This is a genomic window from Pseudomonas sp. Y5-11 (assembly GCF_022368695.1).
In the GTDB taxonomy this organism is placed as follows: Bacteria; Pseudomonadota; Gammaproteobacteria; order Pseudomonadales; family Pseudomonadaceae; genus Aquipseudomonas; species Aquipseudomonas parakoreensis.
Window position 1 is genome coordinate 2,187,398 of record NZ_CP058974.1, and the last position, 111,066, is coordinate 2,298,463.

General features: G+C 60.4%; 118 protein-coding genes and 4 tRNA genes (1 of these 122 running past the window's edge). 78 read left to right on the top strand and 44 right to left on the bottom strand.

Annotated elements, in window-relative coordinates:
* Positions 1–37: 37 nt before the first annotated feature.
* The gene (locus HXW87_RS09615; protein WP_047291896.1) at positions 38–934 is read right to left on the bottom strand and encodes a LysR substrate-binding domain-containing protein; all 897 of its coding nucleotides are present in this window, start codon (positions 932–934) and stop codon (positions 38–40) included.
* Between the two features lie 117 nt (positions 935–1,051).
* Here HXW87_RS09615 and HXW87_RS09620 point away from each other — a divergent pair, with 117 nt between their 5' ends.
* From HXW87_RS09620 to rpoS, 8 genes are all read left to right on the top strand, one after another.
* Positions 1,052–2,164 (top strand): S-(hydroxymethyl)glutathione dehydrogenase/class III alcohol dehydrogenase, encoded by a 1,113-nt coding sequence (locus HXW87_RS09620; protein ID WP_047291898.1) that lies wholly within the window; start codon positions 1,052–1,054, stop codon positions 2,162–2,164.
* 66 nt (positions 2,165–2,230) lie between these two features.
* A complete protein-coding gene (gene fghA / locus HXW87_RS09625) occupies positions 2,231–3,076 on the top strand; it encodes an S-formylglutathione hydrolase (RefSeq protein WP_182403964.1) in 846 nt (281 codons plus the stop codon).
* A gap of 44 nt (positions 3,077–3,120) precedes the next feature.
* Complete coding sequence (gene ispF / locus HXW87_RS09630) at positions 3,121–3,594, top strand: 2-C-methyl-D-erythritol 2,4-cyclodiphosphate synthase (RefSeq protein WP_027611044.1); 474 nt, start codon at positions 3,121–3,123, stop codon at positions 3,592–3,594.
* Positions 3,591–4,649, top strand: coding sequence for a tRNA pseudouridine(13) synthase TruD (truD, locus tag HXW87_RS09635; protein ID WP_047291903.1), 1,059 nt, complete (start codon positions 3,591–3,593; stop codon positions 4,647–4,649). The genes ispF and truD overlap by 4 nt, the downstream gene beginning before the upstream one ends.
* The gene (surE, locus tag HXW87_RS09640) at positions 4,637–5,527 is read left to right on the top strand and encodes a 5'/3'-nucleotidase SurE (protein ID WP_239778818.1); all 891 of its coding nucleotides are present in this window, start codon (positions 4,637–4,639) and stop codon (positions 5,525–5,527) included. Before truD ends, surE begins: the two co-directional genes overlap by 13 nt.
* A gap of 41 nt (positions 5,528–5,568) precedes the next feature.
* Positions 5,569–6,204: a protein-L-isoaspartate(D-aspartate) O-methyltransferase gene (locus tag HXW87_RS09645; RefSeq protein WP_169841266.1), complete on the top strand. Its 636-nt coding sequence runs from the start codon at positions 5,569–5,571 to the stop codon at positions 6,202–6,204.
* 212 nt (positions 6,205–6,416) lie between these two features.
* The gene (locus HXW87_RS09650) at positions 6,417–7,298 is read left to right on the top strand and encodes a peptidoglycan DD-metalloendopeptidase family protein (protein WP_239778819.1); all 882 of its coding nucleotides are present in this window, start codon (positions 6,417–6,419) and stop codon (positions 7,296–7,298) included.
* 105 nt (positions 7,299–7,403) lie between these two features.
* Complete coding sequence (rpoS, locus tag HXW87_RS09655; protein WP_016985073.1) at positions 7,404–8,414, top strand: RNA polymerase sigma factor RpoS; 1,011 nt, start codon at positions 7,404–7,406, stop codon at positions 8,412–8,414.
* 612 nt (positions 8,415–9,026) lie between these two features.
* Here rpoS and fdxA read toward each other — a convergent pair.
* Both fdxA and mutS read right to left on the bottom strand, forming a co-directional pair.
* Positions 9,027–9,350, bottom strand: coding sequence for a ferredoxin FdxA (gene fdxA, locus HXW87_RS09660; protein WP_003222178.1), 324 nt, complete (start codon positions 9,348–9,350; stop codon positions 9,027–9,029).
* Positions 9,351–9,513: 163 nt separating this feature from the next.
* Positions 9,514–12,084, bottom strand: a complete 2,571-nt coding sequence (gene mutS / locus HXW87_RS09665; protein WP_239778820.1) for a DNA mismatch repair protein MutS — start codon at positions 12,082–12,084, stop codon at positions 9,514–9,516.
* A gap of 244 nt (positions 12,085–12,328) precedes the next feature.
* Here mutS and HXW87_RS09670 point away from each other — a divergent pair, with 244 nt between their 5' ends.
* The 47 genes from HXW87_RS09670 to recX all read left to right on the top strand — a co-directional run bounded on the left by HXW87_RS09670 (position 12,329) and on the right by recX (position 49,318).
* Complete coding sequence (locus HXW87_RS09670; protein ID WP_182403965.1) at positions 12,329–13,075, top strand: methyltransferase domain-containing protein; 747 nt, start codon at positions 12,329–12,331, stop codon at positions 13,073–13,075.
* A gap of 212 nt (positions 13,076–13,287) precedes the next feature.
* The gene (locus HXW87_RS09675; RefSeq protein WP_095138375.1) at positions 13,288–14,031 is read left to right on the top strand and encodes an XRE family transcriptional regulator; all 744 of its coding nucleotides are present in this window, start codon (positions 13,288–13,290) and stop codon (positions 14,029–14,031) included.
* 527 nt (positions 14,032–14,558) lie between these two features.
* A complete protein-coding gene (locus HXW87_RS09680) occupies positions 14,559–14,900 on the top strand; it encodes a phage holin family protein (protein WP_182403966.1) in 342 nt (113 codons plus the stop codon).
* Positions 14,901–14,972: 72 nt separating this feature from the next.
* Complete coding sequence (locus tag HXW87_RS09685) at positions 14,973–15,494, top strand: hypothetical protein (protein WP_121184035.1); 522 nt, start codon at positions 14,973–14,975, stop codon at positions 15,492–15,494.
* A 3-nt stretch (positions 15,495–15,497) separates the two neighbouring features.
* The gene (locus HXW87_RS09690; protein ID WP_239778821.1) at positions 15,498–16,106 is read left to right on the top strand and encodes a phage baseplate assembly protein V; all 609 of its coding nucleotides are present in this window, start codon (positions 15,498–15,500) and stop codon (positions 16,104–16,106) included.
* 14 nt (positions 16,107–16,120) lie between these two features.
* Positions 16,121–16,453, top strand: coding sequence for a phage baseplate protein (locus tag HXW87_RS09695; protein ID WP_047291927.1), 333 nt, complete (start codon positions 16,121–16,123; stop codon positions 16,451–16,453).
* Positions 16,450–17,445 (top strand): baseplate J/gp47 family protein, encoded by a 996-nt coding sequence (locus HXW87_RS09700; protein WP_239778822.1) that lies wholly within the window; start codon positions 16,450–16,452, stop codon positions 17,443–17,445. Before HXW87_RS09695 ends, HXW87_RS09700 begins: the two co-directional genes overlap by 4 nt.
* The gene (locus tag HXW87_RS09705; protein ID WP_239778823.1) at positions 17,442–18,077 is read left to right on the top strand and encodes a phage tail protein I; all 636 of its coding nucleotides are present in this window, start codon (positions 17,442–17,444) and stop codon (positions 18,075–18,077) included. The genes HXW87_RS09700 and HXW87_RS09705 overlap by 4 nt, the downstream gene beginning before the upstream one ends.
* A complete protein-coding gene (locus HXW87_RS09710) occupies positions 18,078–19,616 on the top strand; it encodes a phage tail protein (protein ID WP_239778824.1) in 1,539 nt (512 codons plus the stop codon).
* A 2-nt stretch (positions 19,617–19,618) separates the two neighbouring features.
* On the top strand, positions 19,619–20,059 hold the full coding sequence (locus HXW87_RS09715) for a phage tail assembly chaperone (RefSeq protein WP_239778825.1): 441 nt from the start codon (positions 19,619–19,621) through the stop codon (positions 20,057–20,059).
* A 106-nt stretch (positions 20,060–20,165) separates the two neighbouring features.
* Positions 20,166–20,351 (top strand): hypothetical protein, encoded by a 186-nt coding sequence (locus HXW87_RS09720; protein ID WP_047291936.1) that lies wholly within the window; start codon positions 20,166–20,168, stop codon positions 20,349–20,351.
* 2 nt (positions 20,352–20,353) lie between these two features.
* Positions 20,354–21,520: a tail protein gene (locus HXW87_RS09725; protein ID WP_047291938.1), complete on the top strand. Its 1,167-nt coding sequence runs from the start codon at positions 20,354–20,356 to the stop codon at positions 21,518–21,520.
* Positions 21,520–22,026 carry a phage major tail tube protein gene (locus tag HXW87_RS09730; RefSeq protein WP_016985055.1) on the top strand — a complete coding sequence of 169 codons (507 nt, stop codon included), beginning with the start codon at positions 21,520–21,522 and terminating at the stop codon, positions 22,024–22,026. Before HXW87_RS09725 ends, HXW87_RS09730 begins: the two co-directional genes overlap by 1 nt.
* A gap of 151 nt (positions 22,027–22,177) precedes the next feature.
* On the top strand, positions 22,178–22,759 hold the full coding sequence (locus tag HXW87_RS09735; RefSeq protein WP_095667378.1) for a phage tail assembly protein: 582 nt from the start codon (positions 22,178–22,180) through the stop codon (positions 22,757–22,759).
* 128 nt (positions 22,760–22,887) lie between these two features.
* Positions 22,888–25,137, top strand: a complete 2,250-nt coding sequence (locus tag HXW87_RS09740) for a phage tail tape measure protein (RefSeq protein WP_239778826.1) — start codon at positions 22,888–22,890, stop codon at positions 25,135–25,137.
* A complete protein-coding gene (locus HXW87_RS09745; RefSeq protein ID WP_047291946.1) occupies positions 25,137–25,520 on the top strand; it encodes a phage tail protein in 384 nt (127 codons plus the stop codon). Before HXW87_RS09740 ends, HXW87_RS09745 begins: the two co-directional genes overlap by 1 nt.
* Positions 25,513–25,725 carry a tail protein X gene (locus tag HXW87_RS09750; RefSeq protein WP_095667376.1) on the top strand — a complete coding sequence of 71 codons (213 nt, stop codon included), beginning with the start codon at positions 25,513–25,515 and terminating at the stop codon, positions 25,723–25,725. The genes HXW87_RS09745 and HXW87_RS09750 overlap by 8 nt, the downstream gene beginning before the upstream one ends.
* A gap of 10 nt (positions 25,726–25,735) precedes the next feature.
* Positions 25,736–26,764: a phage-like tail protein gene (locus tag HXW87_RS09755; RefSeq protein ID WP_047291950.1), complete on the top strand. Its 1,029-nt coding sequence runs from the start codon at positions 25,736–25,738 to the stop codon at positions 26,762–26,764.
* A 172-nt stretch (positions 26,765–26,936) separates the two neighbouring features.
* Positions 26,937–27,521 carry a hypothetical protein gene (locus HXW87_RS09760; protein ID WP_239778827.1) on the top strand — a complete coding sequence of 195 codons (585 nt, stop codon included), beginning with the start codon at positions 26,937–26,939 and terminating at the stop codon, positions 27,519–27,521.
* A complete protein-coding gene (locus HXW87_RS09765) occupies positions 27,518–27,700 on the top strand; it encodes a DUF2635 domain-containing protein (protein WP_041072263.1) in 183 nt (60 codons plus the stop codon). The genes HXW87_RS09760 and HXW87_RS09765 overlap by 4 nt, the downstream gene beginning before the upstream one ends.
* Positions 27,700–29,196: a phage tail sheath subtilisin-like domain-containing protein gene (locus HXW87_RS09770; protein ID WP_239778828.1), complete on the top strand. Its 1,497-nt coding sequence runs from the start codon at positions 27,700–27,702 to the stop codon at positions 29,194–29,196. The genes HXW87_RS09765 and HXW87_RS09770 overlap by 1 nt, the downstream gene beginning before the upstream one ends.
* Before the next feature lie 67 nt (positions 29,197–29,263).
* Complete coding sequence (locus HXW87_RS09775) at positions 29,264–29,611, top strand: phage tail tube protein (protein ID WP_007964335.1); 348 nt, start codon at positions 29,264–29,266, stop codon at positions 29,609–29,611.
* The gene (locus HXW87_RS09780) at positions 29,608–29,904 is read left to right on the top strand and encodes a phage tail assembly protein (RefSeq protein WP_007908778.1); all 297 of its coding nucleotides are present in this window, start codon (positions 29,608–29,610) and stop codon (positions 29,902–29,904) included. The genes HXW87_RS09775 and HXW87_RS09780 overlap by 4 nt, the downstream gene beginning before the upstream one ends.
* A gap of 130 nt (positions 29,905–30,034) precedes the next feature.
* Positions 30,035–32,032 (top strand): hypothetical protein, encoded by a 1,998-nt coding sequence (locus HXW87_RS09785; RefSeq protein WP_239778829.1) that lies wholly within the window; start codon positions 30,035–30,037, stop codon positions 32,030–32,032.
* A complete protein-coding gene (locus tag HXW87_RS09790) occupies positions 32,019–33,254 on the top strand; it encodes a DNA circularization N-terminal domain-containing protein (RefSeq protein ID WP_239778830.1) in 1,236 nt (411 codons plus the stop codon). The genes HXW87_RS09785 and HXW87_RS09790 overlap by 14 nt, the downstream gene beginning before the upstream one ends.
* 3 nt (positions 33,255–33,257) lie before the next feature.
* Positions 33,258–34,301: a phage baseplate assembly protein gene (locus HXW87_RS09795; RefSeq protein WP_239778831.1), complete on the top strand. Its 1,044-nt coding sequence runs from the start codon at positions 33,258–33,260 to the stop codon at positions 34,299–34,301.
* A gap of 143 nt (positions 34,302–34,444) precedes the next feature.
* Positions 34,445–34,954, top strand: coding sequence for a phage baseplate assembly protein V (locus HXW87_RS09800; protein ID WP_095667370.1), 510 nt, complete (start codon positions 34,445–34,447; stop codon positions 34,952–34,954).
* Positions 34,954–35,352, top strand: coding sequence for a phage GP46 family protein (locus HXW87_RS09805; RefSeq protein WP_047601236.1), 399 nt, complete (start codon positions 34,954–34,956; stop codon positions 35,350–35,352). Before HXW87_RS09800 ends, HXW87_RS09805 begins: the two co-directional genes overlap by 1 nt.
* On the top strand, positions 35,342–36,388 hold the full coding sequence (locus tag HXW87_RS09810) for a baseplate J/gp47 family protein (RefSeq protein ID WP_095667369.1): 1,047 nt from the start codon (positions 35,342–35,344) through the stop codon (positions 36,386–36,388). The genes HXW87_RS09805 and HXW87_RS09810 overlap by 11 nt, the downstream gene beginning before the upstream one ends.
* Positions 36,376–36,975 (top strand): putative phage tail protein, encoded by a 600-nt coding sequence (locus HXW87_RS09815; RefSeq protein WP_108181847.1) that lies wholly within the window; start codon positions 36,376–36,378, stop codon positions 36,973–36,975. Before HXW87_RS09810 ends, HXW87_RS09815 begins: the two co-directional genes overlap by 13 nt.
* Before the next feature lie 14 nt (positions 36,976–36,989).
* A complete protein-coding gene (locus HXW87_RS09820) occupies positions 36,990–37,865 on the top strand; it encodes a phage tail protein (protein ID WP_239778832.1) in 876 nt (291 codons plus the stop codon).
* A 17-nt stretch (positions 37,866–37,882) separates the two neighbouring features.
* Complete coding sequence (locus HXW87_RS09825) at positions 37,883–38,302, top strand: tail fiber assembly protein (protein ID WP_182403978.1); 420 nt, start codon at positions 37,883–37,885, stop codon at positions 38,300–38,302.
* A gap of 71 nt (positions 38,303–38,373) precedes the next feature.
* A complete protein-coding gene (locus tag HXW87_RS09830) occupies positions 38,374–39,525 on the top strand; it encodes a phage tail protein (protein WP_182403979.1) in 1,152 nt (383 codons plus the stop codon).
* Complete coding sequence (locus HXW87_RS09835; RefSeq protein ID WP_095667366.1) at positions 39,522–40,037, top strand: phage tail protein; 516 nt, start codon at positions 39,522–39,524, stop codon at positions 40,035–40,037. Before HXW87_RS09830 ends, HXW87_RS09835 begins: the two co-directional genes overlap by 4 nt.
* A gap of 136 nt (positions 40,038–40,173) precedes the next feature.
* Positions 40,174–41,268 carry a phage tail protein gene (locus HXW87_RS09840; RefSeq protein ID WP_239778833.1) on the top strand — a complete coding sequence of 365 codons (1,095 nt, stop codon included), beginning with the start codon at positions 40,174–40,176 and terminating at the stop codon, positions 41,266–41,268.
* Between the two features lie 8 nt (positions 41,269–41,276).
* Positions 41,277–41,843: a tail fiber assembly protein gene (locus tag HXW87_RS09845; RefSeq protein ID WP_182403980.1), complete on the top strand. Its 567-nt coding sequence runs from the start codon at positions 41,277–41,279 to the stop codon at positions 41,841–41,843.
* Positions 41,844–41,864: 21 nt separating this feature from the next.
* Entirely contained in the window at positions 41,865–42,791 is a 927-nt protein-coding gene (locus HXW87_RS09850; RefSeq protein ID WP_182403981.1) for a hypothetical protein, read from the top strand.
* On the top strand, positions 42,791–43,264 hold the full coding sequence (locus HXW87_RS09855) for a phage tail assembly chaperone (protein ID WP_239778834.1): 474 nt from the start codon (positions 42,791–42,793) through the stop codon (positions 43,262–43,264). The genes HXW87_RS09850 and HXW87_RS09855 overlap by 1 nt, the downstream gene beginning before the upstream one ends.
* Positions 43,264–44,151 (top strand): phage tail protein, encoded by an 888-nt coding sequence (locus HXW87_RS09860; RefSeq protein WP_182403983.1) that lies wholly within the window; start codon positions 43,264–43,266, stop codon positions 44,149–44,151. Before HXW87_RS09855 ends, HXW87_RS09860 begins: the two co-directional genes overlap by 1 nt.
* Entirely contained in the window at positions 44,152–44,598 is a 447-nt protein-coding gene (locus HXW87_RS09865) for a phage tail assembly chaperone (RefSeq protein WP_239778835.1), read from the top strand. It abuts the gene before it with no gap.
* 18 nt (positions 44,599–44,616) lie between these two features.
* Positions 44,617–45,777: a hypothetical protein gene (locus HXW87_RS09870; RefSeq protein WP_239778836.1), complete on the top strand. Its 1,161-nt coding sequence runs from the start codon at positions 44,617–44,619 to the stop codon at positions 45,775–45,777.
* Positions 45,777–46,031 (top strand): hypothetical protein, encoded by a 255-nt coding sequence (locus tag HXW87_RS09875; protein ID WP_047291982.1) that lies wholly within the window; start codon positions 45,777–45,779, stop codon positions 46,029–46,031. The genes HXW87_RS09870 and HXW87_RS09875 overlap by 1 nt, the downstream gene beginning before the upstream one ends.
* A 33-nt stretch (positions 46,032–46,064) precedes the next feature.
* On the top strand, positions 46,065–46,631 hold the full coding sequence (locus HXW87_RS09880) for a glycoside hydrolase family 19 protein (RefSeq protein ID WP_086792126.1): 567 nt from the start codon (positions 46,065–46,067) through the stop codon (positions 46,629–46,631).
* A complete protein-coding gene (locus tag HXW87_RS09885) occupies positions 46,610–47,128 on the top strand; it encodes a lysis system i-spanin subunit Rz (RefSeq protein ID WP_239778837.1) in 519 nt (172 codons plus the stop codon). Before HXW87_RS09880 ends, HXW87_RS09885 begins: the two co-directional genes overlap by 22 nt.
* Before the next feature lie 68 nt (positions 47,129–47,196).
* Positions 47,197–47,697, top strand: a complete 501-nt coding sequence (locus HXW87_RS09890; RefSeq protein ID WP_047291987.1) for a CinA family protein — start codon at positions 47,197–47,199, stop codon at positions 47,695–47,697.
* An 83-nt stretch (positions 47,698–47,780) separates the two neighbouring features.
* Positions 47,781–48,839: a recombinase RecA gene (recA, locus tag HXW87_RS09895; RefSeq protein WP_003222269.1), complete on the top strand. Its 1,059-nt coding sequence runs from the start codon at positions 47,781–47,783 to the stop codon at positions 48,837–48,839.
* An 8-nt stretch (positions 48,840–48,847) separates the two neighbouring features.
* A complete protein-coding gene (gene recX / locus HXW87_RS09900) occupies positions 48,848–49,318 on the top strand; it encodes a recombination regulator RecX (protein WP_239778838.1) in 471 nt (156 codons plus the stop codon).
* Between the two features lie 56 nt (positions 49,319–49,374).
* Here the strand turns inward: recX and HXW87_RS09905 are convergent, their stop codons facing one another.
* Complete coding sequence (locus HXW87_RS09905; protein WP_239778839.1) at positions 49,375–50,493, bottom strand: TIGR00730 family Rossman fold protein; 1,119 nt, start codon at positions 50,491–50,493, stop codon at positions 49,375–49,377.
* A 358-nt stretch (positions 50,494–50,851) separates the two neighbouring features.
* On the opposite strand from HXW87_RS09905, the gene HXW87_RS09910 reads away from it, so the two are divergent.
* Positions 50,852–51,046, top strand: a complete 195-nt coding sequence (locus HXW87_RS09910) for a hypothetical protein (protein WP_041072222.1) — start codon at positions 50,852–50,854, stop codon at positions 51,044–51,046.
* Here the strand turns inward: HXW87_RS09910 and HXW87_RS09915 are convergent, their stop codons facing one another.
* A complete protein-coding gene (locus tag HXW87_RS09915) occupies positions 51,047–51,472 on the bottom strand; it encodes a PA3611 family quorum-sensing-regulated virulence factor (protein ID WP_041072220.1) in 426 nt (141 codons plus the stop codon).
* A gap of 190 nt (positions 51,473–51,662) precedes the next feature.
* Between HXW87_RS09915 and HXW87_RS09920 the strand changes: the two genes are divergently transcribed.
* Positions 51,663–52,409 carry a tRNA-uridine aminocarboxypropyltransferase gene (locus HXW87_RS09920; protein ID WP_239779147.1) on the top strand — a complete coding sequence of 249 codons (747 nt, stop codon included), beginning with the start codon at positions 51,663–51,665 and terminating at the stop codon, positions 52,407–52,409.
* A 72-nt stretch (positions 52,410–52,481) separates the two neighbouring features.
* Here HXW87_RS09920 and HXW87_RS09925 read toward each other — a convergent pair whose 3' ends face one another.
* Positions 52,482–52,640, bottom strand: a complete 159-nt coding sequence (locus HXW87_RS09925) for a hypothetical protein (RefSeq protein WP_155416796.1) — start codon at positions 52,638–52,640, stop codon at positions 52,482–52,484.
* Here HXW87_RS09925 and erdR point away from each other — a divergent pair.
* Positions 52,633–53,283, top strand: coding sequence for a response regulator transcription factor ErdR (gene erdR, locus HXW87_RS09930; protein WP_041072218.1), 651 nt, complete (start codon positions 52,633–52,635; stop codon positions 53,281–53,283). The genes HXW87_RS09925 and erdR overlap by 8 nt on opposite strands.
* Positions 53,284–53,357: 74 nt before the next feature.
* Positions 53,358–53,720, top strand: coding sequence for a diacylglycerol kinase (locus HXW87_RS09935; protein WP_042607041.1), 363 nt, complete (start codon positions 53,358–53,360; stop codon positions 53,718–53,720).
* On the opposite strand, the gene HXW87_RS09940 is transcribed toward HXW87_RS09935, so the two are convergent.
* Positions 53,717–54,643: a LysR family transcriptional regulator gene (locus HXW87_RS09940; RefSeq protein ID WP_007964377.1), complete on the bottom strand. Its 927-nt coding sequence runs from the start codon at positions 54,641–54,643 to the stop codon at positions 53,717–53,719. The two genes, HXW87_RS09935 and HXW87_RS09940, sit on opposite strands and share 4 nt — an antisense overlap.
* A 132-nt stretch (positions 54,644–54,775) precedes the next feature.
* On the opposite strand from HXW87_RS09940, the gene fpr reads away from it, so the two are divergent.
* Complete coding sequence (gene fpr, locus HXW87_RS09945) at positions 54,776–55,555, top strand: ferredoxin-NADP reductase (RefSeq protein WP_003222277.1); 780 nt, start codon at positions 54,776–54,778, stop codon at positions 55,553–55,555.
* Between the two features lie 177 nt (positions 55,556–55,732).
* On the opposite strand, the gene tsaA is transcribed toward fpr, so the two are convergent.
* The 5 genes from tsaA to rimO form a co-directional block, all read right to left on the bottom strand.
* The gene (tsaA, locus tag HXW87_RS09950; protein ID WP_239778840.1) at positions 55,733–56,431 is read right to left on the bottom strand and encodes a tRNA (N6-threonylcarbamoyladenosine(37)-N6)-methyltransferase TrmO; all 699 of its coding nucleotides are present in this window, start codon (positions 56,429–56,431) and stop codon (positions 55,733–55,735) included.
* Positions 56,432–56,440: 9 nt separating this feature from the next.
* A complete protein-coding gene (locus tag HXW87_RS09955; RefSeq protein WP_047291996.1) occupies positions 56,441–56,908 on the bottom strand; it encodes a DUF1456 family protein in 468 nt (155 codons plus the stop codon).
* A gap of 72 nt (positions 56,909–56,980) precedes the next feature.
* Positions 56,981–57,691, bottom strand: a complete 711-nt coding sequence (locus HXW87_RS09960) for an rRNA pseudouridine synthase (RefSeq protein ID WP_182403988.1) — start codon at positions 57,689–57,691, stop codon at positions 56,981–56,983.
* Positions 57,692–57,848: 157 nt separating this feature from the next.
* Entirely contained in the window at positions 57,849–58,322 is a 474-nt protein-coding gene (locus HXW87_RS09965) for a GNAT family N-acetyltransferase (protein ID WP_047292000.1), read from the bottom strand.
* Between the two features lie 200 nt (positions 58,323–58,522).
* A complete protein-coding gene (gene rimO / locus HXW87_RS09970) occupies positions 58,523–59,860 on the bottom strand; it encodes a 30S ribosomal protein S12 methylthiotransferase RimO (RefSeq protein WP_239778841.1) in 1,338 nt (445 codons plus the stop codon).
* 289 nt (positions 59,861–60,149) lie between these two features.
* Between rimO and HXW87_RS09975 the strand changes: the two genes are divergently transcribed.
* Positions 60,150–62,051: a potassium transporter Kup gene (locus tag HXW87_RS09975; RefSeq protein ID WP_047292004.1), complete on the top strand. Its 1,902-nt coding sequence runs from the start codon at positions 60,150–60,152 to the stop codon at positions 62,049–62,051.
* 78 nt (positions 62,052–62,129) lie between these two features.
* On the opposite strand, the gene HXW87_RS09980 is transcribed toward HXW87_RS09975, so the two are convergent.
* Positions 62,130–62,456 carry a DUF3077 domain-containing protein gene (locus tag HXW87_RS09980; RefSeq protein ID WP_047292006.1) on the bottom strand — a complete coding sequence of 109 codons (327 nt, stop codon included), beginning with the start codon at positions 62,454–62,456 and terminating at the stop codon, positions 62,130–62,132.
* 356 nt (positions 62,457–62,812) lie between these two features.
* Here HXW87_RS09980 and HXW87_RS09985 point away from each other — a divergent pair, with 356 nt between their 5' ends.
* Positions 62,813–62,974 (top strand): hypothetical protein, encoded by a 162-nt coding sequence (locus HXW87_RS09985; RefSeq protein WP_179294938.1) that lies wholly within the window; start codon positions 62,813–62,815, stop codon positions 62,972–62,974.
* A 194-nt stretch (positions 62,975–63,168) separates the two neighbouring features.
* Here HXW87_RS09985 and HXW87_RS09990 read toward each other — a convergent pair whose 3' ends face one another.
* The 6 genes from HXW87_RS09990 to HXW87_RS10015 all read right to left on the bottom strand — a co-directional run bounded on the left by HXW87_RS09990 (position 63,169) and on the right by HXW87_RS10015 (position 68,314).
* A complete protein-coding gene (locus HXW87_RS09990; protein WP_239778842.1) occupies positions 63,169–64,461 on the bottom strand; it encodes an AcvB/VirJ family lysyl-phosphatidylglycerol hydrolase in 1,293 nt (430 codons plus the stop codon).
* Positions 64,461–67,100 carry a bifunctional lysylphosphatidylglycerol flippase/synthetase MprF gene (gene mprF, locus HXW87_RS09995; RefSeq protein ID WP_047292010.1) on the bottom strand — a complete coding sequence of 880 codons (2,640 nt, stop codon included), beginning with the start codon at positions 67,098–67,100 and terminating at the stop codon, positions 64,461–64,463. Before mprF ends, HXW87_RS09990 begins: the two co-directional genes overlap by 1 nt.
* A 279-nt stretch (positions 67,101–67,379) precedes the next feature.
* Positions 67,380–67,456 (bottom strand) — tRNA-Met (locus HXW87_RS10000).
* 209 nt (positions 67,457–67,665) lie between these two features.
* Positions 67,666–67,742 (bottom strand) — tRNA-Met (locus tag HXW87_RS10005).
* A gap of 209 nt (positions 67,743–67,951) precedes the next feature.
* Positions 67,952–68,028: transfer RNA gene (locus tag HXW87_RS10010), tRNA-Met, on the bottom strand.
* Positions 68,029–68,237: 209 nt separating this feature from the next.
* Positions 68,238–68,314: transfer RNA gene (locus HXW87_RS10015), tRNA-Met, on the bottom strand.
* A 279-nt stretch (positions 68,315–68,593) separates the two neighbouring features.
* Here HXW87_RS10015 and dinB point away from each other — a divergent pair.
* Positions 68,594–69,655 carry a DNA polymerase IV gene (gene dinB, locus HXW87_RS10020; RefSeq protein WP_239778843.1) on the top strand — a complete coding sequence of 354 codons (1,062 nt, stop codon included), beginning with the start codon at positions 68,594–68,596 and terminating at the stop codon, positions 69,653–69,655.
* Between the two features lie 85 nt (positions 69,656–69,740).
* Here the strand turns inward: dinB and HXW87_RS10025 are convergent, their stop codons facing one another.
* The 4 genes from HXW87_RS10025 to HXW87_RS10040 form a co-directional block, all read right to left on the bottom strand.
* A complete protein-coding gene (locus HXW87_RS10025; protein ID WP_047292014.1) occupies positions 69,741–70,694 on the bottom strand; it encodes a hypothetical protein in 954 nt (317 codons plus the stop codon).
* 17 nt (positions 70,695–70,711) lie between these two features.
* Positions 70,712–72,427, bottom strand: coding sequence for a proline--tRNA ligase (locus HXW87_RS10030; protein ID WP_121184077.1), 1,716 nt, complete (start codon positions 72,425–72,427; stop codon positions 70,712–70,714).
* A 129-nt stretch (positions 72,428–72,556) separates the two neighbouring features.
* Positions 72,557–74,116, bottom strand: coding sequence for an AmpG family muropeptide MFS transporter (locus HXW87_RS10035; protein WP_041070722.1), 1,560 nt, complete (start codon positions 74,114–74,116; stop codon positions 72,557–72,559).
* 43 nt (positions 74,117–74,159) lie between these two features.
* Positions 74,160–74,513, bottom strand: a complete 354-nt coding sequence (locus HXW87_RS10040) for an MGMT family protein (protein ID WP_239778844.1) — start codon at positions 74,511–74,513, stop codon at positions 74,160–74,162.
* 165 nt (positions 74,514–74,678) lie between these two features.
* On the opposite strand from HXW87_RS10040, the gene HXW87_RS10045 reads away from it, so the two are divergent.
* Positions 74,679–75,686: a DUF481 domain-containing protein gene (locus HXW87_RS10045; RefSeq protein ID WP_095667354.1), complete on the top strand. Its 1,008-nt coding sequence runs from the start codon at positions 74,679–74,681 to the stop codon at positions 75,684–75,686.
* Between the two features lie 163 nt (positions 75,687–75,849).
* Here the strand turns inward: HXW87_RS10045 and HXW87_RS10050 are convergent, their stop codons facing one another.
* A complete protein-coding gene (locus HXW87_RS10050) occupies positions 75,850–76,059 on the bottom strand; it encodes a cold-shock protein (protein ID WP_002554837.1) in 210 nt (69 codons plus the stop codon).
* 353 nt (positions 76,060–76,412) lie between these two features.
* Between HXW87_RS10050 and dcd the strand changes: the two genes are divergently transcribed.
* Positions 76,413–76,979, top strand: a complete 567-nt coding sequence (gene dcd, locus HXW87_RS10055) for a dCTP deaminase (RefSeq protein WP_003222308.1) — start codon at positions 76,413–76,415, stop codon at positions 76,977–76,979.
* Between the two features lie 102 nt (positions 76,980–77,081).
* Positions 77,082–77,291 carry a hypothetical protein gene (locus HXW87_RS10060; RefSeq protein WP_047292047.1) on the top strand — a complete coding sequence of 70 codons (210 nt, stop codon included), beginning with the start codon at positions 77,082–77,084 and terminating at the stop codon, positions 77,289–77,291.
* Between the two features lie 45 nt (positions 77,292–77,336).
* Here the strand turns inward: HXW87_RS10060 and pdeM are convergent, their stop codons facing one another.
* The 10 genes from pdeM to HXW87_RS10110 form a co-directional block, all read right to left on the bottom strand.
* The gene (gene pdeM / locus HXW87_RS10065) at positions 77,337–77,993 is read right to left on the bottom strand and encodes a ligase-associated DNA damage response endonuclease PdeM (RefSeq protein WP_047292049.1); all 657 of its coding nucleotides are present in this window, start codon (positions 77,991–77,993) and stop codon (positions 77,337–77,339) included.
* Complete coding sequence (locus tag HXW87_RS10070; protein WP_239778845.1) at positions 77,990–80,479, bottom strand: ligase-associated DNA damage response DEXH box helicase; 2,490 nt, start codon at positions 80,477–80,479, stop codon at positions 77,990–77,992. Before HXW87_RS10070 ends, pdeM begins: the two co-directional genes overlap by 4 nt.
* A gap of 157 nt (positions 80,480–80,636) precedes the next feature.
* Complete coding sequence (locus HXW87_RS10075) at positions 80,637–81,401, bottom strand: ATP-binding cassette domain-containing protein (protein ID WP_047292052.1); 765 nt, start codon at positions 81,399–81,401, stop codon at positions 80,637–80,639.
* Positions 81,402–81,414: 13 nt separating this feature from the next.
* Positions 81,415–82,533, bottom strand: coding sequence for a succinylglutamate desuccinylase/aspartoacylase family protein (locus HXW87_RS10080; RefSeq protein ID WP_182403996.1), 1,119 nt, complete (start codon positions 82,531–82,533; stop codon positions 81,415–81,417).
* 11 nt (positions 82,534–82,544) lie between these two features.
* Positions 82,545–83,255, bottom strand: coding sequence for an ABC transporter permease (locus HXW87_RS10085; protein WP_047292057.1), 711 nt, complete (start codon positions 83,253–83,255; stop codon positions 82,545–82,547).
* Positions 83,252–83,980: an ABC transporter permease gene (locus HXW87_RS10090; RefSeq protein WP_003222319.1), complete on the bottom strand. Its 729-nt coding sequence runs from the start codon at positions 83,978–83,980 to the stop codon at positions 83,252–83,254. The genes HXW87_RS10085 and HXW87_RS10090 overlap by 4 nt, the downstream gene beginning before the upstream one ends.
* Before the next feature lie 57 nt (positions 83,981–84,037).
* The gene (locus HXW87_RS10095) at positions 84,038–84,820 is read right to left on the bottom strand and encodes a transporter substrate-binding domain-containing protein (protein ID WP_239778846.1); all 783 of its coding nucleotides are present in this window, start codon (positions 84,818–84,820) and stop codon (positions 84,038–84,040) included.
* A gap of 423 nt (positions 84,821–85,243) precedes the next feature.
* Positions 85,244–86,932, bottom strand: a complete 1,689-nt coding sequence (locus HXW87_RS10100; RefSeq protein ID WP_239778847.1) for an ATP-dependent DNA ligase — start codon at positions 86,930–86,932, stop codon at positions 85,244–85,246.
* Positions 86,929–87,963 carry a ligase-associated DNA damage response exonuclease gene (locus HXW87_RS10105; RefSeq protein ID WP_047601187.1) on the bottom strand — a complete coding sequence of 345 codons (1,035 nt, stop codon included), beginning with the start codon at positions 87,961–87,963 and terminating at the stop codon, positions 86,929–86,931. The genes HXW87_RS10100 and HXW87_RS10105 overlap by 4 nt, the downstream gene beginning before the upstream one ends.
* Positions 87,964–88,142: 179 nt before the next feature.
* The gene (locus HXW87_RS10110) at positions 88,143–90,593 is read right to left on the bottom strand and encodes a penicillin acylase family protein (protein WP_239778848.1); all 2,451 of its coding nucleotides are present in this window, start codon (positions 90,591–90,593) and stop codon (positions 88,143–88,145) included.
* Between the two features lie 285 nt (positions 90,594–90,878).
* On the opposite strand from HXW87_RS10110, the gene HXW87_RS10115 reads away from it, so the two are divergent.
* Positions 90,879–91,436 carry a cysteine hydrolase family protein gene (locus tag HXW87_RS10115; protein ID WP_239779148.1) on the top strand — a complete coding sequence of 186 codons (558 nt, stop codon included), beginning with the start codon at positions 90,879–90,881 and terminating at the stop codon, positions 91,434–91,436.
* Between the two features lie 192 nt (positions 91,437–91,628).
* Here the strand turns inward: HXW87_RS10115 and HXW87_RS10120 are convergent, their stop codons facing one another.
* The 4 genes from HXW87_RS10120 to HXW87_RS10135 form a co-directional block, all read right to left on the bottom strand.
* Complete coding sequence (locus tag HXW87_RS10120) at positions 91,629–91,832, bottom strand: SEC-C metal-binding domain-containing protein (RefSeq protein ID WP_003198420.1); 204 nt, start codon at positions 91,830–91,832, stop codon at positions 91,629–91,631.
* On the bottom strand, positions 91,829–92,323 hold the full coding sequence (locus tag HXW87_RS10125) for an LEA type 2 family protein (protein WP_047292071.1): 495 nt from the start codon (positions 92,321–92,323) through the stop codon (positions 91,829–91,831). Before HXW87_RS10125 ends, HXW87_RS10120 begins: the two co-directional genes overlap by 4 nt.
* Before the next feature lie 111 nt (positions 92,324–92,434).
* The gene (locus HXW87_RS10130; protein ID WP_041070623.1) at positions 92,435–92,911 is read right to left on the bottom strand and encodes a YchJ family protein; all 477 of its coding nucleotides are present in this window, start codon (positions 92,909–92,911) and stop codon (positions 92,435–92,437) included.
* Positions 92,912–92,915: 4 nt separating this feature from the next.
* Entirely contained in the window at positions 92,916–93,413 is a 498-nt protein-coding gene (locus HXW87_RS10135; RefSeq protein WP_041070621.1) for a DUF6231 family protein, read from the bottom strand.
* Positions 93,414–93,610: 197 nt separating this feature from the next.
* Here HXW87_RS10135 and HXW87_RS10140 point away from each other — a divergent pair, with 197 nt between their 5' ends.
* The 4 genes from HXW87_RS10140 to HXW87_RS10155 all read left to right on the top strand — a co-directional run bounded on the left by HXW87_RS10140 (position 93,611) and on the right by HXW87_RS10155 (position 96,308).
* Positions 93,611–94,306 (top strand): OmpA family protein, encoded by a 696-nt coding sequence (locus HXW87_RS10140; RefSeq protein WP_041070618.1) that lies wholly within the window; start codon positions 93,611–93,613, stop codon positions 94,304–94,306.
* Positions 94,307–94,396: 90 nt separating this feature from the next.
* Positions 94,397–95,119 (top strand): OmpA family protein, encoded by a 723-nt coding sequence (locus tag HXW87_RS10145; RefSeq protein ID WP_041070617.1) that lies wholly within the window; start codon positions 94,397–94,399, stop codon positions 95,117–95,119.
* Positions 95,120–95,281: 162 nt separating this feature from the next.
* A complete protein-coding gene (locus HXW87_RS10150) occupies positions 95,282–95,557 on the top strand; it encodes a DUF1145 domain-containing protein (protein WP_047292079.1) in 276 nt (91 codons plus the stop codon).
* Positions 95,550–96,308, top strand: a complete 759-nt coding sequence (locus HXW87_RS10155) for a collagen-like protein (protein ID WP_239778849.1) — start codon at positions 95,550–95,552, stop codon at positions 96,306–96,308. Before HXW87_RS10150 ends, HXW87_RS10155 begins: the two co-directional genes overlap by 8 nt.
* 70 nt (positions 96,309–96,378) lie before the next feature.
* On the opposite strand, the gene HXW87_RS10160 is transcribed toward HXW87_RS10155, so the two are convergent.
* Positions 96,379–96,843 carry a DUF2269 family protein gene (locus tag HXW87_RS10160; protein WP_239778850.1) on the bottom strand — a complete coding sequence of 155 codons (465 nt, stop codon included), beginning with the start codon at positions 96,841–96,843 and terminating at the stop codon, positions 96,379–96,381.
* A 98-nt stretch (positions 96,844–96,941) separates the two neighbouring features.
* Here HXW87_RS10160 and dinG point away from each other — a divergent pair, with 98 nt between their 5' ends.
* From dinG to pdxH, 5 genes are all read left to right on the top strand, one after another.
* On the top strand, positions 96,942–99,086 hold the full coding sequence (gene dinG / locus HXW87_RS10165; RefSeq protein WP_047292082.1) for an ATP-dependent DNA helicase DinG: 2,145 nt from the start codon (positions 96,942–96,944) through the stop codon (positions 99,084–99,086).
* 93 nt (positions 99,087–99,179) lie between these two features.
* On the top strand, positions 99,180–101,519 hold the full coding sequence (locus HXW87_RS10170) for a beta-galactosidase (protein ID WP_239778851.1): 2,340 nt from the start codon (positions 99,180–99,182) through the stop codon (positions 101,517–101,519).
* Positions 101,520–101,709: 190 nt separating this feature from the next.
* Positions 101,710–102,855, top strand: a complete 1,146-nt coding sequence (locus tag HXW87_RS10175) for a serine hydrolase domain-containing protein (protein ID WP_239778852.1) — start codon at positions 101,710–101,712, stop codon at positions 102,853–102,855.
* A 113-nt stretch (positions 102,856–102,968) separates the two neighbouring features.
* The gene (locus tag HXW87_RS10180) at positions 102,969–104,087 is read left to right on the top strand and encodes an OmpA family protein (protein WP_182404004.1); all 1,119 of its coding nucleotides are present in this window, start codon (positions 102,969–102,971) and stop codon (positions 104,085–104,087) included.
* Positions 104,088–104,111: 24 nt separating this feature from the next.
* Positions 104,112–104,759 carry a pyridoxamine 5'-phosphate oxidase gene (gene pdxH, locus HXW87_RS10185; RefSeq protein ID WP_041070601.1) on the top strand — a complete coding sequence of 216 codons (648 nt, stop codon included), beginning with the start codon at positions 104,112–104,114 and terminating at the stop codon, positions 104,757–104,759.
* A gap of 5 nt (positions 104,760–104,764) precedes the next feature.
* Here the strand turns inward: pdxH and HXW87_RS10190 are convergent, their stop codons facing one another.
* On the bottom strand, positions 104,765–105,001 hold the full coding sequence (locus HXW87_RS10190) for a hypothetical protein (protein WP_047292092.1): 237 nt from the start codon (positions 104,999–105,001) through the stop codon (positions 104,765–104,767).
* Between the two features lie 167 nt (positions 105,002–105,168).
* On the opposite strand from HXW87_RS10190, the gene HXW87_RS10195 reads away from it, so the two are divergent.
* Positions 105,169–105,633, top strand: a complete 465-nt coding sequence (locus tag HXW87_RS10195) for a glycine zipper 2TM domain-containing protein (RefSeq protein ID WP_007969461.1) — start codon at positions 105,169–105,171, stop codon at positions 105,631–105,633.
* Positions 105,634–105,959: 326 nt separating this feature from the next.
* Here HXW87_RS10195 and HXW87_RS10200 read toward each other — a convergent pair whose 3' ends face one another.
* Both HXW87_RS10200 and HXW87_RS10205 read right to left on the bottom strand, forming a co-directional pair.
* The gene (locus HXW87_RS10200; protein ID WP_047292099.1) at positions 105,960–106,190 is read right to left on the bottom strand and encodes a hypothetical protein; all 231 of its coding nucleotides are present in this window, start codon (positions 106,188–106,190) and stop codon (positions 105,960–105,962) included.
* Positions 106,187–107,374, bottom strand: a complete 1,188-nt coding sequence (locus HXW87_RS10205) for a colicin E3/pyocin S6 family cytotoxin (RefSeq protein ID WP_239778853.1) — start codon at positions 107,372–107,374, stop codon at positions 106,187–106,189. Before HXW87_RS10205 ends, HXW87_RS10200 begins: the two co-directional genes overlap by 4 nt.
* Positions 107,375–107,704: 330 nt before the next feature.
* Between HXW87_RS10205 and HXW87_RS10210 the strand changes: the two genes are divergently transcribed.
* Entirely contained in the window at positions 107,705–108,805 is a 1,101-nt protein-coding gene (locus tag HXW87_RS10210; protein WP_239778854.1) for a PLP-dependent cysteine synthase family protein, read from the top strand.
* A gap of 129 nt (positions 108,806–108,934) precedes the next feature.
* On the opposite strand, the gene HXW87_RS10215 is transcribed toward HXW87_RS10210, so the two are convergent.
* Together HXW87_RS10215 and HXW87_RS10220 are read right to left on the bottom strand one after the other, a co-directional pair.
* On the bottom strand, positions 108,935–110,557 hold the full coding sequence (locus tag HXW87_RS10215) for an NAD(P)/FAD-dependent oxidoreductase (RefSeq protein WP_239778855.1): 1,623 nt from the start codon (positions 110,555–110,557) through the stop codon (positions 108,935–108,937).
* 97 nt (positions 110,558–110,654) lie between these two features.
* Positions 110,655–111,066: the 3' portion of a hypothetical protein gene (locus tag HXW87_RS10220; RefSeq protein ID WP_239778856.1), read on the bottom strand. It continues 242 nt past the right edge of the window; the window shows 412 of its 654 coding nt (coding positions 243–654); its start codon lies off the right edge, out of view; its stop codon occupies positions 110,655–110,657.

The window sequence follows — 111,066 nt, forward strand, 5'->3', positions numbered from 1 at the left end:
CCCTGTAGGAGCTGCCGCAGGCTGCGATCTTTTGCTTTTAAATTCGATACTCCGGCCGCTCGGCCAACCCTTCCTTCAAGAAATCCACCAGCTTGCGCACCTTCGGCGACAAATGCCGCTGCTGCGGATACAAGGCCCACACCGCCGTATTCGGCGGCTGATGCGCCTCCAGCAGCGAAATCAGTGCCCCGCTGTGCAAATGCTCAAGCACGTAATAGTCCGGCAACTGACATAAACCGACCCCTTGTAGCGCTGCATCCAGTACCGCCTGCCCACTGTTGCAGCGCCAGTTTCCCTGAACACGTTGGGAAAATTCCCGCCCGTTCTGTTCCAGTTGCCACAGATCCGAGCTGCCGATCAGGCAATTGTGCCGGCTCAGTTCCGACAAGCTGTGTGGGCGGCCATACCGTTCCACGTAGGACGGAGACGCGCACAGGTACATCCGACGCGGCGCCAGGCGAGTGGCGACCAATCGCGAATCCTGTAACCGGCCCAATCGGATCGCCAAATCCAGCCCCTCATGCACCAAGTCGAGTTGGCGGTTGGTTAACTCGACGTCGACGCGCAGTTGCGGGTATTGCCCCATGAAGCGTGTCACGAGCGGCACGATGAACCGCTCGCCATAGGCCACGGCGCAGGTCATGCGCAACATGCCTTTGGGCTCGCTGGTCAGATCGCCAACCGCGCGCAGGGCTTCTTCGCGACCGTCCTGCAGGCGTTGGCAATGCTGCAGGAAGGTTTGTCCGGCTTCGGTCAGCGTCACGCGGCGGGTACTGCGATAGAGCAGACGCGTCTGCAAGCGCTCTTCCAGTCTTACGATCTGTCGACTGATATGCGAGGAAGAAACGCCCAGACGTTCCGCAGCGGCGGTGAATTGGCTGCATTCGGCAACGGCGACGAACTCGTCAATGCCTTCCCAGCGGTTTTCCGACATTGGGATTATCCCTGTATGGCAATAATGTTTTGCTTTGGCCTGGATTATTTACCAGATCGCGCTGTACTACACTGCCGGTCTGGTTTTTTTATTCAATGGATTCACTGGAGAGTCAGCATGATCAAGTCGCGCGCCGCCGTTGCCTTCGAGGCCAAGAAGCCGCTGGAAATCGTAGAAGTCGATGTGGCCATGCCCAAGGCCGGTGAAGTATTGCTGCGCGTGGTGGCTTCCGGAGTCTGCCACACGGACGCCTACACCCTGTCTGGTGCGGATCCGGAAGGTATCTTCCCGTCGATCCTTGGCCACGAAGGTGGCGCAATCGTTGAAGCGATCGGCGAGGGCGTTACCTCGGTCGCCGTCGGTGACCACGTGATTCCGCTGTACACCCCGGAATGCGGCCAGTGCAAATTCTGTAAGTCGGGCAAGACCAACCTGTGTCAGGCGATTCGCGCTACGCAGGGCAAAGGTCTGATGCCGGACGGCACTTCGCGCTTTTCCTACAAGGGCGAGACGATTTTCCACTACATGGGCACGTCGACCTTCTCCGAGTACACCGTGCTCCCGGAAATCTCCGTGGCGAAAATCGCCAAGGATGCGCCACTGGAAAAGGTCTGCCTGCTCGGTTGCGGCGTGACCACCGGTATCGGTGCGGTGATCAACACCGCCAAGGTCAAGCCGGGTGACACCGTGGCGATTTTCGGTCTGGGCGGCATCGGTCTTTCGGCCGTCATTGGTGCGGTGAAAGCCAAGGCCGCGCGGATCATCGCCATCGACATCAACCCGGCCAAGTTCGAAATCGCCAAACAGTTGGGCGCCACCGATTGCGTCAATCCGAAAGATTTCGATCGTCCGATCCAGGAAGTGATCGTCGACATGACCGACGGCGGCGTCGACTTCTCCTTCGAGTGCATCGGCAACGTGCAACTGATGCGCGCAGCGTTGGAATGCTGCCACAAGGGCTGGGGCGAATCGGTGATCATCGGCGTGGCCGGTGCCGGTCAGGAAATTTCGACCCGTCCTTTCCAATTGGTGACCGGGCGCGTCTGGCGCGGTTCGGCGTTTGGCGGCGTGCGTGGCCGTACCGAGTTGCCAAGCTATGTCGACATGGCGCAAAGCGGCGAGATCCCGCTGGATACCTTCATTACCCACACCATGGGTCTGGAAGACATCAACAAGGCCTTCGATCTGATGCACGAAGGCAAGAGCATCCGCACCGTCATTCATTTCTGATCAATCGCGACGTCCCGGCTACAGATCTTGAAGGGTTTGTAACCGGGGCCGCGTAGGAGTCTTTACATGAGTCTGGAAAACATCTCCTGTCAGAAAAGTTTCGGCGGCTGGCACAAGCGCTATCGCCACCGTTCCGACGTGCTTGGTTGCGACATGGTGTTTGCCGTGTACCTGCCGCCGCAAGCGGAACAGGGCGGCAAGTTGCCAGTGCTTTACTGGCTGTCCGGTCTGACCTGCACCGACGAGAACTTCATGCAAAAGGCCGGCGCGATGCGCATGGCCGCCGAACTTGGCCTGATCATCGTCGCACCGGACACCAGTCCGCGCGGCCCAGATGTGCCGGGTGATCCGGATGGCGCCTGGGATTTCGGCCTCGGCGCCGGGTTCTACCTGAATGCCACGCAGGAACCGTGGTCGCGGCACTATCGGATGCATGACTATGTCGTGCAGGAATTGCCTTCATTGGTTGAAGCGCATTTCCCGGCGTCGGACAAACGCAGCATCAGCGGCCATTCAATGGGCGGCCACGGCGCTTTGGTTTGTGCGCTGCGCAATCCGGGGCGTTACCAGTCGGTCTCGGCGTTTTCGCCGATCAACAATCCGATGGATTGCCCGTGGGGACAGAAGGCGTTCTCGCGCTATCTGGGTGAAGACCGTTCGAAGTGGAAAGAATGGGATGCTTGCGCGCTGATTGCCGAGGCCGGCGAAAAACTGCCGTTACTGGTCGATCAGGGTGATCGCGACGACTTCCTCGAAAACCAGCTCAAGCCCGAAGCCCTGCAACAAGCGGCAAAACAAGCGGGTCATCCGCTGACGTTGCGCCTGCAACCGGGCTACGACCACAGCTATTTCTTCATCTCAAGCTTCATAGATGACCACTTGCAGCATCACGCACGCGCCCTGCGCGGTTAATGCAGGTAGAATCACGCCCTGACAAAAATCGGGGCGTTTTTTTTATGCGTATTGGCCACGGCTACGATGTGCACCGTTTCGCTGAAGGCGATTTCATTACTCTGGGCGGCGTGCGCATTGCACACGGCTTCGGGCTGCTCGCTCACTCCGACGGTGACGTCCTGCTGCACGCCTTGAGCGATGCCTTGCTCGGCGCGGCCGCGCTGGGTGATATCGGCAAACACTTTCCGGACACCGACCCGCAATTCAAGGGCGCCGACAGCCGCGTGCTGCTGCGTCATGTGGTCGCGCTGATCCACGCCAAGGGCTGGAAAGTCGGCAACGTCGACAACACCATCGTCGCCCAGGCACCCAAAATGGCCCCGCATATCGAAGCGATGCGTGCGTTGATCGCCGCCGATCTTCAAGTTGAACTGGATCAAGTGAACGTGAAAGCTACCACCACTGAAAAGCTCGGCTTTGTCGGTCGCGAAGAAGGCATCGCCGTGCATTCCGTTGCCTTGTTGCTGCGCGCATGAACGAACTGCAACTGCTCGGCCCGCGCGCCTATGGCGAACCCCTCGGCACTGCGGTTCTGAAAGCCATCGCCGAAGATTTTCAGGTCGATGAGGTGCTCGACATCCCGTTCAGCGGTGATGGCGAACACCTGTGGATCTGGGTGGAAAAACGCGGTTTGAACACCGAAGAGGCAGCGCGGCGGATTGCCAAGGCCGCCGGGGTGCCGTTGCGCACCGTCAGTTATGCCGGGCTCAAGGATCGTCAGGCGCTGACCCGTCAGTGGTTCAGCGTGCAACTGCCGGGCAAGGCTGATCCGGATCTGTCGGCGGCGGAAAACGACACGCTGAAGATCCTCAAGACCACGCGCCACAAACGCAAGCTGCAACGCGGCGCGCATTCGGCCAACGGCTTCACCTTGCGCCTGACCCAGTTCGCCGGCGACAAGGACGCAATCGAGCAGCGTCTGCAACTGATCGCCAGACAAGGCATTCCCAATTATTTCGGTGCCCAGCGTTTCGGCCATGACGGCGGCAACGTCGTTGATGCGCGTGCGTGGGCGGCGCGCAAGGCATTGCCCGAGCAGCGCAATGTGCGTTCGCGTCTGCTGTCGACGGCGCGCAGTTTTCTGTTCAATCAAGTGCTGGCGGCGCGGGTGGCCGATGGCACCTGGCAGCAGGCGCAAGTCGGCGATCTGCTGGCGTTCACCGACAGCCGCAGTTTTTTCCCGGCCGGTGAGGCCGAATGCAGCGATCCGCGCCTGGCGATTCTCGACCTGCACCCGACCGGCCCGCAGTGGGGCGAAGGTGACTCACCGGCCACCGGCGCTGTCCATGATCTGGAGCAGGGGATTGCTGCTCGCGAGGCGGATCTGCGCGATTGGCTGATCAATGCCGGAATGAGCCACGAACGTCGCATCCTGCGGCTGCCCATTGGCGGGTTGTCGTGGCATTATCCCCAGCCTGACATTCTGCAACTGGAATTCGTCCTCCCGGCCGGATGCTTCGCCACCGTATTGGTGCGCGAACTCGTTGATCTGGTGCCGGTGGGGCAGACGGACAGCCCATGCGTATTCTGATTTCTAACGACGATGGGGTAACCGCACCCGGTCTCGCCGCGCTTTATGCTGCGCTGGCGGATTACACCGAATGCGTGGTTATCGCCCCGGAGCAGGACAAAAGCGGCGCCAGCAGTTCGCTGACGCTCGACCGTCCGCTGCACCCGCAATACCTGGCCAATGGTTTCATCAGCCTCAACGGAACACCGACCGACTGCGTGCATCTGGGCCTCAACGGCCTGCTGGAGCGCGAACCGGACATGGTGGTTTCCGGGATCAATCTCGGTGCCAATCTGGGCGATGACGTGCTGTATTCCGGCACGGTGGCCGCCNGCCTCAACGGAACACCGACCGACTGCGTGCATCTGGGCCTCAACGGCCTGCTGGAGCGCGAACCGGACATGGTGGTTTCCGGGATCAATCTCGGTGCCAATCTGGGCGATGACGTGCTGTATTCCGGCACGGTGGCCGCCGCCCTCGAAGGGCGCTTTCTCGAGCGCCCTTCGTTTGCGTTTTCGCTGTGTTCGCGCCAGGTGGACAACCTGGCGACAGCCGCACATTTCGCGCGCAAACTGGTCGAGGCCCATGCCGGGCTGGACCTGCCACCGCGCACGGTGCTGAGCGTGAACATTCCCAATCTGCCGATCGACCATATTCGTGGCATTCAACTGACCCGTCTGGGCCATCGCGCCCGCGCCGCAGCCCCCATGAAAGTGGTCGACCCGCGTGGCAAGGCCGGTTACTGGATTGCCGCTGCCGGCGATGCCGAGGACGGCGGGCCAGGCACCGACTTTCATGCAGTGATGCAGGGCTACGTTTCCATCACCCCGTTGCAGCTCGATCGCACCTTCAATGATGCCTTCAGGCATCTCGACGGCTGGCTGGAGGGACTGCGCTAATGGCTCGTGAACACGAAGACAGAATGCGCAGCGGCATCGGCATGACGTCGCAGCGTACGCGCGAACGTCTGATCCAGCGCCTCTATGAAGAAGGCCTGTCCAACGCCAAGGTGCTGGAAGTGATCCGCCGTACGCCGCGTCATCTGTTTGTCGATGAAGCGCTGGCGCACCGTGCCTATGAAGATACCGCGCTGCCGATTGGCCACAACCAGACCATCTCGCAGCCTTATATGGTGGCGCGCATGAGCGAGCTACTGCTGGAGGCCGGGCCTTTGGACAAGGTGCTGGAAATCGGTACCGGTTCGGGCTATCAGACGGCGGTGCTGTCGCAACTGGTTGAGCGGGTGTTCTCGGTCGAGCGCATCAAGGTCCTGCAGGACCGGGCCAAGGAACGTCTGGTCGAGCTGAACTTGCGCAACGTGGTGTTCCGCTGGGGCGATGGCTGGGAAGGCTGGCCGGCGTTGGCGCCGTACAACGGCATCATCGTCACCGCCGTTGCGACCGACGTGCCGCAGGCGTTGCTCGATCAGCTGGCACCGGGCGGGCGGATGGTGATTCCGGTCGGCTCCGGAGAAGTGCAGCAACTGATGCTGATCGTGCGTGAAGAACACGGTTTTTCCCGTCACGTGCTGGGGGCGGTGCGCTTCGTGCCATTGCTCAATGGCCCGTTGGCCTGAGCATTTATTTGCGCGCGCTGAATTCCTTGCGTTGGCCTGTGTCTTACACCGGCAGCGAAGGTTTAAACGATACGAATTGCCCAAAGGCAAACGTGTGCGTGAAGCGTTTTCGCATCTTTAACGGTAAAGCCCATTCGGCCCGTTATACTTGCGACACTACTTGCCGCGATTCGGCATTCCACATATTTAAGCCACCACAAAGGGAGCGGCGGGTGAGTCTCACAGTCATTGCGCAGCGTATGGGTAACACGAGCTTTCAGCGCCTGGTGACTGGCCTTGTATTGAGCACCTTGCTGGTCGGTTGCTCCAGCACCAAATCGAGCAACGTGCGGGTGGTCGATCGCAACAGTGCGACGGCTCAACGTCCCGTGGTAACGACCGGGCAGTATGTAGTCCGTCCGGGCGATACGCTGTTTTCCATCGCTTTTCGCTACGGCTGGGACTACAAAGCCCTCGCGGCCCGGAACAATATTCCTACGCCGTATACGATCCACCCGGGTCAGACAATTCGCTTTGATGGCCGCACCGGCTCAACGCCGACGGCGGTGGTCAGCAACAGCAGCTCTTCGCCGTCTTCGTCGAGTAAAACCACGGTAATCCGGCGTCAGGCGAATGGCACGACGACCACTACCGTGACCGGTTCCGGCGCCGGTTCTGCGGGGGCTGCACCGTCCGTCGCGAGCAAACCGGCCCCGGCTCCGCTGCCTCCACCGGGGCCAGCCCCGACCGGCTGGGGATGGCCATCTAATGGCATTCTGATTGGAAAATTCTCTTCAAACGGTAGTTTGAATAAAGGAATTGATATCGCCGGAGATTTGGGACAGCCTGTTTTAGCTGCGTCTGATGGGACGGTGGTTTACGCCGGGAGTGGCTTAAGGGGCTACGGCGAATTAGTCATCATCAAACACAGCGAAACCTACGTCAGTGCCTACGGACATAACCGCAGGCTGTTGGTACGGGAGGGGCAGCAGGTCAAGGTCGGACAGACAATTGCCGAAATGGGGTCAACGGGTACAGACCGGGTGAAACTGCATTTTGAGATTCGCCGACAAGGTAAACCTGTAGATCCGCTGCAGTTCCTGCCCAGACGTTGATTTGAGGCCAGCCTGTTCCGTCGCGTAGAGGGGACAGGCTCCAGCGCTGCCAAGGATAAAGGCGTCGCTTGAGCTTGGGGTCGAACTCACCAAAGGACTATAACAATGGCTCTCAGTAAAGAAGTGCCGGAGTTTGACATCGACGATGAGGTTCTCCTTATGGAGGCCGGCATCGATTCGGAATCTTCGATGTCGAATGATGAAGGGGCTGCTCCACCTTCCGTTCGTTCCAAATCCAAACACTCCGCTTCACTTAAACAACACAAGTACATCGACTACACTCGGGCACTCGATGCCACGCAGCTGTATCTCAACGAAATCGGCTTTTCACCACTGCTCTCCCCGGAGGAAGAAGTTCATTTTGCGCGTCTGTCGCAAAGTGGCGACCCTGCCGGGCGCAAGCGCATGATTGAAAGTAACCTGCGGCTGGTCGTGAAGATTGCCCGGCGTTATGTCAATCGGGGGCTGTCGCTGCTGGATCTGATCGAAGAGGGCAACCTCGGCTTGATCCGCGCGGTGGAAAAGTTCGATCCCGAGCGCGGTTTCCGCTTCTCGACCTACGCCACCTGGTGGATTCGTCAGACCATCGAGCGTGCGATCATGAATCAGACCCGGACCATCCGGCTGCCGATCCATGTGGTCAAGGAGCTCAACGTGTACCTGCGGGCGGCACGCGAGCTGACGCAAAAGCTCGATCACGAACCTTCACCCGAAGAAATCGCCAACCTGCTGGAAAAACCGGTGGGCGAGGTCAAGCGCATGCTCGGCCTGAACGAGCGGGTTTCTTCGGTCGATGTCTCGCTGGGTCCGGATTCGGATAAAACCCTGCTGGACACCCTGACGGATGACCGTCCGACCGATCCATGCGAACTGCTGCAGGATGACGACCTGTCGCAGAGCATTGATCAATGGCTCTCGGAACTGACCGACAAGCAGCGTGAGGTGGTCGTTCGCCGCTTTGGCCTGCGCGGCCATGAGAGCAGTACGCTGGAGGATGTCGGCCTGGAAATCGGCCTGACCCGCGAACGGGTGCGGCAGATCCAGGTAGAGGGCCTCAAGCGCCTTCGTGAAATCCTTGAGAAGAATGGCCTGTCGAGCGAGTCGCTGTTTCAGTAAGCGCCTCTGGCAACCGTCCATAAAAAGCCCCGACTGGTTCGGGGCTTTTTATTGCTCGGATATCGGCTGAAGACGGTCTTTGGCGAGGGAGCTTGCTCCCGTTTGAGTGCGCAGCGCTTATGAATCTCAGGGGTTGCTGCGCAACCCGGCGGGAGCAAGCTCCCTCGCCACAACGTTCATTGCCGGACAAATGGTCAGCATTTCCATCGTTTGTAGTCTCGCGGCGTAAGCCTTGGCTTACTCTCTCGTAAGCGTTCCCTATTTTTGCAGGACGGTAGACGTCGACTACTCACGATGCGTGTATTTAACTAATTGATTTAAAAGCTTATTTAATAATGTGAAGTGCTTATGACAGCGATTTTCAGTCCATGGGGCCGATTGCTCTCGGCAGGGAACTCTCTAATATCAGCACTGTGTCGACGGACAGACACGCCCTTCAAGGAAGAGGGGAACGGACATCGCAGGACGCGATTCATCAGGACGATGAAAAGGAATACAGGGAATAGGGAAAAAATGTGGGCGGGTCAAACCGCCCCTTTTTTTGCCTGTAGAAAAGTAAAACCCGCAAAAGCAAAAAGGCCCGCAAGGGGCCTTTTCGTAACGCGCGACAGATCAGCGTTCGAGGTCTTTGATCTTGCCTTTGACGCCATCCCACTCTTCGGCATCCGGCAGCGATTCTTTCTTCTCGGTGATGTTCGGCCAGATTTCGGCCAATTCAACGTTCAGCTGAATGAACTCCTGCATATCCTCCGGAACTTCGTCCTCGGAGAAAATCGCGACGGCCGGGCATTCCGGTTCGCACAGGGCACAGTCGATGCACTCGTCCGGGTGAATCACCAGGAAGTTCGGGCCTTCGTAAAAGCAGTCCACCGGACAGACTTCTACGCAGTCGGTGTACTTGCACTTGATGCAGTTGTCGGTGACGACGAAGGTCATTTCTAATTTTCTCCTCAGGCGGCGGCAGCGTAGCCCCTTCACGGTTGGGGTCGCCAGGTTCGGGAGCGATGTCTGCCAGCCAGGCTATTAACCGGCAGCATCCCGAACCGCGCGAGATTCTAACAGCTTGAAGCCGTTTGCGTTATATCCGGTTCTTTGCTGCTTAGATCCGGTTCTTAAGTGCATATAACAATTCGAGTGCTCGACGCGGGGTCAGGTCATCGAGATCCACTTTCGCCAATTCGTCCAGCACCGGATGCGGCAGGCTGGCAAACATGTCGCTTTGCTGCGGGGTCGCCGGTTTGCCTTTGATGGCAGGCTTGGGCGCTTCGTGCGGCAATGCGGTGTCTTCCAGCCGGCTCAGATGCTCACGGGCGCGCGCGATCACTTCGCTCGGTACACCGGCCAGTTGCGCCACGGCCAGGCCGTAGCTTTGGCTGGCAGGTCCCGGCAAGACGTGGTGCAGGAACACGATGCGCTCGTTGTGCTCGGTCGCGTTGAGGTGCACGTTGGCCACCAGCGGCTCGGCTTCCGGCAACACGGTCAGTTCGAAATAGTGTGTGGCAAATAAAGTATAGGCGCGCAGATGTGCCAGGCGCTCGGCAGCGGCCCATGCCAGCGACAGACCGTCGAAGGTGCTGGTACCGCGACCGACCTCGTCCATCAGCACCAGACTGCGTTCGGTGGCGTTGTGCAGAATGTTGGCGGTTTCGCTCATCTCGACCATGAAGGTCGAGCGGCCGCCGGCCAGGTCGTCGCTGGAGCCGATCCGGGTGAAGATCCGGTCCACCAGCGACAACTCGCAACTGGCCGCCGGGACGAAGCTGCCGATATGCGCCAGCAGCACGATCAATGCGGTTTGGCGCATGTAGGTGGATTTACCGCCCATGTTCGGCCCGGTGATCACCAGCATCCGGGTGTTGTCATCCAGGCTCAGGTCGTTGGCCACAAACGGCGTGGTCAGCACCTGCTCAACCACCGGGTGACGCCCCTGGGTGATACGCATGCACGGCTCGCTGACGAAACGCGGGCAGTTCAGGTCAAGGTTCAGCGCACGCTCGGCAAGGTTGCTCAGCACGTCCAGCTCGGCCAGTGCAGCAGCGGTGTCCTGCAACGGCGGCAACTGGCTGATCAGATCTTCCAGCAGCGCCTCGTAGAGCATTTTCTCGCGGGCCAAGGCACGGCTCTTGGCCGACAGCGCCTTGTCTTCGAATGCTTTCAGTTCCGGCGTGATGAAGCGCTCGGCGCCTTTGAGAGTCTGGCGACGGATGTAATCGGCCGGCGCGGATTCTGCCTGCTTGCTCGGCAGTTCGATGAAGTAACCGTGAATGCGGTTGTAACCGACTTTCAGGTTAGCCAGGCCGGTGCGGGCCTTTTCCCGGGCTTCGAGGTCGATCAGGAACTGCCCGGCGTTTTCGCTCAGCGATTGCAATTCGTCGAGTTCGCTGTCGTAACCGGTCTTCAGCACGCCGCCATCGCGGATCACCGCGGGCGGGTTGTCGATGATGGCTTTTTCCAGCAGCGCCGCCAGTTCCGGGTAGGTGCTGGTGGTGGTGGCCAGGCGTTGCAGGTGCGGCGCTTCCAGGTCGGTCATTGCCACTTGCAGTTGCGGCAGGGCACCGAGCGCGTCGCGCAGGCGCGCGAGGTCACGAGGTCGCGCATTGCGCAGGCCGATCCGCGCCAGAATCCGCTCGATGTCGCCGATTTCCTTGAGCTGCGGCTGCAGCTTTTCGAAACGATAGCCATCGAGCAGACAAGTGATCGAGGTCTGCCGCGCCAGCAGCACGGTCAAATCGCGCAGTGGACGGTTCAGCCAACGAGTCAGCAGGCGGCTGCCCATCGCGGTCTGGCAACGATCGACCACCGATTGCAACGTGTTGTCGCGCCCGCCGGCCAGGTTGGTATCGAGTTCTAGATTGCGGCGGCTCGCGCCGTCGAGTACCACGGTGTCGTCCAGACGCTCATGACGCAGGCTGCGCAGATGGGGCAGGGCGGTGCGCTGGGTTTCCTTGGCGTAGGCCAGCAGGCAACCGGCGGCACCGATGGCCAGGGTCAGGGTTTCGCAACCGAAGCCTTTCAGGTCTTGCGTGGAGAACTGCTGGCAGAGACTTTTCAGCGCCGAATCACGCTCGAAATCCCACGGCGCGCGACGACGCACACCACGGCGTTTTTCCGCCGGCAGGTCTTTTGGCCAGTCGTCCGGAATCAGCAGTTCCACCGGGTTGACCCGCTCCAGTTCCGCCAGCAGGTTTTCCCAGCCTTTGATCTCCAGCACCGTGAAGTTGCCGCTGGTGATGTCCAGCACCGCCAGACCGAACAGACGCTCATCGCCCAGCACCGCTGCGATCAGGTTGTCGCGCCGTTCATCCAGCAACGCCTCATCGCTGACCGTGCCCGGGGTGATGATCCGCACCACCTGACGCTCCACCGGGCCCTTGCTGGTGGCGGGGTCGCCGACTTGCTCGCAGATCACTACCGACTCGCCAAGCTTGACCAGTTTCGCCAGGTAACCTTCCGCCGCGTGGTAAGGAATCCCGCACATCGGAATCGCTTGCCCTGCCGACTGACCGCGCGCGGTCAGGGTGATGTCGAGCAACTTGGCAGCCTTCTTCGCGTCTTCATAGAAGATCTCGTAGAAGTCGCCCATGCGATAGAACATCAGCTGATCCGGGTGCTGATTCTTCAGGCGCCAGTATTGCTGCATCATCGGGGTGTGGTTTGAAAGGTCGGTCATACGCGGAGTTCAGCTCTACCTGTCTATTTGAAAACTCATATCTGTCTAATGGTACAGGGAATTTTTCGGCATTGTTGCCGGCTGGCTCGGATAGCCCTGAACCAGGCTACTTCATGACACTTCAGTCACTTGGGGCGCGGTTAATGCAGGAAAGAATAATTCCGCGAACCTTGTAAAGGGCGCTCTGGTGTATGATGCCAGCCTTTAAATGTGCGTCGCTGAAGACAGATATAAGGAAAATAGCATGGGATTTTTTGATGAATTTCCTCGGTTTTATAAGACCAGCCAGACGAGCCCGTTTCCGGATCGCCTGAACTCCCGGTACCGAGCCATCATGGAACGAAACGCTGAACTGATTCGAGGGAAGCGAGTTCTGGACATTGCCAGCCATGATGGTCGTTGGTCCTTTGCTTCCCTTCAGGCTGGTGCTGCACATGTCACCGGAATCGAGCCGCGCAAGGAATTGATTTCAAATGCTGTTGAGACGTTCACCGAGTACGGGATCGATAGTTCTCGATACGAGTTCCTGCAAGGTGACGTATTTGACCAGATCAAAGGCAAGACCTTTGACGTGGTTTTCTGTCTTGGCTTTTATTACCACACTATTCGCCATGCCGAGCTGTTCGACCTGATTGAGCGCACCGGCGCAAACTTTGTTGTCATCGACACCGAAGTTACGCCAATGTCCGAGGAGTTGGCAGATCCATCCAATAACGATCCACGTGTGGTTTACGGCAACCCGTATGGCGTTCAGATGCTGCTTGATCAGGTAGATGATCAGCAGATGGCGTGGACTGACTCCCTCACTCGCAATGGTTTCACCATCGTCGGAAGGCCTTCGCGCCAGGCTGTAAAATTCATGGCCAAGCATTTTGGTTATGAAACAGAGACGTTTAATTGGGAAGAGTATTTCCAGAGCAACCCCGAGGCCAGAGTTTCCATGGTCGACTACTCGGAAGGTTGGAGAGACACGTTCTTTTGTAAGCGATAAAATCCGATTTTCAAAAGCCCGCCATTGAACGGGCTTTTTTCCGCCAGCAGGAGGAGTGGTCACAAAGCGGTGAGCCAAGTGTTGATAGGGGGTAGCTGAAAGCTGGTTCTGAATGACGCGTGAGTGGTTACATAAGCGTTTCTGCATCAAATATTTATTTATGCATTATCTATGCGATTTAGCATTTGTCTTCACAAAAAACTTCAAGCAATATGCGCGTTATGCAAAAACGCAACGTATCCTCCGTCTTAAGAGCACTGCTCGACCAGCACGGGATCTCCCCCACGGAGCTCCACCGTCGCACCGGCGTGCCTCAATCAACGCTCTCGCGGATTCTCAGCGGGAAGATCGTCGATCCTTCGGATAAACACATTTCGAAGATTGCCGAATACTTCAATGTGAGCACCGATCAATTGCGCGGCCGCGCAGATGTCGCGACCGCGACCGGCGGCGCGCGCGATGACGTGCATGCGGAACTCAAGGACATAAGCCTGTGGGACGACGATACCCCTGTCGATGACGACGAGGTGTCGGTGCCCTTTCTTCGCGAGGTTGAATTGGCTGCTGGATCAGGAAGATTCGTCATCGAAGAGAGCGAACGCTCTAGCCTGCGCTTCGGCAAGCGCAGCCTGCGCCATAACGGTGTGCAGTTCGACCAGGCCAAATGCGTGACAGTGCGCGGTAACAGCATGATGCCGGTGTTGCGGGACGGCGCCACGGTCGGAGTCAACGCCGGCAAGTGCGGCATTGGCGACATCATCGATGGCGACCTGTACGCGATCAACCACAACGGTCAATTGCGCGTGAAGCAACTCTATCGCCTGCCTACCGGCATCCGTCTGCGCAGCTTCAACCGCGATGAGCATCCGGACGAGGACTACAGCTTCCAGGACATGCAGGAAGAGCAGATTGTCATCCTCGGTCACGTCTTCTGGTGGGGCATGTACGCCCGATAGATTTCACCGTCTCGGAAAACCCGCCGCATGGCGGGTTTTTTTTCGTCTGAACAAAATCCTCGACGCCTTGATTTATGCGGTCTGCATGCGTCCGTGCATTTCTTGCGCATAAATAAATGCATTTATGCATTGACTGTATATGCATCCATGCATATTCTTGCCACCAAGCCGCTCGACAAAGCGGCTGGCAACAACAGCTCTTTAGTTCCACAAGAACAGGCAGCGATGAACCGGCCTCAACGGTTCAGAGGGTTGGCAACTGACCCGGGTGTGCAGCGTAAAGCACCAAGAGCAGTTATCCGGCGGGCAGGGACCGCGGTCGGAAAAACAATTTGAACGGACTCGTACCGCGCCAGTAGCGCCGAAAAGTCAGCTTCCTTCTCGAATACAGGATTTGAAGGAAGGCGAAGGAGCGCATTACTGAAAAGCCCGGTGCATTGGCGCCGGGCTTTTTGGAATGCCTACCTGAAGAGACATCGCTTGAACCCAACACACAATACTCATCAACTAGAACCAGGAGGCGTGACATGACAAACGAGCAACAAGCGTTGGCGGACATGCCGATCTGGCTGGTCATCCTCCTCGCCGTAGTGGGCGGGGTGTCCGGCGAAATGTGGCGCGCCGACAAGGAGGGCGCCCGCGGCTGGTCATTGCTGCGGCGTCTGGCCCTGCGCTCCGGCGCCTGCATGATCTGCGGCGTCTCGGCGATCATGCTGCTGTATGCCGCCGGATTATCCATCTGGGCCGCTGGTGCCTTCGGTTGCCTGACCGCCATGGCCGGTGCCGACGTCGCCATCGGTCTGTACGAACGCTGGGCCGCCAAGCGCATCGGCGTCGGCGAAGTTCCCCCGCCGCGCGATCCCCAGTAACTCAACACTTTCCTGCCTCGCTGCAACTGATGCGGCGGGGCTGCGCGTGGACAATTGAAAAGGAGGTCATGCATGCCCGCACCGATCCAGCAGCCTTCGCAGCTGTTCACGGCGATGGCGACAACCTTGCGCAACAGCGCCGGCCTGACTCTGCAGGTTGGCAATCACGACGACTTCACAGCACCCGGCGCTCAGGCCTGGGCATTGATTGACTTCGACCGTAATGCGCCCGGAGTGCGTGGCGCCGACGGACGTATCGCCCACGTCATGACCGTATCGCTGCAAGTCATTCCGGCACTTTCTGCGAGTGCATTTGCCGCGTGCGATCTGATCGCGGTGCTGAAAAACCTGATCACCGACAACCGTTGGAACCTGCCCGGCGATCAATGCGATTTGCCGATGAACATTGATGGTTTGCCGTCAGTGCTCATCCGCGCCGAGCAGCAATACAAGGCGTGGACCCTGACCTTCACCCAGACCCTCTACCTCGGCCCGACGCTGCTCGACGACCCGCTCGGTACGCCCAAATTCGCCCGTACCTGGGAAGTCAGCAACATCGACGACCCCGACCAATACACCGTGCTGGAGGCCTGACCGATGTTCGACGCAGTACTGCGCATACAACTGGGGCCGATCATCGAGCGGCTGGCGGAGATGGAAGCGGAGATCGACGACTTGCACCGCCGCGCCGAGAGTTTCTGTCGCATCGGCATCTGTCAGACAGTCGATGCGGCGAGCAACACTTGCCAGGTCAGCCACGGTGGACTGCTGACACCAGCCATCAAGTTCTTCAACCCGAGCGCCGGAACGCAGAGCGAATCGCGGATTCCTAGCGTGGGCGAGCAGTGTCTGTTGCTCAACTACGGCAGCGGTGAAAGCGGCGCGCAGAGCGTGGCGTTGTTCGGCCTCAACAGTGACCGATTTCCGCCGACGGCGACGGTACCGACGCTGACGCGCCGCGTTTATGTCGACGGCACTGAAAGCGGTTACGACGACGCCACACACATTCTGCACTGGCAGAACGGCCCGGCGGCTTTCACCGGTTCTCGCGAGTCGCTTGCACTGAGCATCGGCCCGGCGCAACTGACGATGACGCCGCAGCTGATCAGCCTGCAACTGGGCGGCGTCGGCCTGAGCATCGACGCCTCGGGCGTGCACTTCAGCGGCCCGTTGGTGGATCACCAGGGCCGCGTCATCAGCCCCTGAATCAAGAGCTTCCCATGATCGGAATCGATAGAGACTCCGGGGCCACGGTCGACGACTGGCTGCAGTTTGTGCAGCGCGCGACACGAGCCCTGACCACGCCGCTGGGCACCCGGCAAAAAAGGCCCCTTTATGGCTCGCTGATCCCCACGCTGCTGGGGCAGAACCTCGGTGACGACGTTTTGCTTCTGGCCCAGAGCCACGCGGCTCAAGCGTTTTACAACACGCAGAACGGGATCAGCGATTTTCAGCCGAGCGTGATCGTCGCCAGCCGCCAGGGCGCGGGTCTGCTGCTGCGCTTCGCCGGTACCTGGAAAAACCGTCAACAGACATTCGAGGTCGTGACATGAGCATGTTGATCCCCGGCCAGAATCAATTGGCCGAACCGGCGCTGATCACTGTCGACGCCTTCGAAGACTTGCTCGCCGAGTTCAAGACCTTCGTCGTCGAGTACGTCGGCGCCCGAGCGCCGGACAGCGCAGCGAAACTCAAGACCAGCCTCGACAACGAGAGCGAACTGCTGACCCTGGCGCTGGAAGCCTTCTGCGTACGCCTGCAAACCCACGAGCGCAAATACAACGCCCGCATCAAGCAGATGCTGGCGTGGTGGGCGACCGGCAGCAACCTCGACGCACGCCTGGCGGACATGGGCCTTGAAAGGCAGTTGCTCGACGCGGGCGACCCAGCAGCCTTCCCGCCAATACCACCGATTTATGAAAGCGACGACGACGCCCGGCTGCGTTATTACCTGGCGCCACATGCCCCGGCTGCGGGCTCGCGGATGCAGTATCGCCGCGAGGTATTCACCCTCGGTGAACGGCCAACGGTGAAGGTCGAATCGACGGATGGAGGTGTGGTGAATGTCACCTACACCTTCAACCCGGACGGCCTCGCCGCACAGGTCAAGGACGGCAACGGTCGCCGCACCGCACCGGGCGAAGTGCAGGTCACGGTGCTCGCTCGGGAGGGAGATGGGACACCGTCGCAAGCCCTGCTTGATGGCGTGCGTCAGCACTTCGCCCGCCCTGATGTGCGACCGGAAACCGACCTCGTCACGGTCAAGGCTGCCGACATTCAGCGCTACAAGATTCGCGTGGTGGCGAAGATCAATTCCGGCCCCGACTCGGGCCTGACCAAAGTCGCCGCACAACAGCAATTGCAAGCCTACGCCGACAGTTGCCATCGCCTCGAAGGGCGGGTCGATCCGAGCTGGATCGACTACACACTGCACAGCGCCGGCGCCGTGCAACTGCAGATTCTTGAGCCGCTGGCGCCGATCATCACCAGCGCCTTCGAGGCGCCGTACTGCACGGCGGTCGAGGTCGAGGTGCTGACGCTATGAGTGAGCCAACGCATCGCCCGACGTTGCTGCCGGCCAACAGCTCGGCACTCGAACGTGGACTGGATCTGGGCTTCGGCGCACTGCTTGATCGCATCGCGCCGCCGTTCCCCGAACTGATGAATCCGAACGAAACGCCGGTCGCCTTCCTGCCGTATCTGGCAGCGGATCGCGGTGTCGCCGAATGGAGCACCAGCGCACCGGAAACTGAGAAGCGCCTGACCGTCGAACTGGCCTGGCCCACTGCGCGCCAGGCGGGCACCCGCAAGGCGCTGGAGAACGCGGCCAAGGGTTTGCAACTGCGCCCCGAAGTCCGCGCCTGGTACGAACAGACGCCGCCCGGCGTGCCATACAGCTTCAGCGTGCGCGCCTTTAGCGACCAGCCTTACAGCGCAGAAATCGACGCCCGTCTCGACCGGCGTCTGGCCGATGCCAAGAGCGAGCGGGACATTCTTTCGGTGACGGTGGGCTTGAGCGCGTTCGGCAGTCATTCCATTGCCGCTGCGACCTTTTGCGGTGAGCTGACCACGGTTTATCCGGTGTTCATCGAAGGGCTCGAAACCTCGGGAGAGGCGTTCCTGGCTGCCGGCATGTACACCGTCGAAACATCCACTATTTATCCTCAGGGGGCCTGAATGGCTGACTATTACACCCTGCTCACCAACGCAGGGATTGCCTACGAAACGGCGTGCAAGGCTGCGGGCCTGCCGATCAAGCTGACGCAGATTTCCGTCGGCGACGGCGGCGGCGCGGTCTACAACCCGGCCGCGACGGCTACCGCGCTGAAACGCGAAGTCTGGCGCGGTCCGCTCAACGCGCTGTTCCAGGACGAGAAGAATCCGAGCTGGCTGCTCGCCGAAGTCACCATCCCCCCGGACGTCGGCGGCTGGTATGTGCGTGAAGCGGGGCTGTGGACCGACACCGGGATTCTCTACGCCATCGTCAAATACCCGGAGTCGTTCAAGCCGGTGTTGGCGACGTCGGGCTCGGGTAAAGAGTTCTACATTCGCTCGATTTTTGAGACCAGCAATGCGTCGTTGGTGACCTTGCTGATCGACGACACGGTGGTCAAGGCCACCCGTGCCTGGGTGACAGGGTATGTGACGGATGAGCTAGCGAAGCTTGATTCCAAGCAGTCTGTACGTGTTGCCACTACGAGCAATATCGTGCTGAAAGCTTCACAAACTATTGATGGTGTTGCAGTCGTTGCGGGAGACAGGGTGCTGGTTAAAAACCAGACATCAGCGAAAGACAATGGACTGTACGTTGTTGCAAATGAATTCTGGGTTCGCACAAAAGATGCCGACTCGGATTTCAAAGTAACGCCAGGTCTTACCGTATCTATTGAGCAAGGCACCACTCAAGCCGACACGATCTGGCAGCTTGTTACCGATGCCCCTGTGCTCCTCGGCACTACTGCTTTGGTGTTTCAAAACATCACTTTCGGCTTTGCACCGCTGAGTTCTCCGGTGTTCTCCGGTAGCCCGACAGCGCCCACGGCCAACGTTTTTAGTAATGATGATGTTCTGGCAACTACTAAATTTGTTCAGCGTGCGCTGGGTAGTTACGCCGGCCAGACAAACTATGAAGCCAACACCCAATTGACTGTTGCCGACGTCGGGAAACTATCGATCTTCACCGCACCTGGTTTGACGGCGACACTTCCAGCCTGGGACACCGTTCCTCCCGGGGGATTGGTTCATCTGACAAGCACTGGAGGGGTAACCGTCAAGACTCGGGCGGGGGAAACGTTTGGAGCAGTCAACACCACCAACTTGACCAGCGTTGTACTTCAACCTGGTAATTTTGCGGTTTTCCGACGCTTGTTGCTGGCTCCCGGCTGGAGTTTGGACTCGGGGGATACTGCGCTGAAATATTCGCCGATGTTTGCCACCAACGGAGCAGTAACCGGATATATGAAACATCCGGGTGGAGCAATTGAGCAATGGGGGATCGGAACGACCGATGCTGAGGGGTATGTTTACATCACCTATCCATTGGCGTTCCCTTCGGCCATGCGCTCAATCAGTTGTCTTCATATGGGTTCCATGGGATTGATGAGCTGTGTTGTTTACAACTCTATCCAGAAGACCGGATGTACTCTTCGAGTTCAAAACGGCAGTAACGGGACTCTGGCCAGTTGGGCAGTTTACTGGCGAGCAATAGGGGTTTGAGCATGACAGAGATTATTTTATTTAGCCCCAGCACATGCGGTGCTTACCTTCCTGACGTCCACGAACTCGATATTCCAGACGATGTGGTACCCGTATTCCTGCGTAATTGGGAGGCGCTGCTGAACGAGTTGGCAACAACGCCAAAAAAAATCGGAGCGGGACCTGATGGTCAGCCAATTCTGGTCGAGCCTCCGCCGTTTGACAGAGCGACTTTGCAGTCCATAGGCCTCGAATGGCGCAACGCGCAGTTGGCATCGACCGATACTCTTGTTGCAAGGCATCGAGACGAATTGGAAGGAAGCGGCCTTACTACGCTAACTGCTGTGCAGTACTCCGATTTACAAATGTATCGGCAGCAGCTACGTCAGTGGCCGCAGAGGGAGGAATTTCCTTCGATTCAATATCGCCCCCAATTGCCTGATTGGCTGATCGAAAAAACCTGATAAACGCCCCTGCACCTCGGGGCGTTTTCTTACCCGCCAAAAACATTTCAACACCCGCCAAAGCCCCTCCCCACGAGGGGCTTTCCCGTTTATGGAGAAACGAAAAATGGCAACCCGCCAAACCTACACCGTGCTCGTTCCATTCCCCACCGGCGGTGGGCACTGGTCGAGCGTCGGTCAAGACCTTGATCTGCTCGACGTCGAGGCCAGTGCCCTGCACAGCGCCGGGCGACTGGAACTGAAAACACCTACCACCCAGGCCAAAAAGGCCGCTGCCAAGAAGGCTGACTAACCATGGCTGAGGTTTTGAACTTCGAGCACAACGGCATTACCGTCAATGCCACCGAATCCCCCGAGGCCATGGGTGGCCTGGGTGACAATGTCATCGGTCTGGTCGGCACCGCGCCGAAAGCCGATCCGCTGATTCCGCGCAACGCACCGTTCCGCATCAACAGCTTCACCACTCACGCGTTGCTCGATCCGACCGGCGCTGAAGAGGGCACGCTGTATCACGCGGTTTACCAGATCCTCAAAGTGGTCAAGGTGCCGGTGTACGTGGTGATCGTCGAAGCGGGCGCGACCCCGGCCGACACCGTCAACGCAGTGATCGGCGGTGTTGATCCAACCACCGGCCGCAAGCTCGGTCTGGCCGCACTGGGCAGCGTCCCGGAAGACCTGACCATCATCGGCGCGCCAGGCTTCACCGGCACCAAAGCGGTGGCTAGCGAGTTCGCCTCGTTCGGCAAGCGCATCAAGGCCCGTGTGGTGCTGGATGGCAAGGATGCCTCGGTCGCCGATCAAGTGACTTACAGCCAGGAACTGGGTGGCGCCGACCTCGGTTTCGACCGCTGCCTGGTGGTGCACAACATGCCGGCGGTGTACTCGAAAGCGGCGAAGAAAAACGTGTTCCTCGCGCCGTCCAGCCTGGCGATTGCCGCACTGGCCAAGGTCAAGCAGTGGGAAAGCCCGGGCAACCAGGTGACCTACGCCGAAGACGTGTCCCGCGTCGTTGAATACAACATCCTCGACACCTCCACCGAAGGCGATCTGCTCAACCGTTACGGCGTCAGCTACTACGCCCGCACCGTGCTCGGCGGCTTCTCGCTGCTGGGTAACCGCTCGATCACCGGCAAGTTCATCAGCTACGTCGGCCTCGAAGATGCGATCAGCCGCAAGCTGGTCAAGGCCGGCCAGAAAGCCATGGCCAAGAACCTGACCAAGTCGTTCATGGATCAGGAGGTCAAGCGCATCAACGACTGGCTGCAAACCCTGGTCGCCGACGAAACCATTCCTGGCGGCAGCGTGTACCTGCACCCGGAACTCAACAGCGTCGAGAAGTACAAGAACGGCACCTGGTACGTGGTCATCGACTACGGCCGCTACGCGCCGAACGAACACATGGTTTATCAACTCAACGCCCGCGATGAAATCATCGAGCAGTTCCTGGAGGACGTTCTCTAATGTTTACCAACCGCGTAAGACAGGCCATCGCGGCCACCCTGCAAGGCCTGCCGTTGTCGGCGACCGTTGAGGAATTCACGCCACCGAAGATCGAATTCGACGTGGAAGAAATGCGTGGCGGCCGTTTCATCGTCGAAGAAATGGCCAAGGGTGGCAAAGCGCTCAACGCCAAGCTGACCCTGCAGGGCCTGGGTGCCGAAGTCATGCTCGCACTGGGCGTGAAGCTGGGCGACGACATCCTGCTGAACGTGCGTGAAGCCGGTCAGGATCAGGACGGCAACACTTGGTTCACCTATCACACGGTCGGCGGCAAGCTGAAATCTCTTGAAGAAACCGCCGTGAAAATGGGCGAAAAACCCAAGACCAACCTGGAGCTGTCCTGCCGCACCTACAACCGCCTGGAAAACGGCGTACCGGTGATCGACATCGACGTGCGCACCCAGAAATTCGTGCTCAACGGCGTTGACATCCTCGGTGATGCGCGTCGTGCGGTGCTGATGCCGTAACCCCGGCTTACAGGCAATCATAAAACCCTGTGGGAGCGAGCTTGCTCGCGAAGGCGCCAGGTCAGTGGCCATCAATGCTGAATGTCAGGCCGCTTTCGCGAGCAAGCTCGCTCCCACAGTGGATCTAAAAGAAACACCAAGGAATTCATACATGTCGTGGATGCCACCCCAGCATGACCTGCTGTCGCCGATCACCGGCGACGACGGCGCGCAGATCGAGCAGATCCAGCTCAAGCCACTGTTCTACGCCGCGCAAAAAGAAGCGCTGGAGCGCGCCGGTGATGATGAAGACGATCAGTTCTTCGAACTGGCGCTGCTCGCCACCGGCCTGTCGGTCAAGGAACTCGACCAGCTCAAACGCCCGGACTACGTGAGCATCGCCCAGTACGTGCACGAGATGTCGACCCGTCCGGCGTCGTACTTTCTGGAGCAGGTCGAGGACGCGGAAAAGTCCGACGATCCTGACGAAGTGCAGCTGCTGCAACCGCTCGCCGTGACCGGCCGTACCGTGACCTCGCTGTCGCTGGAAATGCCGGCACTGCGCGCGACCAAAGTGATGAAGAAACTGAAAACGGCCAAGGAACGCGCCGAGTTCATCACTGCCCACTGCACCGGTCTGATGATCCCCGATCTGGCCCACATGAGCGTCCCGGACTGGACCCAATTGCAGGTGCGCATCGACGATTTTTTAAACCAGCCGGCGGCCTACTTTCGGAACGCGACATCGAAGTAATCCTCGATATCGTCCCGCTCATTTACCCGGTAAGTGAAGCGGAGATTCTGGAATGGGACGCCGAAAAGGCGTTGCGCCGCTACGACATAGCGATCACTCGCCTTGGCGTGAAACAGGAGTAGAGCGGCATGGCAGAGAGTAAATATGCGCTCGCATACGCCGGTGAGAGCGGTAACACAAACGGCGGATTTACGTTGCCCGATAACCTCGGCAAACCGCTGCAGGATCTGAACCTGACACTGGCGTTGGCAAGCCAGGACATTCGGTTGCTGACGCAGGAGCAGATCAAGCTGCGCGAGCTGCTGGTCAGCCAGCAATCGTTGTTCAAGGTCGTCGCGGCGCCGCCAGCCGCCAACAGTGAGCCGAAGTCAAAACTCAAGGCGGAAATCGAGCAGCGTCCGCCCCCGAAAAAACTGCAGCCGGCGATGGCTAACGAGACGGCGCTGGTTGAGCTCAATCAGTTGATTGGACTCAACAAAGACCAGCTTCAAGCGCATTCGGAGCAAACGCTGGAACTCGCGACTCAGCGGTCGGTTGCAGCCAGTGGCGCGACGGGTGCGGATCTGTTGCAAATCCAGCAGGTCGGGGCGCGAGCTGGTATTGCCGACGGCGCCAAGGGTGATCAGCGAGCGACAGAGCTGAGAGCGTACTCCGGCGACGCGGCGATCAATGCCACGGCCTTCCGGCTTGACGTCAAGGCCGCGGGGGAAATGCTTGCGGTCTGGCGTTCCTCCTTGAAGCTGGATCGATACCAAGGTCAGGATCTGGCCGATGCGGTCAGTTACCTGGGCAGCAGCGGTCTGGACGCCAAACCTGCCGATATCGGCGCGGTCGTTCAACGCTCTGGCGAGAGCGCTGTTGCATCGGGAATGACACCGGAACAGGTTGCAGCATTTGCCACTGCGCTGTTGAACAGCGGGGCCGACAAGGACGCTGCCAGTACGGCGTTGAAGAGCTTTACCTCGGTCTTCGGCAAGGAAAATGCTGCGTCAGCCGAACAGCGTTCGGCGATGACCCGGTTGCACCTGGACCCCGAATCATTGCGTGAGAAGATGCGCACGGATGCGCCGGGTGCGATTGATTCGGTACTCGCAGCACTTGGCAAACAATCCGTACCCGAACGTGCAGCCACGGCGAAGACGCTGTTTGGCGAGAGCAGTACCAGCATTCTTGAGTTGCTGAAGAAGCCCGACGACGTCAAGACCGCCTTCACTCGGGTGTCCGACAAGCACCAATACGCAACGTCGGAACTGGGTTCCGGCGCCGGTGCCGCGACGAAAACGGCCGAAGCCTTTGGCGATACGTCACAAGGGCGCTGGAATGCGCTGGATGCGAGTCTTAATCGTTTGTCGACAGCGGTGGGAAATGCACTCGCGCCCATGACTGACGCGCTGGCAGTGTCGCTAACGGCTGTGGTCAATGGCTTGAGTTCAGCTGCTGAAGCACTGCCGTTCCTGGCGGCTGGCCTCACGCTGGCCGGTGTGGCCGCCATGCCGTTCGTCGGTGGTGTACTGAAGACCGGGGTCGCCTCGGTGCTGGATGCGGTCAACTCGAAACTGTTGCGTCTGGCGACGGCGCGATTGCCCGCTGATATTGCCGATGTGATCAATGGCGGTGACGACGGCGGCGAGGGGCCTAAAAGAAAGCGCCCCGGTCGACGTGCACCGTCCAGCGCGCGGTCTCGTGTTCCTTCCTCTGGCGCCGGTCGAGGCGGACGTTTGAGCACGATGACGGCCAAAATCGCCCCGATGTTTGACGATGCGATAACCCGCGTGAAAATGGTCGGCGAGATGGCCAAAAGCATGCGCCCGAGTTGGCTCAGCGGCGCGACTGCCAAGCTCATGCCGCTGGTCGATGGCGCCAAATCCAAGCTTCTACCGCCGCTGGTCAAATCATTGCCCGCCTTCAAGATGAGCGCTCCGCTGGCGATTGGTCATGCCGCTTACGCAGGTTTGAAGGGCTGGCGTGACGGCGATGATCAAGCTGTCAAAGGTGCTGCCGGCGAGTTGGCTGGAACGGCGATTGGTGCCACGATCGGCTCGTTCATTGCACCTGGTATTGGCACATTCATCGGCGGCACTCTGGGCGGAATGCTCGGCTCCTATGTGGGGGAACAATGGGGGAAACCTGCCGATGACAAACTCGCGCCCCCCGCGCAAGTGGCCAAGGATCTGACCAGCGCTCAGACGCAACTGTCCAATTACACCTACTCGCCGTTAGTGCAGATCAGCGGCGGTGATGTGCTCAATGCCGAAAAAATCGGCGATGTGGTTTCGCAGGTTATGCGCAACCATTTCGATACCGCATTCACACCCGCAGTAGGCACCAACGCTCTCGCCACCCGCCGTGACGCAGCCCTGACCGATGGAGTCGCCTGATGAAACAACAAATGGCGCTGGGTAGTTTCATCTTCGGCCTGTCGCGCGACTTCGCCTACAGCTCGCTGGCGCGCAAGTCCGATGGAGGCTGGAGCGAAATCCAGATTCTCACCAGCAAACCCAAGTCCAGCCAGACCGGGCAAAAACCGGAAACCCTGACTATCACCGGCAAGTCGATGTATGCCGTGGCCATGGATCGGCTCGACGAATTGCGCGCGTTGCAGGCCCAGCGTATCCCGCTGCCGTTGATTGACGGCATCGGTCGCAATTGGGGCCTGTGGCGAATCAACAATATTCAGGAAACCCAGAGCCAGATCATCGATGACGGCACGGCAATGGTCGTTGACTGGGTCATTGAGCTAGCGGAGTTCAACAATGCGTAAAGTCCGAAGCGTGGCCGGTGATTCGGTGAATCTGCTGCTCTACCGCGAAACCGGGCGCAGTGATGACACCGCCGAAGAGGCCCTGTGGACACTCAACCCGACCCTGGCCGAACACGGCCCGATCCTGCCGGCGGGCGTCTGGGTCACGTTGCCGGAACTCGACTCGAAACCGGCCACGATCAAACCGCTCACGGCGTGGGATTAAGGAGGTTTGCATGGCACTGGGTTTCACCCCGGCGGTAAGACTCTATGGGGCCCATTCGGCCCTGCTCAATCAACGCCTGATCAGTTGGGAACACATCGACGCTGCCGGTTTCGAGTCTGATCAACTGACGTTGACCATCGATCTTGAAGGCCTCGAAGGGCTGCCGGATCTGGGCGGGAAAATCGGCCTGGAGGTCGGTTATCTGGAGTCGGGGCTGGTCGACAAGGGCCAGTTCAAAGTGACACGTCTGACGCCGACGCTGTTCCCGTTTCGCCTGACGCTGGTGGCCACGGCGGCGCCGTTCAGCAAGGAGGATGAAACGGGCTTCAAGCAACGTCGCACGGCCAGTCATGGCCCGACCACTTTGGGTGCGCTGTTTCGCAAACTGGTGTCGAGCCATGGCTTTTCACCGCGCGTCGCGCCCGAGGTGGCGATGATCAGGATCGAGCACGTCGACCAGTCCAACGAAACCGACATGAGCTTTCTGACGCGCCTGGCAAAAAAGTACAACGCGGTGACCAAACCCTACAACGACGTGTACGTGCTGGCCCGTCCCGGCCAGACCAAGTCGTTGTCGGGCCAGGTGCTGGCGGACGTGACTTTGTCGGTGACCAGCAACAACCGTCCGGGCGATCACGCGTTCGTCAGCGCCACGCTGGAGGAGTCTGCCCGCGAGCAGACCAAGGGCTGCAAGACCTGTTTCTGGGATGGCGCCGCAGGTGTGTTGCGCTGGGTTGAAACGGGGCTTGCGCCGTTCAAGACCCTGCGCCAGAAACAACCCACTGAAGCCGATGCGATCGCCGTCGGCGAGGGCGAAGTGCGCAAGATGCTCCGGCAGAAGTACAAGGTGAAGATCACCTGTCCCGGCAATCCACTGCTGGCGGCCGAAGGTCTGGTGCTGCTCGATGACACCTGGCCAGACTTCATGCGCGGGCGCTGGTCGATTGAAAAAGTCACCGCCAGCGGCAATCGCGAGAACAGCTATCGCTGCGTGATTGATGCCAGCGGCCTTGATCCCAAGGCCGCAGCCAAGGACTGATTCCCCGCTTTGTCACTGCGATGAAGATCCCTGTGGGAGCGGGCTTGCCCGCGAAGAGGCCAGCCCATTCAAAAGAGACGCCGGCTGATCCACCGCCATCGCTGGCAAGCCAGCTCCCACAGGTTTTGCAGTGTTCTGCAGACCGCTTTTCATTCAACTCTGGAACACCACCATGAAGATCACCCCGATCCTCACGCAGCTGCGTGCGCAATGCCCTGGGCTTGCCAACCACATTGCCGTCGGTGTCGATCTGGCGTTGCTGCAAGGCAATGCCGATCTGCCAACACCCTCGGCCCACGTGCTGCCGCTGGCCGATCTGGCCAGCAACAGCACCGCACAAAACCTCACCACCCAACCGATCCGCGACCGCTTCGAAATCGTCCTCGCGCTTGACGCAACCGACGCTACAAAAGCGCTGGATCTGTTGCACGACCTGCGCGCCGAACTGTGGCGCGCACTGGTGGGATTCAAGCCCGGCAACGACTACAGCGCCATCGTTTATGACGGCGGCGAAACGGTCTCGATCAACAGCAGCCGCGCCTTTTACCGGCTGCGCTTTTTTGCCGAGTTCCAGCTCGGCCGCAATCTGCCCAGTCAGCCTGCGGAGAGTTGGCACGAACGTGAACTGGACGGTTTGTCGTCCTTTACCGGGGTCACCGTGCGGGTCGATGCGATCGACCCGGCCGACCCCAATCTGAAACACCCGGGCCCTGACGGGCGCGTGGAACTGACTTTCTCTGGAGACGTAACCCCATGAGCAATCGCATTACCGTACTGCCGGCCGCTGGCCGTGCCGTGCCTGACCCGGAAGCGGGCGATCTGCTGCCCAAGGAAGGCCGTGAAGTGCTGGACAGCGCCTGGTGGCGCCGGCGTCTGGCCGACGGCGATATCACACTCAAAACCGCAAAAGCGGCTAAACCACAGGGAGCCAAATGATGGCGATCGGATTCAGCAACATCCCCGCGGACATTCGTGTACCGCTGTTCTATGCCGAAATGGACAACTCGGCCGCCAATAGCGCGAGCTCGAGCCTGCGTCGCTTGATCGTCGCTCAGGTCAACGACAACATCGCCCCGACTGAAGTCGGCAAACTGGTGCTGGTCTCCAGCGTTGCACTGGCAAAAAGCATCGGCGGTCAGGGCTCGATGCTCGCCTCGATGTACGAGACCTTCCGCAAGGCCGACCCGATCGGCGAGATCTGGTGCCTGCCGCTGCACAACGCTGAAGGCGCCATCGCCAAAGGCGTGCTGACGCTGACCGGCACCGCGACTCAGGCTGGCGTGCTCAACCTGTACGTCGCTGGTGTGCGTGTGCAAGCCACCGTGGTCAACGGTGCCACCGCTGCTCAGGCAGCCACCGCACTGGCGCAGAAAATCAACGCCACCGCCGATCTGCCAGTCAGCGCTGCGGCTGCTGAAGGCGTGGTCACTCTGACCGCCAAATGGACCGGCGACAGCGCTAACGACATCAGCCTGCAGTTCAATCGTCTGGGCAAGAGCAACGGCGAAGAAACCCCGGCCGGCCTGACCACTGCGATCACCGCCATGACCGGTGGCGCCGGTGTACCGGACCAGGTCGCAGCCGTGGCCGCACTGGGCGACGAGCCGTTCGAGTTCATCGCTCTGCCGTGGTCGGATCTGTCGACCCTCAACACCTGGCAAGCGGTGATGGATGACAGCACCGGTCGCTGGTCCTGGGCCAAGCAACTGTTCGGTCACGTTTACAGCGCCAAGCGCGGCACCGTCGGCACCCTGGTTGCTGCTGGCCAGGCACGCAACGACCAGCACATGACCATTCAGGCGCTGGAGCCGGGCGTCCCGCAACCGTTCTGGGTACAAGCTGCCGCACTGGCTGCGCGCACCGCGGTGTTCATCTCCGCCGATGCCAGCCGTCCGACCCAAAGCGGCAGCCTGCCGGGTGTTGATCCAGCGCCGGCCAGCGAGCGTTTCACCCTGACCGAGCGCCAGTCGCTGCTCAACTACGGCATCGCCACCGCTTACTACGAAGGCGGTTACGTACGCATCCAGCGTTCGATCACCACCTACCAGAAAAACGCTTACGGCCAGGCCGACAACTCCTACCTGGACAGCGAAACCATGCACCAGTCGGCGTTCATCGTGCGTCGTCTGCAAAGCGTGATCACCAGCAAGTACGGCCGGCACAAACTGGCTTCCGACGGCACCCGTTTCGGCGCTGGCCAGCCGATCGTCACTCCGGCGACCATTCGCGGCGAGTTGATCGCGCAGTACGCCAAGCTGGAACTGGAAGGCCACGTGGAGAACGCCGAGCTGTTCGCCGAGCACCTGATCGTCGAACGCGACGTGCAGGACCCGAGCCGCGTGAACGTGCTGTTCCCGCCGGATTACATCAACGGTCTGCGCGTGTTCGCACTGCTCAACCAATTCCGTCTGCAATACGACGACGCGGCCTGATCGCCGCGCTTGGCCGTAAGCATTCAGCCCACCTCGGTGGGCTTTTTTATTTGAAGGGAGTAACACCATGGGTCAAGTGATTGCAGGCACCTGCTACGTCAAAGTCGACGGTGCACAACTGACTATCAACGGCGGCTGCGAAGCCCCGCTGATGGCCGTCAAACGCGAAACCGTCGTACCGGGTTTCTACAAGGAAACCGACGTCGCGCCGTCGTTCAAAGTGACTGCGCTGCACACCGCCGACTTTCCGCTGAAGAAGCTGATCGAAGGCACCGACATCACCGTCACCTGCGAATTCAGCAACGGCAAGGTCTACGTGCTGGCCGGTGCCTATCTGGTCGAAGAGCCGGTTTCCAAAGGCGATGACGCCACCATCGAACTGAAATTCGAAGGCATCAAGGGGACCTGGCAATGAGCGGCGCCGTGAAGCTTCAGGTTGCGATCGAAGCTCACGGCGAGCCACTGACCGAACTCGTCCTGCGCCGTCCGACGGTGCAGGAAGTGCGAGCGATCAAGGCGCTGCCGTACAAGATCGACAAGAGCGAAGAAGTCAGCCTCGACATGGACGTGGCGGCCAAATACATCGCCGTGTGCGCCGGCATCCCGCCGTCGTCGGTCAACCAGCTCGATCTGGCTGACCTCAATGCGCTGAGCTGGGCCGTTGCGAGTTTTTTCATGAGTGCGGCGTCGGCGCCATCACCGACCTGATCGCAGTCGCCTATGACCTGGCCTGGTTCTGGAAGGTTGACCCCGAACAGATGATGGCCAGGCCACTGGATGTGCTCCGCGAGTCGCTGGAGCACGCGCAACGGATCAATGCGATGCAGCAGGTGCAGTGATGGCGAATACTAATTTGAGCCTGATCCCGCAGAACTTTCCCGTCACGGTCAACATGCTTGTGGTGCTCAAGGGCGCCGAGAAGATGGAGGCCGAGATGAAGGGGCTGCGCGGCAAGGTCGCAGCATTCAAGAAAAGCATGGAAGACAGCGGCCTTGAGCCGCTGGACGTGGCCGGTTTCATTGCCGAAGGTGGTTTGCTCAAGCCGTTTCAGGACGGCATCAAAAAAGCCATCGAAGCGCAGGATGCGCTGGCGAAGAAAACCAGGGCACTCAAGGGCCTTAAAGTGCCGAAGGTGGTGCAGGGCGAAACCTCGGCCAACCTGGAAAAATTCAACAAGGCGCTGGATAACATCTCGCTGAAAATCGGTCAGGCGTTGTTACCGGCGGTTAACGGCATCGTCACGGCATTGACGCCGGTAATGACTTCGATTGGCCAGTTTGTCGCCAACAATCCGTATCTGGTCGAAGGGCTGGCGGCCGCTGCCGTAGCGTTTACGGTGGTCACGGTCGGGGCGATGGGGCTGGTCGCGGTGCTGGGGATTTTGACCTCACCCATCGGGCTGATTGCGGCGGCTATCGCGGCAGCGGTGGCCATCATCGTGATCGGCGCGCGGTTGATTACCAATAACTGGGCGTCGATTTCCGGATTCTTCGGCAGGATGTGGGACTACGTTTCGACGAAATTCAACACTGGAGTTGTGGCGACCACGCAGGCAATCGAATCGATGGGCGCATCGATCAGCAAAACGTGGGGAGAGATCAGCGCGGACTTCTTTGCCGGCGTCGACAGCGTCGTCAATATTTACAACGGCTTGGTTTCGAAAGCGCAGGCAGGCACTGACAAGCTCGCGGCGGCTTTCGACTTCTCGCCGCGTGAGCTGTGGAACAAGGCGTTGGCGAAAGCCAGCAGCGTTGTCAGTGATTTTTTCGCCAGCACGATGGCGGATGCACAAGCAGGGATCGACAAGCTCAGTGCGAAGTTCGCTTTCTCACCGCGTGAGGTGTGGAACAAGGCATTGGCGAAAGCCAGCAGTGTTGTGAGTGAATTCTTCGTCAGCACCATCGCGGATGCGCAAGCGGGTATCGACACGCTCAGGGCGAAATTCGGTTTCTCGCCGAGTGAAGTGATGAGCAAGGCTTTTGCAACTGCGAGCAATGTCGTCAGTGATTTCTTCGCCGGCGCACAGGCCAAAGCTGCTGCCGGTGTGGACGCGCTCAAGGCGAAGTTCAGTTGGTCGCCGGTGCAGACGATTACCGGCGCCTGGGGTTCGCTGAACAATGTGTTTGGCAATCTTGTTGGCGGTGTTGCAGGTAACGCCACCGCGCAGTGGGAGCAGGTCAAATCGATTTTCACGCAATCGCCGGTGGCGACGATTGAATCGGCTTGGCAACCCGTGGTTGGCGTTTTTTCGGCGCTTTGGGATGTCCTGCGGGCATCGATGGCCACGTTGCAGGAAAACCTGCGCAGCGTATTCGACGTCTTGCCGGTGGAGTCGGCAACGGCGGCCTGGAGCGGCGTGAGCGGGTATTTCTCCGGTTTGTGGGCGTCGTTGACCACGGATGCACAGGTGCTGAAGAGCGTCTTTGGCGATCTGTTCAGCCAGTCGCCGCTGGAGTCGATCCAGCAGAAATGGCAACCAGTGCTGACCTGGTTCGGTGAGATGTGGACCAAGCTGCAAGGCATCTTCGGGCAGGTCAAAGAACTGCTCGGTGGCAACTTCACCGCTATCTTCGCCACCCTCACCAGCACCAGCACGGCGGCACCTGCCGGCGGCGCGGCACTGAACAGCACGTTGCCGCAATCCTCCAGCGCCCTGATCCAGCAAAGTGCTGCCAACAACCGCACGCAACTCGAAGGCGGCCTGACCGTGCGCTTCGAAAACGCACCGGCGGGGCTGCGTACCGATCAACCACAAACCAATCAACCGGGCCTGGCGTTGTCGTCGCGCATCGGCTATCGCTCGTTGTCGGCAGGAGGTTCCAATGAACTGGCGTGACCGCTTGTTGCCGGCATCGTTTCGCGGTGTCGGGTTCTGGATCGATCAGGCGAAAACCCCGGTCGGTCGCAAAGGTCAGTTGCACGAATACCCGCAACGCGACCTGCCGTATTTCGAGGATCTCGGCCAGCAGGCCAAGACCCACGACATTACGGCGTTCATCATCGGCGCCGATTGCCTGGAGCCGCGCGACAAGCTGCTCAAGGCCTTGGAGGCGGGCAGTGGTGAACTGGTGCATCCATGGCTTGGACGTTTGCAGGTCAAGGTCGGCGAATGCGACATGACCCACACCCGCCAGGACGGCGGGCTGGTGACGTTCAGTCTGAAGTTCTATCCCGACCGGCCATTGCCGTTTCCGACTGCCACGGTCAGTACGCAAAAAGTCCTGTTGGCCAAAGCTGACACGCTGTTGGGTTCGGCGGTGGCGCGTTTCGAGCAGGCGATGACGCTGATCAAGGCGGCGCGCATCGGCATCGCCAATTTGCGCAATAGCCTGACCGGGGTCTACGAGGTGATCAAGGAGCAGCTCAAACCGCTGATCGAGCAGTATCGGCAGATCACCGAACTGGTCAAAGCGGTCAAGGAGTTGCCCAAGGAAGTCGCGGCGGAGTTCAAAGGCTTACTCGGCGATATCAAGGAACTGAAGGCATTCGCGAAGGAGGGCTACCGTGGCGTGATTGCCGACGTGTCCCAACAACTCGAAGCCATCCGCAAGGCCGATGCGCCGAAGATCACCACCGGCAAGGACACCAACGCGGCGGCACAAGCCATGGCCGATCTGGTGCAGGACACGGTGCTGGTCAAAGTCGCGCAATGGGTGGCGTCGATGCCGGTGGCGACAAGCCCGGTGAAACTGTCATCGACACCTGCGGTAGGGCAACAGGCGACGAGCCCGGTGACCCGCCAGGAAGTCCCGGTCAGTGACGACATGCAGGCATTGCGTGACGCCGTGGCGGTGGCAATCAACCCGATGCTGGACAAGGCCGACCCGGCGCACTACCAGGCCATCAGCGATGTGAAAGAGGCGCTGCTTGCGCACCTCAAGGCCGTCGCGTCGTCGGGTGTGCGGCAAGTCAGCAAGTCGTTCCAGGAAAGCTTTCCGGCACTGGTGGTGGCCTACAAGTACCTTGGCGATGCGACGCGGGTCACGGAAATCACTCAACGCAACGGGATCACCCATCCCGGTTTCTCACCCAACGAAGTGAAAGTCTCCGGGGAGTAAACCATGAGCGAGATAGACAACCGCGTCACGCTGACCGTCAACAATATGGAATACGGCGGCTGGAAAAGCGTGGAAATCACCGCCGATCTTGAGCGTCAGTTCCGCACCTTCAAACTCGACATCACCTGGCAGTGGCCGGGGCAGACGGTGGATCAGCGGATCAAACCGGGTGACCCGTGCGAAGTGAAGATCGGCCAGGATCTGGTGCTCACCGGCTACGTGTTCAAGGCGCCGATCCGCTACGACGGGCGCCAGATCAGCCTGAGCATCGAGGGCAGTTCCAAGACTCAGGATCTGGTCGATTGCGCAGCCACCAACCGGCCGAACCAATGGCAGGAGCAACCGCTGCTCAGCATCGTCCAGGCTCTGGCGGCGGAATACTCGCTGTACGTGGTCAACGAAATTCCCGAGACCGCGCGGCTCGCCAAACACACCATCGTGCCGGGCGAAACGGTGTTCCAGTCGATCGACCGTCTGCTCTCGCTGTTCCGGGTGTTTTCCACTGATGACGAGCAAGGCCGGCTGGTGCTGGCCAAGCCCGGTAGTGGTGGTCGGGCCAGTGACGCGCTGGAGTTGGGCAAGAACATTCTGTCGGCGAACGCGCCGATGGATCAGAGCCAGGTGTTTTCTGAGTACCGAGTGATCGGTCAGCAGAAAGGCTCGGACAAGAAGAGCGGGGCGGCCGTCAGCGAGGTTCAATCCAGCGCGGCTGATCTGAGCTTCAAGCGCCGCCGCACCACGATCATCAACGAAGGCACCGCACTGACGTTCGAGTTGGCCCAGCAACGCGCCCAATGGGAAAGCGCCACCCGCATGGGCCGGGCGCAGACCACCACCTATCAGGTGCAGGGCTGGCGTCAGTCCAATGGCGATCTGTGGCGCCACAACACGCTGGTGAAGGTCACGGATCCGGTGCTCGGGTTCGACAGCGACATGCTGATTTCCAAAGTCACGTATTCGCTGTCGTCTCAAGGCTCGGTGACCACGCTGCAAGTGGCGCCACCGCATACCTTCGATCCTGATCCAACGCCCCCGAAAAAAACCTGAGCCTGACTCCGAACCCCTGTGGGAGCGAGCCTGCTCGCGAAAGCGTCGCCAGCCTCAACATCACAGTGACTGACCCACCGCCTTCGCGAGCAGGCTCGCTCCCACATTGATCCCATCCGGGCCACTTTTTTGAAGGACACCCCATGAGCCTACTGACACGCCTGCTGGCGCGCGGCACTGTCGTGCTCGCCAACTCGGCTTCCAAGCTGCAATCGCTGCAAATGCGCCTCACCGCCGGTGAAGTGAACGACGACCTGGAGCATTTCGAACCGTACGGTTTCACCAGCAACCCGCTGGCCGGCGCCGAGGGCATCGTCACGTTTCTCGGCGGCGACCGTTCCCACGCCATTGCCCTGGTGGTCGCCGATCGCCGTTATCGCCTGCAGTCGCTGGCCTCGGGCGAAGTGGCGATCTACACCGACGAGGGCGACAAAATTCACTTCAAGCGCGGGCGCATCATCGATATCGAAACCGCCACCCTGAACATCCGCGCCAGTAGCGCGGTGAACTTCGACACGCCGGTGATCAACCAGACCGGCAAGATCGTTTCCACCGGTGATCAGCTCGCCGGCGGTATCAGCCAGATCAAACACGTGCATGTTGGCGTGCAGGCCGGCAGCGGCCAGACCGGTGCGCCGGCAGGAGGCCAATGATGTTCATCAGCCAGAACCTCCACGCCGCACTGACCCGCGCCGTGCTCATCAGCCTGTTCACCTGGCGCCGCGCCGCCGATGACGACGCCCTCGACGACGAGGAGCGCTTCGGCTGGTGGGGCGACAGCTTTCCCACCGTCGCCGACGATCGCATCGGTTCGCGGCTGTGGCTTTTGCGTCGGGTCAAGCTGACCCGACAGACCCAGATGGACGCCGAGTTCTATGCCCGCGAAGCCCTGCAATGGCTGATCGACGACGGCCACTGCAGCGCCATCGACATCATCAGCGAACGCCTCGACGCCCAGCGCCTGAACCTGCGCACGGTCCTGACCCTGGCCGACGGCGAACGTCTGGACATCAACCCCGATAACAGTTGGCAGGTGATCTATGCCGTTTGAAACCCCTTCGCTGCCGGTGCTGATCAAGCGCACCCAAAGCGACCTGGCCGGCGATTCGCTGCGCCAGTCCGATGCGCAAGTGCTGGCCCGCACCCTCGGTGGCGCGGCTTATGGTCTGTACGGTTATCTCGACTGGATTGCCGAGCAGATCCTGCCGGACAAGGCCGACGAATCGACCCTGGAACGCATCGCCGCGCTTCGCCTGAACCAGCCGCGCAAACCGGCGCAAGTCGCCACCGGCAGCGTCAGTTTTACCGCCACTGCCGGCGCGGTGCTCGACGTTGACACGCTGCTGCAAGCAAGCGATGGCCGTACCTACAAAGTCACCGCCGCGCGCACTACCGTCAGTGGCGGCAACACCACCACGATTGCTGCGCTCGACGCTGGCAGCCTGGGCAATGCCGACGCCGGTCTGGCGCTGAACCCGGTGCAGCCGATCGCCGGCGTGGTCGGCAACAGTTTTGTGGTGCTCGCACCCGGCCTCAGTGGTGGCGTGGCGCGCGAAAGCCTGGAGTCGTTGCGCTCGCGGGTGATCCGCTCTTATCGCGTGATCCCCCACGGCGGTTCGGCGAGCGATTACGAGACCTGGGCGCTGGAAGTGCCGGGTGTGACGCGGGCCTGGTGCCGTGGCGGCCTGCTCGGGCCAGGCACAGTGACGGTGTTCATCATGCGTGATGAAGACCCGCAACCGGTGCCCAACGATGAACAACTGGCGGAGGTTCAGGCGTACATCGAACCGCTGCGTCCGGTGACCGCGGAAGTGCATGTGCAGCGGCCGATTCAGGTACCGGTGGTGTACCGTTTCAAGAGCGTCAATCCGGACACCACCGCTGTGCGCGCCGCCGTGGAAGCGCAGCTGCGCGACTTGCACAACCGCGAGGCCGACCTCGGTGTGGCGCTGCTGATCAGCCATATCCGCGAAGCCATCAGCAGCGCCGGCGGTGAGTACGATCACACGCTGACCGCACCGGCCGCTGACGTGCCTGCCGGGCAAAGCGAGCTGCTCACCTTCGGAGGTTGCGTATGGGGGGCATAAGAACCGCCGCGCAATACCAGGCGCAACTACGCGCCTTGCTGCCGAGCGGCCCGGCATGGGATCCGGAACGCGTCCCGGAACTCGAGGACGTGCTGCAAGGCGTCGCCGTCGAGCTGGCCCGTCTCGATGCCCGTGCCGCCGACCTGCTCAACGAGATGGACCCGGCAGGCGTCAGCGAACTGGTGCCGGACTGGGAGCGAGTGATGGAGCTGCCCGACCCGTGCCTGGGCGCCACGCCGCTGTTCGACGACCGCCGCCTCGCCGTACGCCGCCGCTTGCTCGCGGTCGGCAGCCAGGCCGTCGGTTACTACCTCGACATCGCCAAAAGCCAGGGCTACCCCAACGCCAGCATCACCGAACACGAAGCCCCACGCATGGGCCGCTCGCGTTTTGGCGCAGCGCACTGGGGGACCTGGGAAGCGCAGTTCATGTGGACCCTCAACACCGGCGGCCGCCTGCTGCTGGGTCGGCGCTACGGCGCGAGTTACTGGGGCGAGCGCTTTGGCGTGAACCCGGGCTCGGCGCTTGAATGCCTGATCCACCGCAGTGCGCCGGCGCATACCAAGGTGCACATCAATTATGACTAGGGAGGAATGAGGGGATGGATTATCCGAAGAGCATGCCCGGTGTCGGTTTGGTCAACAGTCGTTTTGTCGATGAGAACCCGATCACCGGAACCCCCGGATCGTTGATTCCTGCTGAGTGGGGCAACGCCCTGACCGAAGAGGTTTTGACGGTTATCAAGGCTGCCGGGATTGAACCCACCGAGGGGCTCAACACGCAGTTACTCGAGGCGCTGCGTGGCAAGAAACTGTATGAAACGCCACCGCAGTTCGATGTCAGTCAGAAGGTTGCGACGACAGAATTTGTTCAGCGCGCGCTGGGCAGTCTGGCAGGGCAGACCAACTATGTAGGGGATGTCACGCTGACGGCTGCTGATGTTGGCAAGCTTTCAGTCTTCACTGGCCCATGTACGGTGACTCTGCCTGATTGGTCCAGTGTTTCTCCTGGTGGACTGGTCAGGATTCTGAGCAGCACCGGTAGTTTGACGGTAAAGGCTCGTAATGGTGAAAGTCTGAGCACCATCAATGGGGTATCCGCTACGTCTTTGTCATTTGCAGGGGGATGTTTCGTAACCTTCAGGCGACTGCTATTGGGTGGGGGGTGGGGGCTGGACTCCGGCGATGGCGCGCTCAAATATTCGCCGATGTTTACCGCCTCACTGGGTGACAGCGGCTACCAGCGTTTACCTAGCGGCATGATTTTGCAGTGGGGAACGGCTTCGGGGGGTGGGCTAAGTGAGACCGTCACTTATCCGATCGCATTTCCCAACAAAGTGCTTCTGCTGTCGGGAGGCGATATTTCTCCGGCATTCGCCGACCTGCGTTTCTCCTTATGGAAACTCTCGTCAAGCCAGTTTCAGCGCTTCTCCAATGGCGACCCCGGCGGGTGGAACTGGTTCGCTCTGGGCTTCTGACGATAAAGGTGAGGACGATGAAATACATTCATTTCGATGCCCAGGGCGAACTTCTTGGGCGCTACGACTCGGCTATTCACCTGCAGATTCCTGCCGGCGCGGTGGAGATCTCCGACGAACTGTTCCTGCGCACGATTGATGAGCGCGACGGCATCTGGCGATATACCGACGGCAAGGTCACCAAACATTCTTTGCCGAACGCTTCGCAAGTGGTTGATGGCGAGCGAAGAGCTGCCGCCTTGGCGCGCCGTGATGAGCTGTTGGCCGAAGCCGATCAGCAAACCGTCGGCATGGCGGACGCCTACATCGCGGGCCTGCTCGACGCAGACGATATGCAGCGATTCAAGGCATTCGCGACCTACAAACTGGCGCTGAACAAGATCGACAAGCAGCCGGGCTATCCGCAAAACGTGGTCTGGCCTGTGCTGCCCGCCTGAGAACTGTTCCGGTCGGAAGCCTGAAAACCTGTCTAAAAAATCCATCACTCTGAATAACGGGAGGTCCGTCCGTGGACTATCCAAAAAGTGTGCCCAGCGCCGGTCTGGTGAATGGCAAGTTTATTGATGAAAACCCGCTGACCGGGACGCCGGGGTCGCTGATTCCTGCTGATTGGGGCAACGGGGTCACGCAGGAAATTCTCAACGTGATCAAGGCCGGGGATCTGACTCCGGACGAGAAGAAATACGACCAGTTGTTGCAGGCGATTCAGAGCGTTTCGGCCAAGGGCTGGAATCTGGATTCGGCGTTGCCGATCGGGTCTTTGCCGACCGCGACGGTGGCGACGCCGGATGGTCGTCTGGCGATCACGCCAGCGGCGGTTTCGACGGGTGGTGGTCGGGTATCAATTCCGGCTGGAGTGCTGATCAGCCTTGGTCAGGAGGTGGTGGCCGGGCAGTTGGGGCGTGCGCGTACGTTCACCACCCAGGTGTGGAGCAGTCCCGATTTGCTGCCAAGTACCGGCTACTTTCTCCGGGCGCAGGTGATTGCGGGCGCGCTGACCTTTTACATGCAGCGCGGCACGATTTACGACGCTACGCCAGACGGTTTGAAAGGGACGGTCAATGGTGCGGCGGGCGGTGGTTTCCAGTCGACGCCGCTGGACATCTGTCTGGCCTGGGTCGTTACGGCGGGACCCGGGTCTATACCCATTGTCAGGGCGATCTACAACCGTAACCGCTTGTCGTGGACGCAGACCGTCAATGGCAATGGCGTGGTTTACCTGCCACTTGATCCGCATGCCCGAGCGGCACGGTTGGTGGTGGGTAACCCGACGCCGCATCCCACCGGGATTACCAGCGTGAACTTCGCGCCGACGGGTTGGCTCGGAGGCAATTACTGCTACCTCAACCCGACTGTCGGGACGTCCAACAACTGGGATGGCTGGGCAACAGCGGGCGGCGCCGTACTGATTTTTTCCAGCAATGTGGTCAGCGACACAACCGTTTCGACCTTGACTGCCAGCTTCGATCACAACGAATTGCGCTCGCTGTGGCAGTCGTATCAGGCCGAACACACGTTGGGCGCAAGTAATGCCGCCAGTGACGAATTATTGTTCAGCATGGGGCTCAAGAGTGTTGGCCCGGCCGATTACGCAAATGGCATTGCGGTCAATTTCGCCGCCGCCGTGAACGTGAACTTTTCCTGGGAGCTGATCCGATGATCATCATTCAAGAGCTGCATCAGTTCGAGGAAGGCTTGCGTCCAGCACAGCCCTCCAGTGCCCATGTCTGGGATGGAGAAACGTGGCAGTTGAACGCTTCCAGAGTCGCCGAGCTGGAGCTTCACGAAGCCGAGCAATGGTGTTCCAAGGTCGACGCGGCGGCTGACAGTGCTCGCACCGTTTTGGCCGGGGACCCGCTCAAAGCCATGGAGTACGCCCAGGCTGCTGCCGACGCTCAGGCTTATCAAGACGCCGGTTATCCAAAAAAAGAGGTACCGTTGTCGGTTGCTGCGTGGGTAGTCAAAGGTCGAACTGCCAAACAGGCTGCCGAACAGATTCTGAGCAAGGCCGATCAGCTTACCGATCACTTGTTGGCCCTGCGCACCTTGCGTCTGAAGGCCAAACAGCAGATCCGTGCGCACGCGGCCAAAGGCAATCCCGATCTGGCGCGAAGAGCAAGCGATGACGCGTTGGCGGCGATTCGCGAACTGGTCAGCAGCCAGAATCTCTAGTCGCAACGCCTTCGTTCTGCATCACCCAAGCCCACTTCGATGTGGGCTTTTTATTTTCAGAAAACAGACCGTTGCAGGCTCGCACTCGCGATCGCCGCGACGCGGATCATTTGTATTTCAGAGGAACGAAAAACCTATGGATTATCCAAAAAGCGTCCCCAGCGTCGGCCTGGTCGATGGTCGCTTCGTCGATGAAAACCCTGTGGCTGGCACGCCGGGTTCGTTGATTCCGGCGGTGTGGGGCAACAGCGTGACTCAGGAAATTCTGAGTGTGATTAACGGTGGCGGGTTGGTGGCTGCTGAAGCCGATACCGGTCAGCTGTACAAGGCGATTCAGTCGATTATCGGCAGAGCCAGCCCGATGCGTTCGGTCATCACCCGATTGTCCGCGTCGAAAACCCTGACCGAGGCCGAGCTCGGCCTGGTGCTGATCGACGGCAGCCCGGGGGCTGTGACCGTGCTGCTGCCACCGGCCAACGTCGCACTCGGTGTGCGCGACGTGATTGTTCGGCGGGTGGACAACAGCGGCAATCGCATGGTCATCCAGGCGTCCGGTACTGACGGGATTCGTTTTCACACCCATCTGTCGGCCAGCGGTTATCCGTTCTTCGTATTGATGGGCGGCGGTGACTGGTGGCATTTGCGCAGTGATGGGGCTGGTAGCTGGTGGCCGGTAGGTCGCTTTGACAATACCCCGCTGGGACGGCCGTTTTTCGAGACGACCCTGATGCTCAGTCCCGGCGGGTACGGTGCATTGAATGGCACCGTGATGAAACGCGCGGAATGGCCGTGGCTGTGGGATCACGCCCAGCAATCGGGAATGCTGGGGACTGAAGCCTTACGCGTAGGCTCCGAGGGAAAATGGACCACGGGTGATGGTGCGACGACCTTTCGTGGCCCCGAAGGGCGAGGCGAATTCCTGCGGGTTCTGGATGAAGGTCGTGGTGTGGATGCCGGGCGGGCGATGGGTACTTTTCAGACTGGATCGACGCATTCCTATGCGCAAGGTGCCAATGGCGCAGGCGCTGTGGGCGCGTACTGGTCAGATAGCCTGACCAGTTTTGACGCGGATACCCGAGAAGAACCGCAATACGTTACAGGGCTGGTCAATGGCGGCCCGATCTTTCCGGTCAACACCACCTACCAGAGGGATACCGCAGCAGTTTTGCTCTACGCCTTCAAATCCCGCCCGCGCAACATCGCCTATCCCGGCCGCATCAAACTCATCTGAGGCACTTTATGTTCAATTATCTATTTGATGGCTCGGGCGCTCTGTCCGGGCCTGTCGAGTTCATTGTCACGCCGGGCATTGGCATCCAGTTACCCGGTAATGCTGTTGAGCTGGCGTACGAGTTGCCTGAGCCGGAAACCGGTCGTAGCTGGGCACTGATCAACGGTGTACCGCGTGAAGTGATCGACCGCCGTGGCATGGTTTATCGCAAGGACGGCGGCGCGCAACAGATCTGGACCGAGCTGGGTGAGTTGCCGGACACCCTGACCGCGCAACCATGGCCAGGTGAATTCCACATCTGGCGCGACAACGCCTGGGTGCTGGATGAGCAGGCGCGTTTGGCCAGTGTCAGGCAGCAATGTCTTGGCCAGCGCGACGCACTGCTGCGCGACGCCGTCCTGCGCATCGCGCCGCTGCAATACGCCGAGGATATCGGCGATGCCAGCGATGACGAACAGTTGCTGCTGATCGAATGGAAGCTTTACAGCGTGGAGCTGAACCGCATCGAAAAGCAGGCCGGCTTTCCCGATGAAATCACCTGGCCGGTCGTTCCCGGCGCAGCCGTAGCCAACTGATTCAGCACAGGGAGCAGTGCAATGGATTATCCAAAAAGTATTCCCGGCGTTGGCCTGGTCAACGGCGGTTTTGTCGATGAAAACCCTATCGTCGGTTCACCGGGCTCGTTGATCCCGGCCGCGTGGGGCAACAGTGTCACGCAAGAAATTCTCAACGCGATCAAAGCTGCCGGTCTGACGCCTGATGAAGCCAGAACCGACCAGTTGGCAACGGCCATCGGCGCGCTGGTCGACTTCACCAAACTGAGAAACACCCCGACCACACTGGCCGGTTACGGCATCACCGATGCGGTGGGGCGGTTGTTGGCGGTGCGGCAGATCGAGACGGTCGGGATCACGGTTTACAAGCCCAATCCCAGGGCCAAACGGATTCGCGTGCGGTTGGTGGGGGCGGGTGGTTCGGGTGGAGGTTGTGCGCCTGTTGCCGCCGGTAATTTACGTATTGGCGGTGGAGGTGGTTCGGGTGCCTATGCCGAAAGCCTGTATGACGTGACACCTCAAATGCTTGCCGGCGTGCCTGTTTCTTTGGGTGCGGGTGGTGCAATCAGCCCCACGATGGGGTTGGGCGGCGGAGGGGCCTCCTTCGGCTCATACATGAGCGTGGGAGGCGGGGGCGGTGCACAGATCCTGAACATTGATACGTCAACCTCTGCCTCAGGGTACGTCCAAGGCGGCCTCGGAGGCCAAGACGCGGTGGGCGGCAATCTTGCCAACGCACGTGGCAACACCGGCGGCTACGCAATGTTCAACGGCAATTGGGGAGTGCTCTCCGGTGGTGGAGCCGCAAGCCCGTTCGACGGCGGCGCCCCGTACAAGGGCGTAAACAACCCTGGTGTTGCGGGTATTCGAGGCTCAGGAGGCAGTGGCTCCTGTTCGTCGCATCCTACGAATTCTTTCGCTGGTGGTGCTGGCGGCAACGCCTTCTGTGAAATCTGGGAGTACGAATAATGGCTCGTTATGCACGAGTAGAAAACGGTGTCGCGGTCGAATTGATCGACACCGGTGACTACGCGATCACCCAACTGTTTGCCCCCGCTTTCGTCGAGTCGATGGTGCCCGTACCGGAGGGCATGCAGATCGAAATCGGCGCACCTGTCGGCGAACTGCGCGAGGAGATTGCGCCGTTGCCTGTAACGATCAGTCCGGTCGTTGCCCCCGAAATCGTCCCCGATGAACAAGAGCCTCTGGCGGCAGCGCGCCTTTGGCGCCAGTCCAGCCTGTCGGCCACTGAATGGTGGGTGACGCGGCATCGTGACGAGCAGGAACTGGGTCGCGGGACGACGCTCAAGGCTGCGCAGTATCTGGAGTTGCTGGAGTACCGACAAGCGCTACGCGATTGGCCTGATTCCAGGCAATTTCCTTCCGCAGTTTCCCGACCTTCCGCCCCGACTTGGCTCGCTTGCAGAACAGGAGAGAATTAATGGATTACCCAAATAGTGTTCCCAGCGCCGGGCTGGTAAACGGCAAGTTTGTCGATGAGGACCCGCTAAACGGCTCGCCGGGTTCATTGATTCCGGCAAGTTGGGGCAACGGCGTTACCCAAGAGATTCTCGGCGTAGTGCGGGCCGGTGGACTGACGCCGAGTGAGGCGTCGAATACTCAATTGCTCGGCGCCCTGCGCAGCAATCAATTGTTCCAGACGGCTGCGCCATTCGATGTCAGTCGTTCGGCGGCAACGTCCGAGTTCGTTCAGCGCGCTCTGGGTAACTATGCCGGAGCGCGGGGCGTGTCTGCTGCAACACAGTTGACGGCGGCGGATGTGGGATGGGCGATCGGTCTTGGAGGCAATTCGGCGTACACCGTAACCCTGCCGGATATCACTACTGTTCCGAATGGTGCAACGATCGGCTTTCACTGCCGCAGCAATGCCGCGATCACCATCGCCTGCCTGAGCGGTAGCCAAATTAGCCCGCAAGGCGCCTATCTGACTTCGATTGTGATCAACAGCGGTGAAAGTGCCAACGTTGTCAAAGAGAACGGCATCTGGACGGTCCACGGGACCGCCAGTCTGAAATATGCTGCGCTGTTTTCCGGACTGGTGAATAACCCCGGATATCAGAAACACGCCAGTGGAAATATCGATCAGTGGGGCTCGGGACTGTCGAATGCCGCCGGCATCGTCAACGTGACATTCCCGGTTCCATTCCCGAGGGGCTATTTCTCTCTTGTGGCCACCCATGCGGGAGGCGATGTAGCAATGGTCGCATTGATTGCCGTCAGCCAAGTGGGTTGCACGCTGAAAATTCGCGATGCGTCCGGCGCTCTGGCCGGCAATTGCACCGTAAATTATTTTGCAAAGGGCTATTGAATGAACACTTTCAATGTTTTGTTCAGCGCCAGCACTTTGGGCGCGTATGTGCCGGGTATCAATTCAACGGACATTCCCGACGACGTTATCGAAATTCCCCAAGGCTACTGGATCTCGCTGCTGCAGCAAATGGCTGTCACCTCGAAAGTGATCGGTGTGCGAGCGGATAACGGCTATCCGATCTTGGTCGATCCACCGCCTCCTTCATCAGATGAAGCGGCTGATATCGAGCGCTCATGGCGTACGGCGCAACTGTCTGCCACCGACGGTCTGGTAGCACGTGACCGCGATGAACTCGAGGACGGCGGCGGCACTACATTAACCACCGAGCAATACACCGAACTGCAAACCTATCGCCGTGAGTTGCGAGACTGGCCGCAAGATTCGTTTTTTCCGTTCACCGAGCACCGGCCGGTAGCGCCGAGGTGGCTGGCTGCTGCGCTGTAATTCATCAGGGAAGTTGAAATGGATTATCCAAAAAGCGTTCCCAGCGTCGGGCTGGTGAACGGCAAGTTCGTCAATGAAGACGCCGTCGCTGGCCTGCCCGGATCGCTGATCCCGGCAACCTGGGGCAACAGCGTTACCGATGAACTGTTGAATGTCGTCAAATCTGCAGGTCTTGAACCCAGCGAAACCGATGCCACACAACTGTTGCAGGCGCTGAAAAAAATCAGTCAGGCCGGTGAAGACAAGCATGCGACCGATATCGGTGCGACCAATCTGTACATGGCCAACTACCTGCCCGCCATCACTACGTTGAAGGACGGTCTGGCGCTGCGCTTCACCGCTGGCAACGCCAACACCGGGGCGAGTACGTTTGCTCCGAATGGCTTGCTGCCCAAGCCGCTGGTGAGCCTGGCGCTGAGTGCGTTGCGGCCTGCCGAGATTGTCGCCGGCAGTGTGTGTTCTGTGGTGTACAGCGCGGCGCTGGACAGTTGGGTACTGGTGTATGCCAGCGGTGCTGGTGCGGCGAGTGGACGGTTATTGGGAGTGAAGACGTTTACCTCGTCTGGCACTTATGTGCCGACGGTGGGGATGAAGAATGTGTTGGTGAAAATTGTCGGCGGAGGTGGCGGGAGTGCAGGGATTGTTGGGACAGCTGCTTCCCAGTATTCGCTTGCAGGTGGAGGGGCCTCTGGTAGTTATGCGGAAGCCTGGCTTTCGGCCGCCACGGTAGGAGCCAGTCAGATCGTCACGGTGGGCGTTGGTGGCGCCGCAGGTTTGATCGCAGCCGACGCTGGAACGGGCGGAACCAGCTCCTTGGGATCGCTGGTTTCAGCGCCTGGCGGTGCTGGTTCGACCTCGTTGGGTTACACCAGCTTCCCAGGGACCGGTCTGTACGTTGGTGGGTATCCCGGCCAAGCTGCGAAAGGCGGAAACATAGTCAGCATGGCCGGTTCTGCCGGTTCGACAGGTATTTCCATCAATGCGTCGACCTTGGCCGGACATGGTGCCAACTCACCCTTGGGCAATGGAGGTGTTGCCAGCAGTGTGCAGGGAGCAATCGCGTCACCTGGCTCCGGGTTCGGTTCCGGGGCGGGAGGCATTGCCAACGCCCCCAGTCAATCTGGCAGGCCGGGTGCCTCCGGTGCCCCTGGTGCAGTGATCATCTACGAGTACGCCTGATGAAAACCTACGCACGCATCGTCAACAACACTGTGGTCGAACTGTTCTCGACTGACGGCAACATGGCCGAGATGTTTCACCCGGATCTGATCTGGGTCGATATCACCGACATTACTCCGCTACCGCAAATTGACTGGAGCGCCAACTTCGGCACCCTCGGCTGGGTGTTCACAGCCCCCGAAGTCGCGGCACCGAACAACACCCTGACAACTCTGGCAAAAAAATGGCTGGGGGGCGTTGTCCGCCATCCATGATTCAATCGGAGCATCCAGGGAGGATTACGCATCATGCAAATCACTGAAGACAACCTTAAAACCATCATGCCCAACGCCCGCTCCCAAGCGGGCGTTTTTGTTTCTGCACTGAATAAAGCAATGACTCGCCGCCATATCGACTCGCCCAAACGCATCGCCGCGTTCCTGGCACAAGTTGGTCATGAGTCGGGGCAGCTGCAATACGTGCGCGAGCTGGGCAACAACCAGTACCTGAGCAAATACGACACCGGCACGCTGGCCTTGCGTCTGGGGAACACGCCCGAGGCCGACGGCGACGGGCAGAAGTACCGCGGTCGCGGGCTGATCCAGATCACCGGGCGCAGCAACTATCGCCAGTGCAGCCTCGGCCTGTTCGGCGATGAGCGTCTGCTGTCCTTGCCTGAGTTGCTTGAGCAACCGCAATGGGCAGCGGAATCGGCGGCATGGTTCTGGGAACAGAACGGCCTGAACGATCTGGCCGACCGCGACCAGTTCAACAGCATCACCCGGCGGATCAACGGCGGGTTGAATGGGTTGCAGGATCGGCTGGATATCTGGGCGCGGGCGAGGGCGGTGCTATGTCCATCTCCTGGCGCCTGATCGGCATTTTGCTGCTGGCTGCGGTGGCCGCTGCGCTGGCTTGGCAGTTTCAGGACTGGCGCTACGGGCGGCAACTGGCCGAGCAGGCTCGGCTGCACGCCGACACCCTCAATCAACTGACTTCGGCCGCCGCCGCCGCGCAGCAGGTCGAGCAGGATAAACGTCTGGCCCTTGAGCAACGCCTGGCGGCCAGTGAACAAACCCACTATCGAGCCATGAGCGATGCCCAACGTGATCAAGATCGCCTGCGCGATCGTCTTGCCACTGCTGATCTGCGCCTGTCAGTCCTCATCGACGCCGGCGATGCTGCCCAAGGCTGCGGGGTGCCAGCCACCGCCGGCGCCGGCGGCGTGGATCATGCAGCCGTACGCGCCCGACTTGACCCGGCGCATGCTCAACGAATTATCGCCATCACCGACGCCGGCGACCGCGGACTGATTGCCCTGCAGGCCTGTCAGGCCTATGTCAGAGCGTTGGCGCCCGAACATTTTGAATGAGTCTGTGTATTGAAAGCGCAACCGGGTCGTGTACGGTGGTAGTCATTCCACCCGATCCGGAGCGCACCGTGAAAGAGATCACTCAACTGGCTGCCGAGCTTGGCCGACGTTTGCAGTTGCTCAACGCCCACGTCACCACGGCCGAGTCGTGTACCGGTGGCGGGATTGCTGAGGCGATCACGCGGATTCCCGGGAGTTCGGCGTGGTTCGAGGCAGGTTACGTGACCTACTCCAACCGGCAGAAGACCCGGCAACTGAATGTGCCCGCCGACTTGTTCGGTACGGTGGGTGCGGTCAGTCGCGAAGTCGTCGAGTCGATGGTGCGTGGTGCGCAGAAGCACAGCCTGGCGCGGTTTGCCGTCGCCGTCAGCGGCGTGGCCGGGCCCGATGGCGGTACACCGAACAAGCCGGTGGGCACGGTGTGGCTGGCGTGGGGCGTGGGCGATGCGATTTCCAGCGAGGTTCAGCACTTCCCCGGTGGCCGCGACGAAGTGCGCCGACAAACGGTGAAGGCCGCGCTAGAGGGGCTGTTGCGACTAGCGGCACGAGAAATCGAAAATCAGGGGTAGGCGATCCGCGAACGCTGTGGAATAATACTGGCTACTTATACAGGTGTTGGCCGTCAGGCCTTATTGATTACGTGAGGACTTTAATGGACGACAACAAGAAGAAAGCCTTGGCTGCGGCCCTGGGTCAGATCGAACGTCAATTCGGCAAGGGTGCCGTAATGCGTATGGGCGATCAGGACCGTCAGGCGATCCCGGCCATCTCCACCGGCTCTCTGGGTCTGGACATCGCACTCGGCATCGGCGGTCTGCCAAAAGGCCGTATTGTTGAAATCTACGGTCCTGAATCTTCCGGTAAAACCACACTGACGCTGTCCGTGATCGCCCAGGCGCAAAAAGCCGGTGCGACCTGCGCCTTCGTCGACGCCGAACACGCCCTCGACCCTGAGTACGCCGGCAAGCTGGGCGTCAACGTCGACGATCTGCTGGTTTCGCAGCCGGACACCGGCGAACAGGCCCTGGAAATCACCGACATGCTGGTGCGCTCCAACGCAGTCGACGTGATCATCGTCGACTCCGTGGCTGCGCTGGTACCGAAGGCTGAAATCGAAGGCGAAATGGGTGACATGCACGTGGGCCTGCAAGCCCGACTGATGTCCCAGGCGCTGCGTAAAATCACCGGTAACATCAAGAACGCCAACTGCCTGGTGATCTTCATCAACCAGATCCGCATGAAGATCGGCGTAATGTTCGGCAGCCCGGAAACCACCACCGGTGGTAACGCGCTGAAGTTCTACGCTTCGGTCCGTCTCGACATCCGCCGTACCGGCGCGGTGAAGGAAGGCGACGAAGTGGTCGGCAGCGAAACCCGCGTCAAGGTTGTGAAGAACAAGGTGGCTTCGCCGTTCCGTCAGGCCGAGTTCCAGATCCTTTACGGCAAGGGCATCTACCTTAACGGCGAGATGATCGACCTGGGCGTGCTGCACGGTTTCGTCGAGAAGTCCGGCGCCTGGTATGCCTATGAAGGTACCAAGATCGGTCAGGGCAAGGCCAACTCGGCCAAGTTCCTGGCAGACAACCCGGAAGTCGCTGCCAAGCTCGAGAAGCAGCTGCGTGACAAACTGCTGTCGCCAGCGGTGATCGCCGACTCCAAGGCTTCTGCGGTCAAAGAGACCGAAGACGACCTGGCTGACGCTGATATCTGATCGCAGCGATGACCACCGCTGTACTGGATACCCTCGTCGCGGTGCGGCGAACCGCCATGGACCTGCTTGCTCGACGCGAGCACGGTCGAGTTGAGCTGACGCGTAAACTGCGTCAGCGCGGCGCTGAGGCGGAAATGATCGAAACAGCCCTCGACCGGTTGACGGAAGAGGGGCTGCTTTCTGAAGCCCGTTACCTTGAAAGCTTTGTTTCCTACCGTGCCCGCTCCGGTTATGGCCCCTTGCGCATTCGCGAAGAACTGGGGCAGCGTGGTTTGCAACGCGCCGACATCGAACTCGCACTGCGTGAGAGCGGTATCGACTGGCAGGAGCAGCTTCGGGACACATGGCAGCGCAAGTTCTCCGGACACTTGCCGATTGATGCCAAGGAACGCGCCAAGCAAGGTCGCTTCCTCGCCTATCGGGGCTTTTCGATGGAGATGATCAACCGCTTGTTCAGCCGCAGAGGGATGGACGACTAAGTCGGTTTAAATAGAAACGGCCTGCTATGAAAATAGCGGGCCGTTTTTTTTTGCCTTCAAATAACCTTCGAGGGTTCTCGCGTGCGTTGTGTGGTCTGCGGTTTGCTGTGGGCCCAATTCTCCGGAAGGTTGATGTAATCCACCAGTTCCCTGAGTCGGCCGTGGTCCCGGGCGTTGAAGGCGAACGCCAGCCGCACCAGATGGCTGTACTGCGCTTCGTCGTGTTCTTCACCGCTGTAGGCGTGTTGATGGAACTGGTCGCTCAGACACAGATCGGCGAAAGCCGTCTGCATATGCGCCAATGCCTGGTCGCTGAGCTTGTGGTGCATACGAATAACGAACTGACGCTTGAGCCAGCGGCTGGAGTGGAAGTTGCTATAGAACTGGTTGATTTGCTGCACCGCCTCATCGACGTTATAGACCAGTCGCATCAGTTTCAGGTCGGTGGGCAGGATGTAGCGGTTTTCTTCAAGTTGCTGGCGAATGAAATCCAGTGCGCTTTGCCAGAAAGTACCGCCCGGCACATCCAGCAATACCACGGGCACCAACGGACTTTTACCGGTCTGGATCAGGGTCAGGACTTCCAGTGCCTCGTCCAGTGTGCCAAACCCGCCAGGACACAGCACCAGCGCATCGGCTTCCTTGACGAAGAACAGTTTGCGGGTGAAGAAGAAGTGGAACGGCAGCAGGTTGCCTGTGCCGTCCACAGTCGGGTTGGCATGCTGTTCGAAGGGCAGGGTGATATTGAACCCGAGGCTGTGGTCACGTCCGGCACCTTCGTGCGCGGCGGCCATGATTCCGCCACCAGCGCCGGTGATGACCATCATGTCTGAACGTGTCAGGGCCGCGCCGAGTTCCCGGGCCATTGCATACAGAGGATGCTCGACCGGCGTGCGTGCCGAGCCGAACACGGTGACCTTGCGTCGCCCCTTGAATTGTTCCAGCACCCGGAACGCCTGCTCCAGTTCACGCAGGGCCTGCAGGGTGATCTTGGCGTTCCAGCGGTTGTGATCTTCCTGGGCCATGCGCAGCACGGTCAGGATCATGTCGCGATAGATCGGCAGGTTCGGGCTGTTGGGAGAAACCTGGTTGAGTTGTTCTTCGACCTTGTTGATGAGGTCGGGAAGTTGTTCCTGAAAATGCCGGCTGAGCAGGTCATTCGGTTGGTAAGGCATTCAACGTCTCCTTCTGCACAGAGCTTGTGGCCCTGACGTGCGGCGTCAGTGCCGCGCTGCAAAAAAACACACACTCGGCAGCTCCTTGTCCTGCCGTGAACAGATGATCGGGAATACTTTGAATCTAGACCCTCGCGAGCCATTGCGCTGAGTTGATCATTACGCCGAGCAGTATTTTCTGGCAGGCCTTGGGTATCGATTGGCAAAGAATGTTCACCGCTCGTCCGAACGTACGCCGTAGAGCAATCGCTCTGATTTACTAACTTACAGGCACTGTACGACAGCTTGGAGTCAGCCGACGTACGCAGGGTGCGCGCTTTTCAGGGATTCGCGGGTAGCAGGCAAGGAGGCGGGATAGATGGCCAGAGTGGTTCTGGAAATCGATACGCAGCTGTATCGGATGTTGAAAGCGTCAGCCGAGGCCAATCAAGTCAGTCTCGAAGAGGAGTGCTGCCGACGTCTGGCGGGTGGTGAACGGCGTTCACGCTATTTACAGGCCCTGGTGGCCGAATTGCGCGCCGAGGATGAACAGCGGCGCGCCAATACCCGGTGATTACTTCTTCTTCGCCGGGGCCGCTTTCGGGCAATCGGAATCCTGATAGCTGGCCGAGCCGATGGCTTTGTTGGTTTTATATTCAGTGAAGTCGTAACGCATGACCGCGCCTTTGGCCATCAGCTTGCGGTACGACGGGTTATTGCACACCGAAGCACCCAGCTGGAAATACACCGCTTTTGGATCAGCGCGCATCTTTTCGGCGTGGCTGGCCTGCACGCTCAGGTGGTTGATCAGGGTGATGCCTTCAACGGTGTAGCCCTGATCGAGAATGTCTTCGTTGATCGCCCGTGGCGTACCGACGCTGCTTTGTTCGGCGATGTTGCGCAGTTCTTTGTTCAGATTCTGCTCTTTCAACGACGCTGCTTGTGCGCTGAAGGACAACGCCAGCGCGATGGCGGCGGTGGGAACGATAAGGCGCAGCATGAAACTCTCCTGATTCAGTGACTGGTGGTTCGACCAGCCCTGTGGCTGTGCGTTCAGTGGCGCAGGATTATAGGGGAGCCGGTCGGGACGGTACAGGTTTGCGCTCGCCGCTCTGGTAAACTGCCGGCCTTTTATTACTTTGCCGAGTGCTGTGCGTGTCGAGTTTTCCTGCTGTGGTGCGTTGCCTGTGATCAAACATGCCCCCAACGCTGTAGCCCGTTTGCGCGACCAGCGCGAGGACGAGGGCATCAAGCCGATTCAGGCCCGAGGTTTTCGCTCCGAACGTTGCCGCGACTGCCGGGTGATCATCAGCCATTGCCTGTGCGCCTGGCGACCAACGGTCGAGTCCCGTTCCGGCGTGTGCCTGATCATGACCGGCAAGGAAGTGTTCAAACCGAGCAACACCGGCTGGCTGATTGCCGATGTGGTGCGCGACAACCACGCGTTCATCTGGTCGCGCACCGAGCCTGACCCGCAGATGCTCGCGCTGCTCAACGACCCGCAATGGCAGCCGTACCTGGTATTTCCTGGCGAATACGTAGAACCGTCACGGGTGACCAACACCGTCGCCGTCGATTGCAGCAAGCGTCCGCTGTTCATTTTGCTGGATGCAACCTGGACCGAGGCGCGCAAGATCTTCCGCAAGAGTCCGTATTTCGATCGCTTGCCGATTCTCAGCCTGTTGCCCGACAGACTCTCGCGTTATCGCCTGCGTCGCTCCTCCCGTAGCGAACACCTGTGCACCGCCGAAGTTGCGGCGTTGTGCCTCGAATTGGCGGGGGACAGCGATGCGGCCTCGGCACTGGACGCGTATTTCGATGTGTTCAGCCAGCATTACCTGGGCGCCAAACAACAGCTGGACATGAACGAGTCGACCCCGGCCCACGCCGAGTTGTTGCCTTATATACGAAAGCCGCAGGCAGTGTTGGCGCCATAGTGGCCCATACTTCACGCAGCGGCGGCGGTGCTGCTTGACCACCCCGGCTTCGCTGGGCATGCTTGGCGCCGATTAGGGTGCGGCCAAGGTTTGAAACGCCGTGTTTGCTTGTGATTGGCGTTGAACGTGCCCCTGTGGATAGCGCTGTGCAGCGCTCTCTTGAGTTGCTTTGGCGAGGCCCGAATGCGTCGGGTCTGCCATCAAAAACAGGATCATTTGAATAATGGCCACATACGACATCCTGATTGCCGATGATCACCCTCTGTTTCGTAGCGCACTGCATCAAGCGGTGACTCTGGGCCTTGGCCCGGATGTACGACTGGTGGAGGTGGCGAGCATCGCCGAGCTGGAAGCGCGCCTGACCGAAAAGTCCGACTGGGATCTGGTCCTGCTGGATCTGAACATGCCCGGCGCTTTCGGCTTTTCCGGTCTGGTCATGCTGCGCGGTCAATATCCGCAGATTCCGGTGGTGATGGTCTCGGCGCAGGAAGAGGCCTCGGTCATGGTCAAGTCCCGCGAGTTCGGTGCCAGTGGCTTTATTCCCAAGTCCAGCGACCTGAGCATGATTCAGCAAGCCGTGCGCAAGGTGCTCGATGGCGACGTGTTCTGGCCACCGCAGGCGTTCGAAGCGGTCAGCGTCTCCGCCGAAGCCAAAGCTGCCAGCGACGGCCTTGCCAGCCTGACTCCGCAACAGTTCCGCGTATTGACCATGGTCTGCGAAGGCCTGCTGAACAAGCAGATTGCCTATGAGCTGAACGTGTCCGAAGCGACCATCAAGGCTCACGTTACGGCGATCTTTCGCAAGTTGAACGTACGCACCCGGACACAGGCGGCATTACTTCTGCAACAACTTGAGTCAATTCCGAGCCAATAAAGGCTGGCGTCTTCACGCTTTTTTGACTTTTGTTGCTCTAGCTTTCCCACTCCTTTCTGGTTGGTTTTTACCTTATGTCACCTTTCAAGGGCCAGACCGGCCTGAAACGCATCCTCAACGCTTCCGGTTATTCGCTGGACGGCCTGCGCGCAGCCTTCACCGGCGAAGCGGCATTTCGCCAACTGGTGCTGCTTAATGTGGTGCTGATTCCGCTGACGTTTTTCCTGAATGTCAGCCGCGTCGAACAGGCAGTGCTGATCGCCGTCTGCCTGCTGGCGCTGATCGTCGAGTTGTTGAACTCGGCAGTAGAAGCGGCGATTGACCGCATTTCCCTGGAACTTCACCCACTGTCCAAGAACGCCAAGGACATGGGCAGCGCCGCGCAATTCGTGGCCCTGAGCATGATTGCCCTGGTGTGGGCGGTGATTCTGCTTTAAGCGATACTTGGCAAGACGATCTCGTCGCTGCGCTGCACCCCGGCGGTGAAAGCGCGGCACAGATCAAGAAACTCGCGCATGGCCGACGTCTGATACTTCTGCTTGTGCCAGATGAAGTAGAACTGCCGCGCCAGATCCAGATCCGGGGTTTCCACCGCCACCAGGCTGCCGCGCCGAAACGCATCGCGCAGCGCCAGCCGCGAAATACAGCCAATCCCCAATCCTGATTCCACCGCGCGTTTGATCGCTTCAGTGTGCTCCAGCTCCAGACGGATATTCAGCGCACTGCGATGGTGACGCATGGCCTGATCGAACGTCAGCCGCGTACCGGAGCCTTGTTCGCGCAGAATCCACGCTTCGTGCGTCAACTCTTCCATGGTCGCGCTGCCGCGTTTGGCCAACGGATGTTGCGGCGCGCAGAACACCACCAGCTCATCTTCGACCCAGCTCTGCACTTCGATGTCCGGGTGGCTGCAGTCACCTTCGATTAGACCCAGATCAATTTCGTAGTGGGCGACTTGATGCACGATATTGGCCGTGTTCTGCACATGCAGCTTTACCTGGCTTTCGGGATGGCGCTGCATGAAGCCGCCGATCAACAGGGTCGCCAGGTAATTGCCGATGGTCAGGGTGGCACCCACCGACAGTGAGCCGAAACCGGATTTGCCGTTGAGCAGGTCTTCGATTTCCTTGGACTGATCAAGCAGGGCCACCGCTTGCGGCAGCAGCTGTTTGCCCAGAGCATTGAGGCTCAGGCGTTTGCCGGCGCGGTCGAACAGCTGGCAGCTGGACTGGCGCTCCAGTTCGGTAATAGAGGTGCTTGCCGCCGATTGCGAGAGGTTGAGCAGACCCGCAGCACGGGATACGCTTTCCTGCTGGGCGACGGCGACGAAGACTTGCAGTTGACGAAGAGTAAATCGCATATCGATATAACCGATAACCCTTATCTTAATAATCCAGTTAACAGATATTGTCGTCGCTATTAGAATGCGTTGCAATTGCGCACTGTCGGCCGCAAGGCGAGCGCAGACCCAATATCCAGGAGTCCCACGTACATGAGCAACATGAACCACGAGCGTGTCCTCAGTGTTCATCACTGGAATGACACTCTGTTCAGCTTCAAGTGCACCCGCGATCCGGGCCTGCGCTTCGAGAACGGTCAGTTCGTGATGATCGGCCTGCAACAGCCAAATGGCCGCCCGCTTATGCGCGCTTACTCGATCGCCAGCCCGAACTGGGAAGAGCATCTCGAGTTCTTCAGCATCAAAGTGCCTGATGGTCCGCTGACTTCGCAGTTGCAGCACCTGAAGGAAGGCGACGAGATCATCATCTCGAAGAAGCCTACCGGCACTCTGGTACTGGACGACCTGAACCCGGGCAAGCACCTGTATCTGCTGAGCACCGGCACGGGTCTGGCGCCGTTCATGAGCGTGATTCAGGACCCGGAAACCTACGAGCGCTTTGAAAAAGTGATCCTGGTGCACGGCGTGCGCTACGTCAATGAAGTCGCCTATCGCGAGTTCATCACCGAGCACCTGCCGCAGAACGAGTTCTTCGGTGAAGCGCTGCGTGACAAGCTGATCTACTACCCGACCGTGACCCGCGAGCCGTTCGAGAACCAGGGCCGTCTGACCGATCTGATGCGCAGCGGCAAGCTGTTCAGCGACATCGGCCTGCCACCGATCAACCCGCAGGACGACCGCGCGATGATCTGCGGCAGCCCGAGCATGCTCGACGAGACCAGCGAAGTGCTCGACAGCTTCGGCCTGAAGATCTCGGCGCGGATGCGCGAGCCGGGTGATTACTTGATCGAGCGTGCGTTCGTCGAGAAGTAAGCCCCACGAAAAGCCCCCATTGCCGGCGAAGGCAATGGGGGCTTTTTCATACCCGAGATATTTCATTCCTGCCTGCCACAATCCATGTAGGAGCTGCCGCAGGCTGCGATCTTTTGATCTTGAAAAGGCAAAATCAAAAGATCGCAGCCTGCGGCAGCTCCTACATTGAGCGAGGTCTCAGGTGTTGGCCGGGATGACTTCCAGCACGCAAATCTGCTCCGGCGTCGGGTAATGCCAGCGCACGTCCAGATCCCAGAACTGCGCACCGTACTCGCGCTCCGGTGCTGGCGTCTGATACGCCGGACGCGGATCCTGCGCCAGACACTGCTCGATCAACTCGACCAGTGGCTCGTCAAGGCGCTGAGCATGCCCGTGCGCCTGTTGCAGCGCGGCGTCCGTCCACTGCACGTCAATCAGCTGTGGCGCGGCGCTGGCGATGCTGTTGGAGGCTTCGGGGATGATGTCGGCGTAAGGCACATAGGGTTTGATGTCGAGGATCGGCGTGCCGTCGAGCAGGTCGATGCCCGAGATGAACAGCCGATGCGCCTCGACTCTGTCCAGCTTTACCACCGACTGACCGATGCCATTGGGACGGTGAGTGGCGCGGGTGGCGAATACGCCCATGGACTTGTTGCCACCCAGACGCGGTGGGCGCACTTTCAGGCGCGGTTTTTCTTCCAGCGCCTGATGAAACAGGAACAGCAGCCAGACATGGCTGATCTGCTCCAGCCCTTGCACCGCGTCACCCTGATCGAACGGCGCCACCAGCTCCAGCACACCACGAGCGGCGGGGGCCAGTTGTGGCTGGCGCGGGATGGCGAACTTCTCCTTGAAGCAGGAGCGCACAAAGCCAATGGGGGAGACGCTGTAAGTCATGTTGCGTGATCAGCCACGAACGCGCAGGGTCAGGCCCTTGAGGAAATTGCGCAGCAACTGATCGCCGCACGGGCGGTAGTTGGTGTGGCCGACCTTGCGGAACAGCGCGCTCAGCTCAGGCTTGGACACCGGGAACTCGGCAGCCTTGAGGATCGCGTGCATGTCGTCTTCCTTCAGTTCGAAAGCCACGCGCAGCTTCTTCAGAATGATGTTGTTGGTCACCGGCACTTCGATCGGCTGCGGCGGACGGCTTTCGTCCTTGCCACGTTTGAAGATCACCAGGCCATCGAGAAAGTGCGCCATGACCTCGTCCGGGCAGCGCACGAAGCCTTCTTCGTCTTCTTCTTTCTTGTCGAGGTACGCGACGACGTCTTTCAGCTCCACGTCCATGCCGCCGAGCTTGATGATCTCGACGACTTTCTTGTCGCTGATGTCGAGCATGTAGCGCACGCTACGCAATACGTCGTTATGAATCATGTGGGTCATCCTGATAATCGTTGTGGGCAACGCGCAGGCACGCTGCCGGAATGTGTGGCGGCAACAGAGGTGTCAGAACTTCTCTTTGCCGGACAGGTAGCGCCATTGGCCGACTGGTACCTTGCCGATCGACACGCCGCCGATGCGGATGCGGCGGATGCCGACGACCTTCAGGCCAACCGCTTCGCAGAACTGCGCGATGATCCCCGGCTGCGGGTTCTTCATGGCGAAGCGCAGGCGGTTTTCGTTCTGCCAGCTGGCCTTGACCGGCGGCAGCTCCTTGCCCTTGTGGGTCAGACCATGCTGCAGGCGATTGAGGCCGTGGGCAACCATGTCGCCTTCGACCTCGACCACGTATTCCTGCTCGATCTTGGCCGCATCGGCAGTCAGTTTGCGCAGCACTTTCCAGTCCTGGGTGAAAACCAGCAGGCCACTGGCCTTGGGCTGCAGGTCGGCGCTGGCGGTCAGACGCAGGAAGTGTCCGCGCAACGGCCGTTTGCCGTAGCGGTGCTCTTCGCTGAGGGTGTCGGCGCTGAGCGATTGCATGGCGGTGTCGACGGCCATACCGGCCGGCACGTTGAGCAGAATCGTGACCGGCTCCGGCGCGGTGGCCTTGGCGTCCTTGTCGAGTTCGACCTTCTGGTCGCCGACCTTGAACTGCGGTTCGTCGATCACTTCGCCGTCCACGGTGACCCAGCCGCCCTCGATGAACAGCTCGGCCTCCCGGCGGGAGCAACCGACCAGTTCGATGAGGCGTTTGGAGAGGCGAATCGGGTCAGTCATGACAGGGCCGTAACAAAAAAGGGGTGGGCATTGTACCTGCCTGGCGCCGGTTAAGCCCGGTTCCATTTGTAGGAGCTGCCGAAGGCTGCGATCTTTTGATCTTCACAAAGCAAAAGATCGCAGCCTTCGGCAGCTCCTACAGTGGGATTGTGGTGTGTCAGGCATGGCTGGAGCGCTGCTGGCTCTGGCGCAGGCGCATATGCAGCAGCGGGTACGGCTGGCCCATGCCGTCGACTTCCGAGCGGCCGATCACTTCAAAACCCTGTTTGAAGTAAAACCCCAGCGCCTGCGGGTTCTGTTCGTTGACGTCCAGTTCATCGGCATTCAGATGTTGCATGGCGTAATTCAGCAACTGCTTGCCCAGCCCCTGACCGCGATGCGCGGGATCGATGAACAGCATCTCGATCTTGCCCGCCGCGACCCCGGCGAATCCGGTGATGCGCTGCTGATGATCCTTGGTGCAGATCAGCATCACCGCATCCAGGTAACGGGTGAGCACCAGATTACGCAGCAATTCGATGTAGCTGTCCGGCAGAAAATCATGGGTCGCGCGGACCGAGGCCTCCCAGACCCGGGTCAGTTCCTGATAGTCGCTAAGTTTCGGCGTGTGAATGACCGAATGCTGACGCATGCCCGTCGCCTCTTTCCAGTGGATAAGCGGGATTCCTTCCCACAGCAAACAATAGCCGTAAAAAAGCCCCGCATCTCGTAAAAAGAGCGGGGCTTTTGATATCAGCGCAATCCCTGTAGGAGCTGTCGAGTGAAACGAGGCTGCGATCTTTTCAGATCAAAAGATCGCAGCCTTCGGCAGCGCCTACGGGTGTGCGGTGTTTAGATCTGCTCAGCCCACAGGTCGTATTCGTCAGCGTCAGTCACCTTGCACCAGACCTTGTCGCCCGGCTTGAGGTTGCTGCCGTTGTCGATGAACACGTTGCCGTCGATTTCCGGGGCATCGAAGAAGCAGCGGCCGACGGCGCCTTGCTCGTCGACTTCGTCCACCAGCACTTCGATCTCGCGGCCGATGCGCATTTGCAGGCGTGCCGAGCTGATCGCCTGCTGGTGCGCCATGAACCGCTCCCAACGATCTTGCTTGACGTCGTCCGGGACCACTTCCAGGTCCAGGTCATTGGCCGGCGCGCCATCGACTGGCGAATACTGGAAGCAACCGACGCGGTCGAGCTGGGCTTCGGTCAGCCAGTTGAGCAGGTACTGGAAATCTTCTTCGGTTTCGCCCGGGAAGCCGACGATGAAGGTCGAACGGATGATCAGGTCCGGGCAGATTTCACGCCAGTTCTTGATCCGCGCCAGGGTCTTGTCTTCGAACGCCGGGCGTTTCATCGCCTTCAGGACTTTCGGGCTGGCGTGCTGGAACGGGATGTCCAGGTACGGCAGGATCTTGCCGGCGGCCATCAGCGGGATCAGCTCGTCAACGTGCGGGTACGGGTAAACGTAGTGCAGACGCACCCACACGCCCAAGGTGCTCAGCGCTTCGCAGAGTTCGGTCATGCGGGTTTTCACCGGCGCGCCGTTCCAGAACCCGGTGCGGTATTTCACGTCGACACCGTAGGCGCTGGTGTCTTGCGAAATCACCAACAGCTCTTTGACGCCGGACTTGACCAGGCGCTGGGCTTCGTCGAGCACATCACCCACCGGACGGCTGACCAGTTTGCCGCGCATCGACGGGATGATGCAGAAGCTGCAGCTGTGGTTGCAGCCTTCGGAAATTTTCAGGTACGCGTAGTGGCGCGGGGTCAGCTTGATGCCTTGCGGCGGCACCAGGTCGATCAGCGGGTTGTGGTCCTGTTTCGGTGGCACCACTTCGTGCACCGCGTTGACCACTTGCTCGTACTGCTGCGGACCGGTCACGGCCAGCACGCTCGGGTGTACGTCGCGGATGTTGCCTTCTTCCACGCCCATGCAACCGGTGACGATGACCTTGCCGTTTTCCTTGATCGCTTCACCGATCACTTCCAGCGATTCAGCCTTGGCCGAGTCGATGAAACCGCAGGTGTTGACCACCACCACGTCGGCGTCCTGATAGGTGGACACCACGTCATAGCCTTCCATGCGCAGCTGGGTCAGGATGCGCTCGGAGTCGACCAGTGCTTTCGGGCAACCCAGAGATACAAAGCCAACCTTTGGATTGGCCGGCGCAGGAGTGGTGGACATGTCTAACCTCGGTGTTTTGTGACGTCGCTTGCCGTACGGAAAAGTCGACGGACGGGCGCTCAGGGTGCGCCTCTGATCAAAAAGTGCGCAATTCTAGCGATGAGCAACGCACTTGACCAGCTTTATGCAGGGAAATACGACGAGTGCTGCGCTATGCTTCGCGCCGTTGAGCTTTACCAATTTTTTACAGTCAACAAAACGTCTGTAACAACAGGTAAAACAGCGCATGCTGCACCATAAAGCATAGTGCTTCATTCAAAGAAGCCGGTTTGAGAATCAGGAGTGTTGGATGGGTCAGGCAAGTAGTCAGGCGGCGGGCGCCGAGCATTCGGCTGCAAAACCGCTGAGCATGCTGGTCGCGGCAGTCGGGGTGGTTTACGGCGACATCGGCACGAGCCCGTTGTACACCCTCAAAGAAGTGTTTTCCGGCGCATACGGCGTACCCGTCAATCACGATGGAGTGCTGGGCATTCTGTCGTTGATCTTCTGGTCGCTGATCTGGGTCGTTTCAATCAAATACATGATGTTCGTCCTGCGCGCCGACAACCAGGGCGAGGGCGGCATCATGGCGCTCACCGCACTGGCACGTCGTGCGGCGGGCAAGCGCAAGCGGTTGCGTTCGTTGCTGGTGGTTTGCGGGCTGATCGGCGCGGCGCTGTTTTACGGTGACAGCATGATCACCCCGGCGATTTCCGTGTTGTCGGCGATCGAAGGCCTGGGCCTCGCGTTCGACGGCATCGACCACTGGGTGGTGCCGCTGTCGCTGGTGGTGCTGGTCGGCTTGTTCCTGATCCAGAGCCACGGTACGGCGCGGATCGGCATTCTGTTCGGGCCGATCATGGTCACCTGGTTCCTGGTGCTCGGCGCCCTTGGGGCGTATGGCATCAGCCATTACCCGGAAGTGCTGCATGCGCTGAACCCGGTCTGGGCCGTGCGTTTCTTCATGGTGCACGCCGGCATGGGCGTGGCGATCCTCGGCGCGGTGGTACTGGCGCTGACCGGTGCTGAAGCGCTTTACGCCGATATGGGCCACTTCGGCCGCAAGCCAATTGCCCGTGCGTGGTTCCTGCTGGTGCTGCCGGCGCTGGTGCTGAACTACTTCGGTCAGGGCGCACTGCTGCTGGAAAACCCGGAAGCGGCACGTAACCCGTTCTACTTGCTGGCACCGAGCTGGGCACTGATTCCGCTGGTGGGGCTGTCGACCCTGGCCACGGTGATCGCTTCGCAAGCGGTGATTTCCGGTGCGTTTTCCCTGACCCGTCAGGCGATCCAGCTCGGCTACATCCCGCGCATGTACATCCAGCACACTTCCAGCGATGAACAAGGCCAGATCTACATCGGCGCGGTGAACTGGTCGCTGATGGTCGGCGTAGTGCTGCTGGTGCTCGGCTTCGAATCCTCAGGTGCACTGGCCTCGGCTTACGGCGTGGCGGTGACCGGCACGATGCTGATGACGACCATTCTGGTGTCGGCTGTCATGCTGCTGCTGTGGAAGTGGCCACCGATTCTCGCGGTGCCGGTGTTGATCGGTTTCCTGCTGGTGGACGGTTTGTACTTCGCCGCCAACGTGCCGAAAATCGTGCAGGGCGGTGCGTTCCCGGTGATCGCCGGTATTGCGCTGTTTGTGCTCATGACCACCTGGAAGCGCGGCAAGCAATTGCTGGTCGAGCGCCTGGATGAAGGCGCGCTGCCGCTGCCGATCTTTATCAGCAGCATCCGCGTGCAACCGCCGCACCGCGTGCAGGGCACTGCGGTGTTCCTCACCGCGCGTTCCGACGCCGTTCCGCACGCTTTGTTACACAACCTGCTGCACAACCAGGTGTTGCACGAGCAAGTGGTGCTGCTGACCGTGGTCTACGAAGACATCCCGCGCGTGCCGCCATCGCGACGCTTCGAAGTCGAGGCCCACGGCGAAGGCTTCTTCCGGGTGATCCTGCACTTCGGCTTCACCGACGAGCCGGACGTGCCGCAGGCGCTGAAACTGTGTCACCTGGAGGAACTGGACTTCAGCCCGATGCGCACCACCTACTTCCTCAGCCGCGAAACGGTGATCGCCTCGAAACTCGAAGGCATGGCCCGCTGGCGCGAGGCGCTGTTTGCGTTCATGTTGAAAAATGCCAACGGCAACCTGCGGTTCTTCAATCTGCCGCTCAACCGGGTGATTGAACTGGGGACGCAGGTGGAGATGTAGTTCTACATCCACTGAAAAGCCCCCGTCAGCCTTGTGGCTGGCGGGGGCTTTTTTGTGGGCGGCAACTTCTTTAAACCTCTACAGGCTTTCAGGTATCTCTGTTTCAGACTCGGTCTTCGTGCGCGCAGGTCGCGGTATCAATGCCTGGATCACATCATCAAGCAAAGCCTTGCCCATCACCGTCAGGTAATGCGCAGCCCAGGCATGGCGGTCGGTGTCTTTGATGAAGGCAGCGTCCTCGGCGAAGGATTTGGCGAGGGACAGCAGGTCGGAAGATTGGGACAGGGCATCGATGATCGGGATGCCGGCGCGGACGTTGAAGAACGCTTGATCCGAGTGGTAGAGGAAGGGGGTGCAGCCGATGGTTTTAACGTTTGCGGGTCCGTGCAGATCAGTTTCGGTCATCGTGTTACTCCTTGGTTCGAAGTGCCGTGACTTTCGTTACCACACGAAAGGGAGGCAACTGTACGCGGGGTGGTAAACCGGGAACCAAGGAAACCGGCACGCTCGAAAGCGTCCCACGCACAGCCGCCATTACTCGATGAGCGGGCTCTTGCGCTGGTTTCTCCGGGTTACCACACCCGATCGCTGAATGGGTCAGCGACGTCCGGAGAGTATCTCGTCAAAAAACCGCGCAATAGAGCCGCAAAGCGCCCGAACACGAGTTTCGGAGTTTGCCTACAAGGTCTGTGGGCGTCATCTGATATTGCGAAACTGGAAGTAAACGATACTAAACGTCTGACACGAACTGGCGTGTGCAAATGAGCGAGACGCGTATGACGGAATCATCGAAACAAGAAAAGCAGGATGATCTCGAGAACCTTCGGATTGAAGCGCAAGCTATGGAGCGATTGATCAACTTCGATCCGGCTCAAGCGATCAGCCATTACGATATGCGGGCAAGATACGCCTGCCGGGGCTAATGATTACTTGAGTCCAGCGCAATTCCCCTGTGGGAGCGAGCTTGCTCGCGAAGGCGTAGTGTCAGCCGGCGAATCTGTTGACTGACCCGCCGCATTCGCGAGCAAGCTCGCTCCCACAGGGAATTTAGCTGGAGGCTGGAATGTAAAAAGCCCCCGCAACCGTGAGGCTGCGGGGGCTTTTTTATCAGCTCAGATCACTCTGCCGGCTGATCCTTGCTCTGACGCTTTTCTATCAAGTCCACCAGACTTTTGGCCAGCGCCGGGTAGTTCTCGTCGAAGTGGTGGCCACCAGGCAGTTTCACTGCTTCGCCCACCGCAGTCTTGTCGGTGCAGCCGCTCTCGTCGGTCTCTTCGGCGCCGTAGATGCACACCACTTTGGCCGCTGGCAGCTTGGCCATTTCCGGGCCGGTGGCGGCTTCTTTGCCGGCGTTGCCGAGCCAGCCTTCGACTTCGATTTCGAAGCTGCCGGTGCGGGCGAAGGCCAGCAGGATGATGGCGTCGACGCGCTGCTGCTCGGTGTCCGGCAGGCGGTTGTAGATCGCCGGCAGGACGTCGGCACCGAACGAGTAACCGGTGAGGATGAAGCGCTTGGTGCCCCATTTCTGGCGGTAGTGCTGCATTAGCTCGGTCAGGTCCAGCGCGCTTTGCTCCGGGCTCTTGTGCTGCCAGTAGTAGCGCAGGGTATCGATGCCGACCACCGGGTAACCGATCTTGGCCATCTCGCCGGCCACGTCGCGGTCGAGGTCGCGCCAGCCGCCATCACCGGAAAGGAACAGGGTCACGGTGTCCTTGGCCTGACCGGCCGGCACTTCAACCACCGGGATCGCCAGACCACCGTTGGCCTTGTCGCCGCCGACGAGGATCTTGCGCAGTTCGTTGTTCAGCACTTGCGGCAGGTTGATGTCGTAGTCGCTGATGCTGGTTTCGGCGTTCGGTTGATCGCGCACGAAACCGGCGCTGGTGTCGTCCGGGTTGTCGTTCCACGCCACCAGCCAGTGGCCGTGGGCCGCGGATTTCGGCAGCAGGTGGGTGCAGCCAGGTTTTTCCAGGGCCAGGTCAACCGAGATGGCCTGGGCCTTGTCGTCCTTCTGCTCGGACAACCAGCGCCAGGCCAGTACCGCGCCAGGGCCGATCCCGCTGACCAGCGTGGCCGGGCCATTCAGTTCGCGCAGGCCGGTTTGCAGGGCGCGGCTCTGTTGCAGGCAGTCCTTGGGCAGAATCACCTGAACGATCTGCGCCGAGGCGCTGCGGCTCAGGGTGCTCAATTGGTTGTCGGTCAGCTTCTGGTCGTCATTGACCGCGACCAGCACCTGAGCCTTGGGCTGGGTGCCGGGAATGACGCGGGTCATGACCGTGCCGTCGGCAGCCGTCAGTGGTTGCAGTGTCGGTTGCGGTGCCGGGCGTTTGAGGTACCAGTAACCGCCGCCGGCAATCACGGCCAGCACGATCAGTGCGGCCAGGATGTACTTCAGGGAGCGTTGAATCATCAGCGTTTCACCAATCCAGTCAAGCCGCCCGCGATCAGGGCAGCAGTATCGGCCAGCGCCACCAGCGGATCGAGTCCGGCGGGCACTGCCATATAACGGGGTTCCCAGTCAGGCTGGAACTTGTCTTTGAAGCGGCGCAAGCCTTGGAAGTTGTACAGCTGCTCACCACGGCGGAAGACCATCGAGCCCAGACGCTGGGTCAGCGGTGCACCTCGCCGGGGTTGCAACCCCGACAACGGCACCATGCCCAGGCTGAAGCGCGCGTATCCGTGACTCTTATAGTGTTGAATCAGGCCGACCATGAGGAACTCCATGGTCAGCTTGGGGGCGTCCGGGTGCGAGCGCATCAGGTCGAGACTGGCCAGGTCATGGCTGTAAGTCTCGAGCAGGTTGGCGAACGCCACCGGGCGGCCTTCGAAGCGAATCACCGCAATGCGGAAATGCTTCAGGTAATCGTCGCTGAAACGGCCGAGGGAGAAGCCTTTCTCGCGCACGTTCTTGCCGGTCAGCCACGCATCGGAGATCTCTTTCAACTCATCCATTGGCGCCTGGCCCGGCTCATGGATCTCCAGCGACAGACCGTCGCGGGTGCCACGGTTCCAGGTGTAGCGCAGGTCCTTCATCTCCTTGCCCTTGGCCTCCAGGTCAAAGCGATGCAGATCGACCCGGGCTTCTTCGCCGAGCTTGATCGCGGTCAGGCCGATGTCCATGTAGTACGGCAGGTTTTCCGCACGTACCTGATAGAACACCGGACGGGTGTGATGGATGTCGCACAGGTCGCGGAACTGCCAGATCATCTCGGCACGCTGCTGGCCGGGGCCGATCGGGTCGTACAGCGCCACCAGGCTGCGGCCGCGACGGGCGTACATCAGGAACGCCTCGTCGTTGGGGTGAAACAGCAGCGCCTTGTCACCGGTCAGGGCGAGACCGCCATCGGGTTGCGACGAGGCCATCAGGATTTTCGCGGCGCGATCCAGTTCGTCCGGGGTGGGCAGATGAATCACCGGGCGTGCGGTGCGCAGCAGCCAGGTCAGGGCGATCACCAGCAACAGCACCGCCGCGCCGAGCAGCGAGCGCAGGCCGCGCGGGGCGTCAGCGTCGAGGGTGAACTGCCACCACAGTTGATGGCTGTAGGGCACGTCCTGATAGGCGAACAGCAGCAGCCAGGTCGAAGCGCCCAATACACACAGGCTGGCCACCAGATACAGCGGCGAGAACGGCAATTCGGTCAGGCGACTCGGACGATAGAACGAACGGCGGAACACCCCGAGCAGCGCCGCGGTGAGCGTCATCAGCGTGGCTTCTTCCCAGTCGAAGCCTTTGAGCAGCGAGAGCAGGGCGCCGACCAGCAACAGAATGGTGGTCAGCATCCACGCGGCCGACAGGCGACGGCGCAGGCCCTGAGCGAGCAACAGACACAACACGCCAATCAGGCTGGCGCCGAAGTGCGAGGCGTCGACCAGCCGATGCGGAATCAGAAACCCGATGTGTTCAAGGCGCGTATCGATCTCCGGGGTGGCACCGGAAAACAGCAGCACCACGCCGGACAGAAACACCAGCACCGCCAGAATCGGCGCGGCCAGACCGGACGCGGCGCGCATGGTCTGGGTCTGGAACAGGCGCTGGCCTTCGTTGATGAGCAAAAACAGGCAGGCCACCAGCAGCGGCAGCACCACGTAGATCAGGCGATACAGCAGCAGGGCGGCGGCCAGTGGCGCGGCCCCGAGGGTATCGGCGAACGCGGCGAGCAGGATCGCTTCGAAGACCCCGACACCTCCCGGTACATGGCTGAGGACGCCAGCGGCCAGGGCCAGCAGGTACACCAGCAGGAAGGCGCCGAACGGCGGGGCTTCCGGCAGCAGCAGATAGAGCACGGTGGCGGCGGCGGCGACGTCGAGGGCGGTGATGATCAGTTGCAGGAAGGTCAGGCGCCGGCCCGGCAGGCGCAATGTGCGGCGACCGACCCTGACCAGCAGGTTGTCGCGGTAAGGCTGTTCCGGCAGGCGGCGGCGATAGATGCCGACGGCCAGAATCGCGCCAAGCCCCAGCACCACCGCGGCGATCGTGCCGAGCAGGCCTTCTGACAAACCCAATGCAGTGGAGGCGGCGGGCAGGTCACTCAGGGTCGCGAGGGCGGCCAGCGGAGGCAGGGCACAACCCAGCGACAGGCTGGCGAACAGCGTCATGTGCGCGACTTCCGACGCCCCCAGACCATGTCGTGCATATAAACGGTAGCGCACCGAGCCGCCGGACAGCAGCGACAGGCCGATGGCGTTGCCAATCGCAAACGCGGTGAAGCCGCCCAGTGCCAGGGTGCGCGGCGGCAAGGCCACGCCAGCATAGCGGCTGGCCGACCATTCGTAGCCGAGCAATATGATGAAGCCGACCACCGTCGCACTCACGGCTCCCAGCAGGGCCGGTTTCGGCACGGCCAGGATCGAGTCATGCAGGGCGTAGAGATCGAGTTCGCTCAGCAGATGGCGGCAGGCAATCAGCGCAATGGCAAACAGCAGCAACGTGACCGCCAGACCGATCGGCTGGCGGTATTTGCTCAACCGATCCAGCAAGCGCAGGCGCTCGGGTTTGATCGGATGTTCTGCTGTGACGGTGTCTTGTGAATCAGACGAGTTGGCGCGCATCAATCACCTCTTGGATTGTGCGCGACAGGATGGAGGTATCCAGCCAAGTTACCAATCCCTGTAGAAAAAAATAATCACAAAATACTACGCCTCTCATCCGGGATCGGCGAGGGCGGGTCATGGATTGCAGACGTCTTGCCTGCGACTCAAGCATAGTCGCAACCGGGCGGGTCTGATGATCCTGAGCGTTTCACTGCAGCGTGACAGATCATTGTTGCGAAAGGACTTTTTCCACAGATACAAAAAAGGCCACTCTTTCGAGCAGCCTTTTTTGATGTTTGGTTGCGGGAGCCGGATTTGAACCGACGACCTTCGGGTTATGAGCCCGACGAGCTACCAGACTGCTCCATCCCGCGTCTGTGTGGCGGCATTCTACAGGCGAACGGCGAGGTGTCAACCGCTAATCCCGTAAAGGGTCAAATAAGTGTGAATTTGCGTCAAACGGTCGCAGCGCAACGGTAAGTTTCGGAAATGCAACGAATTCCTGCTCGCTCGGCTGCGCGTTTGATTGAAAAACAGACGCGCACAAAAAAGGCCACTCTTTCGAGTAGCCTTTTTTGATGTTTGGTTGCGGGAGCCGGATTTGAACCGACGACCTTCGGGTTATGAGCCCGACGAGCTACCAGACTGCTCCATCCCGCGTCTGTGTGGCGGCATTCTACAGGCGAACGGCGAGGTGTCAACCGCTAATCCCGTAAAGGGTCAAATAAGTGTGAATTTGCGTCAAACGGTCGCAGCGCAACGGTAAGTTTCGGAAATGCAACGAATTCCTGCTCGCTCGGCTGCGCGTTTGATTGAAAAACAGACGCGCACAAAAAAGGCCACTCTTTCGAGTAGCCTTTTTTGATGTTTGGTTGCGGGAGCCGGATTTGAACCGACGACCTTCGGGTTATGAGCCCGACGAGCTACCAGACTGCTCCATCCCGCGTCTGTGTGGCGGCATTCTACAGGCGAACGGCGAGGTGTCAACCGCTAATCCCGTAAAGGGTCAAATAAGTGTGAATTTGCGTCAAACGGTCGCAGCGCAACGGTAAGTTTCGGAAATGCAACGAATTCCTGCTCGCTCGGCTGCGCGTTTGATTGAAAAACAGACGCGCACAAAAAAGGCCACTCTTTCGAGTAGCCTTTTTTGATGTTTGGTTGCGGGAGCCGGATTTGAACCGACGACCTTCGGGTTATGAGCCCGACGAGCTACCAGACTGCTCCATCCCGCGTCTGTGTGGCGGCATTCTACAGAGGATCGCCGAAGTGTCAACCTTGAATCTGGATAAATCTGTTCCTGTTCAATCGCTTAGCGCTTTTTGCAGGGCGGGAGAAGGGACGCAGGGCAGGTGGGGCAAGGCTTTCAGCTCTATCGTCCAATGATTTTCGATTGAGAAAATAAATTCATTGTCGTTGTCCTACAGACTGAAAAGAACATTCGGACCACTGGTGCTATATACAGTTGTCAGTGAGATACTGCGTTTCCGGCTCACCATGTTGCTTTTTCTGTCATGACCCAGCGAAAAATCATCCACGTCGACTGTGACTGTTTCTACGCCGCCATCGAGATGCGCGACGACCCGAACCTGGCCGGCAAGCCGCTGGCGGTGGGCGGGTCGGCGGATCGGCGTGGAGTGATTGCAACCTGCAACTATGAAGCGCGGGCCTATGGTGTGCGCTCGGCAATGTCATCAGGCCATGCCTTGAAGCTGTGCCCCGACCTGACCATCGTCAAGCCACGCATGGAAGCCTATCGCGAAGCCTCGAAGGAAATTCATACGATCTTTCGCGATTACACCGACCTGATCGAACCGCTGTCGCTGGACGAAGCCTATCTTGACGTCTCCGACAGTGCGCATTTTGGCGGCAGCGCCACGCGTATCGCTCAGGATATCCGCCGGCGCGTTTCCAATCAGTTGCACATCACCGTGTCTGCGGGTGTGGCGCCGAACAAGTTTCTGGCCAAGATCGCCAGTGACTGGAAGAAGCCCAACGGGCTGTTCGTCATTACTCCGGATCAGGTGGAAGATTTCGTCAGCGGTTTGCCGGTGAGCAAGTTGCACGGCGTCGGCAAAGTCACCGCGGACAAGCTGGGCAAACTCGGCATCGCCGATTGCCTGCAATTGCGCGAGTGGGACAAGTTGGCGCTGGTGCGCGAATTCGGCAGTTTCGGTGAGCGACTCTGGAGTCTGGCCCGTGGGATTGATGACCGGCTGGTGCATAACGACAGTCGCCGTCAGTCAATCAGCGTGGAAAACACCTACGACGTCGATCTGCCGGATCTGCGAAGTTGCCTCGACAAGCTGCCGGAGCTGCTGGACACCCTGAAAACCCGCATGGAACGGATCGACAGCAGTTATCGGCCGGGCAAGCCGTTCGTCAAAGTGAAGTTTCACGATTTTACCCAGACCACACTGGAACAGGCCGGGGCAGGGCGGGATCTGGGCAGTTATCAGTTGATGCTGACGCAGGCATTCAATCGTGGCGGGAAACCGGTGCGCTTGTTGGGCGTGGGGGTCCGGCTGGAGGATTTGCGCGGTGGGTTTGAGCAGATGGAGTTGTTTGAGCGTTAAAAGTCAAAAGATCGCAGCCTGCGGCAGCTCCTACATTGGAATGCGTTCCCTGTAGGAGCTGCCGCAGGCTGCGATCTTTTAAGGCTTAATTCGGTCCCGGATCTGCCACCAGGCGCCCGGCATCCTTGGTCAGCGACTTGAGAAACTCGGCCTGCAACTCAGGATCGTTGCGCGTCAGTTCGATCAGGCTTTGCTCCAGCTCGCTGGCTTCTTCTTCCAGACCCAGCTCCGACAGGCGCTTGACCCGGTGGACCCACTGGCTCACTTCGTCGTCTTCCAGATCGTCGTAAATCAACCCGTGGGCTTCGAGCAACTTGCTGCGCAAATGACTGCTGATCGCCAGGGACGAATCGCTGTGCACGTCATCCTTGCCGTCTTCGACGCTGATTTGCAGCTTGCCGATATGATTCAGGTCATTTTCGGCGAACGGACTGTCCAGCAGGTTCAGGCGCAGCACGCCGTTGCGGTCAGTGGTCATGTCGAAGGTCTGCTTGCCAGCCTTGACCTGCACCGGGCGCTCGCTCCACGGCAGGCTCGAATATTCCGTGCGCTTGTCGCGCTGGACTTCATCGATACCGGCCAGGTTCTGTTGTGCACGACCGTGAGACTGCACGTTCATGAACGGGTTGACCCCGGCAATGCCGTAGTTCAGCCAGTCCTTGGTCACGCTGTCCGGCAGATTGCCCAAAGCGAACACATTGACCACATTGGCGCCGAGACCGGCAACCACCGCCACTGCGCCCAACGGAATCTCATAGATTTCGCGCCAGGGCTGGTAAGGCGTGTAGCGGTCGTAACGGCGTGTGACTTCGAACTCGGTGACTTCGAAGGTCTTCTGTTCGTTGATCTTCACACGTCGCTGCGGCAGCTCGAGCACCTTAGGCTCACCGACATCGATCTGCAGGCTGTGGTCGAGCAGTTTGCGCTCGACCCGCTCTTCGTGCTCGCTGCGCTGTGACATCTGATTGGCGCAGCCGCTGACCAGCAGGGCGCCGCACAAGGCGGCGCCACCGAGGCCCAAGGTGTTTCGCTTGAACATGAGGTCTCTATCTGGATTCAGCGGCGGATACGGGCCTGAAGGAAGGACAGCACATCGGCGACCGGCAGCGCTTGCGCTTCGGCCTCGGTGCGGCTCTTGTATTCCAGGTTGCCTTCGGCGAGGCCGCGGTCACTGACCACGATCCGGTGAGGAATGCCGATCAGCTCCATGTCCGCAAACTTGATGCCCGGGCTGGTTTTCTTGTCGCGATCGTCCAGCAACACTTCGAAACCGGCCGCCGTCAGTTCTGCGTACAGCTTGTCAGTGGCTTCGCGCACCTGCTCGGTTTCATAGCGCAGCGGTACCAGGGCGATCTGGAACGGCGCCAGGGTGTCGCTCCAGATGATGCCTTTGTCGTCGTTGTTCTGCTCGATGGCGGCAGCGACCACGCGGGATACGCCGATACCGTAGCAACCCATCTCCAGCGTGACCGGCTTGCCGTTCTCGCCCAGCACTTCGCACTTCATCGCCTTGCTGTACTTGTTGCCCAGCTGGAAGATGTGCCCGACTTCGATGCCGCGCTTGATTTCCAGCGTGCCTTTGCCGTCCGGGCTTGGGTCGCCGGCCACGACGTTACGCAGGTCGGCGACGGTCGGAACCGGCAGATCGCGCTCCCAGTTCACGCCGAAGTAGTGCTTGTCGTCGATGTTCGCACCGATGCCGAAGTCGCTCATCAGTTCGACCGAGCGATCGATGATGATCGGCAGTGGCAGGTTCAGCGGGCCGAGGGAACCGGCGCCGGCGCCAATGGCGTCACGCAGTTCGGCATCGGAAGCCATGACCAGCGGGCTGGCGACGCCTGGCTGGTTGGCCGCCTTGATTTCGTTGAGCTCGTGGTCGCCACGGATGATCAGGGCAATCAGCTTGCCTGGCTCTTCGGCGTGGACGATCAGGGTCTTGATGGTCTTTTCAATCGGCAGATTGAATTTTTCCACCAGCGCGGCAATGGTCTTGGTCTCCGGGGTGTCGACCAGGCGCAGCTCTTCGGCCGGTGCCGGACGCGAGGTTTCGCGTGGCACGGCTTCGGCTTTCTCGATGTTCGCCGCGTAGTCGGAACCGTTGCTGAAGACGATGTCGTCTTCGCCGGACTCGGCCAGCACGTGGAACTCGTGAGAGCCAGCGCCACCGATCGAACCATTGTCGGCCTCAACCGGACGGAACTTCAGGCCCAGGCGGGTGAACACGTTGCAGTACGCCTGATGCATGCGGTCGTAGGTGACCTGCAGCGAAGCCTGATCGGCGTGGAACGAGTAGGCGTCCTTCATGATGAATTCACGACCACGCATCAAGCCGAAGCGTGGGCGGATTTCGTCACGGAACTTGGTCTGGATCTGGTACAGGTTGATCGGCAGCTGCTTGTAGCTGCTCAATTCGTTGCGCATCAGATCGGTGATCACTTCTTCGTGAGTCGGGCCCGCGCAGAAGTCGCGACCGTGGCGGTCTTTGATGCGCAGCAGCTCAGGGCCGTATTCTTCCCAGCGCCCCGATTCCTGCCACAGCTCGGCCGGTTGGGTGCTCGGCATCAACACTTCAAGAGAACCGGCAGCGTTCATTTCTTCGCGAACGATGGCTTCAACCTTGCGCATTACCCGCAAGCCCATCGGCAGCCAGGTGTACAGGCCCGAAGCGAGTTTGCGAATCATGCCGGCGCGCAGCATCAGCTGGTGGCTGACGACGACCGCATCGGAAGGCGTTTCTTTCTGTGTGGCGAGCAAAAATTGACTGGTGCGCATGGTTGGCCGTTGTCGGTTGCTATGACTGGAAATGACGGAGCAGTGTACCGGCGAGATTTGCCGACGTACAGGATTGCGCTTGGTGGTGAGGCTCGACGGCGGGAATCCTCCCGCCGTATCTGAAATGTCCTACGACTCTTCGACGACGGAGGTCGGTGCAGGCTCGGGCGTTGGCGTCGGGCCCGCACGGCGATTTTCCTGGAACCAGTGCAGGGCGATCAGCACCAGCGTCGGCACCCCGAGCAGCGCGGTGATCATGAAGAAGTTGTGGTAGCCGAACTTCTCGACCATGACACCGGAGTAACCGCCCATCAGGCGCGGTAGCAACAGCATGATCGAACTGAGCAGGGCGTACTGGGTGGCCGAGAACTTGAGGTTGGTCAGGCTCGACAGGTAGGCGACGAACGCCGAGGTTGCGAGCCCGGAACTGAAATTGTCGAGGGAGATGGTCACCACCAGCATTTGCAGGTTCGGCCCCATGTCGGCCAGCATCACAAACAGCAGGTTGGTCGCCGCCGAAGCCGCGCCACCGATGAACAGGATCGGCAGGATGCCGAACCGCACGATCAGCAGGCCGCCCATGCCGGCACCGACGAGGGTCATGATCAGGCCAAAAATCTTGCTCACGCTGGCGATCTGATCCTTGGTGAAGCCCTGGTCGATGTAGAAAACGTTGGCCATCACGCCCATTACCGTGTCGGACATCCGATACGTGGCGATCAGTCCGAGCAGCAGCAACGCCTGCCAGCGGTAGCGCAGGATGAAGTCGTTGACCGGCGTCAGCACTGGCGCCAGGCCGCGACGGCCCATGGTCGACAGGCACAGGCCGGTGAGCAGGGTATAGAGGATTGCACGCAGGAAGGCGCGGTCTTCGAGCAGCAGGTCGAGCGGACTCATCTGACCGAACAGTACGCTGGCGAAATCGGTGTTGTAGAGCTGAGTGAACATTGCCGGAACCGACACCAGCAACACGATCAGCACGAATACCGAGGCCAGTTGATGGACGAAGCTGTAGCGACCGGCCTGCAACTGCGTGCGCAATGGCACGGGCGGTTCGCGCATCAGCAGCGAGGTCAGCAGGGCAGGTACCATCAACACCCCGAACAGGGCGTAGGTGCCGGTCCAGGCTGAATGTTGGTAGTTGAAGCCGGTGGAACCGAAGCCTTCGGCGAAGAACAGCGCGCCCGCCGTGGCCAGCAGGGCGGCGACGCGGTAGCCGGACATGTAACTGGCGGCCAGTGCGGCCTGACGGCTGTCGTCGGCGATTTCCAGGCGATAGGCGTCGACCGCGATATCCTGGGTGGCGGAGGCAAAGGCGACGATAACGGCAATGGCGATCAGCCAGGACAGGTGTTTCTGCGGATCACAGAAGCCCATGCCAATCAGACCCAGAATCACTAACGACTGCGAGAGCACCAGCCACGAACGGCGGCGGCCGAGCTTGCCCAATAAAGGCAGGCGCCATTGGTCGAGCAGCGGTGACCAGACCCATTTGAAGGCGTAGGCCAGGCCGATCAGGCTGGCGTAGCCGATGGTCTCACGGGCAACGCCGGCTTCGCGCAGCCAGACGGACAGCGTCGAAAACACCAGCATGTACGGCAGGCCGGCAGCAAAACCGAGCAACAACAGCACGAGCGTCGAAGGACTGGCATAGGCGGCTAGCGCGGCGCGCCAGGTTTTACGGGGCATGGGCTGAAGTCTGCCTCAAGATTGCGAAAACAAAGCGCGCACTCTAACCGCTGTGCTCTATCGGACGCCAGCCATGGCGCTGAATATCCACACGATTGTTCAGGATGGTGACGCCTTCAGAACGTAATCGTGCCCGTTGTTCGTCCCCCGAAGGGCTGCCCAGCGGCAGGCTGATCCGACCGCCGGCACCCAATACCCGGTGCCACGGCAGTCTGGTATCGGCGGGTAGTTGGCTGAGGGTCCGGCCAACCCAGCGGGCGGCACGCCCCAGACCCGCGAGTTCGGCCAGCTGACCATAGCTGACCACTTTGCCTTCAGGTACTTGGGCAAGGGTCGAATAAAGCGCCGTGCGTCGGATTTGCACTTCGCTTTCATCGGGAGGGTTCGGCTCTTTCACCGGTGCGGTTCCTGAACATCAGTCGTGTGGATGGGCTTAAGCGTAATCGCTCGTCGGCCAGATGAGAAATGAACTCAATGGAAATCGTCCGGTCAGTCCTTGTCAGGGTCTTATTCCTCCGGATAATGCCGACCTTTTTCGCAAACTTGAGCCCTTGAACTGCTTATGCTGTCCAGAACCCTGCTGTGCCTTGCTGTTTTCAGTGCGTCTACGCCCCTGCTTGCCGACACCGTCTGGTTGAAGAACGGTGACAAATTGAGCGGCAAGATTTCCGTTTTCGATGGCGGCAAATTGCTGATTCAGACCCAGTACGCGGGTGCGGTCACCATTGACTGGAAAGAGGTCAAGACCCTGCAGAGCGATCAGGAACTGCTGGTCAAACAGGACGCCTACAACGGTGAAAAGGCCAAGTCGCTGACCGCCGCCGATGACGGCAAGGTCACTCTGGCCAACGGCGAGGCGCCGAAAACCGTCGAGCTGGCGAGTATCCAGCAGATTCTCAAACCGAAACCGGTGGTCGAAGATCTGGTGTGGAAAGGCAATATCGGTCTGGCGATGGACTATCAGCGGGCGGAAAAGGACACCGACGATTACGACATCGACTTCAAGACCACGGCACGTCATGGTCGCTGGCGGCACACTGCCGAGGGCGAATACAACCGCGAGGTGCAGGACGACGAAGTCACCACCAATAACTGGCGCGCTGAATACGCGCTCGACCGTTTCCTCACCGACAAGTGGTTCTGGCAGGGGCGCCTGAACTACAAGCGTGATTACGTTGAAGAGCTGTCACGTCAGCGCGTGGTCGGTACCGGTCCGGGCTACCAGTTCTGGGATGACGAGCTGGGGGCGTTCTCGCTCGGCTCGCTGCTCAACCGCACCGATTACGAGTACAGCGATGGCGGCAAGGACAATTTCTATTCGGTCGCCATGAAGTGGGATTACAACCGCTACCTGATTGGCAAGAAGGTCGAGTTCTTCACCAACGGCGAACTGGGCAAGCCGCTGTCGGATGTGGCCAATTACGCGCTGGATGCCGAGATGGGGCTGCGTTACAAGGTCACTGACTGGGCGTCGCTCAATCTCAAGGCCGAGCGCGACATCATCAGTGGCACGAAGGACGCAGATTTGAACAAGACCCGCTACACCGCAGGGTTTGGCGTGGCCTGGTAAGGCACAAGCAAAAGATCGCAGCCTGCGGCAGCGCCTACAGGGGAATGGTATTTATCCCGTAGGAGCTGCCGCAGGCTGCGATCTTTTTTTGCGTCTGGAAAACAGACACCCACAAAAAAGCCCCGCTTTTGAGGGCGGGGCTCTTTTCTAAAGAAGCTACAAGTTAGATAACTTGTACTTCTTCAGCTTGCATGCCTTTCTGACCGCGGGTAGCGATGAAAGAAACCTGTTGGCCTTCTTTCAGGCTTTTGAAGCCGTCGGATTGGATAGCTTTGAAGTGAACGAACAGGTCGTCACCGGATTGTGGAGTGATGAAGCCGAAGCCTTTTTCATCGTTGAACCACTTAACGGTACCGGTTTGGCGATTAGACATGGTGTAACTCCTTGAACAAAGATAACTGCGACTCAGGAAGAACCCTGGCCGAGACTGAGTGCAAAGAGCAGGAAAAATTCTTGTAGATGGTTGGATCGAAATTCAACATATCGTGTAGAGATTCTCAGTGACACAAGCAGCACAGTGGCGCCACCTTAACCCTTTTTCCGGAACGTGCCAATGCTTCTTGCGAAGGTTTCTCTGTTTTAAGGATCGGCGGTGTGACGCTTCGTCGCCAGGACGCGTATTTCCAGCGTGTTCGCCGAGAATTGCAGCGCACACTTTGAACCCGGCGGCGCGCCCGGTAAGATGCCGGACAGATTTTTTCCACCTCGCTATTCAGGACACCCGCCATGAGCATCAAATCGGACAAGTGGATTCGCCGCATGGCGCAGGAACACGGCATGATCGAGCCTTTCGTCGAGCGCCAGGTGCGCGGCAGCGACGACAGCCGTGTGATCTCCTACGGTGTGTCGAGCTACGGCTACGATGTGCGTTGCACCAACCATTTCAAGGTGTTCACCAACATCAATTCTGCGATCGTCGACCCGAAAAACTTCGACGCCGGCAGCTTTGTCGACATCCACAGCGACGTCTGCATCATTCCGCCGAACTCCTTCGCCCTGGCCAGCACCGTCGAGTACTTCCGCATTCCGCGCAACGTATTGACCATCTGCCTGGGTAAAAGCACCTATGCGCGTTGCGGCATCATCGTCAACGTCACCCCGCTCGAGCCTGAGTGGGAAGGTCATGTGACGCTGGAGTTTTCCAACACCACCAACCTGCCGGCGAAGATTTACGCCAACGAAGGTGTGGCGCAAATGCTGTTCCTCGAATCCGACGAACAATGCGAAGTTTCCTATAAGGATCGCGGCGGCAAGTATCAAGGCCAGCGTGGCGTGACCCTGCCGCGTACCTGATCCGTCCGGCAGTTCGCGGGAATTCTTTGGCGGGCAGGCACTCTATGGGGTGTACTGCCCGTTTTTGCTTCTGGCAAAACGGGCCTTCGCCGAGGAGGTTGCATGAAGATCGATCCGCATATCACCGCCGAACTGGCAAGGCTTGAGCCCAATCAGGTTGGCGTTTTGGCCTGGTCATTGTTGGCACACCCGGCTTTCCATATGGCTGGCGGCATTCCCGGTCAGCCTGATCCCGATACTCCCAACGAACAACCGACCGAACCGGGCGAGCCGACGCTGCCGGACGAGCCGCCACCCGCGCCAGTGGCTTGAGCCGCTGCCCGATCATGGCCAGTTGGCCGAGGTGTGCCCTGTACCTCAGCTGACTGGCCATATTTCGTTGTCACCGACGACGAAAATCCTGCAGTTGCCATCTTTCTCTACCGCAAAGCCGCCGGTAAACGCGCCAAACGCTGGCAGCAGGCTCAAACCTTCGCCCAGCCGGAAGCACGCCAGACGCAAGCGCTGCCGCCCTTTGCCGTTAAGCCGATAGACGGGATGCACGTGCCCGGCCAGCACATGCCGTTCCGGGTGCGGGTCGGGTTCGTGTTGCAAGGCAAACGGCCCGAGCAGCATCGGTTCCGGAACCACGCGGATATTCAGTGCCGCTGGCGGGTCCCCGGCGCGTTTGTCGTGGTTGCCGCGAATCAGTGTCATCGGCAGATCCGCGTGACGTGCGCGCCATTCGGCCAAGGCATTGAGCGTGCCCGCCGAATGCGAGCCGGGACCGTGCAGAAAGTCACCGAGGAAAATCAGCTGCCGGCAGGGCAGCCTCGCCAGCAAACGGTCGAGCACTTCGATGTTCGCCGTCGTGGTGCCTTGTGGCACCGGCTGGCCGAGGCTGCGGTACGCCGCAGCCTTGCCGAAATGCACGTCGGCGATCAGCAGCGCTTGCTGCGCTGGCCAGTACAGAGCCTTTTCCGGCAGCAGCCAGAGTTCCTCGCCGGCCAGGCGCACGGGATACGCTGCACTCATGAGGCTTGACCCTTGTCGGCGGATTGCTCCAGATCGCCGACCATGCGCCGGATGCGATCGGCAAGTTTTTCCGAGCTCATGCTTTCGCGCATGCGCTCCACCAGCAACGGAAAGCCCAGCGGTGTAGGCCGTTTGATCAGGTGCATGTCCAGTTTCATCCGGTTGATTCGCTCCAATGTCTGTTCCAGACGACGGATATCCAGTTCTTCCCGCAAGACTTCTTCCCCGGCCTGGGCCAGCAGCAGGTTGTCGGCGTCGTATTGCTTGAATACTTCGAAGAACAATCCGCTGGAGGCCTGCACCTGACGGGTACTTTTCGGTGCGCCGGGATAGCCGGCGAACACCAGCCCGGCGATTCGCGCAATTTCGCGAAAGCGCCGCAACGCCAGCTCCCCGGCATTCAGGCTGGCGAGCACGTCGCGCAGCAGCTGCTCGGGGCTGAGCAGTGCTGCATCGAATTGCCCGGACCAATCGACCGGTGTGGCGCTGAGCAACTCCAGCCCGTAATCATTGACCGCAATCGAAAACGTCAGCGGCTGGCGCTGGCTCATGCGCCACGCCAACAGGCTGGCGAGCCCCAAATGCACCTGGCGCCCGGCAAACGGGTAGAGGAAAAGATGCCAGCCTTCGCGGGATTTCAGCACCTCCGCCAACAGACTGTCGGAAGTGGGCAGACCCGACCAGCGCGCCTGGGTTTGCAGCAACGGTTGCAGCGCGTGCATTTCCGGGCCGACAAACTCACCCCGCGCGGCTGCTGTGAAGCGACTGACCACGGCGGCGGCCAATTCGTTGGAAAGCGGCATCCGCCCGCCATTCCAGCGCGGCACGGCGGCTTTCTTTGCGGTGCTGCGTTTGACGTACGCGGTCATGTTTTCCACCCGCACCAATTCCAGCAAGCGTCCGGCGAACAGAAAGCCGTCACCCGGTTTCAGCCGCGCAATAAAACCTTCCTCGACGCTGCCCAATTGCTTGCCGCCGCCACCCTTGCTCCAGAATTTCAGATGGATGCTCGCATCGCTGACGATGGTGCCGATGCTCATGCGATGACGGCGGGCGAGCCGTGCATCGGGGACGCGCCAGACGCCGTTTTCGTCCGGTTCGACCCGGCGGTAATCCGGATAGGCTGTCAGAGACAGCCCGCCGTGACGTACGAACGCCAGCGCCCAGGCCCAGTCCGCCAGCGTCAGGTCTCGATAAGCCCAGGCACCACGGACTTCTTCGTACAGCGCCTCCGGAATAAAGCCACCGCCCAGCGCCATGCTGACCAGATGCTGCACCAGCACATCCAGCGGTTGGTGCGGCGACAGGCGCGGTTCGATGAGTCGCTGCGCCACGGCATCGCGTGCGGCGACGGCTTCGATCAGTTCCAGGCTGTGGGTCGGCACCAGCGTCACTCGCGAGGTGCGCCCCGGCGCGTGACCGGAGCGCCCGGCGCGTTGCATCAGCCGCGCCACGCCCTTGGCCGAGCCGATTTGCAACACCCGCTCGACGGGCAGAAAGTCCACGCCCAGATCCAGGCTCGAGGTGCAGACTACGGCTTTCAACTGCCCGTCCTTCAACGCTTGCTCGACCCAGTCGCGGGTCTCGCGGGCCAGCGAACTGTGGTGCAGTGCGATCAACCCGGCCCAGTCAGGCCGCGCTTCGAGCAACGCCTGATACCAGATCTCCGACTGCGCGCGGGTGTTGGTGAAGACCAGGCTGCTGGCGCAGGCGTCGAGTTCGGCGACAACCTGCGGCAGCATCTTCAGACCAATGTGCCCGGCCCACGGAAAACGTTCGATGGCGGGCGGGATCAAGGTGTCGACCTTGAGTGATTTTTCGCTCTGGCCCTGCACGCTGATCCCGCCGCCCTGTGGGATCAGCACCTGTTCGGCGTGAGCTTGATTACCGAGGGTCGCGGACACGCCCCAGACGATCAGTTCCGGTTGCCAGTGGCGCAGGCGGGCGAGGGCCAGTTGCAGCTGTACGCCGCGTTTGTTGCCGAGCAGTTCGTGCCATTCATCGACGACGATCATGCGCAGGCTCGACAGTGCGGTTTGTGCGTCGGCGCGGGCGAGCAGCAGGGTCAGGCTTTCCGGGGTGGTGATCAGCGTGGTCGGCAGGCGTCGGCCCTGGCGTGCGCGTTCAGCGCTGCTGGTGTCGCCGGTGCGCAGACCGATGCTCCATGGAATCTGCAAATCAGTGACGGGCGTTTGCAGGGCACGCGCGGTGTCGGCAGCGAGGGCGCGCATCGGCGTGATCCACAACACGGTCAGCGGTTCGGCTGGCGCTTTGCGTTTTTTGCTGTCTGCAACGCTGGGTTTGATGCGGGCGAAGCGGTTGAGCGCGGCGAACCACACCGCATAGGTTTTACCGGCGCCTGTGCTGGCGTGGAGCAACCCCGACTGACCTTGTTTGACGGCGGCCCACACCTGCTTTTGAAAGGCGAACGGCTTCCAGTTGCGTGCGTTGAACCAGGTTTTTGCGAGGTCGGTGGAGGTGGGCATACCGGCGGCGTGCGCTCTGAACGTGTTCCTTCAGTGACCGCGCCGACTGGCGAAAGGTTTAATCACGCCGCAATCCCCGTGTAGGAGCTGCCGCAGGCTGCGATCGGCAACATCAAAAGATCGCAGCCTGCGGCAGCTCCTACATTGGAGATTCGGGTTACTTGAGGTTACCGCTGAGGAACTGCTTCAGCCGTTCGCTCTTCGGGTTGCCCAGAACATCTTCCGGCGCGCCTTCTTCTTCCACCAGCCCTTGATGCAGGAACAACACCTGGCTGGAGACCTTCCGGGCGAAGCTCATTTCATGGGTCACCATGATCATCGTCCGGCCTTCCTCGGCCAGCCCCTGAATCACCCGCAACACCTCACCCACCAGCTCCGGGTCGAGTGCCGAGGTCGGTTCGTCGAACAACATCACCTCCGGCTCCATCGCCAGCGCCCGGGCAATCGCCACCCGCTGTTGCTGGCCGCCGGAGAGAAACGCCGGGTACTGATCGGCGACGCGCGCCGGCAGGCCAACCTTGTCCAGGTAACGCCGGGCGCGGTCTTCCGCTTCCTGTTTGCTGCAACCCAGCACCCGGCGCGGGGCCATGGTGATGTTTTCCAGCACGGTCATGTGGCTCCACAGGTTGAAGTGCTGGAACACCATCGCCAGTCGCGTGCGCAGGCGTTGCAGTTCATTCGGGTCGGCGACATGCATGCCGTGGCGGTCGGTGACCATGCGAATCGCCTGGCCGTCGAGGCTCATAGCGCCATCGTTGGGTTGTTCGAGGAAGTTGATGCAGCGCAAAAAGGTGCTTTTGCCCGAGCCGCTGGCGCCGATCAGGCTGATCACGTCGCCGGTCCTGGCCTTGAGCGAAACGCCTTTGAGTACCTGATGGTCGCCATAGCTTTTGTGCAGACCTTCAACCGTCAATTTGTACATGGGACAGACATCCTCAAGGCGAAAGTAGATAGCCGCTGCGATAGGCTTCGGCGCCGGCCACGTGGGCGATCACCATGCCGGCAGTGGCCATGCGCCGCAGCGAGCGGGCGTACATGACGCCGGCAGCGGTGCAATGAATGGGGGTGACCCGGTCGTGGATCGGGTCGATGATTTCGGCAATCTGTTGCCCGGCTTGCAGGTATTGCCCGGCCGTGGCGGTGTACACCAGCAAGCCGCCGACCGGCGTGGTCACCGGTTCGACGCCGGCCAGCGGCGTGGCGGGGAAGGGCAGGGGCGGCTGCGGCTTGGTCTCGCCGACGATCGCATCGAACTGGATCAGGTAATCGATCAAGGCCTGGCAGTCACGACTGGCCATCGGGTGATTGACGTCACCCTGGCCGCGCAACTCCACGGTCACCGAAAAACTGCCCAGCGGAATCTCGAAGTGCTCGCCAAAGCGTTCCTGCAGTTGCCACCATAGCAGGGTGAAGCATTCGTCGAACGACTGGCCGCCGGAATCGGTGGCCAGCAAGCTTGCCTGGGCTTCGATGTAACGCGCCAGCGGCTCGACCTGCGGCCACGCCTCGGGCGTGGTGTAGAGGTGAACCACCGATTCGAAATCGCAGTGCAGATCCAGCACCATGTCGGCATCACACGCCAGCCGTTGCAGGGTCAGGCGCTGGGATTGCAGCTGCGTGGCGGGTGTCTGGCGGGCGAGGGCGTTGCGCAGGCTGGCGCGGATCAGCTCAAGGTTGCGCTGCGGGTCGTCGCCCAGTTTACCCTCGATGTCGTTGCCGATTTCTTCGCTGAGGTCGACGAACCAGCGATTGAAATTCTGCCCGCTCTCCAGCTCGTAACGGCCCAGCGGCACGTCCATCAGCACTTGTTCGAGGCCGACCGGATTGGCCACCGGCACCAGCACGATCTGGCTGCGCAGGCGCCCGGCGGCTTCCAGCTCCGCCAGGCGCTGCTTGAGGTGCCAGGCCACGAGCATGCCGGGCATTTCGTCGGCATGCAGCGAGGACTGGATGTAGATCTTGCCTTGGGCCTGCTCCGGGCCGAAGTGGAAGCTGTGGATCTGGCGTGCGGTCCCCGGCACCGGGGCCAACAGGTCATGGATCTGGTGTCGCATTACAGGGTTTCCTAGTGGGTCGGCCCGAGGAAGGCCAGCCATCGGCGTTCGGCGAGACGGAACAGGCCGACCAGCGCAAAGGTAATGGTCAGGTAGATCAGCGCGGCGATGCCGAACGACTGGAAGGTCAGGTAGGTCGCCGAGTTGGCGTCCCGCGCCACTTTCAGGATGTCGGGGATGGTCGCGGTGAAGGCCACGGTGGTCGAGTGCAGCATCAGGATCACTTCGTTGCTGTAATACGGCAACGAACGGCGCAGCGCCGAGGGCATGATCACGTAGGCATACAGCTTCCAGCCGGTCAGGCCGTAGGCCTTGGCCGCTTCGACTTCACCGTGGTTCATGCTACGGATCGCCCCGGCGAAAATCTCCGTGGTGTAGGCGCAGGTGTTCAAGGCAAACGCGAGGATCGTGCAGTTCATCGCATCGCGAAAGAAACTGTCGAGCAACGGCTGCGCGCGCACGGCGGCCAGGCTGTAGATCCCGGTGTAGCAGATCAGCAACTGGATATAGAGCGGCGTGCCACGGAACAGGTAGGTGTAGAACTGCACCGGCCAGCGCACATAGAAGCGCGACGAGACCCGGGCAATCGACAGCGGGATCGATGCCAGGAACCCTATGAAGATCGAGGCGCTGAGCAACCACATCGTCATCGCCAGCCCGGTGATGTTGGTGCCGTCGGTATAAAGGAAGGGTTTCCAGTATTCCTGCAGGAGTTCGATCATCGTACGGCCTCCCGGGCACCGGCGGCGTAACGACGCTCAAGCCAGCGCAGGATAACGTTGGATGCACTGGTGATCAGCAGATAGATCAAGGCGGCGAGTACCAGGAAGTAGAACAGTTGATAGGTGCTTTTACCGGCGTCCTGCGCGGCTTTGACCAGATCCGCCAGACCGATGATCGACACCAGCGCAGTGGCCTTGAGCATTACCATCCAGTTGTTGCCAATGCCCGGCAAGGCAAAACGCATCATTTGCGGGAACACCACGAAGCGAAAGCGCTGGCCGCGTTTGAGGCCGTAGGCGGTGGCCGCTTCGACCTGACCGCGTGGTACGGCGAGAATCGCGCCACGGAAGGTTTCGGTGAAATACGCACCATAGATGAAGCCCAGCGTGATCACCCCGGCGGTAAAGGAGTCGATTTCGATGTAGTCCCACTCCATGACGTCGGTCAGGGCGGTCAGCCAGGTTTGCAGGCTGTAGAAAATCAGCAGCATCAGCACCAGATCCGGCACGCCGCGAATCAGCGTGGTGTAGAGCTGGGCAGGCAGGCGCAGCAGTTTGGATTTCGACAGTTTGGCACTGGCGCCCAATAGACCGAGCAACACGGCCACCAGCAGCGACAACGCCGACAATTTGATGGTCATCCAGGTGCCTTCCAACAGCAACGGGCCGAAGCCCTTGAGGCTGAAGGCGGAGAGCCCCAGATTTTGTAAGAGGTTTTCGAACATAAATCAGCAACCTGAGCGGATGGAAAAGGCGCCCATCGAGTGATGGGCGCCAGGGCATTATTTACCGCTGTACAGATTCAGATCGCCAAAGTGTTTCTTTTGAATCTCGGCGTATTTGCCGTCATCGTGTAACGCTTTGATACCTTTATCTAAAAGCGCCTTCAGCTCTTTGTTACCTTTCTTAATACCGACAGCGGTTTTGGCTGGCAGCAATTCGCTGTCGACCGGCTTGCTGACTTCGTAGTTGGCGCCATCCGGCGACTTCAAAAAGCCCAGTTCGGCTTGCAGCATGTCCTGGATCGAGGCGTCGAGGCGGCCGTTTTTCAGGTCGGCGTAGACCTGGTCCTGGTTGGCGTAAGCCTGGATTTTCACCCCGGCCTTCTCCAGTACGGCCTTGGCGTAGGCTTCCTGGATGGTGCCTTGCTCGTAACCGACGGATTTGCCCTTGAGGGAAGCGACGTCATCGCTCAGGCCGGAACCCTTCTTGAACACGTAGGAAGTCGGGCCGGAGAACAGTTCGCTGGAGAAATCGATCGCCTTTTCACGGGCCGGGGTCACCGTCATCGACGAGATCACACCGTCGAATTTGTTGGCGTTGAGGCCCGGAATCATGCCGTCGAAGTCGCTTTCAACCCATTTGCACTTGACCTTCAGCTCGGCGCAGATCGCGTTGCCCAGGTCGATGTCGAAGCCCACCAGGCTGCCGTCGGCCGCTTTCGACTCGAACGGTGCGTAGGAAGGATCAACGCCAAAACGCAGCTCTTTGTATTCCTTGGCCAGCGCGGAGCCGGCAGCCATGCACAACGCCAGTGCAGAAAGGGTCAGCAATGCATTTTTCATTATTCAATCCCTAAGAACCAATATGAGCGCTTGTGGCGCAGAATTATTGTTACTGGAACGCGTACGACCTATAGAAAGTAGCAATTTCCGAACCAGAGTCCCGAACAAGTGTTTTAAAAGGTTGGGGAGGGACGAGGGAGAGGGATTGGTGCACGGAACCGGGCGGCTGTTGAAGGCTGCACCAAGTTGGGTCGAGGCATGCATTTTTTTGTGGTTGAGAGGACCAGAGGTGAGGTGATTTTGTGGTGAGGGGATTTATCCCCGATGGGCTGCGAAGCGGCCCCCAGTGTTCTTTCAGCAAACCGCGCGTACCGGATTTGCGGCTGCTGCGCAGCCGATCGGGGATAAATCCCCTCACCACAAAATTCCCTCACCACAGGGAATTCATTCAGGATGATTGGAGGTTTGTCCCCGGAAACCGGGTCAGGCCAGCAAATCCTGCAACGTCGCCAGACTGTCGGCCTCATCCACCGTCTTGTCCTGCCGCCAGCGCAGCATGCGTGGAAAACGCACGGCAATGCCGCTCTTGTGCCGTCGCGACAGGGCGATGCCTTCGAAACCCAGTTCGAACACCAGACTCGGTTTGACGCTGCTGACCGGGCCGAATTTTTCCACGGTGGTCTTGCGCACGATGCTGTCGACCTGACGCATCTCCTCGTCGGTCAGCCCCGAATAGGCCTTGGCAAACGGCACCAGCGCCCGTTGGCTGGATTCGGGCGGTCCGTCCCACACGGCGAAGGTGTAATCGCTGTACAGACTGGCGCGCCGGCCATGGCCGCGCTGGGCGTAGATCAATACCGCATCGACGCTGAACGGGTCGACCTTCCACTTCCACCACACGCCCATGTCCTTGGTCCGGCCCACGCCATACAGGGCGTCGCGGGCCTTGAGCATCATGCCCTCGACCCCCAGTCGCCGTGAGGCTTCGCGTTGCCGGGCGAGGTCGAACCAGTCACTGCCAGTGAGCATCGGCGAGGCCAGTAACACCGGGTTGTTACCGTGGGCGATCACTTGTTCCAGTTGCGCACGCCGTTCGGCCTGCGGACGATTGCGCCAGTCTTCGCCCTGCCACTCCAGCAAGTCGTAGGCGAGCAGCACCACCGGCACTTCTTCGAGGATCTTCTTGTCGAGGGTTTTACGCCCGATCCGTTGCTGCAGCAGGGCGAAGGGTTGCACCGCCGGCGCAGCTGTCGATTGCGGGTCGAACGCGTCTTCGGTGCTGGGGTGGGTGCTTTTCCAGACCACGATTTCACCATCGATCACCGTGCCGTCGGGTAACGCGTGGATCAACGTATCGAATTCGGGAAAGCGTTCGGTCACCAGTTCTTCACCGCGCGACCAGACCCACAACCGCCCCTCACGTTTGACCACCTGCGCGCGGATTCCGTCCCACTTCCATTCCACCTGCCAGTTGCTCGCCGGGCCCAGCAAGGTTTCGAACTCTTCCACCGGTTGCGACAAGGCATGGGCGAGGAAAAACGGGTAGGGCTGGCCGCCGCGCTGAGCGTGTTCGTCGGCGGATTCCGGGGCGATCAGTTTCAGGTAGCTGGCCGCGTTCGGCCGGTTCGACAGGTCGGTGTAACCCACCAGACGCTGCGCCACACGTTTGCTGTCGAGGCCGGCCATCGATGCCAATGCGCGAGTGACCAACAGTTTCGACACGCCGACGCGAAAGCTGCCGGTGATCAATTTGATGCACAGCATCAGGCTCGGCCGGTCCAGTTGCGCCCACAGTGCGGGCAGTTGGCGGGCGAGATACTCCGGGGTTTCACCGCGCAGCGGCAGCAGCTTGTCTTCGATCCATTCGGCCAGGCCGGCCTCGGAGCTGTGCGAATTTTCCGGGAGCACCAGGGAAATGGTCTCCGCCAGATCGCCGACGGATTGATAACTTTCTTCGAACAGCCATGGCTGCAGCCCCGAAACCTCCACCGCCAGTTCGCGCAGGATGCGCACTGGCACCAGTTGTCGCGGGCGTCCGCCGGACAGAAAATATACCGCCCACGCCGCATCCTGCGGCGCCGCCTGGGCGAAGTAGGCTTGCATGGCGGCCAGCTTGGCGTTGCTGGACGTGGTGGCGTCGAGTTCGGCATACAACTCGGCGAAGGCTTTCATGCTTGCACCTCGGCGATGGCAGGTTCGGCGTCAATGTTTTCCTCTTCATCGTCGCCGTATTCGGTGTTGAAGCCTTGCGCATCCAGGCCTTGTTCACGCAGATGGCGCACCAGCACGCCGATCGAGCCGTGGGTGACCATCACCCGTTCGGCGCCGGTCTGTTCGATGGCCCAGAGCAGGCCCGGCCAGTCGGCGTGATCCGACAGCACAAAACCACGATCCACGCCGCGCCGCCGGCGGGTGCCGCGCAGGCGCATCCAGCCGCTGGCAAACGCATCGCTGAAATCACCGAACCGGCGCATCCAGGTGCTGCCACCGGCCGAGGGCGGGGCGATGACCAGCGCCTGACGCATGATCGGGTCGGATTTTTTGATGTCGCCGGCGTAGATCGTCGGCGGCAGGTACACGCCGGCCTCGCGGTAGACCCGGTTCAGCGGCTCGACGGCACCGTGACTGAGGATCGGACCGAGGCTGGCGTCGATGCCATGCAGGATCCGCTGAGCCTTGCCGAATGAATAACAGAACAGCACGCTGGCCTTGCCCGCCGCGATGTTTGCCTGCCACCACTGGTTGATCTCGCTGAACACCTGCGCCTGTGGCTGCCAGCGGTAGATCGGCAGGCCGAAGGTCGATTCGGTGATAAAGGTGTGGCAGCGCACCGGTTCGAACGGCGCGCAGGTGCCATCGGGTTCGATCTTGTAGTCGCCGGACGCGACCCAGACTTCACCGCCGTATTCCAGACGCACCTGGGCCGAACCGAGCACATGCCCGGCCGGATGGAAACTCAAGGTCACGCCGTGGTGGGTCAGCCGCTGGCCGTAGGCGAGGGTTTGCAGGTTGATGTCCTGACCCAGGCGCGCGCGCAAAATCCCTTCGCTGGCGCTGCTGGCAAGGTAGTGCTGATTGCCGTTACGGGCGTGATCGCCGTGGGCATGGGTGATCACCGAGCGCTCGACCGGGCGCCACGGATCAATATAGAAATCCCCGGCAGGGCAGTACAAACCTTCGGGGCGGGCGATAACAAGGTCCATGTCGTTACCAGAATGGAGGGCTTGTTAGCTATGAGGTGGGCGCGAGTCCGGAAGTTCTATCGGGTTTTTATGTGGGGCGAAAAGCAAGAGATCGCAGCCTTCGGCAGCTCCTGCAGGATGTTCACCATTCCCATGTAGGAGCTGCCGAAGGCTGCGATCTTTTGATCTTGCTCTAGCGTTTATTTGCCCGGGGTGAGGGTCAAACGCGTCTTGCCATACACCCGGTCAAAGTTCTGCGGCTGCATCGGCAAACCGATGTACTGACCCTTGAGCCACGCATCAATGCCATTGAGGTAATTCGGGCTGGCCGGGTTGCCGGACTGGCCGGTACCGTTCTGCCCCATCAAGGGTTCGGTCTGGCTGAAGTCGACAATGAAACGCATCGATGGCGCCCGCGTGGTGTTGAAGTCCTGACCCCAGGCAAAAGCCGAGGTGTTGAGCGTGGTGTGATCGCCACCGGCTGCCAGCGGGCCGCGAACGGTCTGGCCGTTGGCGTTTTTCCACGTATAGCTGTGCAGTTTGCCCCACTGCCAGGCCTTGTGATCGCCACCCAACTGACTGTCGCCGGCGTTGATCGCGGCCGCCAGACTGCGCGCCAGAATCTGCGCCTTGTCTTCTTTCTGCGGGGTGTGGATGTCATCCCAGAACGGGCTGTCTTCGCGACCGAGCAGGTGATCGGCCTGCGCCGCGTAGGACAAGTCGCCATTGGCAACAAAGGCTTTCCACGCCGGGCTCGACTCGGGGCCGAGCTCATCGAGGAAGATCTGCTTCATGCTCGCCTGCAGGAACAGCTCATAGATCGCCGCATCCGCCGAGGTCGGGCTGAGTTTGCCGTCGAACGCCATCAAGCGGCTGAAGGCCTCGCGCGCCTTGCTGCGATCGGCTTCCGGCAGGGCGTCGATCGCCTGTTTCAGCGGCTGCTTCATGCCCGGCGCTTCAAACATTTTCTTCAGCTTGGCGGCGAAGGTGGTGGTCTGGTCGTACTGCATGGCGATCACGCTGCGACCGTCCTGTTTGCCGCTGTTGGCCAGTTCCGCCAGACGTTCGCCGCGCTCCGGCGCCGCCCACGAGTTGGACAACTGCATGCCGTAGCCGTGAGGAATCACCCGCTGGTTGGCCGTGCCGAGCCAGCCCTGGGTCGGGTCCTGATCGTAGGGGTGAAGCATCGGGTCGGCGTAACCGTCCCAGTCGTAGCGGCCTTCCCAGCCCGGCGATGGCAGCAGGCCTTCGCCTTCGCGACGGTTGGGGAAACGCCCGGTGACTTGCCAGCCAATATTGCTGGCGTCGGCGAACACCATGTTCAGGGCGATGGCGCGGATTTCGCGACTGGCGTCCGAAGCGCGTTCAACGTTCTGCGCGCGGGTCAGGTCGAAAAAAGCGTCCAGCGATTTGTCGTCGGTGAAGTTCGGGGTTTGCAGGGCCAGGCCAAAACCGTTGCCCTGTGCCGCCGCCTGGGCACTGTTGAGCAGTGCACCGTGACGGGTTTCGTACACCGCTTCGCGAATCGGCCGCTGGCCTTTGACGAAATAGGTTTCGTTGCGCACGCCCAGCGGCTGCCATTTGCCGTTGACCTCGTAGGTCAGGCTGCTGCCCTGACGGCGGATTTTTTCCAGGAACAGGTCCTGGTTGTCGCCGAGCACGCTGGTGGCGCTCCACGCCACTTTGCCGTTGAAACCGCCGAGCACCATCGGCAAGCCGGCGACGGTGACGCCGGCAGCCTGATATTTCGGCGCGCGGATCTGCACGAAGGTCCACAGCGACGGCGCGGCCAATGGCCCATGACTGTCGCTGGCAAGAATGCTCTTGCCGCTGCGGCTGCGTTGCGGGGCGATGGCCCAGTTGTTCGAGGTGCTGGCGCCCAGCAGATTCACCGCCGCCAATTGTTGGCTGGCGTTGCTCAGTTCGCTCAGGCCAGGGATCTGTCCGTTGAGTTTGAGGCCTTGCAGCTTGTCGGCCTCGGCCAGCGGCAGGTTTTCATCCGGTGCAGACGGGGTCAGCCAGGCGAGTTTGTCGCTGGTCACGGTTTGCGCCAGCACCAGCGAGGAAATTTCCTCCGGCAGGTTGGCTGACTGGCTGAAGTTCAGCAGCGCGAACAGCAGCGCCGAGTCTTCCGGCTTCCAGTATTCCGGCTTGTAGCCGCTGGATGCGAGGTCGCCCGGCAATTTGTCGGCGTAACGGAACAGGTAGGCGTTGACGCCCCGCGCATAGACTTCGAAGAAACGCTTGAGGCGGGGCGACGAGGCCTTGTACAGCTCGTCGGCGCTTTTCTTCAGGTTGACCGCGCGCATGTAGCGGTCAGCGTCGAGCATTGAGGCGCCGGACATTTCCGCCAGACGCCCTTGGGCCAGCAGGCGCAGGGTCACCATCTGGTTGATGCGGTCGCTGGCATGCACGTAACCGAGGGTGAACAGTGCGTCGTGGAAGCTGTTGCTTTCGATCAACGGCATGCCCATCGCATTGCGACGCACCGAAACGTTCTGCGCCAGCCCCTTGAGCGCTTGTACGCCGGAGGTAGGCGGGAGGGTGTCCTGCGCGTTCCAGGTCTGGCAACCGGACAGGCTCAAGACACCGGTCACTGCTGCGGCAACGCCGAACCGGGGAAGAAAATGTGTAAGGGCTGGCGAGGCCATGGCAAAGCTCCTGCGGGGGTGTAGAGGCTGGGGGCGCAATAAAGCCGCTACGTTAGTGAGCGGGCGGTGGCCGCGCAAGCGGGCGCGGGGGTTATTTGTGTAATTCTGTCGAATGGAGAAGATCGCAGCCTGCGGCAGCTCCTGCATTGGATTGAGTACACCCTGTAGGAGCTGCCGCAGGCTGCGATCTTTTGATCTTGGAGGGTTGGTCTTATGCACTTGCCTGATACCTGGAGGTGATGTTGAAGTGCGGGAAATTCACTGATCCGCATGAGAAAAAACGCCATGGAGCTCAAGGCCAACGCGGCACTGATCATCATCGACCAGCAACAAGGCATTCTGCAGCCGCGCCTGGGCCGACGGAATAATCCGCAGGCCGAAGAACGCATGCTTGATTTGCTGAGGGCATGGCGCAGCAGCGGGCGGCCGGTGATACATGTGCAGCATCTGTCCCGTGAAGCGGATTCGGTGTTCTGGCCCGGGCAGTCCGGGGTGGAATTTCAGCAGCGATTCATGCCGCGGGACGGCGAATGGCTGATCCAGAAACAGGTGCCGGACGCCTTTTGCGCCACGGGATTGGAGGCACGGTTGCGTGAGGCGGGGATCGGGCAATTGATCATTGTCGGTGTGGCGACCCACAACTCGGTGGAATCCACAGCGCGTACGGCGGGCAATCTGGGATTTGACGCCTGGGTGGCGGAGGACGCGTGTTTTACCTTCGACAAGGCCGATTATTTCGGTACGCCGCGTTCAGCCGAAGAGGTGCACGGGATGTCGCTGGGGAATTTGCACGGGGAGTATGCGACGGTGATCAGTGCGAAGCAGATCCTGGCCGTCGCCTGAGAAACCTGTGGGAGCTGGCGTGCCAGCGATAGCGGAGTGTCAGGCTACATCAATGCTGGATGTGCCGGCCTCATCGCTGGCAAGCCAGCTCCCACAGTGATTGCATTCCAGCTGGAGGAATGCGCTCGAATGTGGGAGTGAGCCTGCTCGCGATGGCGATGGTTCAGGCGAAGAGCGACTTCGCCCAAGGCATCAAGCGCCGTGGCACTTCTTGAATTTCTTGCCGTTGCCGCAAGGGCAAGGGTCGTTGCGCCCGACGTCTTTCAGGGCGTTGCGCACCGGTTCCTGGTGAGCGTGGCCGCAGTTCGGGCCGTGGACATGGCCATGGTCGTGATCGTGATGATGGTCATGATCGTGGTTGCAGTCAGGGCCATGGACATGAGGTTGCTGAGTCATCGGTTGTGCTCCGGAATTAAATCGGCGGGGATTATCACGCCATTGCGCTCCAGGTGCACGTAGTGGGCGATGAATAAACCGGTTTCCATCTCGCCTTGCAGTCGGTAAGGCACCTGCTGGTGCGGACTTTTCAGCATTTTCACCACCTCCTTGACCCGTGGCCACAGGTTGGTGCGGATCGGTATCCGATAGAACGCGCTGCTTTTCGGCCCCACGGTGATCCAGTGTTCATGCTCGCCTTCGGCCAACAACATATCCGCCAGATGAATGCGGTATTCCATGCCGCGCACGGTCAGGTCGCTGTCGTTGGGATTGTCGATGCGAAAATGCAGGATGAATTTCTGTTCGAGCAATTTGGCCCGCACCACCTCGACTTTCACGAGGTGGACGGCGGGATCGACGCTGTCGTCGCTGAACCATGAGGCGCAACCGCCGAGGTTCAGGATCAGCAGCAGGGGAAGAATGTTGAGTGTGCGCCATAGTCCGAGCATGAGTTAACTCCCTTTGCTGGCAGTCTAGACGCTAAAAGATCGCAGCCTGCGGCAGCGCCTACATGAGTCGCGTCCTCTGTAGGAACTGCCGCAGGCTGCGATCTTTTGATCTTATGCGCCGAAATACCCTGCGCAGCACTTCTTGAACTTCTGCCCGCTGGCACATGGACACGCGTCATTGCGCCCCAGCTTCAACTGCACGGTCGGGTCGATGAAGTACCAGCGCCCGGCGTTCTGCACGAATGAAGAGCGCTCACGGTGGCTGTGTTCGCCCTGGCTGTCGTGCCAGCGCGCGGTGAAGGTGACGAAGGCGTGCTCGGGCTGGCCGCCGAACACTTCCGAGCTTTCGACCTCAAGGCCGAGCCAGGTGCTTTGCGCGCTCCAGGCACTGATCGACTGGCGATCCAGACCGGCCTGCTGGGCGGGCAGGGTAGTGGCCACCAGGTAATCGATCAGCCCCAAAACGTAGGCGCTGTAGCGCGACCGCATCAGCGCTTCGGCGCACGGCGCCGGGTGGCCTTCGTGGTAGGGACCGCAGCAGGCCAGTAGCAGGTTGCCGCTGCCGCATGGGCAAATGGCTGTACTCATTGCATTACCACCAGTATTTGCCGAAGTTTTCCGGATTGGCCCAGAACCGCGAGTTGAGCCAGTCGGGGACTTGCTTGTAGTCAAGCAGATCGTAAGTGAACAGGGTCAGTACCTGCTCGTCACGCTGAAAGCGCTCACTGGCTTGCAGCGCCAGCGAGTAGAAATCGGTTTCCTGCCAGCCGCTGGCTGGCAGATCCGCCAGCACCGCAATGCGACTGGCATTGAGGTTGCGAATCCCGCCCAGCAGGTTCAGGCCGTCACGCTTGGGCAAGTGCTCCAGGCAATCGACCACCAGCGCCAGGTCGAAGCGCCGCGCCGCGAGTTCGGCGGGCAACGCACCGGGTTCGGCGTGGGCCACGCAGCAATCCGGGTGCGCCTGTTTAAAAGCGGCGAGCGCCGGAAATTCGCTGGCGCCGATCAGCAGCAAACGCGCCGGGGCATAGCGATCCAGTAAAGCAGCCAGCGCCTGTTGCGGCGTGCGCGAAGAAATGGCGACGTTCATCGAAGCTCCTCAATCAGATCGCCAAGACTAGCGCGCCAGACGGATCCGGCCTAGACCCCGATTTGTCGCGCGTGGCAAAAGTGCCGAATCCCTGTGAACACGGTCCCAAATGCCAGTGGCCTATTGCTGGCGGAGATTAAAACTCCGGTCTTTACTCCGTGAATCGGTTCTAAGCCGATCCCTCAGGAGAAAACCAGATGAGCATAGTTCGGACAGCATTACCTTTGATTCTGCTAACCAGTGTGTTGACTGGTTGCGCAGGTTTGCAGAAAACCGATTGGCCGACCTGTGCGGCGGTCGGCGGTGTGGTCGGTGCCGGTCTCGGTGCGACGGAAAGTTCGGCGTGGGCCGGCTACGGCGCACTGTTGGTCGGCGGTACGGCAGCGGCCTATTGCTGGGTGCACGGTGATGGCGACGAAGACGGCGACGGTGTGCCGGACAGTCGCGACAAGTGTCCGCACACCCCTAAAGGCGTGCAGGTCGATGCTGACGGCTGCCCTCCACCAGCCCCGGCGCCCGTGGTAGAAGAGGCGGTTGTGGTCAAGGAAGAAACCATCGTCATCCGCGATGTGCACTTCCAGTTCGACAAAGCCACCCTGACCGGCTCCGATAAACAGGTGCTGGACAAAGTTGCCACGCGCCTGAAACAAGAGTCGTCCACGGCGCAACTGACCGTGACCGGTCACACCGACAGCGTGGGCAGCGATGCCTACAACAAGAAACTGTCGGATCGTCGTGCGCACTCGGTGGTGGAATACCTGATCCAGCAAGGTGTGCCGCGTGCCAGCTTCGTTTCGGTCTCGGGCATGGGTGAAAGCCAGCCAGTGGCGGATAACAAAACCGCTGACGGTCGCGCACAGAACCGTCGTACCGAAATCAAAATCGTCCGCTAGCCCCTCACGCATCCGCGGCTTGTGCAGTCGCGGATGCGCGTCTTTACTCCTGTGTAACCGGTATGGGCCGGTGACACAGGAGCTTTCACAATGACTGTTTTCTCAAGGTCCGTCTTGCCGGTGCTGCTGCTGGGCAGCTTGCTCACCGGTTGCGCCACTCACAGCGACGGCGACGCGCCCCTCAATCAACGTACGTGGCCGATTTGCAGCCTGATCGGCGGGCTGGTAGGTGGCGGCCTTGGCGCCATTGAAAGTGGCGGCTGGGCCGGTGGCGGTGCCGCGCTGGGGATCCTTACCGGCGGGCTGATCTGTTATGCCCAGGATGGCGATGAAGATGGCGATGGCGTGTTCGATCGCCGCGACCGTTGTCCGGACACTCCGGCCAATACCCCGGTCGATCATCGTGGTTGTCCGCTGCCGCAATACCCGGTCACGGAAAAAGCGCCCGAGCCTGCACCGCAATCGGAAGTCATCACCCTCAGCGATGCCGGCAATGTGTTGTTCGATTTCGACAAGTCGGACCTGACCCCAGCCGCGAAAGCCCAGCTCGATACGCTGATGGACAAGTTGCGCAATGCTGACGTGGTCAGCATCAAAGTCATCGGCCATACCGACAGCAAGGGTTCGGACGCCTATAACCAGGCGTTGTCGGAGCGGCGTGCCAGCAGTGTGGCGGCGTATCTGCTGAGCCAGGGCCTGGAACCGGCCAAACTGACCAGCGAAGGGCGCGGCGAGAGCGAACCGGTGGCCGATAACGCGACGGACGAAGGGCGCGCGAAAAACCGTCGGGTGGAGTTGCATATCAATCGCTAGGACTTGTCTGTAGTCCGCAGGCTAGAGCTGCCGGGCGACGATCATCGTCGAACCGGCAGCGATCCGACGACTGACAAAAGTTTTTTCTTTTGCCCCTCTGGCTTATCCCCCGCGTAAGCCGTTACTGTGCGCCCAAAGAATAATTCCGAGACGGGGGAGCGTATGAAGGTTTTCTGGGGGCTGGGGCGTTTGCTGACCCTGCTGTTCTGGTGCGTGGTGGTGGTCAATCTGCTGCTGCCGTTTGTGCATCCGCTGCATCTGCTGGTCAATCTGGCCGGCGCCTTGTTGCTGGCGCTGCATGGGCTGGAGTTGCTGTTCTCTCGCCTCAAGGGGCGTGCCAACCCGTGGCGCGATCGTCTGCGCATCCTGCTGTTCGGCGTTTTTCACCTGCAAACCATCCCGGCCCCGGCCGCTCCGGAGGCTTCTTCCCATGCGTAAATTTTGCCTGCTCGCTGCATTCATCAGTCCCCTGGCCTGCGCCCAGGTGGTCAGTGTCGAAACCAATTCCCTGATGCGTTTGCCCAACACGGCCAGCACCCTGCAGCTGGAGCGGCTGGACGTAGCGGACTACGGCACCTTGCTGATTCCTGCCAACGTGACCGAGCTGACCGTCGGCGAATTGCGTCTGGGTCACGAAGCACGCATCGCGATCGTCCCGAGCGAACAGGCGCTGGACATGAAAGTCATCCGTGCCGAACTGTCTGAAGGCAGCCTGATCACCGCGCGCGGTGCGCCGGGCACGTATGAGAAAGCCGCCCGTGCCGGGCGCAATCTGAATTTGCAGTTCAAGGCCTTGAGCGCGCCAAAACTGTTTGTGGATGCTCGCGGCGGTACCGGCGCGCCGGGTTTTGTTGGCCTCGATGGCGGCAACGGTGAGGATCCGGGCTGCACCTGGGGCGCGGCCGGTCACGGATTTGATGGCAGCAACGGTAGCGATGGCCAGCCGGGAGCGCCGGGAGCGCTGGTGCGCCTGGAAGTGCCGCGTGAGTTTCCGGCTGAGCTGATCAAGGTCAACGTCGCGGGCGGCGCTGGAGGCCCGGCGGGTGTCGGCGGCAAGGCCGGCCAGGGTGGCAAGTCCAAGGGCTGCCTGGTGTATCGCGCCGATGGTGGCAAGAACGGCAAGCCCGGGGCGGATGGTCAGCCTGGACCGACGGGTGCGGCGGGGGCGGTGACTGTGCAGCGCCTGTAAAACACAGCACTTCTTGATTGTGATGAGGGGATCTATCCCCTCATCACAAAAAGTGCAGGTCTTCAGCGGGTCAGAACATCGGCCGCGCCGCCGCAATCGCCACCAGCACCAACCCCACAATCAGATTGATCCCCACCACCCGGCGAATCCGCCCCAGCACCGCCGCACCCACCGGCCATTCCTTGGCTTCAACGGCTTTGCGCAACTCTGGCAGCATCAAACCCTGAATTCGGATAAACAGCGCCGTCATCACCACATACAGTCCGATCATCACCTGCACGTATTTCGGCGGGGTCTCGAAGCCGACCTGCTGCAAGTGCAACATGCCCACGCCGCTGATCGGCAACAGGATCACCGCGACCCAGACCCAGCGGAAAAAACCTTGAAACACTTCTACCCACAAGGTCAGGCGGGCAGGGCCTTCGAGCGCCTTCACCGCCGCGGGGCGCAGGACCATCCAGGCGAAAAACATACCGCCGACCCAGACCAGGGCGGACAGGACATGCAGTGGATAAACGAGGCTAAAAGGTGTCATTGGGGTACTCCGTTCTGCGCGGGACTGATTAGCGGGGTATGATAGCGGCCGATCCGAACTACTGAAAATTTATCCAGCGTTTTTACGCCCGACATTCAATGATCAGCACTGAACTCAAAACCACGATCCAGGGTGCCTATTCGCGTTTTCTTGAAGCCAAGAGCCTCAAACCGCGTTACGGCCAGCGCCTGATGATCGCCGAAGTCGCCAAAGTCCTCGGGGATATCGACACCGACGACGAAGGCCGGCGTAGTGGCGACCCCGCGATTGTCGCGGTGGAAGCCGGCACCGGTACCGGCAAGACCGTGGCCTACAGCCTGGCGGCAATCCCCACGGCGAAGCTGGCCGGCAAGCGTCTGGTGATCGCCACCGCGACCGTGGCCCTGCAAGAGCAGATCGTCTACAAGGACTTGCCCGACCTGATGCGCAACAGCGGGCTGAACTTCAGCTTTGCGCTGGCCAAGGGCCGTGGCCGCTACATGTGCCTGTCCAAGCTCGACATGTTGCTGCAGGAAGGCCACGCGCAAACCGCCACCGCGCAGCTGTTCGAAGAAGAAGGCTTCAAGATCGAGGTCGACGAGGCCAGTCAGAAGCTGTTCACCAGCATGATCGAGAAGCTCGCCGGCAATAAATGGGACGGCGACCGTGACAGCTGGCCCAACGCTCTCGAAGATGCCGACTGGGCACGGCTGACCACCGATCACAGCCAATGCACCAACCGCCATTGCCCGAATTTTGGCCAGTGCGCCTTTTACAAGGCGCGCGAAGGCATGGGCAAGGTCGATGTGATCGTCACCAACCACGACATGGTGCTGGCTGACCTGGCCCTCGGCGGCGGTGCGGTGCTGCCGGATCCGCGTGACACCATTTACGTGTTCGACGAAGGCCATCACCTGCCGGACAAGGCCATCGGCCACTTCGCTCATTACACGCGCCTGCGTTCCACCGCCGACTGGCTGGAAACCACGGCGAAGAACCTCACCAAACTGTTGGCCCAGCATCCGTTGCCGGGCGACCTCGGCAAGCTGATCGAGCAGGTGCCGGAGCTGGCGCGGGAGATCAAGACCCAGCAGCAGTTCATGTTCACCGCGTGCGAGCAGATTGCCGATTTCAAACCCGGCGAAGACGTCGAAGGTCGCGAGCGGCCACGCCATCGTTTCGTCGGCGGGGTGATTCCCGAGCACATGCGCGAAATGGGCATCGAGCTGAAGAAGGGCTATTCACGTCTCAACGACCTGTTCACCCGTCTGACCGACCTGCTCAAGGAAGGCATGGACGGCGAGGTCAACATCGGCATCGCCAGCAATCAGGCCGAAGAGTGGTATCCGCTGTTCGGCAGCCTGTTGTCCCGTGCCTCGGGCAACTGGGAACTGTGGACCGCGTTCACCGCCGAAGACCCGGAGGACAGCCCGCCGATGGCTCGCTGGCTGACGCTGGCCGAAAGCGGCTCGCTGTTCGACATCGAGGTCAACGCCAGCCCGATTCTCGCCGCAGAAACCCTGCGCCGCAGCCTGTGGAACGTCGCCTACGGCTGCCTCGTAACGTCGGCAACGCTCACCGCGCTGGGCACCTTTGACCGGTTCCGCATGCGCGCCGGGCTGCCGAAGAAAGCCGTCACCGCTGTGGTGCCGAGCCCGTTTCATCACGCCGACGCCGGCGTGTTGCGCGTGCCGGACCTCAAGGCTGATCCGCGTGATGCGGCGGCCCACACGGCGGCGATCATCCGCGATCTGCCGGAACTGGTGGAAGGCTCGCGCGGCAGTCTGGTGCTGTTCTCTTCGCGCAAACAGATGCAGGATGTGTTCGACGGCCTCGACCGCGACTGGCGCAAACAAGTGTTCATTCAGGGCAACCTGTCGAAACAGGAAACCCTGAACAAGCACAAGGCGCGGGTCGATGGCGGCGATTCCAGCGTGCTGTTCGGCCTTGCCAGTTTCGCCGAAGGGGTGGACTTGCCGGGCGCCTACTGCGAGCACGTGGTGATCGCCAAGATCCCGTTCTCGGTGCCGGACGATCCGGTCGAGGCGGCGCTGTCGGAGTGGATCGAGGCCCGGGGCGGCAATCCGTTCATGGAAATCTCGGTGCCCGACGCATCCTTGAAACTGGTTCAGGCCTGCGGCCGTCTGCTGCGCACCGAAGAAGACCGCGGCACCATCACTTTGCTCGATCGGCGCCTGGTCACCCAGCGCTACGGCAAGGCGATCCTCAATGCGTTACCGCCATTCCGTCGTGAAATATCCTGAGACAACGGTGGGCAGTTTTGCCCGCCGCGTTGTCTATCTCTCCGCCATCGCTTTTCCATTGGCCTTTTGGTCGTTAGGGAGAACTCCGTTCTTATGATTCGCCGTTCGTTGCCTGCCGTATTCGCCTTGATTTTCGCTGCCCCGTTACTGGCGGCGCCTGCGGGTCAGCAGACCCTGTTCAACTTCGTCCGCCCTGCCGATGTGGTGAAAGTCGTCACCGAAAACACTGATCTGCCACAAGCCAACGCCGAGCAAACCCCGGAAGGTGAAGTGCTGCGCCGGGTGACGTTCAACCCGGTAGCCCGCCCGACCCTGCGCCTGACCCCGCAAACCGGCGCCTGGGACTGGTCGCAGTCGGGCATGATGAGCCTGCGTCTGCAAAGCGCAATGAACTGGGCCGTGACGGTTTACGTGCAAATCCAGAGCAACAACGGCCAGACCCTGACCAGCCGCGTTGACCTGCCGGCCGGCCCTGCGCAAACCCTGCTGGTGCCGCTGGTGGCGACCTCGCCACTGAGCCAGGGCATGAAGGCCGGGCCGCCGATGCCGATGACCGTCGATGGCCAGCGCATTCTGCTGGCCAGCAGCAGCGGCGAACTGGATCGCAGCCAGGTGGTGTCGGTCAGCCTGTGGATGGATCAGCCGAAAGCCGCGCAAAGCCTGCTGCTCGAACGTTTCGGTGTGCAGGACGGCGATGCCGTGACCCGGGCCGTCTACGGCAATCTGGTGGACGCCTACGGGCAGTCGACCCGCAGCAAATGGCCGGAAAAAATCAGCAACGACGAACAACTGAAATCTGCCGCCGCCAAGGAACAGCAACAGCTGAAAACCTGGCTGGCCGAGCGCGAAAAATCTTCGCTGGACAAGTTCGGTGGCTGGAATAAGGGGCCGGCGTTCAAGGCCAGCGGCTTTTTCCGCACTGAAAAGCGTGACGGTCGCTGGTATCTGGTGACCCCTGAAGGGCATCCGTTCTATTCGCTGGGGGTCAACACCGTCAGCCCGCAGGTCAACCAGACCTACGTGGCCGGGCGTGAGTGGATGTTCGAATCCCTGCCCAAGGCCGACGAGCCGCTCGCCAGTCATTTCGGCGAAGGCGACAACCGTGGCGGCAACGGTGCCGATCAGGGCCGAGGCTATGGCAACGGGCGCTGGTACGATTTTTACGGCGCCAACCTGCAACGCCTGTACGGCGAACCTTGCGCAGCACAGGCGCAAGCCGAACCACCAGCCGCGCCGTGCAAGGCCACTGTCGATCAGCAGAAGTGGGCCACCCACACCCTCGACCGCCTGCAGGCCTGGGGCTTCAACACAGTCGGCAACTGGAGTGCCGACGCGCTCGCCGACGCCGAGCGTGTGCCGTACACCTTGCCGCTGTCGATCGTCGGCGACTACACCAGCATCAGCACCGGCAGCGACTGGTGGGGCGGCATGCCTGATCCGTTCGACCCGCGTTTCGCCATGGCCACCGAGCGTGCCGTGGCCATCGCCGCCCGCGATCATCGTGATGATCCGTGGCTGATCGGCTACTACGCCGACAACGAACTGGCCTGGGCCGGTCCGGGCGATGATCCGCAGTCGCGCTATGCCCTGGCCTACGGCACATTGAAAATGACCACCGACGTGCCGGCCAAGCGCGCATTCCTCAAGCAACTGCGCGACAAGTACCGCAACCAGGCGGGCCTGTCGAAAGCCTGGGGCATTGATCTTCCGGCGTGGGAGTTGATGGAAGACCCGGGTTTCGTGCCGCCGATGCCGAATCCGGAGCACCCGGAAATCGAAAACGACTTCAAATACTTCCAGAAGGTGTTCGCCGACACCTACTTCAAAACCATCTCGGATTCGCTGAAATGGCACGCGCCGAACCAGTTGCTGCTCGGCGGCCGTTTCGCCACCAGCACCCCGGAAGCCGTGGCGTCCTGCGCACAGTATTGCGACGTGTTGAGTTTCAACCTGTATACGCTGAAACCGCAGGACGGCTATGACTTCGCCGCTTTGCGTGCCCTCGACAAACCGGTGCTGATTACCGAGTTCAACTTCGGCTCCAGTGATCGCGGCCCATTCTGGGGTGGCGTGACGCAACTGGCGAAGGAAGAAGATCGCGGCCCGGCGTATGCCAATTTCCTCAAGCAAGCGTTAAGCGAGCCGTCGATTGTCGGCGTGCACTGGTTCCAGTATCTGGATCAACCGGTGACCGGGCGTCTGCTTGATGGCGAGAACGGGCACTTTGGTCTGGTGGGGATTACCGATCTGCCGTATCAGGGTTTCGTCGAAGCGGTGCGCAAGAGCAATCTGCAGGCGATCGATCAATTGGGCAAAGAGGCTGAGAAGGCCGCTGCGGTCGCCGGTCATGAAGCCGAAGGCGGGCGCAAGGCTGAAGCTGGAAAAGGCCCGGGGGCCGGGCATGCGGGTGGGCATTCGGGCAATGGTCATTGAGGTTTGATGGCTTAAAGATCGCAGCCTTCGGCAGCTCCTGCAGGGAATGGAATTTTGTAGCAGCTGCAGCAGGCTGCGATCTTTTGATTTTGCGTTGAAATGACCACCCGGCCCGCAGCTGTTCCCAAATCCCTCAAGGGCTGGAACAATGCGGGCCACTTTGTAGAGCGTTTTCGCGGGGGAGTTGCGGGTGCAGATTCAGGGCCATTACGAGCTTCAATTCGAAGCGGTGCGCGAGGCTTTCGCGGCACTGTTCGACGATCCCCAGGAACGCGGCGCAGCGCTGTGCATCAAGGTCGGCGGAGAAACCGTCCTCGACCTCTGGTCCGGTACGGCCGACAAGGACGCTACCGAAGCCTGGCACAGCGACACCATCGCCAACCTGTTCTCCTGCACCAAGACGTTCACTGCGGTCACCGCGCTGCAACTGGTGGCCGAAGGCAAACTGCAACTGGATGCACCGGTTGCCCGCTACTGGCCGGAATTTGCCGCCGCTGGCAAAGAAACCGTCACCCTGCGCCAATTGCTCTGCCATCAGGCCGGTCTGCCAGCGCTGCGCGAGTTGCTGGCGCCCGCCGCCCTCTACGAATGGCAAACCATGGTCGACGCCCTTGCGGCCGAAGCACCGTGGTGGACGCCGGGCACCGGCCACGGCTATGCCGCCATCACTTATGGCTGGCTGGTCGGCGAGTTGCTGCGTCGCGCTGACGGTCGTGGGCCGGGCGAGTCGATCGTCGCCCGCGTCGCCAGACCGTTAGGGCTGGATTTCCACGTCGGTCTGGCTGACGCAGAGTTCCACCGCGTGGCGCATATTGCTCGCGGCAAGGGCAATGTCGGCGATGCCGCGGCCCAGCGTCTGCTGCAGGTGACTATGCGCGAACCGACCGCCATGACCACTCGCGCCTTTACTAATCCGCCGTCGGTGCTGACCAGCACCAACAAACCGGAATGGCGGCGCATGCAGCAGCCGGCCGCCAATGGTCATGGCAACGCGCGCAGCCTGGCCGGTTTCTACGCTGGCTTGCTCGATGGCAGCCTGCTCGAAAGCGAAATGCTCGAAGAACTGACCCGCGAACACAGTTACGGCGAAGACAAGACCCTGCTGACCCGCACCCGTTTCGGCCTGGGCTGCATGCTCGATCAGCCGGACATGGCCAATGCCACCTATGGCCTCGGCCCGCGGGCGTTTGGTCATCCGGGGGCGGGCGGTTCGGTGGGTTTTGCTGATCCCGAGCATGATGTCGCGTTCGGTTTTGTGACAAATACCCTTGGGCCTTACGTCTTGATGGATCCGCGCGCGCAGCAACTGGCGCGGGTACTTGCCACTTGTCTGTAAAGCGTTACATGAGGTTCCAGGGTTGGAACCAGATTCGGATTTTTGATTCAAAGCGTCTGTTTATCCGGGCAAAAGAGCTCTGATCTTTCATTACTTCACTTTGTGGATTTTCAATGTCATCCAAAAAAACTCTCGCCCTGGCCCTGTGCGTTGCAATGACCGGTTGTGCACAGACTCCTAAAAACGATGCGGACGGCGGCAGCTGGTGGCCGTTCGGATCTTCCGACAAAGTGACGGCCAAAGAGCCGGCCCCGGCTCCAGCCCCGCTCAAACCTGCCGCGACCGCACCCGTGGCCAAGACTGAAAGCAGCAGCCACTGGTACTGGCCGTTCGGCAGCTCTGATGACGCGGCGGCCAAGGCCGACGTGAAACCCGAAGTCAAACCAGAAGCAAAACCGGCGGTAGTGGCCAAGGCCGATGCTGACACCGGCACAAAGTGGTGGTGGCCGTTCGGCGGCAAGGATCAGTCCACGGCGAAAGTGGTGCCGATGCCTGACCCGAAAGTCACCCAAGCCTGGCTGGATGACTACGAGCCGCGCCTGCGTGCAGCGATCAAGGACAGCAATCTGCAACTCGAGCGCCGTGACAACGTTCTGGTGGTGATCGCGCCGGTTGAAGGCTCGTTCAACCCGAAACGTCCAGCGATGCTGTTGCCGGTGACCCTCAGCCCGTTCACCAATGTCGCGAAAATCCTCGAAGCCGACCCGAAAACTGCAGTTCTGGTGCTTGGTCATAGCGACAACACTGGCGCCGCGCCGGCCAACGTCAAGCTCAGCCAGGAACGCGCTCAGTCCGTGGCGGCAATCTTCCGCCTGAGCGGCTTGCAGCGTGATCGCCTGATGCTGCGCGGCATGGGTGGCGATGCGCCGCGTGCGGCCAACGACAGCGCCGAAGGCCGTGCCCTGAACCGTCGCGTCGAACTGCTGGTGACCCCGCAGAACACCATGGTGGCCCTGCTGAGCAAATACAACATGCCGGCGCCTGCACCGACCACGATGCTTGCCGCACAGGACGTCAAACCGGCAGCCAAACCGGTAACCCCGGCGCCGGCCGCTTCGAAGGCCGCCGTACCTGCAACCAAAAAGGCTCCGGCGAAGAAAGCCGCTGCCAAGGCACCAGCGAAGAAGGCGGCGACCAAGGCTCCGGCGAAAACCCCAGCCAAGAAAACCGCTCCGGCCAAAGCCGCGACGACTGACAAGAAAGTTGCCGCCAGCGATACTTCCAAGCAGTGATCCGCTAACGAAAAGGAATGCGCCATGACCCAGGCTCTGGCAGATATGCGTCGTGATTACACCCGGGATGGTCTGACCGAGGCGCAAGCCCCGGCTGAACCCTTTGCGTTGTTCCACCAGTGGTTCGCCGATGCGGTGAAAACCGAACAGGCGCCGGTGGAGGCCAACGCCATGACCCTGGCCACGGTCGATGCAGACGGTCGCCCGCATTGTCGCATTCTGCTGCTCAAGGGCCTGGACGAGCAGGGCTTCACCTTTTTCACCAATTACGACAGCGCCAAGGGTCAGCATCTGGCGGCCAACCCGTTGGCTGCCATGACGTTCTTCTGGCCGACCCTGGAGCGCCAGGTGCGCATCGAGGGGCGTGTGGTGAAAGTCACGCCTGCTGAGTCCGATGCTTATTATCAGGTGCGTCCGCTGGGCAGTCGGCTCGGAGCCTGGGCTTCACCGCAGAGCCGGGTGATCAACGGGCGCGGCGAACTGGAAGAGTTGCTCAAGGCCACCGAGCAGCGTTTCAGCGATACGCAACCGCACTGTCCGGAACACTGGGGCGGTTATCGCCTGCTGCCTGAGCGCATCGAGTTCTGGCAGGGCCGTCCAAGTCGTCTGCACGATCGCCTGAACTACCGTCAGCAGGGTGCCGACTGGATTCTTGAACGTCTGGCGCCTTAAGCAGTCTACCGAGCGGGATAGCTTGCCGCAGCGGCCTCAAGCCACTTCGGCAGGTCCCGACGCTTGATCTTCTGCACGCGGGCATCGGCCAGTCGTTGCAGCATGAAGGCGCGTTTGTCTTCATCCTTGCCCGCCAGCGACAGGGCCAGATCACGATCCATCCAGCGTTTGATCCGCACGTACAGCCACCCATGGAAGTACAGGCCGGCGACGGTGGTGACGAAAATGATCAGGTAATCCATGAAAATCCTTGGGTTGGCAGGGCGGATTGGGCGATTTGGCGCTACTGTTGGGTGGGGCTGCAGGTGCCTGTACCGGGCCTGAATAAAATCAAGTTTATCCGGGCTGCGTCGTGACAGGCGTCAAGCAGCGGGGTTTAATGAACACCTGTTCTTTTGGAGTTGATGCTATGCGTAAGTCTGTTCTGCTGGTTGCTTCTTTTTCCACGATGGCGATGTTGCTGACCGGCTGCCAGTCGAGCCTGACCGGTGACTCCTACTCCCGTGACGAAGCGCGTCGTGTGCAGACGATTCGCATGGGCACCATCGAATCCCTGCGTCCGGTGAAAATCGAAGGCACCAAGACCCCGATCGGCGGCGCTGCAGGCGCAGTGGTCGGCGGTGTCGGTGGCAGCGCCATCGGTGGCGGCAAGGGCAGCATCGTTGCGGCGGTCATCGGCGCCGTGGCCGGCGGACTGATCGGTTCGGCCACCGAAGAAGGCCTGACCCGCACTCAAGGCGTGGAAATCACCGTGCGCGAAGACGACGGCAGCATGCGCGCCTACGTGCAACAGGTTCAGGAAAACGAAGTGTTCCGTGTCGGTGAGCGCGTACGCATCTCCACCGTCGGTGGCACCAGCCGCGTTTCGCACTAAGCGCGAACGAGCGGTAAAACAAAAACCCGATCAGGTGACTGGTCGGGTTTTTTTTGTCAAGACTAATCAGTATTACTCACTTCCATAACAGCTCAATTGAAAGTCATATTCCGGAACGTAAAATGGCCGGCCGATTAAAACTTCGAGTTGTGTTATTTGCTTGGGGTCGAGATCGTAGCCGTAGATTTCGTCTTCTGGCACGGTCCACTTCATGATTGTTCTGAGCTGGTCGATTTTCCCGTCTGGAACAGGTATTTCGAAAACAAGGAGTGACGTTTTTTTATCATAGGCATCGACAGTATGATTAAGTTTTGGGTAGCGACATGTCATTCGATGCATACCAGTTGAACTATACGATTTACACCTGATAGCTGTTTCCCGGTCCAGTCTTCCAAAATATTAATCTGTTCCTCAGACAGGTCGTACCCATCAAACTCATCTTCCGGTTGCTTCCAGTTCATGAGTACCTTCAGCGCGTCCTCATGATGTTCGGCGATATCAACGCTTAGGAGTAAAACCTCGGTTTTTTGATCAAATACCTCAACTATATGTTTCACTTTTCTACTCTCCTTTTGGGGTCAGCAGGCTTGGTCTGTTCCCCGGTTCTCGGGTCATATTCTCCAAGGTGTTTTCCTTGTTTGGTGTACAACTCAACCTTGCCGTGCTGGGAATCCCATTCATAAATTTTCCCTGATAGATCCTTCCATCGCCTGCGTTTTTTTCCTCCCCCACGAACAGACGTTTTCATTGGTGCGGATTTGGCCTCAGGAAAGGCTGTAAGGGAGTTTGGGGCCGGATGATATTTGATATCCCCAGCAATATTCAGAACGATGTATACCGGCGCTACCCCCGAATCCGCCGGAAACACCAGAATGAAATCCCGATACTCCGGCGGATAAACCGGATTCACCAGAATCCCGTCCGCCGCTTTCGTCGGCGGATACACCCAGATGTGCGGTGCTTGCGGTGCAGCCTCCAGTGCCGGGATGCCGAGAATGTCAGAACCATCCACCGCCGGCGTCCAGATCAGTTCGACGCCTTCACCAAGGTCTGCAATGAATCGGTTGCCGCGCGCGGTGAACTGCACGACATCGACCATTTCCCAATCGCGATTCCTGCCGGTGTAGAAGCCGTAGCCCCGCAGACTGCCGTCGGCCTGTTGTTCGACGCGCAGGCGCACGCGGGTGCGCGCCTGTTTGAGGCTGCGCAGTTGCTCGTCGCTATAGAGTGCGCTGTCGCCGAGGCTGGAAGGCAGGAGCAGCGCCACCAGTCCTGCCAGGGTGGCGGTGGCCGTTCCGGCGGCGATGGCGGGTAGCGCCTCGAACGCGGCGCCGGCCAGGGTGAAACTGCCGAGCCCGGCGGGAATGGCTGTGGCGCCGATTTTCTTCAGGGCAACACCGCCGGTTTCATCGCTTTCGCGTGCACCCAGCAGAATCAGCTCGCCGTAATCCTTGAGGCTGTCGGTCGGCACCATCCCCGAAGGATTCGCGTAGTCGATGATCGCGTCCGGCAACTTGCATGACTTGGCGAACACGCACCCGGCGCGCACGGGATCAGGCTTTTTCGCCGCAACCTCTCGACTGCGCTCGAAGGCCTCCTGCCGTGCCAGCATGGCGTCGTAAGCGTTTTGCCGGACTTCGCGTTCGGCCAGTTCAGTGGCCGTCATGTAGCGCCAGGTGACGTGATGACCGTCACCCGCCGGCGGGTTGGGGACCCGGGGAATGTCCTTGTTGCGAGCCACTGAGCGTCCTTTCGTTCATCCATCGACAGGCCCTCGAAAGGGCTGTGCGACGTTAACGAAGCGGACAAAGGCTGGCTGTAGGACGGATCTTTGATTAAGTGCGGATTGTTCGTTATTTGTCAGGTAGGGATTCGAGCAGGCCGCTTCAGCGCAGAGAACGGGGGGAAAGGTTCTGCGCCGTTACTGCAAAAGCCTGATACCCGTTTGCCCAGAATCTGGCAGTTGGTGGAAGAATTGAGCCTCAGCTGTATCTGTGAGGCCTGCAGGTTTTTTCCTATGCTTGAGAGCTGAGCCTGTGACGAGGCAATTCCTGCCCGAATCAACGAGAACATGACCATGAGCGACAACCGACAGTGGGCCCGTGAAGCGATCCGCATCATCGAAGCGGACTTCCAGCGCAGCGCCGACACCCATCTGATCCCCTTGCCGCTGCCGGGCTTCGCAGGTATCGAGTTGTACTTCAAAGACGAGTCGAGCCATCCCACCGGCAGCCTCAAGCATCGCCTGGCGCGCTCGCTGTTTCTGTATGCGTTGTGTAACGGCTGGCTCAAGCCCGGCGCGCCGGTGATCGAGGCGTCCAGCGGTTCGACGGCAATTTCCGAAGCGTATTTCGCACGCATGCTTGGCTTGCCGTTCATTGCGGTGATGCCGGCGACCACTTCGAAAGAGAAGATCGCGCAGATCGCCTTCTACGGTGGCCAGAGCCATCTGGTTCAGGATCCGACGCAGATTTACGCCGAGTCCGAACGTCTGGCCCGCGAGCATGGCGGCCACTTCATCGACCAGTTCACCTACGCCGAGCGGGCCACCGACTGGCGGGCGAACAACAACATCGCCGAGTCGATCTTCCAGCAGATGCGGTTCGAAAAACACCCGGAACCGAGCTGGCTGATTTCCAGCCCCGGCACCGGCGGCACCACCGCGACTCTCGGCCGTTACGTGCGTTATCGCCAGCACTGCACCCGGGTGTTGTGCGCCGATGCCGAGCGCTCGGTGTTCTTCGATTACTACCAGACGGGCGACGCGAGCCTGCGTCTGGACTGCGGTTCGCGGATCGAAGGCATCGGTCGGCCCCGGGTCGAGGCGTCGTTCCTGCCGCAGGTGATCGATGCGATGGTCAAGGTGCCGGACGCCTTGTCGCTGGCGGCCATGCATTATCTGGCGCAGCGTCTGGGACGGCATGTCGGCGGGTCGAGCGGCACCAACCTGATCGGCGCGCTGATGGCGGCGCAGCAGATGAAAGCGGCGGGGGAGTCGGGGTCGATCGTGGCGATTCTGTGCGATGGCGGCGAGCGCTATGCCGACACCTATTACGATCAGGACTGGCTAAAGGCGCAGGGCTATGAGCTGGAGGGGTTGATTGCGGCGGTGGCGGCGAGTGCCGAACGGTGTGAGCCGCTGCCTGACTCAGTCCTGCGCGCTAATATCTAAAGCCGAATACAGAGACCAATGTGGGAGCGAGCCTGCTCGCGAAGACGTCATCTCATTCAACATCATTGTTGTCTGAAATACCGCTTTCGCGAGCAGGCTCGCTCCCACAGGGTTTTATGTTGAGTCAGCTCATGCTGATCTGGCTTCCAGACCGAGAATGTCCCGCGCCACGGCCTCGGCAATCCGAATCCCGTCCACACCCGCCGACAGAATCCCGCCCGCATACCCCGCGCCTTCACCGGCCGGGAACAGACCTTTGACGTTCATGCTCTGCAGCGACTCGTTACGCGTGATGCGCAGCGGCGACGAAGTACGGGTTTCGATGCCGGTCAGTACGGCATCGTGCAGCGAGTAGCCACGAATCTGCTTCTCGAACGCCGGCAACGCTTCGCGGATCGCTTCGATGGCGAAGTCCGGCAGCGCCAGGGCCAGGTCGCCCAGGGCCACGCCCGGTTTGTACGACGGCTCGACTTCGCCCAGTTCGGTCGACGGGGTGCCGTTGATGAAGTCGCCGACCAGTTGTGCGGGGGCCTTGTAATCGCTGCCGCCGAGGATGAACGCGTGGGATTCCAGACGCTCCTGCAACTCGATACCGGCCAGCGGACCGCCCGGGTAATCGACCTCCGGGGTGATGCCGACGACGATCCCGGAGTTGGCGTTGCGCTCGTTACGCGAGTACTGGCTCATGCCGTTGGTGACCACGCGATTCGGCTCGGACGTCGCCGCCACCACGGTGCCGCCCGGGCACATGCAGAAGCTGTAGACCGAACGGCCGTTCTTGGCGTGGTGCACCAGTTTGTAATCGGCAGCGCCGAGCTTCGGGTGGCCGGCGTACTTGCCCAGCCGCGCACGGTCGATCAGCGACTGCGGGTGTTCGATGCGGAAACCCACCGAGAACGGCTTGGCTTCCATGAACACGCCACGGCTGTGGAGCATGCGGAAGGTGTCGCGGGCACTGTGGCCGAGGGCCAGGATCACGTGTTTCGAATGCAGGGTTTCACCGCTCGCCAGTTCGACGCCGACCAGTTGGCCGTCTTCGATCAGCACATCGGTGACGCGCTCCTGAAAGCGTACTTCGCCGCCCAGGGCACGGATCTCTTCACGCATGGTCTCGACCATGCCGGTCAGACGGAAGGTACCGATGTGCGGTTTGCTGACATAGAGAATTTCTTCCGGCGCGCCGGCCTTGACGAATTCGTGCAGGACTTTGCGGCCGAGGAACTTCGGATCCTTGATCTGGCTGTACAGCTTGCCGTCGGAGAACGTGCCCGCGCCGCCTTCGCCGAACTGCACGTTGGACTCGGGGTTGAGCACACTTTTACGCCACAGACCCCAGGTGTCCTTGGTGCGCTGGCGGACTTCGGTGCCGCGTTCGAGGATGATCGGCTTGAAGCCCATCTGTGCCAGCAACAGGCCGGCGAAGATCCCGCACGGGCCGAAACCTACCACGATCGGGCGCTGGTTCAGGTCGCTCGGCGCCTGACCGACGAATTTATAGCTGACATCCGGCGCCACGTTGACGTTACGGTCGTCGGCGAACTTGCCCAGCACCTTGGCCTCGTCGCGCACGGTGAGGTCGATGGTGTAGATGAAGCACAGTTCGGAGGACTTTTTGCGCGCGTCGTAGCTGCGCTTGAACAAGGTGAAATCGAGCAGGTCATCGCTGGCGATGCCCAGGCGCTGCACGATGGCGGCACGCAGGTCTTCTTCGGGATGGTCGATTGGCAGCTTGAGTTCGGTGATTCGTAACATGGCGAGGATCCGGATTCGCGGGGCGCACAACTGCGCCAGGGCGTTTGAAGGCCGCGATTATAAGCCGCAAAGGCCGGATCCGGTGAGGCTAAAACGCTCAGTCGTTGCGCGATCCGCCGAAATACCCGCAACCACGCTCGACCTTGCCGTCGATGCGCAGCTCGGCGCTCATGTGCTGCACGCTGTCGGTGCTGCTGTCGACGCAGCGTTGCGGTGCGACCCATAGCTCGATGCGCTGGTTGTTGGCTTCGCTGCTGAGGTTGAAGCGGCCGTCGCCCAGTTGTTCTTCGACATACGGCACGGCCAGCGCCGGTTGGCCTTCACGGTCGATGACCATGCCCTTGCCACTGACTTTGACGTTCCACTCGGGACCGTGGCCGGCGGCACGCAGGATCAACAGCTTGAAATTCGGGTCATCGCAGGCGGTGCCGGAACGTTCGACGCGATACAACTGACCGAGGTCGAGGCGGTCGCCGTCGATCTTCCCGCGTACATCGGCAAACAGCTTG

Bases quoted from the DNA above. Each gene is read 5' to 3' on its own strand.
- HXW87_RS09865 (WP_239778835.1), top strand. From the start codon at position 44,152: ATGAACACTTTCAATGTTTTGTTCAGCGCCAGCACTTTGGGCGCGTAT.
- rimO (WP_239778841.1), bottom strand. From the start codon at position 59,860: ATGTCCACCACTCCTGCGCCGGCCAATCCAAAGGTTGGCTTTGTATCT.
- dinB (WP_239778843.1), top strand. From the start codon at position 68,594: ATGACCCAGCGAAAAATCATCCACGTCGACTGTGACTGTTTCTACGCC.
- HXW87_RS10070 (WP_239778845.1), bottom strand. From the start codon at position 80,479: ATGCCCACCTCCACCGACCTCGCAAAAACCTGGTTCAACGCACGCAAC.
- HXW87_RS09770 (WP_239778828.1), top strand. From the start codon at position 27,700: ATGGCGATCGGATTCAGCAACATCCCCGCGGACATTCGTGTACCGCTG.
- HXW87_RS09810 (WP_095667369.1), top strand. From the start codon at position 35,342: ATGCCGTTTGAAACCCCTTCGCTGCCGGTGCTGATCAAGCGCACCCAA.
- HXW87_RS09620 (WP_047291898.1), top strand. From the start codon at position 1,052: ATGATCAAGTCGCGCGCCGCCGTTGCCTTCGAGGCCAAGAAGCCGCTG.
- HXW87_RS10120 (WP_003198420.1), bottom strand. From the start codon at position 91,832: ATGACTCAGCAACCTCATGTCCATGGCCCTGACTGCAACCACGATCAT.
- HXW87_RS10045 (WP_095667354.1), top strand. From the start codon at position 74,679: ATGCTGTCCAGAACCCTGCTGTGCCTTGCTGTTTTCAGTGCGTCTACG.
- HXW87_RS09720 (WP_047291936.1), top strand. From the start codon at position 20,166: ATGGCAACCCGCCAAACCTACACCGTGCTCGTTCCATTCCCCACCGGC.
- HXW87_RS10105 (WP_047601187.1), bottom strand. From the start codon at position 87,963: ATGGACCTTGTTATCGCCCGCCCCGAAGGTTTGTACTGCCCTGCCGGG.
- HXW87_RS09675 (WP_095138375.1), top strand. From the start codon at position 13,288: ATGCGCGTTATGCAAAAACGCAACGTATCCTCCGTCTTAAGAGCACTG.
- HXW87_RS09765 (WP_041072263.1), top strand. From the start codon at position 27,518: ATGAGCAATCGCATTACCGTACTGCCGGCCGCTGGCCGTGCCGTGCCT.
- HXW87_RS10025 (WP_047292014.1), bottom strand. From the start codon at position 70,694: ATGTTCAAGCGAAACACCTTGGGCCTCGGTGGCGCCGCCTTGTGCGGC.
- HXW87_RS09835 (WP_095667366.1), top strand. From the start codon at position 39,522: ATGATCATCATTCAAGAGCTGCATCAGTTCGAGGAAGGCTTGCGTCCA.
- HXW87_RS10135 (WP_041070621.1), bottom strand. From the start codon at position 93,413: ATGAACGTCGCCATTTCTTCGCGCACGCCGCAACAGGCGCTGGCTGCT.
- HXW87_RS09885 (WP_239778837.1), top strand. From the start codon at position 46,610: ATGTCCATCTCCTGGCGCCTGATCGGCATTTTGCTGCTGGCTGCGGTG.
- HXW87_RS09715 (WP_239778825.1), top strand. From the start codon at position 19,619: ATGACAGAGATTATTTTATTTAGCCCCAGCACATGCGGTGCTTACCTT.
- HXW87_RS09690 (WP_239778821.1), top strand. From the start codon at position 15,498: ATGTTCGACGCAGTACTGCGCATACAACTGGGGCCGATCATCGAGCGG.
- HXW87_RS10110 (WP_239778848.1), bottom strand. From the start codon at position 90,593: ATGGCCTCGCCAGCCCTTACACATTTTCTTCCCCGGTTCGGCGTTGCC.
- HXW87_RS09790 (WP_239778830.1), top strand. From the start codon at position 32,019: ATGAACTGGCGTGACCGCTTGTTGCCGGCATCGTTTCGCGGTGTCGGG.
- HXW87_RS09680 (WP_182403966.1), top strand. From the start codon at position 14,559: ATGACAAACGAGCAACAAGCGTTGGCGGACATGCCGATCTGGCTGGTC.
- HXW87_RS10035 (WP_041070722.1), bottom strand. From the start codon at position 74,116: ATGCCCCGTAAAACCTGGCGCGCCGCGCTAGCCGCCTATGCCAGTCCT.
- fghA (WP_182403964.1), top strand. From the start codon at position 2,231: ATGAGTCTGGAAAACATCTCCTGTCAGAAAAGTTTCGGCGGCTGGCAC.
- HXW87_RS09965 (WP_047292000.1), bottom strand. From the start codon at position 58,322: ATGCGTCAGCATTCGGTCATTCACACGCCGAAACTTAGCGACTATCAG.
- HXW87_RS09685 (WP_121184035.1), top strand. From the start codon at position 14,973: ATGCCCGCACCGATCCAGCAGCCTTCGCAGCTGTTCACGGCGATGGCG.
- dcd (WP_003222308.1), top strand. From the start codon at position 76,413: ATGAGCATCAAATCGGACAAGTGGATTCGCCGCATGGCGCAGGAACAC.
- rpoS (WP_016985073.1), top strand. From the start codon at position 7,404: ATGGCTCTCAGTAAAGAAGTGCCGGAGTTTGACATCGACGATGAGGTT.
- HXW87_RS09975 (WP_047292004.1), top strand. From the start codon at position 60,150: ATGGGTCAGGCAAGTAGTCAGGCGGCGGGCGCCGAGCATTCGGCTGCA.
- HXW87_RS09910 (WP_041072222.1), top strand. From the start codon at position 50,852: ATGGCCAGAGTGGTTCTGGAAATCGATACGCAGCTGTATCGGATGTTG.
- HXW87_RS10130 (WP_041070623.1), bottom strand. From the start codon at position 92,911: ATGAGTACAGCCATTTGCCCATGCGGCAGCGGCAACCTGCTACTGGCC.
- HXW87_RS10215 (WP_239778855.1), bottom strand. From the start codon at position 110,557: ATGTTACGAATCACCGAACTCAAGCTGCCAATCGACCATCCCGAAGAA.
- HXW87_RS10195 (WP_007969461.1), top strand. From the start codon at position 105,169: ATGCGTAAGTCTGTTCTGCTGGTTGCTTCTTTTTCCACGATGGCGATG.
- HXW87_RS10090 (WP_003222319.1), bottom strand. From the start codon at position 83,980: ATGTTCGAAAACCTCTTACAAAATCTGGGGCTCTCCGCCTTCAGCCTC.
- HXW87_RS09855 (WP_239778834.1), top strand. From the start codon at position 42,791: ATGGCTCGTTATGCACGAGTAGAAAACGGTGTCGCGGTCGAATTGATC.
- HXW87_RS09750 (WP_095667376.1), top strand. From the start codon at position 25,513: ATGCGTAAAGTCCGAAGCGTGGCCGGTGATTCGGTGAATCTGCTGCTC.
- fdxA (WP_003222178.1), bottom strand. From the start codon at position 9,350: ATGACCTTCGTCGTCACCGACAACTGCATCAAGTGCAAGTACACCGAC.
- HXW87_RS09785 (WP_239778829.1), top strand. From the start codon at position 30,035: ATGGCGAATACTAATTTGAGCCTGATCCCGCAGAACTTTCCCGTCACG.
- HXW87_RS09960 (WP_182403988.1), bottom strand. From the start codon at position 57,691: ATGACTGACCCGATTCGCCTCTCCAAACGCCTCATCGAACTGGTCGGT.
- HXW87_RS10060 (WP_047292047.1), top strand. From the start codon at position 77,082: ATGAAGATCGATCCGCATATCACCGCCGAACTGGCAAGGCTTGAGCCC.
- HXW87_RS09990 (WP_239778842.1), bottom strand. From the start codon at position 64,461: ATGATTCAACGCTCCCTGAAGTACATCCTGGCCGCACTGATCGTGCTG.
- mprF (WP_047292010.1), bottom strand. From the start codon at position 67,100: ATGCGCGCCAACTCGTCTGATTCACAAGACACCGTCACAGCAGAACAT.
- HXW87_RS09845 (WP_182403980.1), top strand. From the start codon at position 41,277: ATGTTCAATTATCTATTTGATGGCTCGGGCGCTCTGTCCGGGCCTGTC.
- HXW87_RS09730 (WP_016985055.1), top strand. From the start codon at position 21,520: ATGTTTACCAACCGCGTAAGACAGGCCATCGCGGCCACCCTGCAAGGC.
- pdxH (WP_041070601.1), top strand. From the start codon at position 104,112: ATGACCCAGGCTCTGGCAGATATGCGTCGTGATTACACCCGGGATGGT.
- HXW87_RS10080 (WP_182403996.1), bottom strand. From the start codon at position 82,533: ATGCGACACCAGATCCATGACCTGTTGGCCCCGGTGCCGGGGACCGCA.
- HXW87_RS09825 (WP_182403978.1), top strand. From the start codon at position 37,883: ATGAAATACATTCATTTCGATGCCCAGGGCGAACTTCTTGGGCGCTAC.
- HXW87_RS10140 (WP_041070618.1), top strand. From the start codon at position 93,611: ATGAGCATAGTTCGGACAGCATTACCTTTGATTCTGCTAACCAGTGTG.
- HXW87_RS10030 (WP_121184077.1), bottom strand. From the start codon at position 72,427: ATGCGCACCAGTCAATTTTTGCTCGCCACACAGAAAGAAACGCCTTCC.
- pdeM (WP_047292049.1), bottom strand. From the start codon at position 77,993: ATGAGTGCAGCGTATCCCGTGCGCCTGGCCGGCGAGGAACTCTGGCTG.
- HXW87_RS09820 (WP_239778832.1), top strand. From the start codon at position 36,990: ATGGATTATCCGAAGAGCATGCCCGGTGTCGGTTTGGTCAACAGTCGT.
- HXW87_RS10150 (WP_047292079.1), top strand. From the start codon at position 95,282: ATGAAGGTTTTCTGGGGGCTGGGGCGTTTGCTGACCCTGCTGTTCTGG.
- HXW87_RS10125 (WP_047292071.1), bottom strand. From the start codon at position 92,323: ATGCTCGGACTATGGCGCACACTCAACATTCTTCCCCTGCTGCTGATC.
- recA (WP_003222269.1), top strand. From the start codon at position 47,781: ATGGACGACAACAAGAAGAAAGCCTTGGCTGCGGCCCTGGGTCAGATC.
- HXW87_RS10145 (WP_041070617.1), top strand. From the start codon at position 94,397: ATGACTGTTTTCTCAAGGTCCGTCTTGCCGGTGCTGCTGCTGGGCAGC.
- tsaA (WP_239778840.1), bottom strand. From the start codon at position 56,431: ATGACTTACAGCGTCTCCCCCATTGGCTTTGTGCGCTCCTGCTTCAAG.
- dinG (WP_047292082.1), top strand. From the start codon at position 96,942: ATGATCAGCACTGAACTCAAAACCACGATCCAGGGTGCCTATTCGCGT.
- HXW87_RS09735 (WP_095667378.1), top strand. From the start codon at position 22,178: ATGTCGTGGATGCCACCCCAGCATGACCTGCTGTCGCCGATCACCGGC.
- HXW87_RS09880 (WP_086792126.1), top strand. From the start codon at position 46,065: ATGCAAATCACTGAAGACAACCTTAAAACCATCATGCCCAACGCCCGC.
- HXW87_RS09705 (WP_239778823.1), top strand. From the start codon at position 17,442: ATGAGTGAGCCAACGCATCGCCCGACGTTGCTGCCGGCCAACAGCTCG.
- truD (WP_047291903.1), top strand. From the start codon at position 3,591: ATGAACGAACTGCAACTGCTCGGCCCGCGCGCCTATGGCGAACCCCTC.
- ispF (WP_027611044.1), top strand. From the start codon at position 3,121: ATGCGTATTGGCCACGGCTACGATGTGCACCGTTTCGCTGAAGGCGAT.
- HXW87_RS09710 (WP_239778824.1), top strand. From the start codon at position 18,078: ATGGCTGACTATTACACCCTGCTCACCAACGCAGGGATTGCCTACGAA.
- HXW87_RS09645 (WP_169841266.1), top strand. From the start codon at position 5,569: ATGACGTCGCAGCGTACGCGCGAACGTCTGATCCAGCGCCTCTATGAA.
- HXW87_RS09700 (WP_239778822.1), top strand. From the start codon at position 16,450: ATGAGCATGTTGATCCCCGGCCAGAATCAATTGGCCGAACCGGCGCTG.
- HXW87_RS09615 (WP_047291896.1), bottom strand. From the start codon at position 934: ATGTCGGAAAACCGCTGGGAAGGCATTGACGAGTTCGTCGCCGTTGCC.
- HXW87_RS09875 (WP_047291982.1), top strand. From the start codon at position 45,777: ATGAAAACCTACGCACGCATCGTCAACAACACTGTGGTCGAACTGTTC.
- HXW87_RS09805 (WP_047601236.1), top strand. From the start codon at position 34,954: ATGTTCATCAGCCAGAACCTCCACGCCGCACTGACCCGCGCCGTGCTC.
- HXW87_RS09795 (WP_239778831.1), top strand. From the start codon at position 33,258: ATGAGCGAGATAGACAACCGCGTCACGCTGACCGTCAACAATATGGAA.
- HXW87_RS09775 (WP_007964335.1), top strand. From the start codon at position 29,264: ATGGGTCAAGTGATTGCAGGCACCTGCTACGTCAAAGTCGACGGTGCA.
- HXW87_RS09935 (WP_042607041.1), top strand. From the start codon at position 53,358: ATGTCACCTTTCAAGGGCCAGACCGGCCTGAAACGCATCCTCAACGCT.
- HXW87_RS09725 (WP_047291938.1), top strand. From the start codon at position 20,354: ATGGCTGAGGTTTTGAACTTCGAGCACAACGGCATTACCGTCAATGCC.
- HXW87_RS09745 (WP_047291946.1), top strand. From the start codon at position 25,137: ATGAAACAACAAATGGCGCTGGGTAGTTTCATCTTCGGCCTGTCGCGC.
- HXW87_RS09840 (WP_239778833.1), top strand. From the start codon at position 40,174: ATGGATTATCCAAAAAGCGTCCCCAGCGTCGGCCTGGTCGATGGTCGC.
- fpr (WP_003222277.1), top strand. From the start codon at position 54,776: ATGAGCAACATGAACCACGAGCGTGTCCTCAGTGTTCATCACTGGAAT.
- erdR (WP_041072218.1), top strand. From the start codon at position 52,633: ATGGCCACATACGACATCCTGATTGCCGATGATCACCCTCTGTTTCGT.
- HXW87_RS09905 (WP_239778839.1), bottom strand. From the start codon at position 50,493: ATGCCTTACCAACCGAATGACCTGCTCAGCCGGCATTTTCAGGAACAA.
- HXW87_RS10085 (WP_047292057.1), bottom strand. From the start codon at position 83,255: ATGATCGAACTCCTGCAGGAATACTGGAAACCCTTCCTTTATACCGAC.
- HXW87_RS10160 (WP_239778850.1), bottom strand. From the start codon at position 96,843: ATGACACCTTTTAGCCTCGTTTATCCACTGCATGTCCTGTCCGCCCTG.
- HXW87_RS10075 (WP_047292052.1), bottom strand. From the start codon at position 81,401: ATGTACAAATTGACGGTTGAAGGTCTGCACAAAAGCTATGGCGACCAT.
- mutS (WP_239778820.1), bottom strand. From the start codon at position 12,084: ATGACCGACCTTTCAAACCACACCCCGATGATGCAGCAATACTGGCGC.
- HXW87_RS09860 (WP_182403983.1), top strand. From the start codon at position 43,264: ATGGATTACCCAAATAGTGTTCCCAGCGCCGGGCTGGTAAACGGCAAG.
- HXW87_RS09870 (WP_239778836.1), top strand. From the start codon at position 44,617: ATGGATTATCCAAAAAGCGTTCCCAGCGTCGGGCTGGTGAACGGCAAG.
- recX (WP_239778838.1), top strand. From the start codon at position 48,848: ATGACCACCGCTGTACTGGATACCCTCGTCGCGGTGCGGCGAACCGCC.
- HXW87_RS10095 (WP_239778846.1), bottom strand. From the start codon at position 84,820: ATGAAAAATGCATTGCTGACCCTTTCTGCACTGGCGTTGTGCATGGCT.
- HXW87_RS10180 (WP_182404004.1), top strand. From the start codon at position 102,969: ATGTCATCCAAAAAAACTCTCGCCCTGGCCCTGTGCGTTGCAATGACC.
- HXW87_RS09695 (WP_047291927.1), top strand. From the start codon at position 16,121: ATGATCGGAATCGATAGAGACTCCGGGGCCACGGTCGACGACTGGCTG.
- HXW87_RS10210 (WP_239778854.1), top strand. From the start codon at position 107,705: ATGACCATGAGCGACAACCGACAGTGGGCCCGTGAAGCGATCCGCATC.
- HXW87_RS09980 (WP_047292006.1), bottom strand. From the start codon at position 62,456: ATGACCGAAACTGATCTGCACGGACCCGCAAACGTTAAAACCATCGGC.
- HXW87_RS09915 (WP_041072220.1), bottom strand. From the start codon at position 51,472: ATGCTGCGCCTTATCGTTCCCACCGCCGCCATCGCGCTGGCGTTGTCC.
- HXW87_RS09850 (WP_182403981.1), top strand. From the start codon at position 41,865: ATGGATTATCCAAAAAGTATTCCCGGCGTTGGCCTGGTCAACGGCGGT.
- HXW87_RS10170 (WP_239778851.1), top strand. From the start codon at position 99,180: ATGATTCGCCGTTCGTTGCCTGCCGTATTCGCCTTGATTTTCGCTGCC.
- HXW87_RS09985 (WP_179294938.1), top strand. From the start codon at position 62,813: ATGAGCGAGACGCGTATGACGGAATCATCGAAACAAGAAAAGCAGGAT.
- HXW87_RS09955 (WP_047291996.1), bottom strand. From the start codon at position 56,908: ATGATTCATAACGACGTATTGCGTAGCGTGCGCTACATGCTCGACATC.
- HXW87_RS09670 (WP_182403965.1), top strand. From the start codon at position 12,329: ATGGGATTTTTTGATGAATTTCCTCGGTTTTATAAGACCAGCCAGACG.
- HXW87_RS09940 (WP_007964377.1), bottom strand. From the start codon at position 54,643: ATGCGATTTACTCTTCGTCAACTGCAAGTCTTCGTCGCCGTCGCCCAG.
- HXW87_RS09755 (WP_047291950.1), top strand. From the start codon at position 25,736: ATGGCACTGGGTTTCACCCCGGCGGTAAGACTCTATGGGGCCCATTCG.
- HXW87_RS10100 (WP_239778847.1), bottom strand. From the start codon at position 86,932: ATGAAAGCCTTCGCCGAGTTGTATGCCGAACTCGACGCCACCACGTCC.
- HXW87_RS10050 (WP_002554837.1), bottom strand. From the start codon at position 76,059: ATGTCTAATCGCCAAACCGGTACCGTTAAGTGGTTCAACGATGAAAAA.
- HXW87_RS10155 (WP_239778849.1), top strand. From the start codon at position 95,550: ATGCGTAAATTTTGCCTGCTCGCTGCATTCATCAGTCCCCTGGCCTGC.
- HXW87_RS09780 (WP_007908778.1), top strand. From the start codon at position 29,608: ATGAGCGGCGCCGTGAAGCTTCAGGTTGCGATCGAAGCTCACGGCGAG.
- HXW87_RS09760 (WP_239778827.1), top strand. From the start codon at position 26,937: ATGAAGATCACCCCGATCCTCACGCAGCTGCGTGCGCAATGCCCTGGG.
- HXW87_RS09815 (WP_108181847.1), top strand. From the start codon at position 36,376: ATGGGGGGCATAAGAACCGCCGCGCAATACCAGGCGCAACTACGCGCC.
- HXW87_RS10190 (WP_047292092.1), bottom strand. From the start codon at position 105,001: ATGGATTACCTGATCATTTTCGTCACCACCGTCGCCGGCCTGTACTTC.
- HXW87_RS10115 (WP_239779148.1), top strand. From the start codon at position 90,879: ATGGAGCTCAAGGCCAACGCGGCACTGATCATCATCGACCAGCAACAA.
- HXW87_RS09800 (WP_095667370.1), top strand. From the start codon at position 34,445: ATGAGCCTACTGACACGCCTGCTGGCGCGCGGCACTGTCGTGCTCGCC.
- HXW87_RS09740 (WP_239778826.1), top strand. From the start codon at position 22,888: ATGGCAGAGAGTAAATATGCGCTCGCATACGCCGGTGAGAGCGGTAAC.